The 88754-nt window shown below is 60.1% G+C and carries 82 protein-coding genes and 3 pseudogenes (1 of these 85 running past the window's edge); 52 read left to right on the top strand and 33 right to left on the bottom strand.

The window, feature by feature from the left end; translation table 11 throughout:
* Window positions 1–484: 484 nt before the first annotated feature.
* Entirely contained in the window at window positions 485–1327 is an 843-nt protein-coding gene (locus tag BM235_RS23095; protein WP_090116601.1) for an NAD-dependent epimerase/dehydratase family protein, read from the top strand.
* Between the two features lie 94 nt (window positions 1328–1421).
* Here BM235_RS23095 and BM235_RS23090 read toward each other — a convergent pair whose 3' ends face one another.
* Window positions 1422–2012 carry a hypothetical protein gene (locus BM235_RS23090; RefSeq protein ID WP_090116600.1) on the bottom strand — a complete coding sequence of 197 codons (591 nt, stop codon included), beginning with the start codon at window positions 2010–2012 and terminating at the stop codon, window positions 1422–1424.
* A gap of 198 nt (window positions 2013–2210) precedes the next feature.
* Here BM235_RS23090 and BM235_RS23085 point away from each other — a divergent pair, with 198 nt between their 5' ends.
* Both BM235_RS23085 and BM235_RS23080 read left to right on the top strand, forming a co-directional pair.
* Complete coding sequence (locus tag BM235_RS23085) at window positions 2211–4337, top strand: sensor histidine kinase (RefSeq protein ID WP_090116599.1); 2127 nt, start codon at window positions 2211–2213, stop codon at window positions 4335–4337.
* Window positions 4338–4362: 25 nt separating this feature from the next.
* Window positions 4363–5100: a response regulator transcription factor gene (locus BM235_RS23080; protein WP_090116598.1), complete on the top strand. Its 738-nt coding sequence runs from the start codon at window positions 4363–4365 to the stop codon at window positions 5098–5100.
* A 66-nt stretch (window positions 5101–5166) separates the two neighbouring features.
* Here BM235_RS23080 and BM235_RS32155 read toward each other — a convergent pair whose 3' ends face one another.
* Window positions 5167–5307 (bottom strand): hypothetical protein, encoded by a 141-nt coding sequence (locus BM235_RS32155; protein WP_158544013.1) that lies wholly within the window; start codon window positions 5305–5307, stop codon window positions 5167–5169.
* A 112-nt stretch (window positions 5308–5419) separates the two neighbouring features.
* Between BM235_RS32155 and BM235_RS23075 the strand changes: the two genes are divergently transcribed.
* Complete coding sequence (locus tag BM235_RS23075) at window positions 5420–5671, top strand: hypothetical protein (RefSeq protein WP_090116597.1); 252 nt, start codon at window positions 5420–5422, stop codon at window positions 5669–5671.
* A 2-nt stretch (window positions 5672–5673) separates the two neighbouring features.
* On the opposite strand, the gene BM235_RS23070 is transcribed toward BM235_RS23075, so the two are convergent.
* Window positions 5674–6018 carry a winged helix-turn-helix transcriptional regulator gene (locus BM235_RS23070; protein ID WP_090116596.1) on the bottom strand — a complete coding sequence of 115 codons (345 nt, stop codon included), beginning with the start codon at window positions 6016–6018 and terminating at the stop codon, window positions 5674–5676.
* 139 nt (window positions 6019–6157) lie between these two features.
* Here BM235_RS23070 and BM235_RS23065 point away from each other — a divergent pair, with 139 nt between their 5' ends.
* The 4 genes from BM235_RS23065 (at window position 6158) to BM235_RS23050 (ending at window position 8323) form a co-directional block, all read left to right on the top strand.
* The gene (locus tag BM235_RS23065; protein WP_090116595.1) at window positions 6158–6511 is read left to right on the top strand and encodes a DoxX family protein; all 354 of its coding nucleotides are present in this window, start codon (window positions 6158–6160) and stop codon (window positions 6509–6511) included.
* A gap of 68 nt (window positions 6512–6579) precedes the next feature.
* Window positions 6580–7248, top strand: coding sequence for a hypothetical protein (locus BM235_RS23060; protein ID WP_090116594.1), 669 nt, complete (start codon window positions 6580–6582; stop codon window positions 7246–7248).
* A gap of 165 nt (window positions 7249–7413) precedes the next feature.
* Entirely contained in the window at window positions 7414–7719 is a 306-nt protein-coding gene (locus tag BM235_RS23055; RefSeq protein WP_090116593.1) for a PadR family transcriptional regulator, read from the top strand.
* Window position 7720: 1 nt separating this feature from the next.
* Window positions 7721–8323 (top strand): DUF2812 domain-containing protein, encoded by a 603-nt coding sequence (locus BM235_RS23050; RefSeq protein ID WP_090116592.1) that lies wholly within the window; start codon window positions 7721–7723, stop codon window positions 8321–8323.
* Window positions 8324–8360: 37 nt separating this feature from the next.
* Here the strand turns inward: BM235_RS23050 and BM235_RS23045 are convergent, their stop codons facing one another.
* Window positions 8361–9308, bottom strand: a complete 948-nt coding sequence (locus BM235_RS23045) for an ATP-dependent DNA ligase (RefSeq protein ID WP_090116591.1) — start codon at window positions 9306–9308, stop codon at window positions 8361–8363.
* 142 nt (window positions 9309–9450) lie between these two features.
* Here BM235_RS23045 and mgsA point away from each other — a divergent pair.
* The 3 genes and pseudogenes from mgsA to BM235_RS23030 form a co-directional block, all read left to right on the top strand.
* A pseudogene (mgsA, locus tag BM235_RS23040) lies at window positions 9451–9855 on the top strand (methylglyoxal synthase); the annotation flags it as partial.
* A gap of 299 nt (window positions 9856–10154) precedes the next feature.
* Entirely contained in the window at window positions 10155–11066 is a 912-nt protein-coding gene (gene ligD / locus BM235_RS23035; RefSeq protein ID WP_090116589.1) for a non-homologous end-joining DNA ligase, read from the top strand.
* 191 nt (window positions 11067–11257) lie between these two features.
* On the top strand, window positions 11258–11710 hold the full coding sequence (locus tag BM235_RS23030) for a helix-turn-helix domain-containing protein (protein ID WP_090116588.1): 453 nt from the start codon (window positions 11258–11260) through the stop codon (window positions 11708–11710).
* A gap of 186 nt (window positions 11711–11896) precedes the next feature.
* Here BM235_RS23030 and BM235_RS32150 read toward each other — a convergent pair whose 3' ends face one another.
* The 3 genes from BM235_RS32150 to BM235_RS23015 all read right to left on the bottom strand — a co-directional run bounded on the left by BM235_RS32150 (window position 11897) and on the right by BM235_RS23015 (window position 19549).
* Complete coding sequence (locus tag BM235_RS32150; RefSeq protein WP_158544011.1) at window positions 11897–13663, bottom strand: S-layer homology domain-containing protein; 1767 nt, start codon at window positions 13661–13663, stop codon at window positions 11897–11899.
* Window positions 13664–13863: 200 nt separating this feature from the next.
* Window positions 13864–17127: a winged helix-turn-helix domain-containing protein gene (locus tag BM235_RS23020; RefSeq protein WP_090116587.1), complete on the bottom strand. Its 3264-nt coding sequence runs from the start codon at window positions 17125–17127 to the stop codon at window positions 13864–13866.
* 88 nt (window positions 17128–17215) lie between these two features.
* Entirely contained in the window at window positions 17216–19549 is a 2334-nt protein-coding gene (locus tag BM235_RS23015; protein ID WP_090116586.1) for a helix-turn-helix domain-containing protein, read from the bottom strand.
* A gap of 249 nt (window positions 19550–19798) precedes the next feature.
* Between BM235_RS23015 and BM235_RS23010 the strand changes: the two genes are divergently transcribed.
* From BM235_RS23010 to BM235_RS22985, 6 genes are all read left to right on the top strand, one after another.
* The gene (locus BM235_RS23010) at window positions 19799–20764 is read left to right on the top strand and encodes an ABC transporter permease (RefSeq protein ID WP_090116585.1); all 966 of its coding nucleotides are present in this window, start codon (window positions 19799–19801) and stop codon (window positions 20762–20764) included.
* Window positions 20765–20785: 21 nt separating this feature from the next.
* Entirely contained in the window at window positions 20786–21661 is an 876-nt protein-coding gene (locus BM235_RS23005) for a carbohydrate ABC transporter permease (protein WP_090116584.1), read from the top strand.
* 33 nt (window positions 21662–21694) lie between these two features.
* Window positions 21695–23284 carry an extracellular solute-binding protein gene (locus BM235_RS23000; RefSeq protein WP_090116583.1) on the top strand — a complete coding sequence of 530 codons (1590 nt, stop codon included), beginning with the start codon at window positions 21695–21697 and terminating at the stop codon, window positions 23282–23284.
* A gap of 18 nt (window positions 23285–23302) precedes the next feature.
* Window positions 23303–24472 (top strand): M24 family metallopeptidase, encoded by a 1170-nt coding sequence (locus tag BM235_RS22995; RefSeq protein ID WP_090116582.1) that lies wholly within the window; start codon window positions 23303–23305, stop codon window positions 24470–24472.
* Window positions 24473–24550: 78 nt separating this feature from the next.
* Window positions 24551–25630: a sugar phosphate isomerase/epimerase family protein gene (locus BM235_RS22990; RefSeq protein ID WP_090116581.1), complete on the top strand. Its 1080-nt coding sequence runs from the start codon at window positions 24551–24553 to the stop codon at window positions 25628–25630.
* Complete coding sequence (locus BM235_RS22985) at window positions 25623–26660, top strand: sugar phosphate isomerase/epimerase family protein (RefSeq protein ID WP_090116580.1); 1038 nt, start codon at window positions 25623–25625, stop codon at window positions 26658–26660. Before BM235_RS22990 ends, BM235_RS22985 begins: the two co-directional genes overlap by 8 nt.
* A 61-nt stretch (window positions 26661–26721) precedes the next feature.
* Here BM235_RS22985 and BM235_RS22980 read toward each other — a convergent pair whose 3' ends face one another.
* On the bottom strand, window positions 26722–28200 hold the full coding sequence (locus BM235_RS22980) for an Lsa family ABC-F type ribosomal protection protein (protein WP_090116579.1): 1479 nt from the start codon (window positions 28198–28200) through the stop codon (window positions 26722–26724).
* Window positions 28201–28641: 441 nt separating this feature from the next.
* Here BM235_RS22980 and BM235_RS22970 point away from each other — a divergent pair, with 441 nt between their 5' ends.
* From BM235_RS22970 to BM235_RS22950, 5 genes and pseudogenes are all read left to right on the top strand, one after another.
* Window positions 28642–29688 carry a glycosyltransferase family 2 protein gene (locus tag BM235_RS22970; RefSeq protein WP_090116577.1) on the top strand — a complete coding sequence of 349 codons (1047 nt, stop codon included), beginning with the start codon at window positions 28642–28644 and terminating at the stop codon, window positions 29686–29688.
* A 357-nt stretch (window positions 29689–30045) separates the two neighbouring features.
* A pseudogene (locus BM235_RS22965) lies at window positions 30046–32005 on the top strand (GTP-binding protein).
* 285 nt (window positions 32006–32290) lie between these two features.
* A complete protein-coding gene (locus tag BM235_RS22960) occupies window positions 32291–33106 on the top strand; it encodes a TerC family protein (protein WP_090116576.1) in 816 nt (271 codons plus the stop codon).
* A 363-nt stretch (window positions 33107–33469) separates the two neighbouring features.
* Window positions 33470–33904 carry a sigma-70 family RNA polymerase sigma factor gene (locus tag BM235_RS22955; protein ID WP_090116575.1) on the top strand — a complete coding sequence of 145 codons (435 nt, stop codon included), beginning with the start codon at window positions 33470–33472 and terminating at the stop codon, window positions 33902–33904.
* Window positions 33905–33956: 52 nt separating this feature from the next.
* Window positions 33957–35954: an AraC family transcriptional regulator gene (locus BM235_RS22950; RefSeq protein ID WP_158544009.1), complete on the top strand. Its 1998-nt coding sequence runs from the start codon at window positions 33957–33959 to the stop codon at window positions 35952–35954.
* Between the two features lie 82 nt (window positions 35955–36036).
* Here BM235_RS22950 and BM235_RS22945 read toward each other — a convergent pair whose 3' ends face one another.
* Both BM235_RS22945 and BM235_RS22940 read right to left on the bottom strand, forming a co-directional pair.
* Window positions 36037–36330 (bottom strand): transporter, encoded by a 294-nt coding sequence (locus BM235_RS22945; protein ID WP_090116573.1) that lies wholly within the window; start codon window positions 36328–36330, stop codon window positions 36037–36039.
* A 41-nt stretch (window positions 36331–36371) separates the two neighbouring features.
* A complete protein-coding gene (locus tag BM235_RS22940; protein ID WP_090116572.1) occupies window positions 36372–36686 on the bottom strand; it encodes a hypothetical protein in 315 nt (104 codons plus the stop codon).
* Window positions 36687–36853: 167 nt separating this feature from the next.
* Here BM235_RS22940 and BM235_RS22935 point away from each other — a divergent pair, with 167 nt between their 5' ends.
* Window positions 36854–38626 carry a glycerophosphodiester phosphodiesterase gene (locus tag BM235_RS22935; protein ID WP_090116571.1) on the top strand — a complete coding sequence of 591 codons (1773 nt, stop codon included), beginning with the start codon at window positions 36854–36856 and terminating at the stop codon, window positions 38624–38626.
* 444 nt (window positions 38627–39070) lie between these two features.
* Here the strand turns inward: BM235_RS22935 and BM235_RS22930 are convergent, their stop codons facing one another.
* Window positions 39071–39622, bottom strand: coding sequence for a PadR family transcriptional regulator (locus BM235_RS22930; RefSeq protein ID WP_090116570.1), 552 nt, complete (start codon window positions 39620–39622; stop codon window positions 39071–39073).
* 117 nt (window positions 39623–39739) lie between these two features.
* On the opposite strand from BM235_RS22930, the gene BM235_RS22925 reads away from it, so the two are divergent.
* Window positions 39740–41224 (top strand): DHA2 family efflux MFS transporter permease subunit, encoded by a 1485-nt coding sequence (locus BM235_RS22925; protein ID WP_090116569.1) that lies wholly within the window; start codon window positions 39740–39742, stop codon window positions 41222–41224.
* A gap of 58 nt (window positions 41225–41282) precedes the next feature.
* Here the strand turns inward: BM235_RS22925 and fhuB are convergent, their stop codons facing one another.
* From fhuB to BM235_RS22880, 9 genes are all read right to left on the bottom strand, one after another.
* On the bottom strand, window positions 41283–43391 hold the full coding sequence (gene fhuB, locus BM235_RS22920; protein WP_369803540.1) for a Fe(3+)-hydroxamate ABC transporter permease FhuB: 2109 nt from the start codon (window positions 43389–43391) through the stop codon (window positions 41283–41285).
* Window positions 43388–44449, bottom strand: coding sequence for an ABC transporter substrate-binding protein (locus BM235_RS22915; protein ID WP_255374535.1), 1062 nt, complete (start codon window positions 44447–44449; stop codon window positions 43388–43390). The genes fhuB and BM235_RS22915 overlap by 4 nt, the downstream gene beginning before the upstream one ends.
* 789 nt (window positions 44450–45238) lie before the next feature.
* Complete coding sequence (locus BM235_RS22910; RefSeq protein WP_369803539.1) at window positions 45239–46105, bottom strand: SDR family oxidoreductase; 867 nt, start codon at window positions 46103–46105, stop codon at window positions 45239–45241.
* Between the two features lie 20 nt (window positions 46106–46125).
* Complete coding sequence (locus tag BM235_RS22905) at window positions 46126–47286, bottom strand: GNAT family N-acetyltransferase (protein ID WP_090116567.1); 1161 nt, start codon at window positions 47284–47286, stop codon at window positions 46126–46128.
* Window positions 47283–48608, bottom strand: coding sequence for a F390 synthetase-related protein (locus BM235_RS22900; protein ID WP_090116566.1), 1326 nt, complete (start codon window positions 48606–48608; stop codon window positions 47283–47285). The genes BM235_RS22905 and BM235_RS22900 overlap by 4 nt, the downstream gene beginning before the upstream one ends.
* Window positions 48605–49510: an MBL fold metallo-hydrolase gene (locus tag BM235_RS22895; protein ID WP_090116565.1), complete on the bottom strand. Its 906-nt coding sequence runs from the start codon at window positions 49508–49510 to the stop codon at window positions 48605–48607. Before BM235_RS22895 ends, BM235_RS22900 begins: the two co-directional genes overlap by 4 nt.
* The gene (locus tag BM235_RS22890) at window positions 49507–50505 is read right to left on the bottom strand and encodes an NAD-dependent epimerase/dehydratase family protein (RefSeq protein WP_090116564.1); all 999 of its coding nucleotides are present in this window, start codon (window positions 50503–50505) and stop codon (window positions 49507–49509) included. The genes BM235_RS22895 and BM235_RS22890 overlap by 4 nt, the downstream gene beginning before the upstream one ends.
* A complete protein-coding gene (locus BM235_RS22885) occupies window positions 50502–51869 on the bottom strand; it encodes an ATP-grasp domain-containing protein (RefSeq protein WP_090116563.1) in 1368 nt (455 codons plus the stop codon). The genes BM235_RS22890 and BM235_RS22885 overlap by 4 nt, the downstream gene beginning before the upstream one ends.
* The gene (locus BM235_RS22880; RefSeq protein WP_090116562.1) at window positions 51859–52857 is read right to left on the bottom strand and encodes a beta-ketoacyl-ACP synthase III; all 999 of its coding nucleotides are present in this window, start codon (window positions 52855–52857) and stop codon (window positions 51859–51861) included. The genes BM235_RS22885 and BM235_RS22880 overlap by 11 nt, the downstream gene beginning before the upstream one ends.
* 331 nt (window positions 52858–53188) lie before the next feature.
* Here BM235_RS22880 and BM235_RS22875 point away from each other — a divergent pair, with 331 nt between their 5' ends.
* The 7 genes from BM235_RS22875 (at window position 53189) to BM235_RS22845 (ending at window position 60113) form a co-directional block, all read left to right on the top strand.
* Window positions 53189–53851, top strand: coding sequence for a GntR family transcriptional regulator (locus BM235_RS22875; protein ID WP_090116561.1), 663 nt, complete (start codon window positions 53189–53191; stop codon window positions 53849–53851).
* Between the two features lie 86 nt (window positions 53852–53937).
* The gene (locus tag BM235_RS22870) at window positions 53938–55278 is read left to right on the top strand and encodes an extracellular solute-binding protein (RefSeq protein ID WP_090116560.1); all 1341 of its coding nucleotides are present in this window, start codon (window positions 53938–53940) and stop codon (window positions 55276–55278) included.
* 39 nt (window positions 55279–55317) lie between these two features.
* The gene (locus BM235_RS22865) at window positions 55318–56217 is read left to right on the top strand and encodes a carbohydrate ABC transporter permease (protein ID WP_090116559.1); all 900 of its coding nucleotides are present in this window, start codon (window positions 55318–55320) and stop codon (window positions 56215–56217) included.
* The gene (locus BM235_RS22860; RefSeq protein ID WP_255374534.1) at window positions 56217–57086 is read left to right on the top strand and encodes a carbohydrate ABC transporter permease; all 870 of its coding nucleotides are present in this window, start codon (window positions 56217–56219) and stop codon (window positions 57084–57086) included. Before BM235_RS22865 ends, BM235_RS22860 begins: the two co-directional genes overlap by 1 nt.
* Before the next feature lie 49 nt (window positions 57087–57135).
* Complete coding sequence (locus tag BM235_RS22855) at window positions 57136–58182, top strand: DUF6282 family protein (protein ID WP_090116558.1); 1047 nt, start codon at window positions 57136–57138, stop codon at window positions 58180–58182.
* A 70-nt stretch (window positions 58183–58252) separates the two neighbouring features.
* Window positions 58253–59656 carry an allantoinase AllB gene (gene allB / locus BM235_RS22850; protein ID WP_090116557.1) on the top strand — a complete coding sequence of 468 codons (1404 nt, stop codon included), beginning with the start codon at window positions 58253–58255 and terminating at the stop codon, window positions 59654–59656.
* Between the two features lie 67 nt (window positions 59657–59723).
* Window positions 59724–60113, top strand: a complete 390-nt coding sequence (locus tag BM235_RS22845) for a helix-turn-helix domain-containing protein (RefSeq protein WP_090116556.1) — start codon at window positions 59724–59726, stop codon at window positions 60111–60113.
* A 61-nt stretch (window positions 60114–60174) separates the two neighbouring features.
* Here the strand turns inward: BM235_RS22845 and BM235_RS22840 are convergent, their stop codons facing one another.
* On the bottom strand, window positions 60175–60534 hold the full coding sequence (locus tag BM235_RS22840; RefSeq protein ID WP_090116555.1) for a DoxX family protein: 360 nt from the start codon (window positions 60532–60534) through the stop codon (window positions 60175–60177).
* Between the two features lie 167 nt (window positions 60535–60701).
* Between BM235_RS22840 and BM235_RS22835 the strand changes: the two genes are divergently transcribed.
* The 3 genes from BM235_RS22835 (at window position 60702) to BM235_RS22825 (ending at window position 62245) form a co-directional block, all read left to right on the top strand.
* A complete protein-coding gene (locus BM235_RS22835; RefSeq protein WP_090116554.1) occupies window positions 60702–61289 on the top strand; it encodes a TetR/AcrR family transcriptional regulator in 588 nt (195 codons plus the stop codon).
* A 33-nt stretch (window positions 61290–61322) separates the two neighbouring features.
* Entirely contained in the window at window positions 61323–62027 is a 705-nt protein-coding gene (locus BM235_RS22830; protein ID WP_090116553.1) for a GDSL-type esterase/lipase family protein, read from the top strand.
* A 62-nt stretch (window positions 62028–62089) separates the two neighbouring features.
* Window positions 62090–62245, top strand: a complete 156-nt coding sequence (locus BM235_RS22825; RefSeq protein ID WP_090116552.1) for a helix-turn-helix transcriptional regulator — start codon at window positions 62090–62092, stop codon at window positions 62243–62245.
* A 77-nt stretch (window positions 62246–62322) separates the two neighbouring features.
* Here BM235_RS22825 and BM235_RS22820 read toward each other — a convergent pair whose 3' ends face one another.
* The 4 genes from BM235_RS22820 to BM235_RS22805 form a co-directional block, all read right to left on the bottom strand.
* Entirely contained in the window at window positions 62323–62694 is a 372-nt protein-coding gene (locus BM235_RS22820; protein WP_090116551.1) for a VOC family protein, read from the bottom strand.
* 61 nt (window positions 62695–62755) lie between these two features.
* Entirely contained in the window at window positions 62756–63622 is an 867-nt protein-coding gene (locus BM235_RS22815; RefSeq protein WP_090116550.1) for an SDR family oxidoreductase, read from the bottom strand.
* Window positions 63623–63811: 189 nt separating this feature from the next.
* Window positions 63812–64249 (bottom strand): MarR family winged helix-turn-helix transcriptional regulator, encoded by a 438-nt coding sequence (locus BM235_RS22810; RefSeq protein WP_090116549.1) that lies wholly within the window; start codon window positions 64247–64249, stop codon window positions 63812–63814.
* A gap of 276 nt (window positions 64250–64525) precedes the next feature.
* Complete coding sequence (locus tag BM235_RS22805; protein ID WP_255374533.1) at window positions 64526–65617, bottom strand: GntR family transcriptional regulator; 1092 nt, start codon at window positions 65615–65617, stop codon at window positions 64526–64528.
* Window positions 65618–65802: 185 nt separating this feature from the next.
* On the opposite strand from BM235_RS22805, the gene BM235_RS22800 reads away from it, so the two are divergent.
* The 4 genes and pseudogenes from BM235_RS22800 to BM235_RS22785 all read left to right on the top strand — a co-directional run bounded on the left by BM235_RS22800 (window position 65803) and on the right by BM235_RS22785 (window position 69974).
* Window positions 65803–67125, top strand: coding sequence for an ABC transporter substrate-binding protein (locus BM235_RS22800; protein ID WP_090116547.1), 1323 nt, complete (start codon window positions 65803–65805; stop codon window positions 67123–67125).
* A gap of 88 nt (window positions 67126–67213) precedes the next feature.
* Complete coding sequence (locus tag BM235_RS22795) at window positions 67214–68104, top strand: carbohydrate ABC transporter permease (protein ID WP_090116546.1); 891 nt, start codon at window positions 67214–67216, stop codon at window positions 68102–68104.
* A gap of 2 nt (window positions 68105–68106) precedes the next feature.
* Complete coding sequence (locus tag BM235_RS22790) at window positions 68107–68949, top strand: carbohydrate ABC transporter permease (RefSeq protein ID WP_090116545.1); 843 nt, start codon at window positions 68107–68109, stop codon at window positions 68947–68949.
* A 39-nt stretch (window positions 68950–68988) separates the two neighbouring features.
* Window positions 68989–69974 (top strand): annotated as a pseudogene (locus tag BM235_RS22785) (family 43 glycosylhydrolase).
* 181 nt (window positions 69975–70155) lie between these two features.
* Here the strand turns inward: BM235_RS22785 and BM235_RS22780 are convergent.
* Window positions 70156–70359: a zinc ribbon domain-containing protein gene (locus tag BM235_RS22780; RefSeq protein WP_090116544.1), complete on the bottom strand. Its 204-nt coding sequence runs from the start codon at window positions 70357–70359 to the stop codon at window positions 70156–70158.
* Between the two features lie 357 nt (window positions 70360–70716).
* Window positions 70717–71961, bottom strand: coding sequence for an epoxide hydrolase family protein (locus tag BM235_RS22775; protein WP_255374532.1), 1245 nt, complete (start codon window positions 71959–71961; stop codon window positions 70717–70719).
* Window positions 71962–72122: 161 nt separating this feature from the next.
* Here BM235_RS22775 and BM235_RS22770 point away from each other — a divergent pair, with 161 nt between their 5' ends.
* The 3 genes from BM235_RS22770 to BM235_RS22760 all read left to right on the top strand — a co-directional run bounded on the left by BM235_RS22770 (window position 72123) and on the right by BM235_RS22760 (window position 75632).
* Window positions 72123–73082, top strand: coding sequence for a helix-turn-helix transcriptional regulator (locus BM235_RS22770; protein WP_255374542.1), 960 nt, complete (start codon window positions 72123–72125; stop codon window positions 73080–73082).
* Window positions 73083–73175: 93 nt separating this feature from the next.
* Window positions 73176–73901 carry a CTP synthase C-terminal region-related (seleno)protein gene (locus BM235_RS22765; protein WP_090116542.1) on the top strand — a complete coding sequence of 242 codons (726 nt, stop codon included), beginning with the start codon at window positions 73176–73178 and terminating at the stop codon, window positions 73899–73901.
* 159 nt (window positions 73902–74060) lie between these two features.
* On the top strand, window positions 74061–75632 hold the full coding sequence (locus BM235_RS22760) for a methyl-accepting chemotaxis protein (protein ID WP_158544003.1): 1572 nt from the start codon (window positions 74061–74063) through the stop codon (window positions 75630–75632).
* A 93-nt stretch (window positions 75633–75725) separates the two neighbouring features.
* On the opposite strand, the gene BM235_RS22755 is transcribed toward BM235_RS22760, so the two are convergent.
* The gene (locus BM235_RS22755; RefSeq protein WP_090116540.1) at window positions 75726–77039 is read right to left on the bottom strand and encodes a hypothetical protein; all 1314 of its coding nucleotides are present in this window, start codon (window positions 77037–77039) and stop codon (window positions 75726–75728) included.
* Between the two features lie 171 nt (window positions 77040–77210).
* Between BM235_RS22755 and BM235_RS22750 the strand changes: the two genes are divergently transcribed.
* From BM235_RS22750 to BM235_RS22740, 3 genes are all read left to right on the top strand, one after another.
* Window positions 77211–77618 (top strand): MerR family transcriptional regulator, encoded by a 408-nt coding sequence (locus BM235_RS22750; RefSeq protein WP_090116539.1) that lies wholly within the window; start codon window positions 77211–77213, stop codon window positions 77616–77618.
* Window positions 77615–78214, top strand: a complete 600-nt coding sequence (locus BM235_RS22745) for an NADPH-dependent F420 reductase (RefSeq protein WP_090116538.1) — start codon at window positions 77615–77617, stop codon at window positions 78212–78214. The genes BM235_RS22750 and BM235_RS22745 overlap by 4 nt, the downstream gene beginning before the upstream one ends.
* A 225-nt stretch (window positions 78215–78439) precedes the next feature.
* Window positions 78440–79426 (top strand): Gfo/Idh/MocA family protein, encoded by a 987-nt coding sequence (locus BM235_RS22740; RefSeq protein ID WP_090116617.1) that lies wholly within the window; start codon window positions 78440–78442, stop codon window positions 79424–79426.
* Between the two features lie 22 nt (window positions 79427–79448).
* Here BM235_RS22740 and BM235_RS22735 read toward each other — a convergent pair whose 3' ends face one another.
* A complete protein-coding gene (locus BM235_RS22735) occupies window positions 79449–79892 on the bottom strand; it encodes a hypothetical protein (protein WP_090116537.1) in 444 nt (147 codons plus the stop codon).
* A gap of 296 nt (window positions 79893–80188) precedes the next feature.
* Here BM235_RS22735 and BM235_RS22730 point away from each other — a divergent pair, with 296 nt between their 5' ends.
* From BM235_RS22730 to BM235_RS22720, 3 genes are all read left to right on the top strand, one after another.
* Window positions 80189–82888 carry a winged helix-turn-helix domain-containing protein gene (locus BM235_RS22730; RefSeq protein ID WP_090116536.1) on the top strand — a complete coding sequence of 900 codons (2700 nt, stop codon included), beginning with the start codon at window positions 80189–80191 and terminating at the stop codon, window positions 82886–82888.
* A gap of 153 nt (window positions 82889–83041) precedes the next feature.
* A complete protein-coding gene (locus BM235_RS22725) occupies window positions 83042–83353 on the top strand; it encodes a hypothetical protein (RefSeq protein ID WP_090116535.1) in 312 nt (103 codons plus the stop codon).
* Window positions 83350–84015 carry a hypothetical protein gene (locus tag BM235_RS22720; protein WP_199408959.1) on the top strand — a complete coding sequence of 222 codons (666 nt, stop codon included), beginning with the start codon at window positions 83350–83352 and terminating at the stop codon, window positions 84013–84015. The genes BM235_RS22725 and BM235_RS22720 overlap by 4 nt, the downstream gene beginning before the upstream one ends.
* A gap of 116 nt (window positions 84016–84131) precedes the next feature.
* Here the strand turns inward: BM235_RS22720 and BM235_RS22715 are convergent, their stop codons facing one another.
* Together BM235_RS22715 and BM235_RS22710 are read right to left on the bottom strand one after the other, a co-directional pair.
* Window positions 84132–84560 (bottom strand): SRPBCC domain-containing protein, encoded by a 429-nt coding sequence (locus tag BM235_RS22715; RefSeq protein WP_090116534.1) that lies wholly within the window; start codon window positions 84558–84560, stop codon window positions 84132–84134.
* The gene (locus tag BM235_RS22710; RefSeq protein WP_090116533.1) at window positions 84547–84873 is read right to left on the bottom strand and encodes an ArsR/SmtB family transcription factor; all 327 of its coding nucleotides are present in this window, start codon (window positions 84871–84873) and stop codon (window positions 84547–84549) included. The genes BM235_RS22715 and BM235_RS22710 overlap by 14 nt, the downstream gene beginning before the upstream one ends.
* A gap of 118 nt (window positions 84874–84991) precedes the next feature.
* Between BM235_RS22710 and BM235_RS32145 the strand changes: the two genes are divergently transcribed.
* From BM235_RS32145 to BM235_RS22690, 5 genes are all read left to right on the top strand, one after another.
* Entirely contained in the window at window positions 84992–85135 is a 144-nt protein-coding gene (locus BM235_RS32145) for a hypothetical protein (protein WP_158544001.1), read from the top strand.
* Window positions 85136–85149: 14 nt separating this feature from the next.
* Window positions 85150–85590 (top strand): SRPBCC family protein, encoded by a 441-nt coding sequence (locus BM235_RS22705; protein ID WP_090116532.1) that lies wholly within the window; start codon window positions 85150–85152, stop codon window positions 85588–85590.
* A 117-nt stretch (window positions 85591–85707) separates the two neighbouring features.
* Entirely contained in the window at window positions 85708–86040 is a 333-nt protein-coding gene (locus BM235_RS22700; RefSeq protein ID WP_090116531.1) for an ArsR/SmtB family transcription factor, read from the top strand.
* A gap of 9 nt (window positions 86041–86049) precedes the next feature.
* Window positions 86050–86307, top strand: a complete 258-nt coding sequence (locus BM235_RS22695; protein ID WP_090116530.1) for a hypothetical protein — start codon at window positions 86050–86052, stop codon at window positions 86305–86307.
* 73 nt (window positions 86308–86380) lie between these two features.
* Window positions 86381–86845, top strand: coding sequence for a hypothetical protein (locus BM235_RS22690; protein ID WP_090116529.1), 465 nt, complete (start codon window positions 86381–86383; stop codon window positions 86843–86845).
* A gap of 266 nt (window positions 86846–87111) precedes the next feature.
* Here the strand turns inward: BM235_RS22690 and BM235_RS22685 are convergent, their stop codons facing one another.
* Both BM235_RS22685 and BM235_RS22680 read right to left on the bottom strand, forming a co-directional pair.
* Complete coding sequence (locus BM235_RS22685; RefSeq protein WP_090116528.1) at window positions 87112–87810, bottom strand: YjgB family protein; 699 nt, start codon at window positions 87808–87810, stop codon at window positions 87112–87114.
* 27 nt (window positions 87811–87837) lie between these two features.
* Window positions 87838–88754: the 3' portion of a hypothetical protein gene (locus tag BM235_RS22680; protein WP_090116527.1), read on the bottom strand. The gene runs 196 nt beyond the window's last position; 917 of the gene's 1113 nt are visible here — the last part of the coding sequence; its start codon lies off the right edge, out of view; its stop codon occupies window positions 87838–87840.

Below are 88754 nucleotides of genomic sequence, written 5' to 3'. Positions count from 1 at the left end.
TAATCTTACTGTACGGCTTGTTCCGATCCGTAAACGCTTGGAGCATGCTTGTCCCTTTCGCCACATCCACTCCGACAACCGGTCTCATGTCATCTCCTCCTACAATCGTAGCCGGCATTCCCACGATGGTTCCAATCCCACAGCTTCGCTTGTGATGCGAGGTCCAAATGCCTCAACCAGCTCAAACATGGTCATTGGGGGTAGTGGGAGAACAGTTTTTGCGACGGGGTAAAACTCCCCAAAAACGCCCTCGTTCTCCCGGCTACCGCCATCTTAAACCGGCCATGTAAAAAGGCCAACCAGAAATTCTGGCTGACCTGATAATACGAAATTCGCCTAACGACCTTCTCGAAGATGTCTGTTCCATGCGCGGACCCTCCTTATCCTGACACTCCCAATCGTACGATAAACGCAGGAAGGAAGCCGATTGTCTCCTCTATTATACTGCCCGTAGAGCTTGTAAAAAACGTAGGAGGTTTGGAGCATGGATGTTTTTATAACGGGCGCTACAGGTAAAGTCGGGAGTCGGTTCGCCATGCGTATGCTGCAGCGCGGTCATCGCGTCGCCTTACTGGTGAGGAACGCTAAAAAAGCGGAAGCGCTCCGCCTGCAAGGAGCTGAAATCGTAGAAGGCGATCTGCTGCAGCCGGACGGCTATGTCGACGCGCTGCGGGGCAAGGATGCGGTGATTCACTTGGCAGCACAATTCCGCGGCGTGGACGAGGAGACCACCAGAACGGCAAACTTGGACGGCACGATCGCGCTGGCTAACGCTGCGTTGGAGGCGAATGTGACGAGGTTTGTTTTTACCAGCACCAACAACGTGTATGGTTCGGTCGTACGTACAGGACCGGGTCGCGAGGATGACGAGCTCAGTCCCGTTCATGCTTATCCGAAAAGCAAAGCGGAGGCCGAAGCGGCGCTGCTGGAGCTTTATCGCGAGCGGGGATTGGGCGTGCGCATCGTTCGGCTTCCATTCGTCTATGGCGAAGGCGATCCGCATATCGTGGAAATACTGCCGCACTTGCGCAACTGGCATCCGGCCAAACGCATGCATATGGCGCATCATGCCGATGTGGGCCAAGCCCTGCTGCTCGCAGCCTCCACGCCGGGCATCGATGGCCGCATCTACAATGTGGGCGACGATGCGCCGATCACCGCCGCGGAGCTTCGGGAGCTTCATGGCGGCGAGGGCGTGCCCGAAGCGCAGCAGCAGCCTTTTGATCCATGGGATATGATCGTCGATACGACGCGGATTCGGGAGGAGCTGAACTTTCGCCCGATCTACCCGTCTTTCTATACGGCAAGAGACGCAGGGGCGATTTAAGCGGCGAACAAACAAACCGGACGGAAAAAGGCGACCTCTCGCGAGGCCGCCTTTCGCTTTTGGCGCAATCCCGATCGTCCCGCCCGCACTAAGCTTAAGCACGTGCTTGCGCCCCGGCCGCGTCCGCCGTATACAGGCTTTGCTCGCGCGGCTTCAGCCGCCCGGTCCAGATGCACCAGCCGGCGCCGACGTAGGCGAGTCCCCAGAAGAACGCGAAGTACTTGTTGTCCGCGATCGGCAGGAACATGCTGGCCATCATAATGACGAACAGAATCGGCACCCAGGTCGGGAACACCTTGGCGCGGAACGTCAGAATCGTCAGCAGCAGCGTGCCTCCCGTCATGCCGATCATGTTGCCCATGCCGGTGATCGCGACCGCCAGGCCCTCAGGCGGATTCTGCGCCGTATCGATGATAAACGTCGTGAATACAAGCGCCGTAGTCAACACATTTCCGATGACAATGCCGAGTACGCTGATGAAACCGAGCACCCCTGTCTCCCGAGACTGCGCCAGATATAGCGCGATCGAGCCGGCCGACATGAGCACGCAAGCGATATAGCCGAACGTCAGCTCCTGCGGACTGTCCGTCCCCCATGCCAGCGACGTGGGCGTCATGCCCATCCGGGCGATGCCCGCCACCAAGCAGATCATGCCGAGCCAACGCAGTATTTTTGCTTCCGTCATGATTAATCATCCATCCTTCTCTTATCGCTTGATTGACCTGCGAGTCTTATCATACAAGCGGCGGGGACCGGATCGACAGAGTAGCGATGACTCAAAAAGGCGGGAATCGGCTTCCCGAATCCGGGAATTCGCGGCCATGAAGCGGGAGTTTGCGCATATTTCGTATTCAACGGCACCGCGGCCCATTATAATGAAGCCATGGAAAACGTTCGATGGATGCGCTGGCCGGCATGGCTATTCGGCCTGTTTTTCGCCGCAACGACGGTGCTGTACTTCAACTGCATACCGGCTTATTACGACAAGCTGCAAGAGCAATGTCTGGCCCGAGGCTGCGGCCTGTCCGTCCCCGCGCTGACGATGGACATCGCAGGACTCTCCGTCGCGGAGATCTCGTTGGTCCTCGTCGCGATCGACGTCCTCTTCACGCTCGTCTTTTTCGCGTCGGCGCTCATTCTGCTCTGGAAAAGCCCGCGGGAGCCGGTCGGGCTGCTCGCCGCGCTTGCCATGCTGGCTTTCGGGACGACGTTCCCGTCTCTCGTCAACGTGGCGTCCGTGAGCGGATCGTTCGCCTACTATTGGTTTCAGGGCCTGTCGGCAATCGGCTGGATGTCGATCTCGCTGTTCTGCCTGCTGTTCCCGAACGGCCGCTTCGTTCCCGCCTGGTCCAGGTACGCCATGCTGCTCATCGCGGCGGTCAACGTAGCGGGCTTTGTGAAGGGCGGTCAGATCTGGGGCGGGCTGCCGGGGGCGGAGCTATATTCGCTCGCTTGGTTCCTGTCGTTCACGGTGCTGCTCATCTATGCGCAAATCCACAGGTTCCGCGTCCGCTCCTCCCCCGCGGAGCGGCAGCAGACCAAGTGGGTCGTCTACGGCATAGCCATCGCGTTCGTCGGATTCGTCGTCATCAGCATTCTGTTCGATCCGCGGTTCTACGACGGCAAGGCGAGCAACTTCATCTACCTGAACGCCGGTCTCCACATGAGCCTGTCCGCGCTCCCCGTCACGCTGACGATCGCCGTCCTCCGGCGACGGCTTTGGGCGATCAATCCGCTTGTCAACCGCACGCTCGTCTACGGGGCGCTGACGCTCTGCGTCGTGCTTCTTTACGCGGGGGCCGTGCTCTATCTGGACCGGCTGCTCCGGGCGTGGAATCCGTTCGTCGTCTCGCTGATCGCCACGGGTCTGGTCGCCGCCGCTTTTGCGCCGCTCAAGGAATGGCTGCAGCGACGGGTGAACCGGCTCATGAAAGGCCGGCACGACGATCCGTACGCCGTGCTCCTCGAGCTCGGCAGCCGACTGCTCGAGCCACTTGCGCCGGACGCGATGCTGAAGGCGCTCGCCGTCCAGGTGCAGGGCGCGCTGCGGCTGCCGTACGTGGGCATCGCGATCGAGATCGAGGGCGAGGAGACGTTCATCGCGGAGGCCGGCGAACGCCGGGAAGGGTACGACGTTCACGCGTTCCCGATCGTCTACCGGGGGCCGGCGCTCGGTACGCTGTACGCGCTCGGGCGCTCGCCCGGGGAGGCGTTCACCGCGGACGACGAGCGGTTCCTCGAGCTGCTGCTCCGCCATGCCGGACCGCTCGTGAACAACGCGGACATGCTGCAGGGCATGCGACGGCTGACCGAGGATCTCCGGGAGTCGCGGGAGAAGCTCGTGCTGGCCCGGGAGGAGGAACGCCGCCGGATTCGCAACAACCTGCACGACGAGCTGGCGCCGCGGCTTGCCGCGCTCGCCCTGAAGACGGCGACGGCCCGCAAGGTCGTCGAGCGGGAGCCCGCCTCCGCGACCGCCATCCTCGAGGACCTGGGCCGGGACATCCGAACGTCCGTGGGCGACATTCGCGCGCTCGTGAATGATCTGCGTCCGCCGGCGCTGGACGAGTTCGGCCTGGTCGGCGCGATCCGGATGCGCGTCGACGAGCTGGCGAAGACGTCGGCCGACCGCATGGCGGCGGAGGGCGCGAGCGCCCGGATCGACTTCCGGGTCGATGCGCCGCACGAGCTGCCGCCGCTGCGCGCCGCCGTCGAGGTCGCCGCTTACCGGATCGCGACCGAATCCGTCGTGAACGCGTGGAAGCATGCGGAGGCCGCCGTCTGTCAGGTGAAGCTGGATATCGAGGCGGACGGACGGCTGATCGTCGAAGTGACCGACGACGGCGTCGGCGTCGGCGCCTCCAGGCTGCCGGGCTGGTCGGGCCAGGCGGGCGGCGGCATCGGGCTTGTATCGATGCGGGAGCGAGCCGCCGAGATTGGCGGGGAGTTCGCCATCGGGCGCAGGGAAGGCGGCGGCACGCGGGTATGGGTGGCGCTGCCGCTGCAATAGCCATTCGCGAGAGGAGCGTGTGCCGGTGAGAATCATCATAGCCGAGGATCATCCGATGTTCCGCAGCGGCGTGCGGGGATTGCTCGCCACGACCGACGACCTCGAGGTCGTCGGAGAGGCCGCGGACGGCGAAGAGGCGGTGCGGATCGCGGGCGAGCTGCTGCCGGAGCTCGTGCTGATGGACATCCGGATGCCCGGCCTGAACGGGATCGAGGCGACGCGGCTCATCCGGGAGCGCTATCCGCGGACCGAGGTGCTCATCCTGTCGATGCACAGCGACGACCAGTCGGTGTTCACGGCGATGCGGGCGGGCGCCAAGGGCTACGTCCTCAAGGACGCGGACGAGGAAGAGCTGCTGCAGTCCATCCGCATGGTAGGCAGCGGCCGCGCCGTCTTCGGCACCGGGATCGCGGAGCGGATGATGCAGTATTTCGCCGCGCACGCGGGGAGCGCCGGCGATGGCCCATCGGCCGTGGGCGGTGGTGGCGGAAATGGCGCGGACGATGGAGCCGGCGGCCGCACCGGCACGGACTGGCGGCAGCTGGCGGCCAGCGAGACCTTCTCCGGCCTGACGCGCCGCGAGGCAGAGATTCTGGCGCGGATCGCGAGCGGCGACACGAACGCCCAGATCGCGGAGCGGCTGTTCATCAGCGCCAAGACGGTCGCGAATCACGTGTCCACGATTCTAAGCAAGCTGCAGGTGCTCGACCGCCACGAAGCGAGAAAGCTGGTGGAGCGGTCGCGCCCGCCGGAGCGTCCGTAAACGCGTCAAAAAAGCCGAACCTCCGCGAGAGAGATTCGGCTTGTCTTCGTTGGGCGGGTTAGACGCTTAGCACCAGCCTACTTCGGGCCAGTCGCTTCCGTAGATAATCGGAAAAAGGTAAGCCATCGCAAGGCCGCTGTACACGACCTTCATGCGAGCGTCGAAAGCGAGCTTTTTCATTTTTGTCCAAGCGCCGTTGTTCATCATTATCCCGTCCTTCTAAGTAAAGTGGTTTTATACAAGGCATAATTTACCACAAAATAGGGAATCATGAAACCTTGTCATTAAGGGGAAGCATGATCGGAGGACGGAGCGGCGAATGAGCGCTGAACTTGATCGGTTAATTCGCATGATGGATCAAGTGGTATCGATGGAGCTGAGGGTGGAAAATTCGGAAGTTCAAAGCGCGCTCGACATGATGGACGGATACGGGCTGAGATACAAAAATTCATGGGCATCCATGGAAATGTCGGGTCATACCGTTATCGAGTTTTGGCGGAAGGATCTGTTTAAATCCTCGGCGGTTCCGCAGCAAAACGGCGCGAGCGGCGACGATCGGGACCGAGCGTAGGATCATTCCGCCGTACGTTCTTCCCCGTACAATTCGGTCAGATGAGCGATATGCCCGACGCCCCAGTCGTTCATGGCCTGCAGGATCGGCGTCAGTCGCTGCCCGTATTCCGAGATGGAATACTCCACCTTGGGCGGAATCAGCGGATAGACCTCTCTGCGTACGATATCGTGATATTCGAGCTCCTTCAGCTGCTGAGAGAGCATCTTTTTGGTGATGTCGGGAATCGACTTCTGCAGCTCGCTGAACCGCATCGTGCCGCTTGCGAGCAGGCGCAGCAGGATCACGGGCTTCCATTTTCCGATGAGAATCTCGAGCGTCGTCTCGAATTTGCAATAAGCCGTCATGCCGTGGCCTCCAGTCGTGGTCTAAGGTTTTCTTTTCTATACCTTGTATGGTTAAAGTGCCTTCTTCCGGCGCGTCGTCCTACCCCCTATTATAGGCGATAGGCATAGGTTGACGACATACGAGAAGAGGGGTAGGACGATGAATATCGCGTTATGGATCGTGCAGGGACTGCTCGCGCTGGGGGTTCTTTACTCGGGATGGATGAAGGCGATCCAGTATGAAAAGGGGGCGGCCGCATGGGGCTGGGTCAAAGGTATGCCGAAAAGCCTCGTCGTCTCGATCGGCGTCCTGGAGCTGCTCGGCGCGCTGGGTTTGCTTCTGCCCGAGGGGACGGGGATCGCGCCGGCGTTGACGCCAATCGCCGCAATCGCCCTGGCAGCCGTCGTTCTTTCCGGCGCGCTTTTTCATATTTTCCGCAAAGAATACCGGGAGATCGGCATTAACGTCGTGTTCCTTGCGCTCGCCGTATTCGTGGCCGTCGGGCGCCTCTGAGGACGGCCTGCGAGTTATAATGGTTGTCGTGCGGTTTATACGACATGGATGAAGGCGAGGTACCGCGGATGATCGAGCGGCGGATCTACCGGGCCGAATGGCTGGACGGGAAAAAAGGCGAGGGCGTCGAGGCGCTTGGCAAGAGCGGGCAGGCACTGAGCCTGGTCCGGGCCGGGCGGGTGATGACGGCGGCGGCTTTTCACTGGGAAAACAACCTGTTCCTCTACTACGAATGTATCGACGGTCCGATCGCGCCCGAGGAAATCGCGGGGGATGCCGAGTCGTATCTGCAGGATTGGCCGGGACAAGCGCGGCCGCGGAAGTGGATCCCGATGATCGACGTCTTCCACTTCAACGAGCCGACGAGCGCCGAGCATTGGCTGCGCAAGGACCCGGTCGAACGGCGTGCGGGGAGAGTCGCGCACTTGAAGCCTGAGATGGCCGCCAGCTACATTTATTATCACTATCAGCTTCAGGAGGAGCGCGCGTTCCTCGGGCCCAAATACGAGATCATCGCGATGCACGAGAACCTCCTCTTCGGGTACCAGGAGTTTCCGGCGGTTATGGAAGCGCCCATGCTGCCGGGACTTCTTCATACCAAGGGCACGCCGGAGCCTTGGAGCGACGCGCGGATGGACCTGCATTTTCAGCCATGGGAAGACGACGGTTACCTGTACTTCAAACAGGTCGACCCGATATTCGCGTACTACATCGGCGATGCGGCTGCTAAAGCGTGAGGAACGAACAAGAGGCGCCAGTCTGCCCCTGCAGCTAGGGGACAGCTGGCGTTTTCGTCCATAAATAGGGATGACAATTATACAGTTGAAATGTATAGTTGAACTGTATATAATCGTATTAAGTTCAACTGTACAGTTAGACTGTATATAGAGAGGGGGCGCCGCATGAAGCATCCGCTGCTACCGCTGTCGGAAACGATGCATTATATTTTGCTGGCGCTCAAGGAGCCGCTTCATGGGTACGCGATCATGCAGGCGGTCGAGCAGATGAGCGAAGGGACGGTCATCCTGGCGGCCGGCACGTTGTACGGCGCCGTGGAGAATTTGAGCAAGCACGGCTGGATCGCGCCGGTGCCGGGCGAGATGGGCCGCCGGAAAGTATACCGGATCACGGAAGACGGGGAACGCATCCTGGCTATCGAGCGGGGAAGGATCGAGCATCTGCTATCACTCTATGAAAGGAGGGGTTAAGGTGAGAAAACGGAAATGGTTCGTCGACCTGCTGAAAGAGGAAAAATGGCTGAACGATCTCCTGGCCGAAGGATACGCTTGCCGCAGGATCGGTTCGCTCGGCGGGTACGCCTTCGAGCCGTCCGATCGCAAGATGGTCATCCGTCTCGACTATCAGCGTCAGATGAGCGCCGAGAAATACGAGGAATATAAGGGAACCTACGCGGACTTCGGATGGACCCATCTGAAAGGCAACCGCTGGGGGAGCGTGCAATATTGGCAAAAGCCCGCGGACGGCCGCGACGAGATTTTTTCCGATGCCGGCTCGCAGGTCGCCTTCTATAAGCGCCTGACGCATTACGCGCTGACGACGGCATGTCTCTTTTTCGTGTACACCTTCGCCGTGTTCAACGGGAATATCTATGCCGCCCTATTCAATATCAGAGCAAGTTATTTAACCGAAGGCTTATGGGAGAGGGAAGGGACGGCATTCTGGCGCGCTTTTCTATTCGAAACCCCGTTTGCGATGCTTCGCTTCCTCCCGGCCTGGATCTTCGGGATTGCTATCGTCATGTTCCTCTACAGCTATTTCCAATACCTGAAGCGGAAAAAGGAATATGCGTGACCGGAGATTCGGGAGCCTTGCGCCGATTATTTGTTTTTCATTCAATCCACGGCAGCTTGCATTGCTCCGGCGATGCATTTACGAACGCCTGAATGGAAGGCTGGCGCAGCGCGCGGCCTTCCCGCCATCTCCACTCGCTGTACTGCACCTTGGCCGTCAGCTTCGGCGTTACCCAATAGGCGTCCTTGTGCCGGTCGGGCCGGTTGGCGAACGGTGAACGCTTCGCCGCCAACGGCGCGAGCGTTGCCGTCAAATCCCGCCATTCGGCCTTCGTCAGCCTGCCCGTGCCGGTATGGCCGATGTACCACAGCTTGCCTGTTTGGTCGTACTGGCCGAGCAGCACGGCGTTCACGATCCCGTCGTTTAACGTAAACCCGCCGATGACCGCCACAATGTCCCCGTAGTTTTTCACCTTTCGCCAGCGCGCGTCCTTCCCGCCGATCGCATAGGCGCTGCGCAGATCCTTGCATACGATCCCTTCCATGTCTTGCTGCCGGATCACCTCGAACAGCTGCTCGCCCTCGTGGCCCAGCACCAATTGAACCCTTTCATTCGGCGTGACGATGCTGTGCAGCAGCTCGAGCCTGTCGGCCAGCGGCCGGCGGTTCACCCATTCCCCATTGTAGTAGACGATATCGAAGACCATATACGTGATGGGCACAAGGCGCTGCATCTCCTCCACGCGGTCCAGCTTCTGGATCAGGTCGCGACGCATGACTTCGTGAAAAGAAGGCTTGCCGTCCTGCGCCAGCGCGATCACCTCGCCGTCCAGGATGACGGAGGAAGCCGAGCAGTACGAGGCGACGTCGAGCAGCTCCGGGTAGTGGCTGGTCCGCTCGTTTAGCTTGCGATTGAACAGGGTGGTAGCGCCTTGATCATGATAGGTAACGATACGCGTGCCGTCCCACTTGATCTCGTATCGCCAATGGGATTCGGTCGGGATCGTCTCGCTGATGACCGGCTCGAACGGATAGATGGGCTCCATGACTGTCCTCCTCACTTTTGTTTATATGTCATGATATCTAACTCGAATATTGGCTTTGACGATTTATGTTGTCGATAAATCAAATTAATGATAGTATTATGTAATAATATATAACATTAAAATGATTGCAGAGGTGATTGAGGTGAATGTCGCTTTTGTCGCGCATGATCACAAGAAGGAAGAGATGATTGCGTTCACGATCGCTTACCAAGATTTGTTCAAACCCCACACGCTATTCGCTACGGGCACGACGGGACGGCTTATCATGGAAAATACGGATCTGGACATTATGACCTTCAAGTCCGGACCGCTGGGCGGCGATCAACAGATCGGCGCCATGGTATCGCAGAACGAACTGGATCTGCTCGTCTTCTTCCGGGATCCACTCGTCGCGCAGCCGCATGAACCGGATATCACCGCTTTGCTTCGACTGTGCGACGTATACGGCATTCCCGTAGCGACGAATATGGCCACGGCCGAGTTGCTTGTCCATTCATTGGAGCGTGGGGACTTCCACTGGCGGGATGTCATTCATCAAAACCGTCCTTCCAACGTCGCCCATTTTAAAAGATCGTTATCTTCAACCGCAAAACAAGAAGCGACAGGTGTAGTCGATCAGAGCCTTCCTCGCGCCGATTCGGTCTAGTCCCCATCTTGCCGCCGTATGCAGACTTACCTGAAAAGCCGCGCAGTTTGCGGCTTTTTTGTGCTGTGAAGTTTGGCAGTACCTTGATCAAGGTAAGTAACGATAAACGCGTCGCCCCGCTTCCTGGCCTCGCCTCCTTACATATTCTGGACCGCCGGGCGTAAATTATGACCAGCTTGCACCAAAAAGGAGTTTTACGGATGGAAAAGCAGCTGTACGCGATCGAAGGAAGGGAAATCGAGATCACGCATCCGGACCGCGTCGTCTGGCCCGAGGCCGGCATCGCCAAGCTGGACCTGATCCGGTATCTAATGGCGGTCGCGCCATACATGCTGCCGTATACGCGGGATCGCATGCTGATGGTGTGGCGATATCCCGACGGGATCGGCGGGAAGCGGGTCGAGGAGCGCTCGATTCACGGCGAGGCCCCCGTGTGGGTCCCGCGGGTCGCGTACGGGGGCAAGGAGCGGATCTTGCTGAACGACGCCGCGACGCTGGCCTGGCTCGCGAACCGGGGCGCGATCGAGTTCCACGTGCCGTTCGACCGTTACGATCGCAAGGATGTGCCGACCGAGCTCGTATTCGACCTGGACCCGGCGGCGGGCATGCCCTTCGAAGCGGTGCGCGAGGTCGCGCTGAAGCTGAAGGAGACGCTGGACGGGCTGTCGCTCGCGAGTTTCCCCAAGACGTCCGGCGCTACGGGCATGCAAATATTCGTGCCGATCGAGCCTAAATATACGTTCGAGGAAGCCCGGCTCATCAACGCGTTCGTCGCCCGGTACATGCTGGAGCAGATGCCGGATCGGATCACGCTCGAGCGCGTCGTGGAGAAGCGTGGGAACAAGCTGTACTTCGACTATCTGCAGCTGTGGCGAGGACGGACGATGGCGGCCGTCTATTCGGTGCGGGCGACGTCGCAGGCAACCGTCTCTATGCCGGTGACCTGGGAGGAGGTGGCCGCGGGCTTCGAGCCGGCGGACTTCACGATCGCGACGGTGCCGCAGCGCCTGCGAACGGTCGGCGACTTGTTCGGGGGCGTCTCGTCGGAGGCGCATCGCGTCGATCAGCGGGTGGACGAGGTGCTGGCGTTTGTACGGCGGAACGGGCAGTAGCGGCGTGCACTGGCAATCGCAACAATACAGAGCAGCAGGGAGGCAGCGGCCCTCGCGAGCTCTGTATTTTTTTGCGTAAAAGGGCCTCGCAACCTGGCGTTGCGGCGCGTCGCAACGAGAAGGTTCTTTACTTTCGGCCGGACCCGGCTCGATAATGGGGGCATATCCGCCGCGGAAAGGATAGCTGCTATATGGTATTCGGGGAGAAGCTAAAAACGGAACGGAATCGGAAGGGCTGGTCGCAGGAGGAGCTGGCCGAAAAGCTGTATGTCAGCCGGCAAGCGGTATCGAAGTGGGAGAACGGACAGAACTATCCGAGCATCGAGATCATCATCAAGGTGAGCGACTTATTCGAATTGACCATCGACGAGCTATTGCGGAGCGACGAGGAGCTGAAGCGAAAAGTGATCAAGGACGGCAGGAAGCTCGCGTACCCGGGGTTAAAGTCGGCATTCGACGTGTTGTTTCTCATCGGCATCGCCCTGCTCGCGATTAAGCTGGGCGTGCTGGCGCTGAACAAGCTCACGCCCATGGATGTGGAGCTGGTCGGCGGGCGCTTCTTCTGGAATTTCGCCTCTTTGATCCTGATGGCGGGCGGAGGCATTGGAGCGGGCATTTTGAAGGAGAAGTATAAGGCGGACTGATCGCGGATTGATTTTGCTTTGCTGACCATATCGCGCTGGCATTTGCGCTGCACATGCGGATAACTGCTAAAATTCAGTTATTTCAGCCGAAATTGCAAGAAATAGCTGCTGAAATGCAAGTATCTTCTTCATTGCAACGAAAAACCGTCAGGGCAGAATCCCTGACGGTTTTTTCAGATCACTGGCTTAACCCAATCCAGAAACGGACGCCTGGACGCTTCCTTGCGTAATCGGTTGGCCATCGGAATCCTTCAGCGCACCTGCCTTAAAATTCACGCGTACGACGTCGTCCACTTCCAGATTGATGGGAGAGGAGAGCATGAGCATGGCGGACATTGGAGTCAGCTGAATGTAGCCGGAAGTGATATCAACGTCTTCTGAATCCTCGTCGTCAGGGTTGATAACTATGGAATCGATCCAACCCGAAATTGGAAAATTACCCATTGTCGTGGTGCTCAAGCCGACGTTCGAAGTAATAGACAAGGAATAATTGTCACCCGGGGACAGCTGTGAAAGAAATACGACGTCCTGCGGAATGACCACGGTATCGCTGTAATAGAGCTGTACGAACCAGACAACACTGCCTGTGCTGTCTACTGCAGCCAATCCGATATTGTTCCGGCCGCCGCTTACGTCAATGTCACTACCTGCTGTATATGGAACACCGTAACCTGTCGCCCCGGCAGCCGGCGTTACGGCTTCGACGCTAGCGAAAACTCGCCAAGATGTCGTACCCGACGGCATATTCGTGCTTAATGATTGAATCTGAGCCGTTCCAGGCATGGAGCCCAGCTTGGGGAGCGTGTATTTGTTAAACAGAAGAGAGAGATCCTGAGGCTCCTCGGCAATCTGGTCTCCTGCAACAGTGATATCGATGAACCGAACCACGGCGCCGGTTTCCGCATTGACTTCATAAAGTCCGATATGATCGTTTGCTTCGATATTGGTAATATTGCTGCCAGACTGGTACGCTTCACTGATCTCGCTCACGTCATTGCCTACGTTGGGAACGGAGAAAGCGTTGGGCTGCGTTGCTATCCGCAGCACGTTGCCCGCGTCAGCCGTATAGGTGATGCGAGTAGAATAAGCTAGAGTACCTGCTTCAGCATCAACGTCCTCAATCTCCGGGGCAGCAGTCTGCGCAGGCTCTTCGGACGGCGTCGGGGTTGGCTCCTCAGACGGCGTCGGCGTTGGAGTAGGCGTCGGTGTAGGAGTCGGAGTAGGCGTCGACACAGGCGGCTGATAAACCGGCGGCGTCGGCGTCGGAGTTGGCGTCGGTGTAGGTGTTGGCGTAGGCGTCGGTGTAGGCGTCGATCCCGGTGGTACGTACTGCTCCTTAGCCTCATAAGCTCCGGTGAGAAGCAGGTCGCGCGTCGCGTTCGTTTTGCCGCCGAACGTCCCGTCCGCGCCGTTGGACAGGAGCTTCAGCTCCAAGGCGAGCTCGACGTATCCTTTGGCCCAATACGACACGGTATCATCGTTAACGCCCGGCTTTTTTTGCGCCTCTTCTTTTTGACCTAGCACCTTAACCAAAAACGTCGCCAGTTGCTCCTTGGTGACTTTACCGGCAGGGTCGTACACACCGGAGCCGTAGCCGTCCGTAATGCCGGCCGTCTTGAGCGCTTCGATATACGGCAGCGCATAACCGTTCGCCGCATCATCGGCCTTGACGTCCTTGAAGCTGGAAGTCTTCAGCGACGTGTCGACCTCCAGACCGGTAATCAGCGCGGCGACCTTGGCGAACTGGGCGCGATTCATCTCGTCCTTCAAGCCGAAGGTGGTGTCGGATACGCCATCGAAGACGCCCGCCGAAATCAACGCGTCGAACTTGGCCTTCGTCGCCGCGTCCAGGTCCTTCAAGTCCGTGAAGTCGGCCGACGTTTTCGCGAACGCAGCCGCGCTCGGGAGGGACAGGGATAAAGCGAGAAATAAGCTAACCGTTCTTTTTTTCATCGTGAACCGATAGGCCTCCTCTGCATGCTGTTTAAACTGAGTCTATAGTAGCAAAATTGACTGAACAAAATATGATACGCAGATGCATGTCCGGAGCTGGGAATGCCTGATCTAACAAGGGATCTCATTAAAAATCGCTGCATTTCCCAGCATTTAGAAATCGTGGATTTATTGGATTCTTAGCGTAATTTGTCGTCGCCCTAACGCAGGTTCAACAGTCGCTTGGCCTCATCCCCCGGCTCCAGCCGATATTCGGTGCGCAGCATTCGCTTGAGCGCGTCGTATTGCTTGAGCGCGGCGATCCGGTCCTTGCACGCGAGATAAGCTTGGATGAGCCGTACGTGTATGTCTTCCCGCCAGGCGGCATGCTTGAGCGCCCTCTTCATCACGGCAATGGCGGCCGGATAATTTCCATCGCCCATATAATAATCATTGATTTGGAACAACAGGGCCAAATATTCGTTTTCAAGACTTTTGCCGACCGGATCGGACCAAGGATAACCGTTGTCCGACAGATAAGGGCCTGTATAGAGTTTGGCTATAGCCTCGCAGCGGTCGATATTGTCGTCGGTCGGGGGCATACCGGCGGATGCCCAAGCCTCGAACGACATATAATCGCAGTCCAGAACGTCGACGTCGACGCGATAAAATCCGCGGTTGTGCTGAATGACGCCTTCGATGCCGATGCTTCCGAGCGTCTTGCGGAGCAGGTGCACCGTCGTGTGCAAATTGGCGGACGTCTTGGCGGAGTCGTCGTCCCACAACGCGTCCATGATGCGATACCGGTCCACCGCCTCTCCCCTATGATGCACCAGGTAGGCCAGAAGCTCCTCCGCTTTGGATGTTCGCCACCGGACTTCCCGGCTGTCGGGGCCGCATACTTTGAATCTGCCGAAACAGCTCACAAGCAGCCGTCCGGCAGCAGGCGCGGAACGTTCCGCAACCTCGCCGCCCTCCGTCGACCCGCGCTCCGAGGCTGCGCCGACCTTCGCGGCCATGCGCTCCTTCGCTGTCCCGCGTTGCGCCGCCTCGCCGCCCTCCGACTTATTGTCGCGCCCCGCCGTCCTGTTGCTCTCGGCTGCGCGGCCTATCGCCGACCCACGCGCCACCGTCCTGCCTGCACCATCGGCCGAGAACGCCTGCAGCAGCCTTCGCGCATACGCGAAGGTGCCTCCTGCCCCGCGCGCCTCCGTCTCGACATACGCGTCCAGCAGCTCCGCCATGGCTTCGCCTTCGTCGACGAAGCTGCGGACGAAGCCTTGCGGCTCCGCGAGGCGCAGGGCCGTGTCCAGCTTGACCAACGCTTCGTCCGTCCGCCCGATTCCGCGAAGCGCCGCGCACTGCGCGAGCAGTGCCTGGATCCGGTCCCGCAGGCGGTCCTCCCTGCACAGCAGGGCGTACAGCCGCTCCGCCAGATCCAGCGCCTCCGCCCCGCGCCCGCAGGCGGCGAGCACCCGGGCGAGCGCCAGCTGCTCGGCCACGCTGCCCGCGGACACCTCGTCCGCGGGCGACATCCCGCAGCGCGCCAGCCACTCCGCCGCTCGGCGCAGATCGCCTTGCCGCACGAACAGGCAGGCTTCCTCCGCCTCGATCCTGCGCATATACAAATCGTAGTCCGGCGAGTCGACGCGCGCCCGCAGCTGGAGCAGCAGGTCCGCCGCCTCCGCCGGATACCTCCGAGCTTGCATGATTCGCGATGCGCTCCCGTACAGGTGCAGGAGGGTCCGGGCGACGGGGGGCGTATCGCTGCGACCCAGCAAGCGGCGCACGCACGCTTCCGCTTCCTCGAGCCGGTTCCATTCATACAGCAGCCTGCTGTGCGAAGCGTTCAGCGACAGGACGAACGGGTGGGCCAGATTCTCGCCCCAGACGCCTAGCCATTTGTCCATGAACTCGCTCGCGGCATGGTAATCGTTGAGATAGCCCAGATGATCGTCGAATTCGTCGAGCGCGTGATTGTTGTTGAACGAGACCGACCGCAGTACCCTGGCTTCGGGAAAGAGACGTTCGGCGAGCTCGAAGTACCTGGATACGCCCGCCAGGTCCTTCAGCAGATAACAGGAGATCCCGCTCAAAAAGTAAAGGTTGCCCATCACCGACCGCCATGCGGATTCGTCCATCGCGCCCTGCAGCGCCTCGTATCGTGTCCGCGCCTCTCCGATCTTGCGCGCGGCGTTCTCCTTCTGTCCGCTGCCGGTCAGCAGGAGCAGATAGAACATCTCCGCCATCGGCCTCCCCGCGAGAGAGCCTTCGGGCAGCCGCAGCACCCAGCGGCTCAGCGTCGCGCCCCTGCTCTGGATCAACCCGGGGAGATGCCGCTCGATCAGCCGCACGGCATCTGCATACTGCCGCCCCTCCATATAGTGCTCGCCGGCTTCTTCGATCGCACCCTGCTCTTCCAGCCAGCGTGCCGCTCTCGCATGCGCGCCTGCCCATCCTTCGGGATCGCTGCCGGCGAACTGACCGCGCAGGAAGTCGGAGAGCAGGTGATGGTACCGGTACCAATGCCGTTCTTCGTCCAGCGGGATCAGGAACAGGTTGAGCTGCTCCAGCCGCGCGAGCAGTTCGCGACTGTCGGTCCGGCCCGTCACGGCCTCGCACAGCGGCGGGTGCAGCCGGGCCAGCACGGAGGTCTGCTTTAAAAAATCGCGAAGCGGCTCCGGCAGCTCGCGGTACACTTCCTCGAGCAAGTAATCCGCGATCTGCCGGTGCCTGCCGCTGAATTGAAGGATGAAGGAGGTCGGATCGGGGCTGCGCCCGAGCGAGATGGCCGCGAGCTGCAGCCCGCTGACCCAGCCCTCGGTCTGCCGCAGAAGCTCGGCCGCCTGCCCCTTGGTCAGCGGCGTTTTTTCGAAGAAAACGAGACCCTCGTCCAGCTCGAAGCGAAGATCGTCCGCGGACAGGCGGAGCAGCTCTCCTCTCGCGAGCAGTCTGGCGGTCGGTACCGCCAACTCGGCCCGGCTGGCGATATAGAGATGGATGGAAGCGGGCAGATGCTCGATAAAGTAGGCAAAGGACCGGTTGATGGCCGGATGCTCGATAAAGTGAAAATCGTCGAGCACGAGCGCGAGCTCCGCCGCGATCCCGCACAATTCGTTCAGCAGCGCCTTGATCGCGGGCTCCGACGACAAGGCGAAAGCCGGCGCCGAGACCGACGACGGCCCTTCCTTCACCAGCGGCAGGACCGATTGTCCGAACTCGGGGAAGACGGCCTCGACGGCCGCCGTCACGCAGCTCCAGAATTGAATCCAGTCGTTGTCCGTCCGGTCCAGCGAGACCCAGGCGACAGGATGGGCGCAGGCCCGCGCCCACTCGCCGATCGCCGTCGTCTTGCCGTATCCGGCCTGGGCGGACACGAACGTCAGCTTGGTCTTTAGTCCTTCGCTCAGCTTGAGCGTTATTCTCGGCCGGGGGACGAGCGTGCCCCGCGCGGGGGGGATGATAATCTTCGTACGTACGATCAACCGGAGCGCCTCCGCTTTTTGTTCGCCATAGCTGTCATTAACCTAGTTAATTCTACGCCTCGGGCGGAGATTCCTCCGGCGGCCGGCCTCATCCCTCTCTTTTCGCATCCCCGGAAAACTGGCTCCGGTAATCCGACGGCGAGAGGCCCTCGAGCTTGCGGAAGGACCGAATGAACGAATTGCGGTTGTTGAAGCCGACCGATGCCCAGATATCCTGGATCGGAATCGCGGAGCCGGCGAGCAGCGCCTTTGCCCGCTCGATCCGTTTCTCCTGCAGATATTGGTGAAACGGCTTGCCCAGCTCCTTCTTCAGCAGGCGGGACATATAATTGGGCGTCGTGCGGAACTTGGCGGCCAGGGATTCCAGATGAAGGTCTTCGTGAAAGTTGGCGTCGACGTACGCTTTGAAGGCGAGCGACTCGAGGGCGTCGGCCGGGGATGCGAGCGTGTCCATGATCTTGGCGAAGTATCCCTGCGCGAATTCAGTCAAGCCGTCGATCGGCAAGGCGCTATCGGTCAGGAGCATGCGAACGTAAGTCCGGTAGACGGCTTCGGGGAGCGTCTTCTCCTTGTGCTTCAGCACCTGCGTGCCGATCGCGAACAGGCGCATGCAGAGCTCCTTCGTCGTGAAGTCATTCAGTCCGATCAGCAGGTGGTTCCGCACCACGGCGTCTAATAGCTCGAACAGCTCTTTCCGCTTGCCTGCGGCGAGCAGGTTGAAGATCTTGCGATCGTCCGCGGCATCGAGCAGGATCGTGACGGCGTCCTCGTCCTTTTTCTCGTAATAATGAATACGCTTGTCGTCGAGCGGCGAGAGGCGCCACATGGCCTTCATGGCGTCCAAATAGGATTCCTGCAGTCCCTCCAGCCCTTCGTGCACGCCGCCGACTCCCGCGAAGGGGTCGTGGAGATTCTCATCGCGACGGAGCGCCTCCGCGACGGCGGCGAAGAAGCCGTTCATCGTCTCGCGGCGGTCCGCGCGCTCCGGCACGTTCACGAGCAGGCAGAACGCGTTCGCTTCGATCTCGACGACGAAGCTCTGATAGGCCGTCGGCGCGCTGTCCTTGAGGATCCGCGCGATCTTGGCGTGCAGCGCGTTCTGCTCGGCGGGACTGTAGTCCACGTGGAAGGGCTTCGCGTACTTGATTCGGACCAGCGCGACGACAAAATGGCTATGCCTGAACGAGAAGCCGCACCGTGCCAGGAAGGCGCCGGCTTCCGTTTCGTCCGGAACCCGCTTGAGACGGAGGATGCTGACGAGCCACTGCTCGAGCGCCAGCGGAGAGATCGAGGTGAGATGGTCGTTCAGGCGGTTCACGTCGTCCAGCATACGGTGGATCTCCCGGTCCAGCAGCTTGTATTCGTTGGCGCGAGGGCGGTTCGGCGCCGTCGGCAGCTTCACGAGCAGCGATTGGAGCGGCGCGTAGAGCTTGCGGCTGAGCAGCACGGACAGAAGTATGGACAACAGCAGCGCCGCCAGCGTCAGCAGCGTCCCCCAATACTTGACGCCCTGCATGCTGGCGTGGATGTCGGACATCGGCACGATGGCGATCATATTCAGGTTTTTAAAGACGAAGCGGGTGTTCGATTGAATGGCCAGCACGTCCTCGCGGCCGATCGCAGCGCGCAGCACGGGGCGCCCGCCGGCAAGGGCCCGCCGGACGAACCGGTCCGTGGCGGCGTCGGGCGCGTTCATCTCGGTGGACGCGATCAGCTCCTGATTGTCGTCGAGAATATAAATCTGGCTATTCGGCGTCAGCTTGGATCCGTTCAGCAAGTCGATGATCGGATCGACCTTCAGATTGATGACGTACAGATCGTTCGATTTGTACTCGGCGATGGCGGTCTGCGCGATGGGGAGGATGTAGGCGCCGCCACGGGACGCCGACTTGGACGGGGGCAGGATCTGGAAGGGGCGATTCTGCGAGCCGTACGCCTGCCAGAACGATTCGGGGTAGCGCTCTAGCGCGTCGGAGCGCCCGAAGAAGTCGGCGGCGGCATGCGTGCCCTTATCGCTGACGACAAGGGCGTTTTCCTTTTTGTAAATGTACACGCTGTCCAGGTAATCGCTCATGAGGCGAATCCGGTTCAGGGAGCGGACGGTCTGGGAGACGACGGCGTATTTCTCGGGCTTGTCGACGCTGAAATTGGAGGAGAACAGCTGCATCGCCTCTTTGTCGAGAGACAGCAGGTAGTTCGAATTGTAAATGCCGGTGAACACGCCGTTCAGATTGTCGGCGATCGCCGACAGCGACCGCGTATAGTTGCTCTTGAGCTCGGATTCGAAATACCACAGGTTAACGCGGTAGGCGATCAGGTTCAGCAGCTGCATGGACAGGGCCAGAGAGAGGAACAGGAAGAAGTAACGGTAAATCCAGCTGCGAAAGCCGCCGCCGAAAAAAGAGGCGATCCTCTGCTTCATCTCTAGTCACCCCCACCTCAAGAATAGCCAGGTAAGGATATAGTAGGTTGCCGCTGTGTTTCGCGTCAATGTAATGATATGGAATATGACACAAAAGGCGATTATTATGACGAGAATCAATATTGTTACGTCGATTCGACTTCTATTTTGTAAACTATTATTACATGATTTCGTTTTTGTCCGTATCGCGAAGGTGCAGACTTATCGTTCAATAGGGGTGTGGTCATCCACAAGAGGGAGGCGATTCGAATGGAACGGACGCTGGCCATCGGCACGAACGCTGTCGCCACAATTGAACGGAAGGGGAGGATGCGCAAGCTCGCCGGCATTCTGAAAAAGAGAAGGCATTATTATTTGCTGCTGACGGTTCCCATGCTGTACTTCGCCGTATTCTGCTACGGTCCCATCGTCGGCAACGTGCTAGCGTTTCGAAAGTACGTACCGGGCGGGTCGATATACGGAGAGGAATGGGTCGGTTTACGGTACTTCAAGCTGTTTCTCGGGGATGCGAGCTTCTGGAGAGCCTTCAACAACACCTGGACGCTGAACGTGTACCACTTGATCTTCACGGTTCCGTGCGCGATCGCGTTCGCGCTGCTCGTCAACGAGATTAAGGCGTCCAAGCTGAGGAGCGCGGTCCAGGCCATTTCCTACTTCCCGAATTTTATCTCCGCCGTCGTCGTCGTCGGGTTGATGAAGGAGCTGCTGTCACCGACTTACGGCATGGTTAGCCAGGCGTTTCAACGGCTGGGCATGCCGGCGACCTTTTTCATGAACGAGCCCGAATGGTTCCGCACGCTCTATATTTCATCGGAAATCTGGCAGTTCACGGGCTGGAACTCCATCATCTTCTTCGCCGCGATCGCCTCGATCGACAAGCAGCTCTACGAAGCGGCCGCGATGGACGGAGCGGGACGGCTGAGGCAGATGTTCAGCATTACGATCCCCCAGATCATGCCGACGGTCGTGGTGGTGTACATTTTGTCGCTCGGCCATCTGATGAGCGTGGCGTTCGAGAAGGTGCTCCTGATGTATACGCCTAGCAATTCGCAGACCGCCGACGTCGTCGAGACGTTCGTCTACCGGATCGGAATCGTCGGCAGCAATTACAGTTACGCGACGGCTGTCGGTTTTTTCGGAGGCGTGCTCGGGCTGATCGTAGTCGCGGGAGCCAACTACTTGTCGCGGAAGTTCACCCGGTATTCGCTCTATTGATCCGAGAGGAGGCGCATAGGCATGCATAGTCGGAAATCGCTGGAGCGCAGCGCCTTCGCGGTCGCCAGCGGCGCGTTCATCGCGCTCGTCGTCGGGTGCGTCCTGTTCCCCTTCCTTCATTTGCTGGCCGTATCGTTCAGCGATTCGGCATCGAATATGGGGGGCAGGGTCCGCTTCCTGCCCGTAGGCTGGAACCTGGAGTCGTACAAGGTCATCTTCACGCATCCCAAAATATTGAGCGGCTTCTTGAATTCACTGCTGCAGACCTCGGTAGGTACGCTCGTGAGCCTGCTCATGATGACGATCTGCGCTTACCCGCTCTCCAAGCGGATCGAAGGCCGCGGCGTCCTCATTTGGTTCGTCATGCTGACGATGTTCTTCACCGGCGGCATGATCCCGACCTACATGCTGGTGAAGGGGCTGGGGCTGCTCGACACGCTGTGGGGCGTCATCCTGCCGTTCGCCATCACGCCGTATTATTTGATGATCATGATCAATTTCTTCTCCGCCTTTCCCGAACAGATCGAAGAGGCGGCGCTGATCGACGGGCTGAATCCGATCCAGATCCTGTTCCGGATCGTGCTGCCGCTGTCCAAGGCGATCGTCGCGACGATGACCCTGTTTATGGTCGTATTCTACTGGAACAACTGGTTCAGCTCCCTGATCTATTTGAACAGCACCGACAAGTACCCGATCATGCTGATCGTCCGCAACATCATCGACGGCGCCCAGATGGTGGACGGCAGCACGCTGGGCGGCGAGGCCAAGAAGTACGTATCGACGGCCTCGCTGAGGGCGGCCTCCATTATGGTGACGACGCTGCCGATTTTCTGCTTCATTCCGTTCATTCAGAAGCACTTCGCCAAGGGCGCGATCCTGGGTGCGGTCAAGGGATAAGGACAAAGATAAGGACAGAGGAGAGGATCGAGGATGGAGAAAAACAAAAAGGCAGGCGCGGCGGCGCGATGGATCAAGCTCGCGGCGGGGGCGCTGGCGCTTAGCCTGGCGCTCGGCGCGTGCGGGGGCAACAACGAGAACGAGGGGGCTGCCGGAACGGCCGGCGGATCGTCCGGCGGCGCGGCTTCGTCCGGCGGCGAGACGGTAACGCTGTCGATGCTGTTCTACGAGACCGGAGTTCCGTTCAACAAGGATTGGCCCGTGCTGAAGGAGTTGGAATCGCGGCTCAACGTGAAGCTCGATATTCAGGCGGTGCCGAAGTCGGACTATCAGAGCAAGGCGAAGATCGTGCTGAGCTCGGACAAGATCCCCGACATGGTGACCAATATCAACCAGAAGACCGTATTGGAGCTGGGCTCGTCGGGTACGCTCCTGCCCATCGGCGATTACATGGACAAGCTGCCGAACCTGAAGCGCCGCATCGACGAGTACAAGATCGAGACCGAGCTGGACAACTGGCGGGACCCGGACGGCAAGCTCTACGTGCTGCCTTTCATGAAGGACTACGCGAACTACAACCGCTCGCCTCTCATCCGCACCGACGTGCTGAAGGCGAACGGCCTCCAGGCGCCGACGACCGTAGACGAACTCTACGACCTGCTTAAGAAGCTCAAGGCGTTGTACCCGGACAGCTATCCCTTCACGGGGACGAGCGCGGAGGATCTCCGCACGATGTTCGGCCCGGCGTGGGGCGTCGACGGCAACTACAACGGCTTCCTCTACAACAAGGAGACGGACAAGTTCGAGTACGTGTATACGAGCGACAAATACAAGGCGTACGTGACTTTCCTAAACAAGCTGATTAAGGAGGGACTGGCGGATCCCGAGATGTTCACCTCGACGGAAGACCAAGTCCTGCAGAAGGTATCCACAGGCAAGAGCTTTGTTTACTACTTTTATAACGGCGAGCATAAGAGCAACGTGAATTTGTTGGGCAAGGAGAATTCCGGCTCCGGGTTCGAAGTCTCCATCCTGCCGCCGATCGCGGGCCCGAACGGCAAGAAGTCCATGGTGGGCGAACGGATCACGTCGGGCATGCTGATCCCGGCCAGCGCGGCGAAAAAGCCGTACTTCGACCGGCTGCTCCAATTCGTCGATTACCTCTATTCCGACGAGGGTATCGATCTGCTGACGTGGGGGATCGAGGGCGATACGTACGAGGTGAAGGACGGGCAGAAGCAGTTCACCGAGAAGATGCTAAGCGCCGACAACTTAAACCGCTCGCTGTGGGAGATCGGAGCGGCCAACGCCTCCTTCGTCATGCTCTGGCCGTACAAATGGTTCGCGGCCGTGCTCAAGGACAAGGAGTTCGAGCAGTACACGGAGGAAGCGAATACGCAGGGCTGGCTGGTGGACGTGCCCAAGGTTCCGAAGCTCGGGGCGGATCAGCGCGAGGAGGAAAATTTACTCTACGCCGGCGTGAACGATTACTTCGCCAAGATGCAGGAGCAGTTCGTCTACGGCAAGGTGTCCATAGAAGACGGCTGGGACGACTACGTAAAGGAAATCCGCTCGGTGGGCGTAGACAAGCTCGAGAAGCTATACAACGATTCGCTGCGATAAGCGAAAGGAGGAAAAACCGTGAATACGACGGAAACGGCCAGGCGGACGGCGGTCTTGCAATCCGCCCTGGCGAAGCAAGGGATCGAGGCGCTCGTGGCATACGGAAGCGGTCCCCGGGAGAGCGCGGGCATGCTCCGGTATCTGACCGGCTATATGCCGGCGAATACGGAGGCGTTCCTGGTCGTGCCCGCGAAGGGGCGGCCTGTCGTCGTCTCCGCGGACAAGAACCGGGCCCGCGCGTTCAAGACCCGGCTCGGCGACGAGATGAAAATCGTCAAGACGACCGATCTGACGGGGGCATTAAAGGAAGAGGTCGCATCCGCGGCTCCTCGGGGAGGCTTGGTCGCGCAGGCCGGCGAGTTCGACATGACGACGGCGCTGCACGCCGAATTCCGCGCGATTCTGGAGCCGTACGAGGTCACGGACGGCTACGGCATCGTGACCGGGCAGCGGCTGAAGCGGACGGCCTACGAGGCCGAGAAGCATCGGCAGGCGACCGCGATCGCGGACAAGCTCGTGGCGCACGCGATGAGCATCGCCGCGATCCCGGGCGTGACCGGGCCGGACATCATGGCAGAGGTTGAATATCTGGGCCGTCGGCTCGGCGCGGACCAGGCGGGCTGCTGGCTCGCCGTGGGCGAGCGTCCGGCGGAGACGTACTTCGATCTGTTCGAGTTGACGGAGGCCGTCGGGCCGAATGCCCGGGTGCAGATCGGCGCGACCGTCTGCCTGGACGGGTACTACTCGCAGGTGCTGCGAATCGGCATGTTCGCCGAGCCTTCGGACCGTATGAAGGAGGTATCCGAGCGGCTCATCGCGATGCAGGACGCCGCGCTGGCCCGGATGGTGCCGGGTACGCCGATCCACGAGATCGTCGACGCGCTCGAGACGATGATCGACGCCTACTGCCCGTATACGCGGCTGAGCGATCCGTTCCGCTTTCAGTCGACGCATGCGATGAGCAACAGCTACAGCGATCCAGGCGCGGCGCCGTTCCTGAACGCGGGCCGCGACAAGTCGAGGGATGCCGAGAGCCCGCTTGTGGCGGAGCATCAGGTCTACGAGGTTCACCCGAACTTCACGCTGCCCGACGTCGGGCACGTCTGCGCGGGAGACGTCGCCGTCGTCGGCGGGTCAGGCGCGACCTGGATGTCGCAGTATCCCCGCGGCATCGTACGGCTGGCGTGACGCGCGGCTCCCGCCCGCGACGGATGGGCTCTCGCGGCACGCGAATTCAATTCTATGGAGAGAAAGGCGGACTTGACAATGCGCATCGGCATCGACGCAAGATACATGCCCGCGCCAGAGCCGCTCGAGGCGCTGGGCAAGGTGGAACAGGCCGTTAGCTTGGGCATGGAAGGACTGTTTTTTCGCACGATTCTGGATATCAGTCCGACACTCGACCGCTCGGTCATCGGCGCGGTCCGGCAGCGGGCGGACGAGCTTGGACTTTATCTCGAGGCGGGGCTCGGCAAAGTAAATCCGTACGCCAATCCGGAGACGCCGGAGTTGCGCGCGATCGGCGACGGCGATACGCTGCTCGGCTTCCGGCGCATGATGGAGGCCAGCGCCGAATTCGGCATCCGGGAGCTATGGATCTCGACCGGCGGCGCGAAGCCGTACAAGGGGCGCTTCGGCACCGACCGCTTCCGGACGGATGCGCCTTGGGAGGATCAGCTGGAGGCGACGCGGCGGTTCCTGCTCCGGCTGCGGCCGATCGCGCTCCATCTGGGGCTGCATCTGAACTTGGAGACGCACGAGGAGATCACGACGTTCGAGATTCTCCGCCTGATCGAAGCGGTCGGCGACGACGTGCTGGGCATCGTGCACGACACCGCGAACGTCATGATGCGCGGCGAGCATCCCGTCATGGCGGCCAAGCGCGTGGCGCCGTTCGTCCGCCAGACGCACGTCAAGGACGCCTACGTGGAGCTGACCGACGGCGGCGCCTACCAGCGGTCGGTCGGGTGCGGGAGCGGGATCATCGACTTCAAGGCGGTCTTGAAGGAGCTGAACCGCTATCGCCCGGCGCTGAACCTGTCGTTCGAATGCAATCCGGCCCGGGGCGGCAGAACGCCGGGGACGCCGCATCTGATCGAGCTGTATCATCCCGACTGGATCGCCAAGCATCCGGATCTCACGCGCGAGGAATACGCGGCCTATTACGAGCTCGTGCGCGCGTACACGGAGCGGATTCGCGGCGGCGAGGCAAAGTCCTGGCAGCAAATGAACGAGGAGCCGTACGAATACGAGCAGGCCGCCGATACGGTCCGCGCATCGCGCAGCTACATCGACGGTCTCTGCGGCGAGCTTGGCATCGCGAGAGGACAGACGCTGCATGTCTAAGGTGCCGGCTTACCGCAGAGGTATCTTCGCGAAGGATCTGTGCGGTCCGGCGTTCGGTTTGGAGGAAGCCGTCGAGGCCGCGGTCCGCCATGGCTACGCCGGCGTTCATTTGGGATCGCCGGCGTCCGTCAGTCCCGCGCTGGACGGCGGCGAGCTGGAGGCCGCCCGCCGCCGCGCCCTTAGCGCGGGAGTGACGCTCGGCGTATCGATCGGCGCGCTCAACCCGTACCAGCCTTCGCGGTCCGAGCAGGCGCTCCAGGCGGGAGGCGGCGATCTGGCGACGGGCGTGCTCAAGCTCGCCGAGGCCGGGCTCCGGCTTGGCCAGACGGATGCGATGCTGTCCGTCGGGACGGAGTACGACCGCTTCAACCGCTCGGTCGAATGGAGCGAACAGCTGCGCGCCGTCGCGGCCTTTCTGAAGCGAGTCCAGCCGGATCTTCGCTCCCTGGGCGCCCGGGTGCTCGTCAAGTCGCACCAGGAGATCACCTCGTGGGAGCTTCGGCGGCTGCTCGACGAGCTCGATCCGGACGTTTTCGGCGCCGCGCTCGATCCCGTCAACCTGATCGTCCGGATGGAGGACCCTCTGGCCGCCGCGGCGAGGCTGGCGGGACGGATAGGACAGGTCCATATGGACGACGCCATGCTCGTATGGACCGGAGGCGGCGCGGGGGAGGGCGCGTTCGGCCGAATGCTTTGCCCGCTCGGACGGGGCTGCATCGACTGGCCGGCGCTGATCGCGGCCGTCGAGGAAACCGATCCGGATGCCTGGTACTGGGGAGAGATTCACCGCGCCGAGCTGACGATGCCGTTCGCCCGCGCAGGTTGGTTCGACGATCACCCGGATCTCGGGCTCGCCGAATTCGCGAGCTGGGCGTCCAAGTCGCAGCAGCCAGGCAGCTTCGCAGGCAGCTATCCGGCGCCGATTCAAGGCGCCGTCGCGCCGGAAGGCTTCCTGCTCGGCGACGTGCCGTCGCGCGTGCGCGCGGTCGCTTCCTTCCACGGCCTGCCGGACGGCGCCAGCCCGATCTAAGACGAAGCGGCGGCGGTTCGGACTCTACACGAAGAGTCCGGACCGCCGCCGCTGCTTAATTTTATAATTCGACGACCTTCGTCGCGATCCGCCTGCAGAACTCGCTGTCGTGCTCTACGAACAGGATCGTGGGCGCGTGCTCGAGCAGCAGGTCCTCGATCTGCATGCGGGACAGGACGTCGATGAAGTTGAGCGGTTCGTCCCAGACGTACAGATGCGCCCCCTCGCACAGGCTTCTGGCGATCAGCACCTTCTTTTTCTGGCCGCCGCTGTAAGACGAGATGTCCTTTTCGAACTGCACCCGGGCGAAGTCGAGCTTGCGCAAAATGGCTTTGAACAAGCTCTCGTCGATCCCATGCGCCGCGGCATAGTCGGACAAGTCGCCCCGCAGATGCGAGGTGTCCTGCGACACGTACGAGATTTTCAGCTGGCTTCCTTTCCGCAGCGTGCCGGTATAGGTCAGGTCCTCCCCGCAGATCAGCTTGAGGATGCTCGACTTGCCGGAGCCGTTCGGCCCCGACAGCGCGATGCGCTCTCCACGTTCAACGGAGAACCCGACATTTTCGCACACGGTCTTTTCCCCGTAAAAAATCGATACGCCGGCCAGCTCGACGAGCTTTTCCTGATGATAGGCCAGCTGCGGGATCTTCAGGCTCTCCGCGCTCTCGACGTTCTTAAGCAGCCCCGCCCGCTCGTCGATCGCCGCCTGCTGCCGGTGCTCGGCCGCTTTGGAGCGCTTCATCATCTTGGCGGCCTTGTGGCCGATGTACCCTTTGTCCGGGCGGAGGCCGCCGACCCGCGTGCCGTTTTTCGTTTTCTCTACGGCGTCCGACCAGTCGCTCGTACGCTTAGCGGCCTCGGACAGACGCTTGATGTCCTTCTTCAGCTTCTCGTTTTCCGCGAGCTCGAAGTCGTCCTCCCGCCGCTTGTTTTCCTGCCAATCCGAGAAGTTGCCCCTTTGAATGTCGATATCGGCCTTGTTAATGGACAGCACGTGATCGATGCAGTTATCCAGGAACGCCCGGTCATGGGACACGAGGATGAAGCCGCGCTTGGTACGCAAATAGTCGCTGACCAGCTTGCGAGCGTGCACGTCGAGATGGTTGGTCGGCTCGTCGATGAGCAGAAAGCTGTTTTCCTTGAGAAACAAGGCGGCCAGCAGCGCCTTGGTCTGCTCGCCGTTGGACAACGATTCGAAGGGGCGGTACAGCGCGTCCTCTGACATCTTGAGCAGCGAGAGCTCCCGCTTGATCTGCCACTCCGCGGCTTCCGGCACGATGCCTTCCATCACGAAGAGGGTCAGATCCTCGGGATTCGCGACGGGAAAAGGAAAGTATTCGAAGCCGACGGAGGCCGAGATTTGCCCGCGGTATTCGTATTTGCCGAGCAGCAGGTTCAGGAACGTGGTCTTGCCCCGGCCGTTGCGTCCGGTGAAGCCTAATTTCCAATCGGTATCGATCTGGAAGCTCACGTCTTCGAAGATATTGTCGTAGCTGCCGTCGTAGGCGAACGTCAGGTTTTTTACTTGGATCAATGACATATGGCGGATTCCTCCCTTGAGAAAATAGAAAGAGCCGCAAGAAAGTTACTTCTCGCAGCTCCGATGGGTACAGGAAAAATCCGCCGATCCAAGGTTGGATCAGGGCCCGCCGATCGAGCGAAGAAGAACGTAACTTTCTTGCACGGCAAAGAATACAGGCGAACGATCGCCGTCTTCCTTCGCGTAGGCAAGAAAAATCACATTCATCTTCAACTCCAATCCGCTTTCGTTAACCGTATTGTAAATCATGCGCGGGGGCGGAATCAACCTCGACTTCCATGTCGTTTTAATTTCCCTTTCAGGGTTTAAGTAATTAGAGTCTACCCCTTCGAAAGTACCCTCATCCATGCGAGAAGTCCCGGATTCCTCCTCCGCGCTTACATACATGCACGAATTCCGATCCGGCCTGTTCCACATTTCCTATCTTACGGAGGATGCCTCATGAAGCCAGCAGTCAGCATTATCGTACCCGTGTACAACGTCGCGGGATATCTGCCCAGATGCCTGGATTCCCTGGTCGGACAGACGTTAAGCGACATCGAGATCATCCTGGTCGACGACGGCTCGACGGACCGTTCGGCCGACATTCTGGCGCGTTATGCCGAGGCGGACAATCGGATTCGGGTGATCCGTCAGGCCAACCAAGGACAAGGCGGCGCGAGAAACACGGGGCTCGATGCGGCTTCCGGGACTTATATCGGATTCGTCGACGCAGACGACTGGGCGGAGCCGGCGATGTTCGAGACGCTGTACCGAAGGGCGATTGCGACCGGAGCGGACATTTGCGCATGCGATTATAACCTCGTGCACGACCGGCGAGCCGTCCCGAATGCGCTGGGCTTGACCGACGAGACCGTCAGCATCGCGGCGTGCGGCATCGACCGGTATTGGCTGGACAAGAAGTTCTCGGTGGTCCTCTGGAACAAGCTGTACAAGCGGAGCATCATCAGCGGGCACGACATCCGGTTCGACGCGCACGGGGAAGTGTTCAGCGAGGACGTGCTGTTCAATTTGTTCTACCTGCTGCATACCCGCGTCGTAACAGCCGTTCCTGGGGCTTTGTACAACTACTATCAACGCGAGGGCTCCCTCATGCACAGCTTCAAGCCCGATTATTTGCAGAAGGAGCTGGCCCTCGTCGAGAAGTTCAGGCTTTATTACGAAGCCTACGAGGACCGGGAGAAAACGGATAAGATGACGGCCGGGCTGCTGTTCGACCGCGTGTTGGACAACAGTCTGCACAATCTCGAGAACCGCTCGGGGCTGGGCAGGCTGCGGGACGATCTGAAGCAGGCCAGCCGTCACGCATGCTTCTACGACAGCATGCGGAGAATCGCGGGGGATCCGGGAACATGGCTGCCGCTGCGCGGCTTTGCGCTGCTGAACAGCCGGGGGCTGTTCCTGCTGTCGGGCTGCTATCTCAAGGCGTATCACGCCGCGACCCGGCTGAAGAAGAGGCTGGGCGGCGGATCGGGAATACCGGCCTGACGGGTTCGTGAAAGCGGCTGGGAAAAGCCGACAAACAAGGGGGATCGCCGAATCGGCGGTCTCCCTTGTTTGTCGATTGAGGATGTGCGGCCTGCACGTATGGATAGTTGCTAAAAAGCAGTTTTTTTCGCAAATGGCGCTGCTGATAGGAATTAGTTGTCGAAAGGCAGTTATACGGTGCGAAATCGGCATTTCGGCTGCCTTTTTCGGGAATTAAATGCCTTTTAACACCTATCGGATTGCTAGGTCGCGATGAGGGGAGATTAACTGCCTTTTAATAACTATCTTACCTGCGCCGCTGATTATGTTTTAATGGGAACAGAGGTTTACTGCATTGAGCGACGGAAGAGGGAATTCATCATGCGGAAAACGATTGGTCTGTTCGCCCACGTAGACGCGGGCAAGACGACCTTCGCGGAACAGCTGCTTTATCATACGAACAGCATTCGGGCGCGGGGCCGGGTCGATCACAAGGACGCTTACCTGGACAGCCACGAGATCGAACGGGCGCGGGGGATCACGGTTTTTGCGGATCAGGCGGTCCTTTCTTATCGAGGCGACACCTATTATTTGATCGATACGCCGGGCCACGTCGATTTCTCGCCGGAGATGGAGCGGGCCATCCTCACGATGGATTATGCCATCGTCATCGTCAGCGCGGCGGAAGGCGTCCAGGGGCATACGGAGACCGTCTGGCAGCTGCTGCGCAAGCACGGGGTGCCGACGTTCTTTTTTATCAATAAAACGGACCGGGTCGGCGCTGACGCAGAAGGCGTCTTGGCGGAGATCCGCATGCATCTCGCGCCGGACGCGGTGCCGATCGGGGACAGCATGACGGCGGACGGCGTCGTCGGCGAACCGCTGCGGGAACGCCTTGCGGAGCGGGACGAAGCGCTGCTGGAAGCGTTCCTGGAGGGGCGCGGCGATCCGGCTTATTGGCTGGAGGCGCTGCGGTCGCTGATTCGCGAAGGCCGGATCTTCCCGTGCGCGAGCGGGTCGGCGCTGCAGGACATCGGCGTGGCCGAATTTTTGGCGCAGCTGCATCTGCTGACGACCGCCGATTATGACGAGGAGGCGCCGTTCGGCGGCCGGGTCTACAAGATTCGCCACGACGCGAACGATGTACGGCTGACCTTCGTCAAGGTGCTGAGCGGATCGCTACGGATTCGCGACGGAGTGGCCTACGAGAGCGGCGGTATCCGGTATGAAGAGAAGATCACGCGTCTGATGACGTTCAACGGGAGCCGATCCCATGCGGTCGACCGGGCGGCGGCGGGCGATCTGATCGCGGTCGTCGGACTGTCCGCGGCCGAGACCGGCCAGGGGCTCGGCATTTGCACGGACAAGCCGGCCTACGAGATGGTGCCGACGCTGCAGTCGAAGGTGATTTTCGCCGAGTTGCTGAACGTCAAGGACGTGCTGCGCGCTTTTCAAATGCTGAACGCCGAGGATCCGTCCCTGAACGTCGTCTGGGAGGAGAGCCTGCAGGAGATTCATCTGCGCGTCATGGGCCTGATCCAGCTTGAAGTGCTGGAGCAGGTGGCGAAGGAGCGGTTCGGGATGGACGTCTCCTTCGGGCCTCCGGAAATTTTGTATAAAGAAACGATCCGTGCGGCGGTCAAAGGATACGGACACTTCGAGCCGCTGCGCCACTACGCCGAAGTGCACCTGCTGCTCGAGCCGGGGGAGCGGGGCAGCGGGATTGCATTCGCGAGCGTCTGTCATCCCAACGACTTCAGCACGGGCAACCAGAATCTTGTGAGGACGCATCTGTACGAGCGCGATCATCACGGCCTGTTGACGGGCATGCCGGTCGCCGACCTCAAGATCACGCTGCTGCGGGGCGCCGCGCACAACGAGCACACGCACGGCGGCGACTTCCGGGAGGCGGCCTTCCGGGCGCTCAGACAAGGCCTGGAGAAGGCGGACAACGTGCTGCTCGAACCCTTCTACGACTTCAAAATCAGAGTGGGCATCGACGAGATGGGCCGGGTGCTGTCCGATATCCAACGCGCCAGCGGACAGTTCGAGCCGCCGCAGACGATGGGATACGCACGCGATCGTCTCCGGCCGGGTGCCCGTGGCGACCTTCATGAATTACGCGACCGAGCTTGCCTCCTTCACGCATGGCCGGGGCAGCATCCGCTGCGTCTTCGGCGGCTATGACGCGTGCCATAATGCGCAGGAGGTCATCGAGCGGAAAGGATACAGGAAGGACGCGGACCCGCTGTACACGTCCTCTTCGATTTTCTGCGCCAAAGGGAGCGGATATACGGTACCGTGGCAGGAGGCGGAGGCGAAGATGCATTTGCTGTAGGGAGCGGATTTTTTTCTGAAACCTTCCTTCAGCTCCGCCGTACAAACTCAGGATCGCGCTTCGCCGCAATCCGATACCGCATACCGACTCCGAAGGGGAGTAGCTGCCACAATAAAGTCGTCAATACGAGAGCTTGCTCTCCGGCTTTATTGGCATTGCCGACTATGGCATTGTTAGCGAGACCTTTGCCCTTGAACAAGGCAGAGGTCTCTTTTGTTTTGTTCGAGGGAAGAACGGGCGGCAGGCCGACGATTCGATAACAACTCGACAAGAGGAGGATCAATCATGGACTTCGCATTGCTGATGGAGTACGGCTGGGTGCTGCTGGTGCTGATCGCGCTCGAGGGGCTGCTCGCCGCCGACAACGCGCTCGTGCTGGCGATCATGGTCAAGCATCTGCCGGAGAAGGAACGGAAGAAAGCTTTGTTTTACGGTCTTGCGGGAGCGTTCGTGTTCCGCTTCGCCTCGCTGTTCGCGATTTCGTTTTTGGTGGACGTCTGGCAGGTGCAGGCGATCGGGGCGCTGTACTTGCTGTTTATCGCACTCAACCATATTTTCAGAAAAGCGATCGTGAAAAAGGGCGAGCGGGACGCGGAACCGCATACGGGCGCGAAGCCCAAAGCGGGGTTCTGGCCGACCGTCATCAAGGTGGAGATCGCCGACATCGCCTTCGCGATCGACTCGATCCTCGCGGCCGTGGCGCTTGCCGTCGCGCTGCCGGAGACGACCCTGCCGCGGATCGGCGGCATGGACGGCGGACACTTCGCCGTCATTTTCCTCGGCGGCTTCCTCGGCCTCCTGATCATGCGCTTCGCAGCCAACCTGTTCGTGAAGCTGCTCGAGAGCCGGCCGTCGCTCGAGATCGCCGCCTTCGTCATCGTCGGCTGGGTCGGAGTCAAGCTCGCGGTGCACACGCTGGCGCATCCGTCCCTGCACGTTATCCCGCACGACTTCGCGGAGTCGACGGGCTGGAAGCTGACATTCTACGCCGTGCTGATCCTGATCGCCGTGGGCGGCTGGCTGCTGTCCGGCGGCAAGGGGAAAGGTACGCATAAGGATGGCGAGGCGAGCCGGACGCTGTCGGCCGCGAAGCCGGAGTAAGGGCGGGGATGACCTGAAAGGGCGAACGAGAGTCGGGCGCGGATGCGTCCGGCTTTTTACGCTGTCTGGACTGGCTGGCGGTGCGATAAGTGTCAAAAGGCAGTTATTTGCTCGCGGCTTGATGTTGTGCACGAGATAGTTGCTAAAAGGCAGCTAATTTTAGAGAGAAGAATGAAAACCGGCTATATCAGGCGAATCAGATGCGTTTGAACCATTATTTCTTTGCCTGCGCGGGTTCGCGTACAAAATAGATGCCTTTTAGCAACTATAGGCGGGGCTTCCAGGGTGAGGGGCGGGAGAACGGGGCGGGATGACCAAAGCCAAATGCGTCGTTCGCGCGTCTAATAGATAAGAACGGGCACAATGGCGAAGCGGGTGATGGGGATTCTGGAGTTACTCAAACGGGCGCAAAAAGGCGATCGCGAGGCTTATGCGGAGCTGTTCGGGCAGTACGAGGGCGATCTGTACCGCGCGGCGTTCGTGTATCTGGGCAGTTCCGAGGATGCGCTGGACGCCGTGCAAGAGACGGCCTACCGCTCTTTCAAGGCGATTGGCCGCTTAAAAGAGCCGCGATTTTTCAAAACCTGGCTGATGAAAATCGCGATTCGTTGCGCCACGGACATCTTCAGGAGGCGAAAAAACGTCTCGCCATGGAATCCGGCATACGAGGCGAAGCTGGTCGTAGAGGAAGAGACCGATATCCCGCTGGCGCTCTCGCTTCAAGCCTTGCTCGACGAGTTGGACTTGAATGAGAAGCGGTCGTTCGCCCGGGACCTGCGGCGAACGGCTTTACGATGATAATGATTATCAATATACTGAGGTAAACGGCAGCGGATGGGGAGCATCGGATATGGTCAAGACGGTCGACGAGCAGATCGCGCTCTGGAATCACGCGAACGTTAGATTGATTGACGTTCGGTTAGGGACATTAGCCGACGGGGACGCGCCGCATGCCTACCGGCTGCCGGCTCATGCGTTCCTGTACGCGGCAGAGGGCGGCGGAATCGCGAGGTTGGACGAGGAGTCGCATAACTTCGGCATGCACCGCGTGCTGCACGGCGGCCGAGGCGCGGTGCTCCGCCTTAGTCCGGATGAGTGGCTGTCTTATTACATCGTCCTGTACAAGGCCGAGCCCCTCCCGCATTACGCCAGACAATTCGCGTCGCGAGGCGTCGGGGCGGACCCTTTCCGCCAGCACTACGGCATGCTGCCCACTTCTCCGCTTGCACTGGCGGACAAGCTGGCAGCGATGCGCGAGGACTGGCTAAGCGCGGATCCGCTGGATCAGCTTCGCGCCCGACAGCTGTTCGGCCAGTTCGTGCACGAGCTGCTGCGACAGATGAGAGCGCAGGGGGTCGAGCCGAACCGTCCGGACTTGGTCGCGCAGGCCGTCCGATTCATGGACGAACACTATTCGGAGCCGATGACGCTGGCGCGAATCGCGGAGCTGTTCGGCTGCAGCGAGAGCTACTTGACCAAGCAGTTCCGCCGCAGACTCGGCCTTAGTCCGATTCGCTATTTGACGCAGGTTCGCACGGATCGCGCTGCTCGTATGCTCGGGTTTCCCGGCGCATCCCTGCAGGAGATCGCGGAGCGGGTCGGCTATCCGGACGCCCATTCGCTGAGCCGCAGCTTCAAGAAGCGCTTCGGTCGGTCACCGGCCAAGTACCTCGCGGGGCTGCCTTCCGTCGTACCGGAATTGCCCGATATGCGTACGGAATATGCCCTTGCCCCTGCATCCGACCGGTGCTACATTATCGTTGATAATCATTCTCATGAGAGAACGACCGGAGGGGCATCCATGTTTAGAAAGAAAAGAGCTTCATCCATGACCGCAGCCGCGCTACTGCTTGGCATCACCATGCTGATAAGCGCATGCGGCACCGGGAACACGAATCATGCAGGAGGCTCGTCCGCGGCGGCATCCGCTTCCGCATCGCCGATCGCAAGTCCGCAGGCGACGGCGCCCGCAGCGGCGAGCGAGGCAACCGGGACCCGGACTTATGTCGATAGCAAAGGCACCGTCACGATACCGGTTCATCCAGAGCGTATCGTCGATCTGACAGGCAGCGCGATCGGCAATCTGCTAGAGTTAGGCATCAAGCCCATTGCCGCCACGGATGCGTCGATGCAGAGTCCGTATCACCAAGAGCAGTTAGCCGGCGTCGTCAATTTGGGCGAAGGCTCCGATTTCGAGAAGATCATTAGTCTTCAGCCCGATCTCATCGTTGCATTCGATTACCTGGAAGCGGCCATATACGACAAACTGGCCGAGATCGCGCCGGTCGTGCGGCTCGCCTACGGCGCGGACAGGCCTGCGGAGCTGCTGAAGAAGTTCGGCGATTTTACGGGCAGGGCGGATCAAGCCCAAGCCTGGATCGACGAGTGGAATCGCAAGATCGAGCGCGTCAAGCCCAAGATCGTCGAAACGGTTGGAGATCGCACCGTATCGATTCTGCAGCCGTTCGCCAAGGGCATTTATGCTTGGGGGGACAAAGGCGGCAGAGGCGGGGAGATTTTGTACGGGGATCTCGGCTTGAAGGCTCCGCCCATCATCAAGCAGAAACTGATCGATGGTCCGGAATTCGGCGCGAACCTGTCGCTCGAGCAACTGCCCGAATACGCGGGAGACTATATTTTCACCAGCAATTGGGGCTGGGACGACGGCGATCCGGAGGTCGTGTACGGCAGCGCGCTGTGGAAGGGCCTCCCGGCCGTCAAGGAAGGACGCACCTTCTTCATCGACACGGCCGGCTCCTACTACAATGATCCGATCTCGCTCGATGCGCAGCTGGCGTTTATCGTCGAGAGCTTCCTCGGCAACGAGGGGACGGCTCTCCTTTCGTAGCGCAGTACGAACCCCATAGCGGTACTATAAAGAAGCGGGCACCGGTCGATCCGGCGCCCGCTTCTTTTTTTTCGCAAAAACATCAATAGCAAGTGAACGAATCGATCCGGTCGAGGCTGATCCCGGAATACATCCAGAAAAAGCCGTTCCAACGGAAGCCGGACACCGAGGTCCGGCCGACGAACGTCGGATAGAACCAGAAGCCTTGGCCGTTGCGGGGCCAGATGTACGTGTTGCGGTACAGACAGCCTCGGATCGCGCCGGGGTCGACGGCCAGGGTCGATGCGGTAAGCGGTCTCGGCGGCGGGGACTGCGGCGGCGGCGCGGTGGGACCCTGCTGCGAGCCTTGCGGTCCGAAGGGAGGCATAAAGGCCATTATTTCTCACTCCTCGTCATTATTGAGGCTAGGCGCTGCGATCAGAGCAGCGAGATGGTCAGCAGGTTGAAGAGCACGAGCGGCAGCACGAAGCCGGGGTTGCCGAACGGAACCTGCGGGCCGGGGAAGAAGGCGCGGCTGTCCGGGATGTTCATGTACAGGATACCTCTGTCGCAGTGCATGAGGTGTCCTTCGAACACGTCTCCTTCGAGCGTCTCTACCCGGGCAAGCTTGCCGGCATGCTGGGCGCAAAGTCCGTGCATGTGATCCTTCACGGCGCTCAGCGCTTCGTGGACATGGGACGCGCATTGGTAGAGCGGCGCCGATGCGCCGCCGGTAGCGTACGTTGAGCTCATGGCGATACCTCCGTCTGTTTGAACATAGGATAAGGTATGCGCATGCCTAGTCCGGCGTTCCGCGTGCGGGGAAGATTGCGCCACGGGCCCTTTACGAGGATGGTATGATGAGAAGACCCGGGCTGCGCAAGCCTTCCTACTTAACTTTAGAACTGGGATGAATCGTTATGTTCAGACTGCTCGGCAGAGCCTTCCGCGATTTTCGCGCCACCTATCCGAAGCTTCTGCTTTTCGAATATTTGTACATGCTGGCTACAAGCGTCATCGTCGTGCCGGTCATCACGTTCATGTTCAACCGGATTCTGACGGTCGTCGGCTCCGGCTCCCTGCTCAACGGGGACGTCTACCGGCTCGGCCTCAGCTATAACGGCGTGCTGGGTCTCGCGCTGATCGGCTTGGTCGCGTCCCTCGCTGTGCTGATCGAATTGATCGTGCTGATCATTCTCGTACAGCAGCATTATTTCGGCAAAAACATCGCGATCGCGGACGCGGTAAAAACGACGATCCGGCAGGCGCCGCGGCTGCTCGGCTTCGGTATCTTTCAGCTGCTCTTCATGCTGCTCATTCTGATCCCGTTCATCGACTCGCCGCTGTCGGCCTCGTTTTACGCGCTGTTCAACGTCCCGGTCTTACTGAACCGCGAGGTGCTGGATGCATCGTTCACGATGACGTTCGTATATGCGCTCCTTATCGTCGCCGAGCTGTATGCGCTGCTGCGGTGGATATTTGCGCTGCACTTCATCGTGCTGGAGGGCAAGACGACGACCCAGGCGATCCGCAGCAGCCAGGCGCTGACGCGAGGCAGGCGGACGCAGCTCTTCCTGTCGCTGTTCCTGTTCAATGCGGTCGTCTTCGCGGCCGGCTCGGCGGCGATCTCGTCGCTGTCTTACCTGCCCTCTTGGCTGAACATCAACGTGCTGACGATCTTTTCCCATCACTATTCGCTGACGCTGTCGACCATTCTGACGTACATGTACGCCCTGCTGCTCCTGCCGGTCAACATCATCCTGCTGACGCGACTGTTCTACAACTTCGGACGTTCCCAGGGCGTGAAGCCGCAGGATCGCCTAACGATCTATCGCAGCCGGCTCGGACGGATGGAGGGGCGCATCGGGCGTTATTTGAAAGGAATGCAAAGAAGGCGCCTGCTGTTCGCGTCCATGGCGATCGTCTATGTGAGCTTGTCGGTATTCGTCGGCTTTCGGGCGAACGGCAGTCTCGTCTACGCCAAGTGGAGCGTGCTGATCGCGGCGCACCGGGGCGACGCGGCCGGCGGCCCGGAAAACTCGCTGCAGTCGATCCTCTCGGCGATCGACAAAGGCATGACGGCGGCGGAACTCGACGTCCAGCTGACCAAGGACGGGGTAGCGGTGCTGTTCCACGATGCCAATTTGTTGCGGATGACCGGGAAAAACGCGCGCATATCCGACCTCACCTACGCGCAGCTCGGCGGGCTGGACATCGGGGAGGACGCAAGCGGGGAAACGGTGCGGATCCCGACGCTGGGCGAGGTGCTGTCCGAGGCGCAGGGGCGCATCAAGCTGATCGTCGACCTGAAGCCGTACGGCGACGGCGCGACGCTGGCTGAAGAAGTCGTCCGGCTGATCCGGGAGACGGGGATGGAGCAGGACGCTTACGTCCAGTCGTTCGACGGGGATGCGCTGCGGCATATCCGGGCTCTCGATCCCGACATCAAGATCGGTCGGATCCTATATTTTGCGCTCGGCGATCTATCCGCATTGGACGTCGACTTCTACACGATCGAGCAGATCATGCTGACCAAGCAGCTCGTGAAGCAGGCGCATGCCGGCGGCCGCGAGGTATGGGTATGGACGGTCAACGACCGGCGCGACATGAAGGAAGTGCTGAAGTTCCAGATCGACGGCATCATCACCGACAATCCATTGATGGCGCAGTCGATGGTCGAGGTTGATTTGTAAGGCAAGGAATTGTGGGGCAAGGGTTCTGTAGGGCATTGGGGGCAATCGGACGGTTAGTAAGGCGGTTGCGAGGGCAAACGCCTCTTGTAGTGAAGGCGATGAGCCGGATCGGGCGGTTGCGACGGCAAACGCCTCTTGTAGTGAAGGCGATGGGCCGGATCGGGCGGTTGCGAGGGCAAACGCCTCTTGTAGTGAAGGCGATGAGCCGGATGGGGCGGTTGCGAGGGTGAACGCCTCTTGTAGTGAAGGCGATGAGCCGGATCGGGCGGGTGCGAGGGCAAACGCCTCTTGTAGTGAAGGCGATGAGCCGGATCGGGCGGGTGCGAGGGCAAACGCCTCTTGTAGTGAAGGCGATGAGCCGGATCGAGCGGGTGCGAGGGTGAACGCCTCTTGTAGTGAAGGCGATGGGCAGAATTGGGCGGTTGAGAGCGCGTCAAGGCGCCCTTAATCGCCCTCCGGCAGCAGGCTAAGCGCCCACTTGCACCATTCCGTGTTGGTTTCGTTCGACATGATCGCCTTGCGCGTGAGCAGATAGGCGCCGAACAACGGATGCGACGGCTCGGGCAGGCCTGCCTCGGGCCACTCGGCCCTCTCCTTCAACTCGGCCAGCTTGCTCTCGTACTTCTGCCGCTGTTCTCCGTGGTAGGCGAGACGGTCGGCGAGCATTTTCCGGGCGGATTCGCGCTTGGCATAGGACATGCAGAACACCTTCAGCATCATCTCGTCGCGCAGCGCGGGCTCGGCCGCCGGCTGATCGAACCAGTCCTTGAGCGCTTCCTGGCCCTTGCCGGTCAGGGAGTACACTTTCTTGTCGGGCTTGTCGCGCTGCGAGACCAGCTCGAAGCGAATGTAGTCCTCCTGCTCAAGCTTGGCGAGCAGCGGATAGATCTGGCTGTGCTTGGCGGGCCAGAACGGTTGGATACGCAGCATCAGATCGTAGCCGGAAAAGGAAGATTGCGCGAGCAGGCTCAGCAGTCCGTAGGAGAGGGTGTTCACGTCGTTGCTCCTTTAGCAGAAAAATTGCTTTGACATGGGCGAGGAAGAGTAGTAATATTATGGCGTTTTCCTATATGTAAATATAGACATATAAGCTGGGAGATGGGGAGAGCTATTATGAATACGGAAAAAAAGACGCCGGAGGTTCGTTTTTGGCCGGTTATGCTGTCCATTTTTATCGGTTCCTTTTTGTGCGTCCTGGCTTCGGCGACGATCAACCTCGCGCTTGAGCCGCTCAAGGAGCACTTTCACACTTCGCTGAGCTCGGTTCAGTGGACGCTCACGGGCTTCATGCTCGCGATGGGCACGACCGCCCCGATCGTCGGCTACCTGGGCGAGCGGTTCAGCTACAAACGGCTGTACCTGTTCTCACTCATCGGCTTCACCGCAGCCTCCGCGCTGTGCGCAGCGGCATGGAGCGAGAGCTCGCTGATCCTGTTCCGGGTCCTGCAAGGCTCGTTCAGCGGCCTGATCATCCCGGCTACCATGTCCATTATCTATCAAATCATCCCGCGCGGCAAACAACCGATGGCCATCGCCTTCTGGGGCTTGTCCGCGATGCTGGCGCCGGCGTTCGGGCCGACGATCAGCGGCTGGTTGCTGCAGAACTTCGATTGGCAATGGTTGTTTATCATGAATCTCCCGATCGGCCTGCTCGCCATATTGCTCGTGTATCTGTACATTCCGTATTATCGGCTTAGCGTGCCCAAGTCGTTTGACGGACTCGGCTTCATCACCGTCGTGGTCAGCAGCACGGCGCTGCTGCTGGCGCTCGGCCAAGGCCACAATTGGGGCTGGGATTCGTGGAAAGTGCGCGCTTTGATCAGCGGCGGACTACTCGTGCTGGCCGTGTTCATCTGGCGGGAGCTGACGGCGAAGGCGCCGCTTCTCAACCTGCGCGTTTTCAAAAACGGACGCTTTACGCTGAACACGATCATTGCCAACATCATCACGATCAGCCTGTACTCCGGGACGCTGCTCACGCCGATCTTCCTGCAGCGCATCCAGCACGTGTCCGCGATGGACACGGGCCTGATCCTGCTCCCGGCTTCGCTCGCGATGGCGCTCATGATGCCGATCGTCGGCAAGCTGTACAGCGTCGTCGGACCGCGCGTCCTGATGTCCATCGGCATCATCCTGCTGACCGTCGGCACGCTCGCGCTCAGCTGGCTCAGCATCGACGTCTCGCATACTTACGTCATCTGGTGGATGATCGTCCGGAACCTGGGTATCGCATTCGTCGTCATGCCGTCGAGCAATGCGGCCATGGACGAGATCTCGCGGGAAAATTCGGGTCACGCCTCCTCCATCTCGAACTGGACGCGGAACGTCTTCGGCTCCTTCGCGATCGCGATCTTCACGACGCTGCTCGCTTCGCGTTCGGTCGACCACGGGACGGCCTTGGCGATGGCGGGCGACCAGAACCGCGAGCATATCGAGATGATGGCGTTCACGATGAGCGTCAACGACGTGTACCTCATCGCGACGTTCGTCGCGCTCGCGGCGCTGCCGCTCAGCCTGTTCGTCGCCAAGCTCAAGAAGCCGCATGCCGTGCTCGCTTCGGAGACGGTGAAGGCAGAGGCTGTCACGGCAGAAGGATAATCGATCAGCACAAAAAAACGATGGCAAAGGCGGATATTCCGCTAAGCCATCGTTTTTTTTATGATCTCCCCATCCGCGACCTGAACATCAGAAACACCAGGTACGGCGCGCCAATGAGGGCGACCACGATGCCCGAAGGGATCTCCCTGGGCGACAGGACGATGCGACCGATCCAGTCGGCGCCGACGAGCAGTACCGCGCCGATGAGGGAGGACAGCAGCAGCATCCGGCGGTGGTTGGAGCCGGCGAGCATGCGCGCGGCGTGCGGCGCGAGCAGGCCGATGAAGCCGACGGCGCCGACCGCGGCGACCGCGACGGACGCGAGCAGCACGGCGAGCAGCGCGACGAGGAGCCGCGTCCGTCGCACGGGCAGGCCGAGCCCGGTCGAGCTCTCATCGTGGAACGAGAGCAGGTCGACCCGCCGCCCCAGCCACCAGGCGAGGGGCAGCAGCAGGGCGATAAAGGGGAGCGTCTGTCCGAGCTCCGTCCAGCTGCGGGCGTAGGTGCTGCCGGCGAGCCAGGCGAGCGCGGGGGCGAGCGTCAGCTTGGCGTAGACGACGAGGATATTGATCAGCGCGCTGCCGGAGGCGGCGACCGCGATGCCGACGAGCGTCAGGACGGTCGGGCTCAGCCCGCGCCGCCACGCGGCCGCGTATACGATCGCGGCGGCGGACAGGCCGCCGGCGAACGCGCCGACCGGTACCCAGCCGGGCGGGAGCGCGGGGAAGGCGATCAGCAGCAGCATCGCGCCCACGCCCGCGCCGCTCGATACGCCTACGATCTGCGGGTCCGCGAGCGGATTGCGCACGGCGCTCTGCATGAGGCTGCCGCTCGCGGCCAGCGCGACGCCGACGACCGCGGCCGTCAGCAGCCGGGGCAGCCGCAGGTCGATCAGCACCTTTTCGTGCAGCGGGGTCCCGTTGCCGAGCAAGGTCGAGACGACTTGTTCCGCGGATAAATGCAAGGTGCCGCTCATGAGCGCGGCCAGGCTGACAAGGATCAGCAGCGCGGCGAACAAGAGGATCAGCAGCGGATACGGCATTCGCTTGGCGAATAAGGAGATCTGCATCGACGCCCGGCTCTCCGCGCCCGAGGAAGAGGCGGCGTGCTTGGAGACGCGCAGCGCCAGCCATATGATCCAGGGCGCGCCGATGAAGGCGGTCACCGCGCCGGCCGGCAGCTCGCCGACCGCGCTGGCCGCGAAGCCGCGCGCGATCGTGTCGGCGCCGAGGAGGATCGCCGCGCCCCAGATCGCGCTTAGCGGCAGCAGCCAAGCATGCCGGGTCATGCCGCTAAGCTTGACGATATGCGGCGCGAGCAGCCCGATGAAGCCGATGGGGCCGACGATGCTGACGCTGACGCAGGCGAGCACGATGCCGGCGCTCATGGCGAACGTGCGGGTGCCCGCGATGCGGTGGCCGAGCGATCGCGCCGTCTCCTCGCCGAAGGACAGCAGGTCGAGATGGCGCACGGCGAGCATCACCGTGGCTAAGCCGCCGGCGATCCATGGCCAGGCGAACCGAACGCCGCTCCAGTCGTTCTGGTTCAGCGAGCCCGAACCCCACAGGAACAGCCCCTGGGTGCTCTGCTCGAACAGCAGCAGGAGCGCGCTCGTGACGGAGGACAGCACCAGCGTGACGATCATGCCGGAGAGCGCGATCCGGATCGGCGTGCCCTTGCGGCCGCCGCCCATGCCGAACACGAGCAGCGCGGCCCCCGCGCCTCCCGCGACGGCGAACAGGAACGCATATTGATGCAGCAATCCCGGCCAGAAGACGGTGCCGACGGCGACGACGAGGAAGGCGCCTGCATTGATGCCGAGCGTCGTCTCCGAGGCGAGCGGATTGCGCGTGACGGACTGCATGAGCGCGCCGGATACGGCGAGCGCGGCGCCCGAGAGCAGCGCCATCGCGGTACGAGGCAGCCGGACGCCGTGGATGACGCGGTGATCCGGCGTATCCTTGGGCGAGATCAGGGCGTCGAACGCCGTCGCGACGGAGATGTGCGACAGGCCTTGGGTCAGGCTGACGAACGCCAACAGGGCGAGCAGGAGCAAGCCCCCGGCCAGCATCGCGAACGGAAGCCAGCCCCTCCCGCCTCTGGCGGGAAGGGCCGGCTCCATGCGCGAAGGCGAGGGAGCGGGCTCCCGGACCAACGCCTTAATCACTTGGCGGCTGTCAGCGCGTTCACGGCGCGCTCGGCCATCAGCTTGGCGGCATAAGGTCCGCCGTACGGCCAAGTGTCGCCGCCCAGCGCATAGACGCGCTTATCCTTGACGAAGTTGAGGCCGGTCCATACCGGGTTTTTCTCCAGCATCGGCAGCACGTCGTCCTCGGCCGTGATATGCAGGTAGTCTGCATCTTGCGCGGACTGCAGCGCTTCTACGCCCGTGGTAGAGTAGCCGTAGACTTCGAACTGGGCCGGTTTGAAGGCATTTTTGAGGCCGAGGTGCTCCAGGTTCTTGATCGCGAGCGCGTTGTCCGTCGAGATGCGGAACGTGACCGCGTTCTGGTCGACCCACGGCATCGTCAGCACGATCGACTGGCCTTCCTTGCCGGCCGCGGCGAGCTTCGCCTTGCCGTCGTCGTACGTCTTCTGCAGATCCGCGAGCATCGCATCGGCTTCGGCCTGCTTGCCAAGGACGTCGGCGATCGTATGGAACGTGTCCAGCATCTCTTGGTACTGGTCGCCCTGTCCTTCCGGCGGATACGGATCGAACAGCAGCGTCGGCGCGATGCCGTTCAGCTGGTCGTACGTCGCTTCGTGGCGGAACTTGACGCCGATGATCAGATCGGGCTCGAGCGCCGCGATCGTCTCGAGGTTCGGCTCCTGGCGAGTGCCCACGTCCTGAACGTCCGCGGACAGCTCCGTCGGCGTGGAGATCCACTTCTTCATGTTCTCGATGTCCGCGACGCCGGCCGGCTGAACGCCGAGCGTCAGCAGCTCTTCCGCGTACGTCCATTCGAGGACGACGATCTTCTGAGGCACGCCCGTGATCGGCAGCTCGCCGAGTGCGTGCTTGACGTTGCGCGTGCCGCTTGCGTCGGACGACGACGTCGACGATGGGGAAGGCGAAGCCGCCGCTTCAGAGGAAGCGGGCGCGGACGCCGATGCGGACGAAGGTGCAGCGCTATTATTGGCGTTGTTGCCGTTGCCGCAAGCGGCGACGAGCAGGACTAGAACGGACAGCGCGGCGAATAACGAAGATTTGCGCAGAAAAGACAAATGATTTCCCCCTGATCTCTACTTGGATAAATTAGCGTACAAAAGTTGGAATTTCTTCGATAATGATAATCGTTATCACTGTAACGTGTCAAGTCGATTTCCGTTCCTATTCGTGCATAAGAGTAAAAGTCAATCTAAGGACATGTATAGCGAGAGTGGCACCGGCGTGTAAGAACGAGTTAGGAGCGCGAATGAGAGAGTGTGGCGGGGAAGTGTGGCGGGGAAGTGTGAAGGGGAAGTGTGGAGGGGGAGTGTGAAGGGGGAGTGTGAAGGGAGAGTGTGAAGGGAGAGTGTGAAGGGAGAGTGTGAAGGGAGAGTGTGAAGGGAGAGTGTGAAGGGAGAGTGTGAAGGGAAAGTGTGAAGGGAAAGTGTGTGTGTACAGGGAGAGGGAAAGGGAGAGTGTGAGTGTACAGGGAGAGGGAAGGGAGAGTGTGAGTGTACAGGAAGAGGGCGTCCAACGAGTTGGCGGTTGACGTCCGCCGTCCATCTGCGCGATATGGTGAATGGTCGCCCGCACGATCAGGCAACTCGCATGTCTACCATGAACTCTCTCGCCTATCGAGCAAAAGTACATTATGCGAACCCTAGATGCCGGCATTTGCGGGACCTATCGAGCAAATCTGCAGGATAGAATCCCGGAATGGGGTTTTTCCTCAAGGATCGCCCGACGTAGGATGCATTTTTGCAGGATAGCTTTGCGCGGAAAGTCACTCCTCTGCTGCATCATGCACATTTGCACGATTCACGTGCCGCCTTAGCGATTTGAGCGCTTTCCGGCATTGCGAGAACTCACTTTTGTCCGCGCATGGCCCGCCTTGTCGCCGCCTCGATTACTCGCCAGGGCAGCAGCCTGCCTGCGAGCGGCAGCAGGCGCGAGCCGCGGCCGATCGGGTAGCGCAGCCGCGAGATGCGGCGCTTGTCGGCCAAGCGCCCCACGAGCTCGGCGACCTCACGCGGATCGGGCGCCGTCTCGGCCGTGCGCCGGGCGATGCCGAGCACCGCCTTCAGCGCGCCGGCGTACGGCGAATCCGACCGTGCATGCATCTCCGCGAAGCCCTTCGCCCAGATCGCCGTGCGATAAGCGCCGGGCTCGACGAGGGCGACGCGGATGCCAAATGGCGAGACTTCATGGCGCAAGCTCTCGCTGAAGCCCTCGACCGCGAACTTGGAAGCGGCATAAGCGCCGAAGCCCGGGATCCCCCATAGGCCGCTTACGCTGCTCATCTGAATGATCGTGCCGCCGCCTTGCGCCCGCATCGCCGGCAGGACTGCCCTTGTCATCGCTACCAGACCGAGGAAGTTCGTCTCCATCTGCGCCCGCCACGCCGCCATCGGCACTTCTTCGACGAAGCCGCCGACCGCCATGCCCGCATTGTTTACCAGTACGTCGATCCGGCCATACCGCTGCAGCGTACCCGATACGGCGGCTTCAATCGTTTCAGCATCGGTCACGTCGAGCCTGACGACCTCAATGCGCCCGCCGGCAGCGCCGATTCGCTCGGCCTCCCGCACGAGCGCCGCTTGCCTCCCTAGATCCCGCATCGCGGCGACGACCCGGTAGCCCCGCTTCGCCAATTCGACCGCGATGAGCAGGCCGAAGCCGCTCGAAGCGCCCGTTACCAACGCCGTTTTCTCATGCTTCCTATGCATCGCCATTCCTCGTTCCTCCGGTCCGACTACAGTTTGTATTTTTGCATCAGCGGTACGCCGATCTTGCCGAGCAGCCCTTCAAGCGCGGACCAGCTGCCTCTTCGCCATGCGGGCAGATGCCCATCGTACAGCGCGGTGTACTCGATGTCGGCGACCGCGCCGCGATTGCGCTTGAACTGCGCCGCGCCCGAGCTCTCGTGCAGCAGCAGGCCGCGTTCGCGGGCGATGTCGATCAGAAGGGCCGACAGCATCCGGTAGAGGCCGTGCGCCTGCGGGCGCGAGGTGTCGTAGCCGAACAAAGGCGTCGTCATGGCGCCCTCGCGCGCGTAGAAACCGAGGATCGCCTCGAGTCTGCCGGTGGCGCCATCTCGGTAGCCGTGCAGCTCAAGCGTGCCCTCGGCGAGCGCCGTCTCCAGGAAGCGCTCCGTGAACTGCGGATTATGCAGCGAATATTTGTCCAGGTACAGCATCTTGTACAGCTCCGCCATGCGCGGAATGTCCGCCGGCGTCATATTCGCGGGGCCGACTTCCACATAGCCGTGCCGGACGGCCAACGCGCGGTCGCGCTTCAGCAGCCAGCGGGCTTTGGCATTCGCGAAGTCGGGGTCATCAGTGTGCAGCAGATAAATCTGCCGGCTGGGCACGAGACGGCATCGTCGCCCGCGAAGGTGGTCCATTTCGCGCGCATTCAACGAGGCGTTGAGGGACCGGAAGGCGATGGCGTGGCCGGGAAACGCGCGGATCAGGCGCTCCAGCGCAGCCGACCATTGTTCGTCCGACAACACGGGATACAGATTGGTCGACAGAAGCCAGTTGTTGACGTGCACGACGCGGTTGAACCGCGATGCCTTTAGCAGGCCGCCGATCCCGGTCAGCACCGCGGACAGCGCGGCGATAAGCACGCGATTGCGCAGGAGCGAGAGCTCCTCCTTGGCGTAGCTCACATAGTGCGTGTAGGGCGAGCAGACGTAGGAGTTGGCGTACTCCGCATCGTTGACGGTGACGGGCACCGGGATGCCGTCGACGCTCATGACGAGAAGGCGCGTACGAACGTTGGCGACAAATGCCTCGCTGCCACCCGTCATGACCGGGAGCAGGTAACGCCTCGCATATTGCCCGTACGCCGTGTCCGGCCAGGGACAATCTCCGATATTCGTGCTGTCGTAGAAAAGGACCGATACGCTCACGGCGCGTACCTCCGTTCGACGCGGCGGAGCTTCCGGTCGCCGGCCATGCGTGCATAGGGCGTAAAAGAGAGCATGGGGGCGGTGCAGCCGAGCCGCTCGCACAGCGATTCGACCGCCTGTCGGATGCCGGATTCGGCTGCATGGCGCAGATCGCCGTCCCGCAGGTCGAGCTCGACCGTCCAGCGATCCGGCGCCGTTTGCACGACGCGGTACTGCTCGATCTCGCTTGATGCGCCGATGACCGCCCGCGTCACGAAGTCGGGATAGACGGGGACGGGCGCCGCGCCCGGCTGCAGAGCCGGGACGTAGAAAATGTCGTCGCAGCGCCCCTCGATGCGCTCGATCGCGGTAAAGGGAGAGCCGCAGGGGCAGGGCGCCGTACGCTCGACGAGCAGGTCGTTCAGCCGGTATCGGACGATGGGCTGCGTCCGGCGCGAGAAGTCGGTGACGATCGGCACGAACGTGCCGGGCTTGCCCGGGACGTAGTCCTTTTCGATATAGACGAGATCCTCGTTCAGATGCAGCGTGCCGTGCGCGCAGGTGCAGCCGAGGAAGCCTTCGGTGCATTGATAAACTTGGTGTACGGTCTGGCCGAAGGCCCGTTCGATCGTCGCGCGGTCCAGCGGGTCGAGCACCTCGGCGGCGGCGATGATCCGGCGGGGCCGGACGCCGTCGAGCCTGCCCGCGAGGGAAGCGTCGGCCAGCGCGCGCAGCATGGACGGCGGCGCCGCGATCAGGTCCGGCCGTTCGGCCCGCAAGCGCTGCAGATGCGCGTCGACTGGATCGAGGAGATCATAGAATCCGAACGACAGCCGCCGTCCGCCGACGGACGCATACAGATTGCTGTTCGCGCGCAGGAAAAAGGCGATCTTGAAACGGCTGAGAAGCGAGACCGGCAGCAGCTTGCCGAGCACCGTCCCTGCCCAGGCCGCCTGCTCTTCGGGACTGACGAGAAACAGACCGCGGTTGCCGGAGGTGCCCGACGACAGGCCGACGGTGATGCCGCGCAGCACGGGCGTGAAGTCGCGCGACCGCTCCGCGGCTTCTGCGACGCCGAACGCTTCGGCCTTGGTGACGCCGACGGTGTTGAGCCGGTCGAAGCCGGCCATCATGGCGGATTTGTCGATCTGGGGAAAAGCGCGCCAATCCGCGTCGGGAATGCCCTTCCACAACTCGCGGTAGAACGGCGAATCGCGGCGCACGCGGGCGACGTGGCGCAGCACGCGCTCTTCGCGCCATCTGTCGAACGCGGCGCGATCCTGCCAGCGGGATCCGCGCCGGGCGCGCAGATAGTGAAGGATGAAGCCGAAGGCTCTTTTCATCGCAAGGGCACCTCCCGGTCGTCGATGGGGAAAAATTCGCGGCAATGGCTCGGCACGATGACGAGCGCCGGATCGGCCGCCTGCCAGCGCCGCAGCAGCGCGAAGCTGTCGCGGTAAGCCCGCCGGTCGTCCATGACGATGCCTGCGGCGGGATGCGGCGGGCGGTTCTCGCGCAGCGCCAGGCTCGACCAGGCGGCGTCGGCGCACAGCAGGCAGCGCGTCGGACCCTCCGCGCGGGACGGGGCTGCGGGATGCGGCCCGTCCGAAGCATGGAGCAGCAGGCCGATCTGGCCCGCGGCATGCCCGGGGAGGCTGACGGCGATCAGGCTGCCGTCGCCGAGCAGGTCCCAGCCGCCAATTAGCGGCGAAGGGCCCGGCAGCGGCGTCCATGAGGCCGTCCGCTCGATAGGCGTCGCCAGGTCAGCGAAGCCGTCAGGCAGCAGGCCGGGGAGAAATCCCGCGCGCGTAGACCGTACCGGTCCGAGTCGGCGAAGCGGCGCATAGGCGGCCTCGGGATACAGAAAGCGGGCGTTCGGGAAGTCCCGCGCGCCGCCGATGTGATCCGCATGAAAATGCGACAGGATCACGGTGCCGATCTCGTCCGCGCGAATGCCGAGCCTCGCCAATTGACGCACGGCGGCGTCTTCCTCCCGGTAGCGGATGGGCGTAAGCCGGCGGTACAACGCGTAAGGAAGCCGCCGCGTCAGCGCTTCGAAACGGGCGGAATAGCCGGTGTCGAACAAGATCCAGCCTTGGGCGGGATGGCGGATCAGCGCGAAGCCGGCAGGATACGCCGCGGTGCGGAGCGAGCCGCCGCGGATCGTCACGAATTCGGGATGCACGCAGTAGCCCGCCGACATCAGCTTCAGTTCGACCGGCACGCCCTCTGTCCGGGCGCTCATCGGTTCGCCCTCCACCAGGCGGCGAAACGCTGCAGTCCCTCGTCAATGCTGACGCGGGGCTCATACCCGAGCGTCCGGCGCGCCGCCGAGATGTCGAGCGTCTGGCTGTACGCGAGCAAGCCGACGGTATAGCGCGTAAAGGGCGGCTCCGCGCCTAGAAAAGGCGCGATCCGGTACGCGCGCTCCATCAAGGAACCCGCGGCCAGCGCCGTGCGAAGCGGGATTTCCCGCGTGCGAAGCGGCTGCTCCAGCAGCGCGAACAGTCGCTCCAACAGATCGATCAGCCGGACCGGCTCGCCGTTCGAGATGTTGAAGGTCTGCCCGGCCGCCGAGGACGGCGCGACGCAGGCCGCCTCCAGCGCGTCGACGACGTTGTCCGCATAGGTCAGGTCGAGCTGCGCCTGACCGCCGCCGATCAGCGGGATGCCGCGCCGTTCGTTGACCCGCATCAGCCGCGGGAACAGAGAGCCGTCCTCCGGCCCGAAGATGGCTCTCGGACGCAGGATGATCGCGTCCAGCCCTTGGCCCGCCGCTTCTTGCACGATCCGCTCCGCGATCAGCTTGGTCGCCGCGTAGGCGTTGACGGGCCGCCGAGGCAGCGCTGCCGTCTCCTTCACGTTCAGCCGGTCGCTGTAGTCGAAGTAGACGCTCGGCGTCGATACATGCACGAGCCTGCTGACGCCGCGGCGAAGACACCCGGCGACGACATGCGCGGTGCCGGCGACGTTTGCCGCTTCGAAGTCCCGGTAGCGGCCCCACGGGGAAGACAACGCCGCGCAGTGAATGACATAGTCCTGGCCCGCGCACGCTTCCGCCACTTCCTCCGGCTGCGTTCCGATATCGATCCGGCGGAAGGCGATGCCGGCAGCCTCCAGCAGCCGGCCGGTTTCGGCATTTCGCCCGATGCCCGTCACGGTCCACCCCGCCTCCGCAAGACGCAGCGCGGTCGCCCGTCCGAGGGAGCCCGTCGCGCCGGTTATTAACGCTCTGGTCATCGTTCACCATTCCATTCGATATCGATAGTCGAAGCTTCCTGGAGCGTCACGCCCCGACCTCTCGCAGTCCGTCTGAGCCAGGCGAACAGCCGCAGCTGCTCGGCTGCGGGACCGGCGTCTCCGCGCCGGTACACCGCGTCGCGGCTGCCGGCGAAGGCGCGCATCCACTCGCGCATCCTGCGTTCGCGGACGGCCTGTGCGAGCCCGTACGTCAGCATCGCGGGAGACAGCATGGCGCCCGCGCCGGGCCTTGGCGTCGCTACCGCCCCGCTCGCTGCGAGCCCCGCTGGCGCAAGAAGCGCCTCCGCCAGCCCGTCCCCCGGGCGGAACAGATGGATGCCGCTCGTGGCGCGCGGATTGCATTCGAGCGGATAGACCGCGCCGTCCGGCTCCGCCATGAAGTCGAACGCGATCTGTCCCGTGAAGCGCGCGTGGCGGACGAACCGCGCGACCCAATCCGCCAGCGCCGGATGCGTTTCGGCGGCGAAGTGGATGCTGGCGCCCCGCCCGGCCCGGAAGCGGCTGCGGTACGCGGCGAACGCGGCGAGCACGCCTTGGTGCGCGACGCCGTACGTGCACCATTCCTCGCCGCGCAGCAGCTTCTGCGCGATCCAGGGGCGCGCGGGCGATACGCCGCCGCCGGAATCGGCCAGCGTGCGAATGACCGCCTCCCTGACCGAAGGGGATAAGCGTTCCTCGCGCGGCTCGACCATGATGACGCGCGAAGCGAAGCGCGAGTATGCGGGCTTCAGCACGAGCCCGTCCGCGAACGCGTCGTCCGCCAGCAGCGGCAGCCAGCCGTCCGGCGCCTCGACGATCGCCGTCGGGGGAACGGGCAGGCCGGCAGCCTCCGCCATCCGAATAAAGGCGCCCTTATGGTGAAGCCGGTCGAGCTCGTCCAGCGGCGCCGCAAGCACCTTGCAGCGGCCGGCGAACCGGCCCAGCTCACGCGAGACGTGGAAGATCTCTTCGCACGTCGGGATAATTGCGTCGACGAGGCACTCGTCCGCGATTCGTGCCAGCGCCGCCGCGAAGCCTGCGGGATCGAACGCCGGCGCCGGCACGGAGAAGCTGCGCGTCACCGCGCGGGACGCCCGGCAGAGATGATAGGGCGCGCTCTCGGCCGCGAACACCGTATGACCGACCGCGCGGAGCAGCCGGGCGAGCTCCAGCGTCGCGGGCGCCCTGCCGCCGGTGAGCAGGATACGCTTGCTGCCGCCGCCCAAGCTGTCGCCCTCCGAGCTGTTGCTCGCGAAGTTGTCGCCTGCCAAACAGTCGCCCGTCACGCTGGCTGCTGTTTGCTCCCTGCCGGACAAGGCTTCGCTTTTCTCGGCCTCGTTCCCGGACCGCGGCTCAGTAATCAAGCACGAGTCCTCCGAGCGTCAGTCCCGCGGCCGTGCCGATCATCAGCACCCGGTCGCCCCGGACGATCCGGCCCGAGCGAATCGCCTCGTGCAGTCCCATCGGGATCGAGGCCGCGATCGTGTTGCCGTGGTCGGGCGTGATGTAGACGAGCTGCGACTCCGCGATGCCCAGCTTCTTGCGCAGCAGGCGCACGGCCATCGCGCTGCCCTGATGCGGTACGACGGCTTTGAAGTCGGACATGCGCGAGCCGGTCGCGCGCAGCAGATCGTCCGCGAAGTCGGGGAGCAGGCGCGCGGCCATCTTGAAGATGGCGGGGCCGTCCATGCGGAACAGGTAATCGTCCGGCTCCGCAGGCCGCAGCCCGCGCGGATGGCGCCGCGAGCCGCCGGCGCGGATCTCCGAGAAGGCGGCGCCGTCCGCATACGTGCGAAGAGACGCGCCTATGATGGCGGATCGCTCCCCTTCCCCGGCGGGACCCAGGACGACGGCGGCCGCGCCGTCGCCGAACAGGGCGGCGCTCTCCTTGTGCCGCCAATCCAGCCCGAGCGACGCGATCTCCGTCGACACGATGAGCACGCGGCGGTAGCGGCCGGCCGCGATCATGCACGACATGACGTCGAGCGCGTTGAGGAAACTAAGGCAGGTCGCGTCGACGTCGAAGGCGGGGACGCCGGATCGCTCCTGGCCCATCGCCTGCTGAATGTAGACGGCGGTGCAGGGGAGCGCCTGCTCGCGCGTGCCGCTGGCGCAGACGAGGCAGTCGATATCGGAGAAGCGCAGCCCCGCATCGTCCAGCGCCGCATAAGCGGCCTTCGCGCCCATCTCGGACGCGGTCTCGTCGTCCGCGAAGTACCGGACGGCGACGTCCGTCGTCTTGCGCGTCCACCCGCGGGCGACGCCCAGCCGGTCGTCCATCTCGGCGTCCGTCACGGGGCGGCCGGGCAGATACTTGCCGGTGCCGCATATTTTCACTTTGCGCAACGTCATGTCGTGTTGCTCCTTTCGGACTGGCGCTTTCGTTGTTACGTCCATTGTGCCGGATCGCGCGCGGACCCGGTAGTACTAACTATTCATGGTACCATCGTTTTTCGCGGAAGGCGCTTAAATTTTGACAAAATATGCGGGGCGGGGCCTGAAGGCGCCGGCGAGAGAATAGCGCGCCAACGCGGGTCAGGCTAGCGCTTCGGACAATGCCTATATGTGCGCGCTGACGAAAATCCGCGACCTGCATTGACCAGACCCACTGCCGCATCTAGAATGTCAGTATATCTAACATGATTGCTGCCGTATAAACTTGATAATGAAAGGGAGGGCCGCGGTGAGCAAAAAAAAGGAGCTTGAAATTTACAAGGAGATTAAATTGGCGATCACGCAGCATAAGCTGCTGCCCAACATGCAGCTGATCGAGGATTCGCTGGCCGACGCCTTCCAGGTAAGCAGGACGCCCATTCGCAATGTGCTTCGAAGGCTGGCCATGGAAAAGCTGCTGACGGTCATTCCTTACCGCGGCGCATTTGTGTCTTGTCCAAGCGTGGAAGATGCACGGTCGGTATTCGAGATGAGGCGTGTCATTGAATCTTCCATGGTGAGGAAAGTGTGCATGACGGCTTCTAAGACGCAGATCGCTCAACTGCAGCAGCTGCTTCAGGAGGAGCATCAGGCTAGTCATGCCGGCGATGTCATCGGGGCGCTCGATGTGACGGTCGATTTTCACCTGAAGCTGGCGGAGCTCGCCCAGAACAGCTACTACTACACCTTTCTGGAGGAGCTGATCTCGCTTACGGCAGTCATTATCGCGCTGTACGGGTCAAGCGAAACCTTCTGCCGCGATCATGAGCAATTGGTGGAAGCGATCGCGCTCCAGGATGGGGAACTCGCTTCCCGAATTATGACGGAGCACCTGCTGCAGATCGAGCGATCGCTTGATTTTACGTTGAAGACCGGCAGCGTGATGAATTTGACGGAAATTTTTCAACGCTAAATTTTTTTTGCGCATGATTGTATCCAATTTTGGATGCCAAATTGTACAAGGCTTTCAATAGACAACAGATAAGGGGAGCGGAGAAAATGAAAAAATGGCAGGCTGTGCTTAGCGTCAGTGTAACGTGCGCGATGCTCATGAATGGATGTTCAAATGAAGCGGAGACTTCAAACGGTTCGAAATCGGCGGACGGTCAAGTATCGATCAAGCTGATGCATCGTTATCAAACGTCGAATATCGGCAAAAGTCCGGAGGACACCGCCGTGCTGGACGGGGTGGAACGCTTTAAGAAGGATCATCCCGAAGTTGAGATCGTGGAGGAGCAACTGCAGAACGAAGACTACTCCATCAAGGCGCAAGCGCTGGCAGCTGCCGACGATATGCCGGACGTGTTCATCGTACCCGGTTCCTGGATGACGAATTTCGTGGCGAACGGCATCGTGCTGCCTTTGAATGAGGAGCTGGATAAGCGGCCCGAATGGCGGGACGGCTACCGGCCCGGGACGCTGGATGCCGGCACGCGCGACGGCAGCGTGTACGGCATTCCGATCGCAGCAGGGCCGACGCACCTGATTTACTATAATGCAGACTTGTTCGCCGACATCGGCTATGACCATTTTCCGAAGGACTGGGACGAAGTGATGGATGCGGGCAGCAAGCTTGCGGCGAAGGGAATCAATCTCTTTTCCTATGGCGACAAAGGCAAAGGCTATGCGTTATCGAGCTGGATCAGCGCCTTGACCGACCGGTACAACGGTCCTGCATGGACGGAATCGATCCTGGCCGGCAACGGTGCTGCTTTTACCGACGCGGGCTTCATTCAGGCCATCACGACGATGTCAAATTTATCGAAGTCAGGTTACCTCAACAAGGATATGAACTCCGTCGATGGCGATACGATGGTCTCTTATTATTTTGAAGGACGCTCGGCCGCGTTCGTCAGCGGGATCTGGTCGGCGATGAACGTTGTCAACAATGCGCCGGACAACGTGAAGAACGCAACAAAGGTAGCCGTGTTCCCGGCTGCTCCAGGCGGCAAAGGAAATCCGCTTGCTTCCTCCGGAGGCGCCGGCGTCTATTACAGTATCAATGCGAAGATTAAGCCAGGTCCGAAGCTGGATGCGATAATGACGCTGCTCGAATACATGACCGGCTCGCAGAGCGCCAAGCTAATGGCGGAGGTTGGCGGATTCCCTGCTTTTGACCCCGGACAATTCGATTCGGCGAAGCTTCACCCGATCGCCCTTGCCGCTTATGAAGCGAGTGCGGCGGCGGATGCGACGAAAATTTTCGACCTGTGGTTCGATGCCTCGATCGTCGAAGTCATCAATACCGAAATTCAGAGCGTCATGTCCGGCGCAAGAACGCCCGAGCAGATGGCGGAAGCGGTGCAGCAGGCTTATAAGACGTTCCTGTCCAAGCGATAGTACGAGACAGCTTGCTGATCTCGCATAAGGAGGTATCCCATGGGCAAAGCGCTTCGTCCTTCGAGTTGGCTGATGCTGCTCTACCTGCTGCCTGGTCTTTCCATCTATTCGTTTGTCGTGCTGGTCCCGATTTTCTCGGCTTTCCGGTACAGCTTCTACTCCTGGACGGGCGGGCCGAAAAGAAGCTTCATCGGCCTCGATAACTACGTCGAGATTATGCGTGACCATGTATTCTGGCAATCGTTCCTGAACAATGGGCTCATGACCGTATATGGATTAATCGGGCAGGTCGGGCTTGCGTTTCTATTCGCCTTGTTTCTGCTGTCCAGAGCGGTCCGGTTCAAAGCGCTCCACCGCACCATCAGCTTCTTCCCCTCCACCTTGGCCCCGATCATCATCGCTTTTCTTTGGACGCTCATTTACAACTACAATTACGGCCTCCTAAATGAAGGGCTCAAACTGCTCGGACTCGAACGGCTCGCCCAATCCTGGCTGGACCTGTCCGGCCCGATCGTCCTGCTCGTCTCGATCCCGCTCTCCTGGCAAAACATCGGCTTCTATACGCTCCTCATGCTCGCCGGCCTATCAGCCATTAACAAAGAGGTGCTGGAGGTCGCGGAGCTCGACGGGGCGACCGGCTTCCGCAAAGCCTGGTACGTCATCATCCCGCTGGCTAAGCCGACGCTTATGGTCGCGTCCCTGCTCTGCATCGCCAATAACATGCGGGGCTTCGAACATATCTATGCGATGACGGGCGGCGGGCCGGGGAATGCCTCCTCCGTCATGGCGCTATACGCCTACGACACGTCGTTCCTGCGTTTCCGCTACGGGTACGGATCGGCGCTCGCGATTGCGATTATGGCGTTAACGCTTCTCATTATTTTGCTTAGCGCGTTTGCGCTTCAGCGCAAACGCAGCACGGACGGAGGTGGCTCGTAATGGAGCTGCGCGCGGAGCTTGCGGCAGAACGGGAATCCCCTCATCTCATGCGCTTCGGCAAGAAGCTGGCCATGAACGCCATCATGCTGCTGTTTACCGCAAGCTGCATCTTCCCGCTCTTATGGCTGGGATATTCCTCGCTGAAGACGCAGGCAGAATTCTCGAACAGCATCATCTCGCTTCCGGGCAAGCTGCACTTCGAAAATTACGCAGAAGCCATCAAGCTGACGAACATGCCGCAATTATCTTTGAACAGCATTAGAGTAACCGCCATATCGGTCGTTTTGATCGTACTGATCGCTTTTATTACCGGATATTTCGTCGCCAGGCTGCAATTCAAGGGTAAGCGGCTGATGGTCATCTACTACTTGTTCGGCCTTCTCGTACCGATCCATGCGCTGCTTGTCCCGGTGTATCTGCTGTTCAAAGAGACCGGACTTGCCGACCATTGGTACACGCTCGTTATCCCATATGTCGCCTTCAATCTGTCGATGCCGATTCTGCTCGTCTCGAGCTACGTGACGGGCATTCCGAAAGAGATCGAGGAAGCGGCCGCCATCGACGGGCTGAGTTTCAGCCGGACGATGTTCATGATCATCATGCCGATGGCGGTGCCTGTCTTGACGACGGTGGCTATTCTGCAATTTTTCGCCTGCTGGAACGAATTCTCGTTCGCGCTTGTGCTGCTGAAGGATGCTTCGATGCGGACGGTGCCGCTGGGCATGTCGTATTTTAAATCGCAATACAGCACGAACTACCCGCAATTGATGGCCGGCATGGTGCTCTCGATGCTCCCGGTCACCATTATGTATTTCGCCTTCAGCTCGCGTATTATTGCCGGCGTTATGGCTGGCGCTGTGAAAGGGTAGACGGCGTCTGCTATTCGCAACCCATTTTCATTACAGGAGGAATGATCCAATGTTTGATTCGTCGTCGTCCATCCCATCCCGTACCGTTGACCGTTCCAGGTGGAACGAATCGTTCTACCGCCGTTCGATGGAGCTGCCCGACGAGCTGTTGATCGGGGCGATCGACAGCCATGTTCATGCAGGGCCGGTCCTGAACTCGAATCCGGGACACCAAGATCCGATTCAGGTGGCGCAGGAAGCGGCCGCCGCAGGTATGAGAAGCATCGTCTATTACGACGTATTTGGCTGGGCTTCCGGTATGGCGTGGGTCGTCAACCGCCATGTGCCGGGCATCCATACGTATGGGGGTTATCTGATGAACTCCTGTCACGGCGGAATGAATCCGCGCTCGGTACGGACGGCGCTGCATATGGAAGAGGGCTGCCGGTTCATCAGCTTCGGCTCGCACTGTACGCGTTATTCGGCAGAGCGCGAATCGACCCTTGTCGACGGCAAGCTCGTCCCTTTCAAGGACGCCTTCCCGAAGTTCGCGGAGAAGGAGCTGCCCGTCGCGACGTCCATTCCGACGGACGGCACGGTTACCGAGGAACTCGACGAGATACTGACGATGGTGGCCGAGCGCCCGCAGGTCTATTTGAACACCGGACATGTCTCTGTGCAGGAAGCGTTTCGTTTGCTTGAGCTGGCCGAGCAGTATGGAATCAAGAAGGTGCTGATCGCCCATCCGGTCAGAGGCAGGATGACGGTCGAGCAGCAGAAGGAAGCGGCGGCCAGGGGCGCCTTCCTGGAGGCATGCCTCGTCGATTGGCTGTACCCGGACGTACCGCGCACCCACTATTACGTGGAGAAGGAATATATGGACATGGGAGCGGAACTTGGCCGCCATACGAACGCGGTCGCGTGGATGAAGACGATCAAGGAGGTCGGTATCGACAGGTTCGTCCTCGGCACGGATTACGGCATTCGCGCCGCATCGACGCCGGTGCAGGGAATGCGGACCATGGTCGCGACGATGCTCGATTATCAGTTCGCTCCGGAAGATATTTATCATATGATCGCGTCGAATCCGGCGAAGCTCATCGGACTCGACGATTAATCCGCGAGGAGAAGAGCGGCGCGAACGATGAATGGGCTTCAAGCAGAACGACAGGAGTGAGTAAATCCGAATGAAAAACGAGCCGTCTTCCGCAGACCGCTACGATCTCGTTATTATCAACGGACAGGTTGTGCTTGAGGATCGCGTAGCGCAGCTGGATATCGGTATCCGCCATGGCCGAATCGAACATTTGTCAGCCTCTGTCGAACGCGGCCGGGCAGCCGTTATCGATGCCGATGGGCTTGTCGTCATGCCGGGCATGATCGATGCGCATGTCCACTTGAACGAACCGGGGCTTGGCCATTGGGAGGGCTTCCGGAGCGGCTCGTCGGCGCTGGCTGCCGGCGGATGCACGACCTATATCGATATGCCGCTTAACGGCATTCCGCCTACCGTGACGGTTCAAGCGCTGGAGCTTAAACGCAAGCTGGCAGCCGGCGCTTCCTACGCGGATTATGGCTTCTGGGGCGGGCTGATGCCCGGCTATCTGAAAGAGCTGGGGCCGCTCGCGAATGCCGGGGTTGTCGGGTTCAAGGCGTTCATGTCCTCGCCCGGCGACGACCATGAGGACGCCTTCCGGCGTACCGACGACCAGGTGCTGCTGGAGGGCATGAAGCGGATCGCCGAGCTTAACAAAGTTCTGGTGCTGCACGCAGAGGACGAGTCGATCGTTGCCAGGCTGACTGATCTGGCACGTCGCGAGGGACGGAGCGGAGCGGCCGATTATACCGGTTCGCGGCCGGTAATCGCCGAGGTCGAAGCCGTGCAGAAGGCGCTGGATTATGCAAAGCAGTCGGGCTGCCGGCTGCATTTTGCGCATATCAGCAGCGGGGATGCCGTCATGGCGATCCGTCAGGCGAAATTAACGGGAACGGATGTGACGCTCGAGACTTGCCCGCATTATCTGACCCTTACGGATGCCGATCTCGCGCGAATGGGCGCTGTGGCCAAGTGCGCCCCGCCGCTTCGCAGCCGCGAGGAGCAGGCGGAGCTGTGGAAGCGGCTCGCACAGGGCGACATCGATCTCGTTGCCTCCGATCATTCGCCTTGCCCGAGTCAGCTGAAGGCGTCGAGAGACCTGTTCGCCGCTTGGGGCGGCATTGCCGGGGCTCAAAGCTCGCTGGAGCTGCTCGTGGACGAAGGACATCTGAAGCGCGGGATTCCGCTGGCTCATATTAGCCGGCTGCTCTCGGGCGCCCCGGCCAAGAACTTCGGCTTCGAGCACATGAAAGGCGCGATCAAGCCTGGGCTTGACGCGGATCTGGTGCTGTTGGATTTGAACGAGCCCTATATTCTCGCCGCCGGGCAGCTTTATCAACGGCATAAGCATTCGCCGTACGCAGGCCGCAGGATCGGCTGCAAGGTGAAAAAGACATTGCTGCGGGGGGGCGTCATCTACGACGACTCCCACGGCTTCGCTGCGGTCGAGAGCGGAATGGAAGTCAAGGCTCGGCAACGGATGACCAGCTGCTAGATGCCCGTCATTGCGCCTGGCAGAAAGGAAAGCGAAGGACGAATACACGTCTGGGAGGCTGAAGCGGATGGAGCCCGTCGCGAACAAGCAGGCAGAAGATCGGCTCATGCTCGAATGGATGCGCCTGTTTGAGAAGCTGCCACAGGAAAGCATGACGGCCTATGTAGACCGCTATCTGGGAAGGCTGCTCGCGATGAAGCCGGTCCGGGCGTGCGACAAGCCAACCTTAAAGGAGCGGAACGAACGCAGGCAGCGGGAGGAATTGCTGCTTACGCTGGAAACGCTGATCGCGTGCGACGGCCAGATCAATGAGCTGGCAGCCAAAATGTTTATTCACCGGAATACAGCGGCATACCGGATCGAGAAACTGGAAAAGCTGCTCGGCATGCCGCTAAAGCAAACCGAAAGTTTGCTTAGGCTTAAGCTAGCGTTTATTTTTAAGGCGCTGCTGCATTAAATCCTAGAAACGTCCATGCCGGCGAACGCCTCCCCGATATTCGATCGGGGAGGCGTTCTGCTTAGTTCGGGAAGTCGCCCAGATCCGAGCCAAGCAGCGCGGCGAGCACGATGGCAAGGACGGCCAGCACAAGCGCAGGCGCGATCGCGCCGAATTTGTCCTTGACGCGCACGTGGAAGGCGACGGCGCCGAGCATGATGACGCCGATCAGGACGGCGCCCCAGGCGGCCCAGCTGTCGCGCCAGAAGCCCGCGACGAGTCCGGCGACGCCAACCAGCTGCAGCAGCCCGGTAACGACGCGAAACCATTGCGGCAGCCCCAGTTTACTGAAGTTTTCGACCTGCATTTTAATCCCTGCGACCTTGCCGAGTCCGGAGACGAAAAACAACAACGCCAGAAGAATTTGAAGAACCAGAACCATGAATGCCTATCCCCTCTCACCCACTTGAACTTATGCAACACCTGTTGCTTAGGTTATGATAAGATAACGTTAACCGGCCGACAACCGTCAAGTTGCTTCGGATTATCGCTTAAGCGACAAAAGCGCCGTATTGTCTGAAAAGTGGCTGATTTGCGAGGGGGAGAGAGATGGAGGAGACGAAGACGGACCCCAGGGTCCTGCGCACAAGGCAGCTGATCCTGGATGCGTTCAATGCGTTGATCCCCAACAAGGATATCAAGGAAATCACGATCGGGGACATCACGAAGCGGGCGACGATCAATCGCGCGACCTTCTACGCCCACTACGCGGATAAATACGAGCTGATGGAAGATGCGCTCTCGCAGATGTTCAAAGAAAGCTTGATGCAGAAGCTGTCCTGCCATGCCGAGCTGAGCCGGGCGACGCTGACGGGCATTATCGTCACGCTGTGCGAGTTTCACGAGAACTTCAGCAGGCAATGCGCGCGAAGCTACGAGGCGATGAACCCCTATATCGAGAGCAAGTTAAGCAGGCTTTTGAAGGACGTGTTCCAGCTTCTGCTGAGTCAAAAGGAAGATATGGACGACGGGACGGCGCGGACGATGTCCGGCGTCATGAGCTGGATCGCATACGGCATCACGAAGGATTGGAACAGGGAGGGCCGCAAAATAGCGCCGGAGCGGCTGGCCGAGCAGGCCATGGCGGCGCTCTCCGCGGCGGTGCGGCAGATCGACGGGGTCGGGCTTTCGGTCTGACGGGCGAGGATACGAATAGACGGAGGAGAAACGATGACGAACGAGCGCAAAACGATGAACACGGCTGTAATCCCGGTCTCCAAGCTGGAGGAAGACAGCTACGATTGGTGGGCCCGTCACGAGCAAGTGCTGCGCGAGCAGCAGGCGATCGATCCGGAGGTCGTCCTGATCGGCGATTCGATCACGCATTTCTGGGGCGGCGAGCCTTGGTCGGAAAACGTGCACGGAAACCGGGAGGCCTGGAATTCCGTGTTCGCTCCCTACCGGGTGCTCAACATGGGGTTCGGCTGGGACCGCACGCAGAACGTGCTGTGGCGGCTCGATCACGGCCAGCTGGACGGGCTGCGTCCGCAGACGGTCGTCATCCTGATCGGCACGAACAATACGAGCGAGACGGAAAATGCGCGGGCGAACAGCGCGGAAGAGATCGCCGAAGGACTGCGCGCGATCTGCGACCGCGTAGAGGCCAAAGTGCCTGGCGTCAAGATCGTTGTCATGGCGGTATTCCCGCGCGAGCATGAGCCGGATCATCCCCGGCGCAGGACGATCGCTCAGATCAACGAGCGGTATGCGGCGATCGCGCAGGAGCGCGGGTATACGTTCGTCGACATCGGCCCGCAGCTGCTTGAAGCCGACGGCACGCTGTCGCAGGAGACTGCCCCGGACTACTGCCACCTGACGGAGCGAGGCTATAGGCATTGGGCGGAGGCGCTGCGTCCGCTGCTGTCATCGCTGTAATCCGTCTGCTTGGCCGGCGCCAGCCTAGGATGAAGTAATAGGATTCTAGGCTGTTACCGACGATGCAATCTACTTTTCATGTTTCGCAGGAACAACTCGCAGTGGCTTGCGCCGTATCCAGACAAACGATCAATGCCATCGAGAATAATAAATACGATCCGACGCTCCAGCTCGCCTTTAAGATAACCAGAGCCGTTGTTGATAAATCGTCCTGTTAGTATAAAGAAGCGGCAGCCGAAGATCGTTGGCTGCCGCGGTATCTCTATTCAACTATCGTCTCCATTTCTCCATTGTGTTAACTTCTGAAGTAGGAAAGTACCCAGCCAATGCCGTTTCGATCCGTGATGCCAGCAAGAAGTCCGTTAAAAGGAGCCTCGAACACCTCACTATCTATAATTCCGTCAGCCGTCAGGTCTTCATACACTTGGCGAAACTCCTCTTCAGTCTCGAGCGTTAGAGTGACCTTTACATAGTCTCCTTTAATAGAAGGCTGAGCTGCGGTGCTATCGGCGAAGTAAATCGTACTGCTGCCTAAATTCAATTCAGCATTCAGCACTTTATCATCCTGTTTTCTAAAAATTTTAACTTCCCCGCCGAGCACAGACCGGTAATATCCGATTTCTTCCGTGCAATTGTCCACCACTACAAAGGGACTCGCTACTTTCATACATCATACCTCCTGATTTTCATGTACTGCTACTTGCATCACCAAGTGACGGTCTAGATGTTTATCCTATAAACGCACTTTTATAATCCCTGACAAAGCGTTCGAACGAAGTCGCCTTTTGTCCTGTTATCTCTTCAACCGTGCGGGACACCGATGCCGCTTTCCCGAGCTTATTGAGATGATTCAACTCCATTATTGCATCCACTATCACTCCGGGCGTTCCTGCGTCCAGCATGGCTTGCCGGGCCATATCGTCCGGTACATCGACATATTTAACAGGCTTGCCGATTACCGAAGAAAGGATATCTGCAATTTCGCTATAAGAAATAGCGGATGGACCGGACAGGTAATACGCCTTGTTTTCATGTCCTACCGTCGTTAAGGCGTGGAATGCTACTTTCGCGATATCCCGCGCATCAACCAGGGCAATTCCTTGGTCACCCATCGGCGCGTAGAATGTGCCATGATCTTTAATCGTCTGGGAATTAAAGTTGACAATGTTTTGCATGAACGAGTTTGGACGCAAGAAGGTGTAGGCAATGCCAGAACGCTCAATTTCTTTTTCAACTGCTCGGTGCCACTTTGTCAGTGTGACGGCTTCCAAGTCAGCATCTGCCCCAGAGAGTTTAACCAGATGCTTCACACCTGTATCTTTTGCAGCCTGAATGATGTTGCTCGATAACTCCATCATTTGTGGAGCCGCTGGTGTCACGAAGAATATTTTTTCGATTCCGTTCATGGCCGCCTTCAGTGCGGAAGGATCGCCAATGTCAGCTACAACCGTTTCTACCGCCATTGATTTCAATTCGTCTGTGCGAGTCGTGGAGCGTACTGTGGCACGAACCGGATGACCATGGTTGGCCAAAATCTTGACTAACTCTTTACCGACATTTCCTGTTGCACCAATAACTAAAGTGGTTGTATTCATTTCATACCGTCTCCTTTTCAATTTTAGATGGCACTGTAACTAAATTAGGTACGTATTAGATGCGATGCCATTGCAACTAATATTACTGTACAATTAATTAGATGACATTGCAACTATTTTATTTATCGGTGAAATGAGAACATGTTCTTTTCATTTGATAATGTAAAATATGGAACGGATATCGCCGTTTCACCCATTACGAACCAATTCACTCATGTTGCCTATCACCTTTTTCAGCAAGCTCAACATGAGGGCATATTCGTCTTCGTTGATACCGACAAGACTCTGGTTACTTACGCGATTCAATGCTTCTTTAACCTTGGGTACTACATCTCCGCCCGCTTCTGTCAAATAAAGCAAATGGTAACGATTATCCGCGGGATCGGGTTCCCTTCGTACGTAACCCTCTGCTTCGAGTTTGGCGATTGCTTTCGTGATCGTTGTTTTATCTAAGAGTAGTTCTTCGCTTAATGCTTTCTGTGTAATGGGTTCTTTGTTCGCGATCGCCATGAGGATGAGATACTGCCCGCTTCCTATCCGAAAGGGAGCAAGCTCGGATGATATAAGAATTTGCAGATAGCGATAAATAGCCGATATATACTTCCCATACGACTCGTTAATATCCATCGTGTACACCTCTTAAATTAAGATGGTATTGCAACCAGTGATTGTATTGTACCATGGCAGGCGATGATACGCGGATGCAGATCCTTAAAATTCGATCCAAGCTGCTTTTTGATAGGATAAATTTTGTTATAGAACAAATAGAATTACGATATGCTATGGATCAGCCCGCAAATCGTTGGCTTAACTAGCCGGCGGCGTGTTGCGAATATGTCGATCGAAGAAGATGACGGTAGTGCGAAGAATGTCTTCCCAACCGAGGTTGCCCCCGTCATTCTCTCAAAGTTCGGGACTTTCGCTTTGGACGAGAGGCATGATCAGCTCCACGGGGACGACGATCTGGCGCGGGTCGTACTCGCTGCGGACCTGAACGTCCAGCAGCGCGACGGCCGCGCGGGCGATCTCTTCTTCGTTCTGCGCGATATAAGGGACGTTCGGCAGGCCGGGATCGTCGAAGGAGACGAGCTCGACGCCGGATCGTCCCAGCCGGGCCAAGGCCCTCGCCGTCAGGTTCGCGATCTCCTCCGTCAAGGTGAAGACTGCCGATACCGAAGGCCGGGCTTCCAGAAAAGAAGTGACGTAGCCGGGCGCCTCGTCGCTGCGCAGGATATGCAGCGGAACGTGGCACCAGAGGCTCTTGTCTATCGATATCCCATGCTCGATATAAGCGTGCTCGAACCCGGCCGTGCGATCCTCGACGGTCGTATTGGCGTTCTCCGGAGAGAGCAGCGCGATGTCGCGGTGGCCCTTGTTCAGCAAGTGGGAGACGGCGGCTTTGGCGCCGCCCAGATTGTCGGACGTGATCGTGTTCGTCTCGATATTGCGCAGATAGCGGTCGATGAAGACGAACGGAAACTTGTCGAGCGACAGCCGCAGCAGCGATTCGTTGTACTTCTCGTCCTCCGTCGGGAAGACGACGAGCCCCCGGACGCCCGCGCCGAGCATGTCGTGGATCGTCCGGGATTCTTCGGCAGCCGACTCGCGCGTGATCCCCAGGATCATTTGATAGCCCGCTTCCTTCAGGTAGCGCTCCATGTAGTCCACCATTTTCCGGATGACCCCTGTCTTCATCGTCGGTATGATAAACCCCACGAGCGGTCTGGCCCCGGCGGACGGTCCCTCCGGCGCAGAGGCGTCCCCGGCCGTCGCGTCGGCGGCCACGAACGTCCCCTTTCCCTGAATACGCACGACGATCCCGTCGTCCGCCAGCTCGGCGAGCGCGTTTTTGACCGTGATCTTGCTGACCTTGTACGCGTCCATGAGCTCTTGCTCGGAGGGAATGCGATCCTTGGGACGATAGACGCCCGAGGCGATCTTCTGCCTGATATCGGATTGAATCTGCTTGTACAGCGCGATTTTGCTGGCCATCATTCTCACACTCCGCATAAAAATTATGCTTTTATACTCAATTGAATATATAAATTATGATTTAGACCCATTATAATTCAAATTGTTAAGCGCTTACAACCTATTTTCCTTAAATCCTAGCAGAGCTGAAATCTGCGAGATGCCAGTCAAGCGCAAGGCCCATTCGACTGAACAAAGGGGATACGGAAATGAAAAAACGATTGTACGGCTCGCTCGCGCTGACGCTGGCGGCTGCGATGGCACTGTCGGCATGCGGCAACAACGGAAATAACGGGGCAGACGCTTCCGCCGGCACTTCCTCGAAAACCGCGACCTCGTCCAAGGCGACCAAGCTGGTTTTCTGGACGTTCAACGAGCTTCACCAGAAGTTCTTTGAGAGCATGGCGGTTTCCTGGAACAAAGCGAACCCCAATGAACAGATCAAGCTGGAGGCGACGACCTTCCCGTACGACGACGCGCACAACAAGCTGCTCGTCTCGCTCCAGTCGGGCAAGGGGGGGCCGGATCTGGCCGACATCGAGATCAGCAAGATCGGCAACTATTTGAAAGGCGAACCGCAGCTCGCTCCCCTTAACGACATCGTGGAGCCGGAGAAGGACAATCTGGTCATGTCGCGGCTCGATAACTACGCGAAGGACGGACAGTACTACGGCATCGATTATCACGTCGGCGCGCAGGTCATTTATTACAACAAAGAGATCCTCGATCAGGCTGGCGTCAATCCCGACGATATCGTGACTTGGGACGATTATGAAAAGGCCGGCAAGCAAGTGCTGGAGAAAACCGGCAAGCCGATGACGACCGTAGAGACGGGGGACCAATGGACCTTCTGGCCGATGGTCGTGCAGCACGGATCCGACTTCCTGGACAAGAGCGGCAACGTCACGCTTAATAGCGCGGAAAATGTGGAAGCGCTCGCATACCTGCAAAAGCTGGTGAAGGAGAAGGTCGCCGTACTGGCGCCAGGCGGCATCCATCACGCCGAGGAATACTACGGCTTCATGAACAAGGGCGGCGCGGCGTCGGTCTGGATGCCGATGTGGTACATGGGCCGGTTCACCGACTATATGCAGGATCTCAAAGGCAAGATGATCATCAAGCCGATGCCGGTATTCAAGCAAGGCGAGATGCGTTCCTCCGGCATGGGCGGTACGGGCACCGTCATCACCAAGCAGTCCAAAAACCAGGAGCTCGCGAAGAAGTTCCTGGCCTACGCCAAGCTGTCGAAGGAAGGCAATATCGAGATCTGGAAGCAGCTCGGCTTCGATCCGATCCGGTCCGACGTCTGGACCGATCCGGCGATGCAGGAGCCGAACAAGTACACGGACTACTTCGGCAAAGACATCTTCACGTTCCTATCCGGCTTGAAGTCCGAGATCGCGCCTACCAATATCGGCGAGAAGACGCCGGCGGTATCCGACGCGGTCAAGACCAAAGCGATGTTCCAGGCGCTCAGCGAGCTTAAGGATCCGAAGCAAGTGCTCGACGAGGCCGCAGCAAGCATCAAGTAAGACGACAACAAGTACCTGGTCCGGCGCCGCCGCGCGGACGATGCGTTCGCCGGCGGCAGCCGCGCCCTGAAAGGAGCGAAACGACGGAATGAAGTCCAACTGGCTGTATTCCCAGCGAATCGCGCCGTATGTATTCGTTCTGCCCTTCGTGCTGTCGCTCGCCGTCTTTTTCCTGTATCCGATGGCGTCGACGCTGTTGATGAGCTTCCAGGAAGTGCTGCCCGGGCAGACGCACTTCATCGGCTGGGGCAACTACAAGAGCATGGCGCACGACGACTCGTTCTACGCCGCGCTGTGGAACAGCACGAGGTATACGCTCTGGACGCTCGTCGTCTTGATCCCGCTCCCGCTCGTGCTGGCGGCGCTGCTGAACTCGGCACGCATGAAGTGGAGCTCCTTTTTCCGCTCCGCGCTGTTCGTCCCGACGCTGACCTCGGTCGTCGTGGCGGGTATCGTGTTCCGCCTCGTGTTCGGCTCGCTAGACGATTCGGTCATGAACCAGATCCGGCATCTGTTCGGCCTGCAGACGATCAACTGGATGGGCAGCTCGGCGACGGGCATGTTCGTGCTGGTCGTACTCGCCACGTGGCGGTTCGTCGGCATCAACATCGTCTACTTCCTGTCGGCGCTTCAGACGATTCCCGGCGAGCTGTACGAGTCCGCGGAGATCGACGGCGCGAATACGTGGCACAAGTTCAAGTCCATCACGCTGCCGCTGCTGAAGCCGGTCGCCATCTACGTCATCACGATCAGCATCTACGGCGGATACTCGATGTTCACGGAGAGCTTTATGCTCTGGAACGGCAACCGTTCGCCCAACGACATCGGCCTGACGATGATCGGCTTACTGTACCGCAACGGCGTCGAGCAGAACAACCTCGGACTCGGCTCCGCGATCGGCGTCGCGCTGCTCGGCACGATGATGGTATTGAACCTCGTCGCGCTTCAATTTTTCGGATTGTTCAAGAAGGAGGAATAGCGATGCCCGCAAAAAAGACTTCCTCGCAAACCTTCCTTCTGTTCGCGTTGTTTGCCGTGCTGGCCGTCCTTGCGCTATTCCCGTTTTATTGCCTGGCGCTCGCCTCGTTTAAGCCGTCCAAGGAGCTGCTGCGCTACGGCCTGAACATCAAGCTGCAGCCGGAGCTGCTGTCTTTTCACAACTATTCGTTCATTTTCTCCGCAGGCGCCGCCAAGTATATGGACTGGTATAAAAATTCGGCGATCGTCACGGTCGTGTACACGATCGGCTGCCTGCTGTTGTCCTCGATGGTCGGCTACGGCCTGGCGATGTACCGGTTCGTCGGCCGGAACGTGCTGTTCGTATTCGTGCTGCTCGTGATGATGATCCCGGTCGAGATGATCATGCTGCCGCTGTACAAGCAGATGATCGCCTTCAACCTGATCGATTCGTTCGGGGGCGTCATCCTGCCGTTCGTCGTGTCGCCGCTGCCGATCTTCTTCTTCAGGCAGTTCGCGGCCGGATTGCCCAGAGATTTTCTCGACGCGGGCCGGATTGACGGTTGCACCGAGTACGGCATCTTCTTCAAGATCTTCGTGCCGCTCATGGCGCCCGCCTTCGGAGCGATGGCGATCGTGCAGTCGCTCGCGAGCTGGAACAGCTTCGTCTGGCCGCTCATCGTGCTCAATTCGGGAGATAAGCTCACGCTGCCGATCGGCCTGGCCAGCCTCGTGACGCCTTACGGCAACAATTACGACATTCTCATCGCGGGCTCCGTGCTGGCCATCGTGCCGATCATGCTCGTGTTCATCTTTTTCCAACGCTTCTTCGTGTCCGGCCTCACGGTCGGCGGCGTGAAGGGCTAAGGCTAACGGAGCAAACAACGCAGAAAAGCAGGTGCAGGGATGGAAACTCATACTTCGCAAGATCAAGTCAGGCCGCTCATCGCGCAGCGCGCGGACCCGTTCATCCATCGTCATACGGACGGCCATTACTACTTCGTCGCTTCGGTGCCGGAATACGACCGCATCGAGATTCGCAAATCCCGCACGCTCGAGGGGCTGGCGGCCGCCGTGCCGTCCGTTGTCTGGCGCAAGCACGAGGCGGGCATGCTCAGCGCCAACATCTGGGCCCCCGAGCTCCACTATATAGAGGGCAAGTGGTACGTGTACTTCGCCGCCGCGTGGACGGCGGAGACGAACGAGGGCTTGTTCGATCATCGCATGTACGTGCTGGAGTGCGCGGGGGAAGACCCGACAGTCGGAGCGTGGGAGGAAAAAGGGCAGGTCCGCGCCGGATGGGAGAGCTTCTCCCTGGACGCGACGACGTTCGAGCACCGCGGCGCGAGGTATTACGCCTGGGCGCAGAAGGATCCGGACATCGCCGGCAACTCCAATCGTATCTGTCCCGCATGCGCGATCCATGGACGCTGGAGGGGCCGATCGCGCGGCTCTCGATCCCCGAATACGACTGGGAGACCGTCGGGTTCCTGGTCAATGAAGGGGCGGCGTTCATCCGCCATGGCGGACGGGTGTTCCTCTCTTACTCGGCGAGCGCGACCGACGCCAACTATTGCATGGGCTTGCTCGAGGCGGACGAAGACGCCGATCTGCTGGACGCGGCATCCTGGCGCAAGTCCGCGCAGCCAGTCCTGACGACCGATCCGTCGCTCGGGTTGTACGGGCCCGGACACAACAGCTTCACCGTCGCCGAGGACGGCGAGACCTGCCTGTTCGTCTTCCACGCGAGGACGTACCGCGACATCGAGGGCGATCCGCTGTACGATCCGAACCGGCACACGTTCGTCGCCGAGCTGAAGTGGGACGCCGAGGGCAGGCCGGACTTTCGCGCATCCGTCGCCGCGATGGCGCGGGCGGGCGCTGTTTACTAGGCTTTAGGCTTATCCAAGCGGTTCGATGCGTTGCAGCAAGCGCACAGTCTGCGCGCTCGTCGTTAGAATGATCCATTCGGGTTTTCGATCGAGGTTTCATTCCGGAGCCTCGGAGTAAAGCGGGACTGATTGATGAAGCTGCCGATCAAGCCGGCAGCTTCGTCATTTAACTTTAGTTGGTTCAACCGAAGAACAGATCAAGAATATTCGAACCGGCCGACGATTGCTTATTATAAAATTCGGAATAGCCGCAATTCGCGCAGTAGACTACGACAAATTGATTGTGCTGAATATCGAACATTTTCGAAAGCCCCGTTCCGGTCATGGCGACTTCCTTCGTTTTTGCGTCCTGGCTGCCGCATTTGATGCATCCCTTTTCGCTCATACTGTTTCCTCCATCCATTTATTTTGCTGGCGCGTCTCGCTAGTTTAATCTTTAAGCCCGCTTATAATCGCTTGTTTTTCTTTTCGTCGATGTAAATATCCAGAGCTGTAATTCCTCGGGTAGCGAGCTTGATGAACAAATACAGGCTGTATAACCCAAGCAATATGAATAAACCGTAGATAATAAGCATCAGAATCGGTAATAGTGAAAACGTGGATGATTCTATATTCATCATGTCACCTCTCTTTTAAAAATTTGTTCAGTGCAATTAATCCTAATACTACCATATGTGGAATTTTAATTCCCTATAATAACGAGTGACCCCCTTTGGATAGGCCCGAAGGGGGTTCGCTTTCATTACTGCTGAAGCTCCCGGAAAAACGCCCGGATATCCGCGATCATCAGATCCGGCGCGTCGATCGCAGGGAAGTGGGTGCCGCGGTCGAACTCGCTCCAGCGCGCGATGTTGTTGCCGAACTCGGCGTAGCGTCGGATCGCGACGTCGGATTGCTGGAAGACGGCGACGGCGACGGCGACGGGAGTCGGCGACGGATCCTTCGGCGCCCAGGCGTCCGGGTCGTGCGCGCCTTCATAGTACATGCGGGCGGAGGAATTGGCCGTTCCGGTCAACCAATATAGCATGAGGTTGGTCAGGAAGCGATCGCGATCGACGGCGTCGGGCGCGTCGCCGAAGCCGTAGAACAGCTCGCACGTCCAGGCGAGCAGGCCGACGGGAGAGTCGTGCAGGCCGTAGGCAAGCGTCTGCGGCCGCGTCGACATCATCTTGTTGAAGCCGAAACGCTCCTGCATAAAGTGGCCGAGGCGCACCAGGCGGACCTTCTCGGCTTCGGCGAGCGTCGCGAACGCTTCGTCTTCGATCTGACCGAAGGGGACGAAGCCTATCGTGGCGGCGTTGACGTGGACGCCGATGACGCTCGGCGCCGCGATGCGGCCGATTTCCGGGGCGATCATCGCGCCCATGTCGCCGCCTTGGACGCCGTAGCGCGCGTAGCCGAGCAGCTCCATGAGCGCTGCGAGCGCGGCGGCGGCGCGGCCATGGGTCCAGCCCTTGGCGGTCGTCGGGCCGGACAGTCCGAAGCCTGGCAGGGACGGGATCACCAAGTGGTACGCGTCCGCCGCGTCGCCGCCGTAGGAGGCCGGATCGGTCAGCGGGCCGATCAGGTCCAGGAACTCGACCGGCGAGCCGGGCCAGCCATGCACGAGCAGCAGCGGCGTGGCGGTTGCTTCGGGCGACCGGACGTGGAAGAAGTGAAGGTTCGCGCCGTCCACCGTCGCCGTGAACTGCGGCAGCTCGTTGAGGCGCGCCTCCTGGCGGCGCCAATCGAACGAGGTCCGCCAATATTCGGCCATCCCCTTCACGAAGGAGAGGGGAGCGCCATAATCCCAGCCGGCGCCCGGCAGCTCGTCGGGCCAGCGCGTCATGTCGAGGCGCAGCTTCAGGTCGTCCAGCTCGGCCTCGGGGGTTTCGATCCGGAAAGGGCGGATCGCGTTAGCTGCCGTTTCTCCGCTGCTCATCGTACCGTTTCCGCTCCCCGCGACCCCGATTTGCGCGTTCCTTTTCTCGCCCATGCTCGTGTTCATGTTTGTTGCCTCCTATGGTTTGTCGATGCTTATGTCCTTATTGTAAGGCCCCTTTTCTGACAACTATCTGTCAGAGAGAACGGGGGCGGTTAGAAAAAGAATCGACGGCTCCCCGCGGATTCAGTAAAATACTGGATATCAGAGGAGGTGGCGTCTTGAAGGTGGAACGGCTGCTCGGCATCACGATGATGCTGCTGAGCCGGCGCCGGGTGAACGCCCAGACGCTGGCCGACAAATTCGAGGTTTCGCACCGGACGATCTATCGCGACCTGGAGACGATCAACGCCGCGGGCATTCCGATCGTGTCGTTCACGGGGAGCGACGGAGGCTACGAGATTATGGAGCAGTACCGCATCGACCGGCAGATCGTCACGCTCGACGACCTGCAGTCGATATTGACGGCGTTGAAGGGCGTGCGCGCGTCGCTGGACGACGTGGAAATGGACGGGCTGCTGACGAAGATCAGGGCGCTGGTGGCCCGGTCGGAGCAGAAGCAGCTGGAGGAAGCGGGCGAGACGCTTATCTTCGATACGAACCTGTGGCACGGCGGCGGGATCAAGGACCGGACGATTCTGGCGCAGCTGCGGCAGGCGTCGAAAAACCGCACGGTCGTTTCGTTCGCGTACACGAATACGGACGGAGAGGCGGAGCAGCGGGAGGTCGAGCCGATCGGTCTGGCGTGGAAAGGGTATGCCTGGTACTTGTATGCGTATTGCAGGCTGCGGGGGGATTACCGGACGTTCAGGCTGTCGCGCGTGGGCGGGTTGCGCGTGCATATGGAGCGGTTCGCGAATCGCGGCGTGCGGATGGAGGAGCTCGATGCGCGCTGGGGCAACCAGGAGCGGGGGCCGGAGGTCGAGCTGCTGCTGCTGTTTCGCCCGCGGCTGCGCGTGCGCGTGGAGGAGACGTTCGGCGCGGATCGGGTGGAGGTGCGGGAGGACGGCTCGCTGCTGGTCAGGGCCAGCTACCCGGACAACCACTGGATGTACGGCATGATCCTCGGCTACGGCCCGGACGTCCAGGTGCTGGAGCCGGCCGCCGTGGCGGCGAAGATTCGCGCCATGGGGGCGCAGATCGCCGCGATCTATGAGGAAGCGGCGGCGGATGCGGCTGCGCGATGAGCGGCTCTGGCGCGGAAGTATTGGGTGCAGGAAGTACCGGGCAGGCGGGCCTTGGGGGGCTCAGGGGCCAGGCGGCGAAGGGAGCGGTAAACGATGATTCAAGTCGGATTGATTGGCGATTACAAGGCAGAGGTCAAGGCGCATATCGCTATTCCTCAGGCGCTGCGGCTGACTGCTGACGCACTCGGCTTGCAGGTCGACTGCGATTGGATTCCGACGACCGCGCTCTCAGATGCGTACGAGTCGAAGCTATCGGCTTATCAGGCGCTATGGATCGCCCCGGCGAGTCCGTACGCAAGCATGCAAGGCGCGTTAAACGGCATTCGTTATGCCCGCGAGAACCAAGTCCCTGCACTCGGTACCTGCGGCGGATTTCAGCATATGATCATCGAATTCGCGCGGGACGTCATGGGCTTGGCAGGGGCCGATCACGCGGAGATCCATCCCGAGAGTCCGATGCTGCTCGTCACGCCGCTGTCCTGCGCTTTCCGCGAGCACGTGCATCGGTTCCTGCTCGCACCCGGCTCCCGAACCGCGGCCGCTTATGGTGCATCCGAGACTTTCGAGCAATACGGTATCTGCAACTATGGACTCAACCCCGCATTCGGCGCGCAAGTAGCGCAAGCAGGATTCCGCATCGCAGGGGTCGATGAGGACGGAGAGACGCGCATCATGGAGCTGGATGGACATCCCTTCTTCTTCGGCACGCTGTTCCAGCCGGAGCGGTCTGCGTTTAAGAGGATCGTGCACCCGCTTATTCGCGAATTCGTTCAGGCAGCAGCGGCAGGCGCAGGCAAAGCGCGGGAATGGATGGAATAGGAGAAGCCGCAGCCCCCGCTCCCGCTCAACAGCCCCTCCCGCTACCACCCCCGCAAAAAAATGCGCGGTACCGCAATGAATTTGCGGTTACAAGGGCTTTGTCGGATTTTATCATAAGTGTAGTACTTTATGATCAATCCGAAATGGGGACGTGCACCTATGAAGCTCACCGTAGCGAAGAAAATGTATGCCAGTTACCTCATTGTCCTGATCCTGCTGGTTCTTGTCGCCGTTTGCGGCTTTCAAGGGATGAACAAAATCCAAGACCAGACGAACAATATCGTCACGGACGCGATTCCCGTCTCGATGGCCGCATCCAATCTTATGACCTCGCTCGTCAACGAAGAGACGGCGACGAGAGCTTTTCTGATCGGCGCAGACGAGAAGTATTTGGATACTTACCAGAAAGGCGTACAGGGCGTGCAAGACGATCTGCGCGATATCGACGGTCATCTCCCGAACCATCCGATCATGAAAACGCTGATCGACGAAGCGAAGCCCCAAATCGAGGCGATCGAACAATACTTCCAATCCCAGATCGCGCTTGTGCGTGCCGGCAACAGTAAAGAAGCGCAGTCGAAGGTAGGGGACGGCAAGGCGTTGTTCGCCGATTTCCGGGAAACGCACGGCAAGATCGAGCAGGACATCGCGAAGATTGTCATCGATGCCTCGCAAAGGGCTTCGGACGCGAAGCGGAATGCGCAGATCCTTATGTTCGTGATCAGCGGCATCGCGCTGGCGGCGACGCTTGCCTTGGCCTATGTAATGACGCGCAGCATCTCCGGTCCGGTCCGGCTCGTGACCCGGACGCTCGGCAGCGTGGCGGGCGGGGATCTGACCGGGAGCGAACTGCGTATCCGCAATAAAGACGAGATCGGCGAGATGGTCGCATCGCTGAACGCGATGAAGGACAGCCTGAGGCAACTGATCGGACTTACGTCCGCTTCCGCCATCAATGTGTCGGCCGCTTCGCAGCAGATCTCGGCGAGCACGGAGGAGATCGCCGGCAGCAGCGCCAGCCAGGCCGATGCTTCGCTGACGATGAACCATCTCTTTAAGGAGCTGTCGGCGGCGATCTATTCGGTCGCGCTCAACGCGGAGGAAGCGGCGGATCTGTCGAACCGTTCGCTCGACATCGCGAAGAACGGCGGCGACGTGATCCGGACGTCGATCGCCGGCATGAACGCGGTCAGCTCGCAGATGAACAAGCTGGAGACGGACTCGAACAAGATCGGCGAGATCATCGAGGTCATCGACGATATTTCCGATCAGACCAACCTGCTGGCGCTGAACGCGGCGATCGAGGCGGCGAGGGCCGGCGATCAGGGACGCGGGTTTGCGGTCGTCGCCGACGAAGTGCGCAAGCTGGCGGAGCGCAGCGGCGAAGCCACCAAGCAGATCACGGCGATCATCCGGGTCATTCAGCAGAGCACCCAGCAGAGCGTGCGCGCGGTTGCGGACGGCGTCGCCTCTTCGATCCAGACGGGGGAAGCCTTCGACCAAATCATAGAGACCGTCCAGCGGACCTCGGAGAAAGTCACCGAGATCGCGGCGGCCAGCGAGGAGCAATCGGCTCAGGCCAACGAAGTGCTGAAGTCGGTGGAGCATGTGGCGTCGGCAAGCGAAGAGTCCGCAAGCGCGGCCGAACAGACGGCGGCAACCTCGCAGACGCTGGCGACGCTGGCCGAGCAGCTTAGCGCGTCGGTGCAGCGGTTCAAGGTCAATCGGTAAATGCCGTCATCCATACCCTAATGGCCGGCATCCGGCCAATGGACCAAGAGCCCGCTCCAATGCGAATCGGAGTGGGCTCTTCACCTATCAAGACTAAACTATTTTTTCAATGCAGGCGATTTGGTTGCCATTAATGATCAAGGTCAGCTTATCAGAAACGGGAATGATATCCGGGAAAGCTATTGTTCCATTGTCCATCGTTATCGTAAAGCGGGGTTTGCCATGCGAGTCAAGCGAATAGACGTTGCCGACATTGGCGCTGAAGTAAACGTTGCCGCTTCGATCCGAACGCATGGTGAACGAAGCCAGGCTGATTCCTCTGGCTATGTCCGTCTTAGACAATTGAAAGCGCCATTTAATTTTTCCGGTTGCCCAGTCTTTGTCCGTCAAGGTATTCGTAGGTTCATCCAACTCGTAAATGCCTCCAGACTGATCGAGGGAGAAACCCGTCGTGTACTGGTAGAGCACTTTTTTGTCAGTCAAGGGAGAGAGCCGGCCGTTCTTGTCAAAAGAATAGGCCTTGAGGGTACGCGTCTGTGCCTTGAAGTCGAACTTCTGCGAGATCAGGTAGCCCCCCCAGATGAAATAGCCGACATCTGGCTGTACGGAAGCCGACCATTGGACGACGCCTTGCTGATCGATTTGAAGCAGCGCACCTTCAAAATGAAGATAAGTAAAACCCTTGTCATCGCAAAAAAGATCCAAGAGATTTGCGGCATGATAGGTATGGCCGCCAGATACGAATTGAGACAAATTCCAGCGAACGGCACCGTCTGGTTTGTAAGAGGTAAGACCTTCCGTCGTCAGCAGCAAAAGATTGCCGTTGGCATCGCCAGCATTCGGATAGCCTAGCACAAATCCGCCCTTGTCTACGACCTTTTGGACGGTCACGGACGGAATGCTTACATGCGCTCCCTGGACGCTGATTCGCTCGATGCCGCTAAGCGGCAGTAAAGTCTCATCCCTTTCTCCCGACAGACCGATATGACCGTCTCCTTCATTTAGAAAATAGACCGTACCGTCGGTTCCGACTGTCCGGGTACGATTGAAGTCAATCTGCAAGGGCATTTCCCAGAGTACGTTTCCGTTCAGGTCTATGGACATCGCGGAATCGAAGGAGGTGACTAGTATTCGTTTGCCGCCAACAATTAAGTCAGCCTCGTAATTCTGATAAGGGTTAGAATCCTCAAGGGACCATTTCAATCTGTATTCTTTAGCGTTTTTGAGTACCCAGTTCTTTCCCCGGTCGTCCTTGAGTTTAAGTTTCTGAGTAACGGTCATCGGGTCGACCTGCACGGGCTGCACCTGTCCCGATTTTTTGACCGGCGAGGCTGCAGTCGCAGAGCTCTGGGTGAAAAAGGCCAATGCTAAAACAATCGTTAATCCGGCCAACCATGTTCGTCTCATCCGACAGATCCTCTCCATACCAAAGGTGAATAGAAAAATCGCGTTTTCCAACTAGATATTACCATATAAAAATGGCGCTTGATATCTTCATCTCGCAGATCAACTAACTGTTGACCTGGAGTCAACTCCAGCCTCTACAATAGTCATAGCGAGACGAGAGGAGGCGTTCGGATGTATTCGATCGGCCAAGCGGCGGAGCTGACGGGGTTCAGCATCGATACGATCCGGTACTACGAAAAGATCGGTCTGACGAAGCCGCCGGAGCGGAGCCCGGGAGGGCTGCGGTCGTACAGCGAGGACGACCTGAAGCTGCTGTCCTCCTTGCATTGCCTGAAGCGGACGGGGCTGGCGCTGGAGGAGATGAAGGCTTTTCTGCAGGAAGGACGGTGCTTCGCGAATCCCGCGTTCCCGCTGAGCGGCGAGGACCGGGAGGCGATCGAGAGCCGGACGCGCATACTCGGGGAGCATCTGATCCGCATGGAGGCGCAGTACCGGGCGCTGGCCGACGTGATCGGGCAGACGAAGGAGAAGCTGGACTTTTACCAAGACCTATTGAATAAGGAGGCTGCGGCGAAATGAAAATCGCGTCGATCGGATCGGGACATATAGGCGGAACGCTCGGCAAGCGGTGGGCGGCACATGGGCATGAAGTGATGTTCGGCTCGCGCGATCCGCGCGGCGAGCGAATGACGGACTTGCTGGCGGAGGCGGGGCCGAACGCGCGGGCCGGCACGGTCCGGGAAGCGGCCGCATTCGGCGAAGCGATCCTGTTGGCCGTACGGCCGGAGCACGTGGAGCAAGCGCTGGCGGAAGCCGGCGATCTCAGCGGCAGGATCCTGATCAACTGCATCAACCGGTACGACGGCGCGTCCGCGGAAGCCGAGGTGCGGCGCCTCGCGCCGGGCGCGCGGATCGTCCGCGCGTTTCATACGCTGCCGTGGGAGGTACTCGCCGAACCGCGATACGAAGCGGGCCGTGCGACGGCATTCTTGTACGGGGACGATCCGTCGGCGACGGCGGCCGTCGCCGGATTGGCCGCCGATATCGGACTTGACGCGGTCGACGTCGGCAGTCCGGAAGCGATGGCGAAGACCGAGGCGGCGAACGGCGCGCTGTGGAGCGTGCTAGGACCGAGGTTCGGGCGGACGTACAGCTTGCAGGTGCTTAGACGCTGAGACTCTCGCAATTGAAAAGGACGAAGCAGGCAGATGCCGCTTCGTCCTTTATGGTTGAGTGCGGGGCTGTCGAGCCAAGAGGAATTTTACTTGTAAAATTTGTCCGAGTAGCCGATCATCGTCTTATAGTTGTCCTCGGCCGCTCTAGGGGCTAAATGTTGGACGTAGGCGGACAGTTGGCAGTCATCATCCTTTTAATCTAAGAGCGGAAAGGCGTGGATGAGCATGGTTTATCGTGTAGCGGTCGTCGGCGGAGGCGCTATCGCGGAGTCGCATCTGGAGGCGATCGCCCGGATGGAGCAGGTTGACGGCGCTGCCGTTGCGGATCTGGTCGGTGAGCGCGCGGAGGCGCTTGCCGGCAAGTACGGAGCGGCTCCGTACACCGATTATCGGGAGATGATCGTCCGGGAGCGGCCGGATATCGCCATCGTCACGCTGCCGCATTATTTGCACAAGGAGGCCGCTTTGTTCTGCCTGGAGCAAGGGTGTCATGTGCTGCTAGAGAAGCCCATGGCGCTGGATGTCGACGAATGCGACGAGATCGTCGAAGCGGCGCGGCGAAGCGGGTCTGCGCTGCTCGTCGGTCACACGCAGCACTATATTCCGGAGAACCGGGCGGCCAAGCGGATCATCGAAGAAGGCAGCCTGGGCCGGCTGGTCATGGTCAACGACGTTCGCAACGTCTACTACTTCCGGGAGGACCGCCCGTCCTGGTTTTTCAGGCAATCGCTCGCAGGGGGCGGCATTCTGATGAATCTGGGCTCTCATTCGATCGACAAGATCACCTGGCTAGCAGGCTCCGAGGTGGACAAGGTCTCGGCCTCGGTGAGCGACCAGGGGGAGAAAGGCGATATCGAAGGGAGCGGTATGGCTTTCCTTCGTTTGCGAAGCGGCTTGCCCGCTGCGATCTCGCTGTCGGGCTACAAAGGCTATGCGCGGAACGAAACCGAGCTCGTATTCACGGATGGCATGCTGCGGCTCGAGACGGGCAAAGCGCTCTGGATCAGCCGCGGCGGGGACTACGAGCGGGTGGAGACGGAGGCGCAGGAGCTTCCTTTCGCTTTCGTCCTGCAGCTCGAGGATTTGATCGATTGCATCGAAGGGCGGCGGGACGCGGCGGCTTCGCTCGCGCACTCCCGGCACGCGATCGCGGTCGTGCGGGCGATCTATGCTTCGGGCGCTTCGGGACGGGAGGAGACGGTGACGCCTTAGAGAAGGCGTCCGTTTAAGGCCGTTACCTGATTTCTACGTATTTAATGGGAAGCGTCATGCGCTTCCCTTCCGTTGCGATTTCAATGCCGACGCCTTTGGACAGCCATGCTCGCTTCAGCGGTTCATCCATATAAAAACGCTGCCTCAATACGGTCTCCTGATAGGGTTTTAGCAGAAAAGGCGTTTTTCCTTTACGGTCATCCTCTTTGACTTCAATCCGATCCAGGCCGTCTATCTCCCTCAAATGCGGGTCTAGAAATACGACATAGGCTGCAAACGAAGCGTCCTTATCGGCGTAATTCGCGATGACGGCATATACCTCCAATATATTCTCGTCAACACGCCATCTGACCAAGCTTTGCTGTTCCAGCAATAACCCCTCTTTTGAAGGAGATCCGGACAAAGGGGCGCAAGACGTGCAAGTCAGGACCAGTAAAATAAAGGCGTATACGGCGCTTTTAAACATAGTCGGCCCTCCAGTCGTCAGGTTTTGAACAATTGATCCAGCTTGCCAAACTGAATTCCCGGCTCCATGACAGCTCCGCTCGATTGATCGACCGTACCCGGGCAGGGAAGCACGGTCAGCGCATTCCCTCATTATTTTCCATATGGTGGTTAGACGCGCATGCATGGAGAAAAGTTACTGGCCGTCATCCCGCAGCTCGCTAGTGCGCTGGCACGCATAACTTGCAGTGGAGAAAAGAAGCCATTCAAGCTATCCTATTGGATATGAACCGATAGAATGGGGAAACCGATTCAACCATGAATGCGCAGATCCTAACCACGAAGCTGTATATCCCCGTGTCCCGGTCCAAGACCGTTCCGCGCCCGCGTCTGTTCGAGCGATTGAACGAAGGTCTGGACCGCAAGCTCACCCTTGTCTCCGCCTCCGCGGGTTTTGGCAAGACGACGCTGATCGGCGAATGGGCGGCCGGGTGCGGCCGTCCTGTCGCGTGGCTCTCCTTGGACGAACGGGATAACGACGCCACGCGTTTTCTGACTCATCTCGTCGCTGCGGTGAACAGGGTAGCCGAGCCTATCGGAGGAGACGGAGCTCTCCCGCGCATGTCCCAACCGTCGTCTACCGAATCCGCGCTGACCATCCTGCTCAATGAGGTCTCTTCCCTCCCGACCCCTTTCGTTCTGGTTCTCGACGATTTCCATGTCATTCGCGCGAAACCGATCGACGATGCGGTTGCCTTCCTGCTTGAGCATCTCCCCCCGCAAATGCACCTGATCATCGCGACCCGGGAGGATCCGCAGCTGCCGTTAAGCCGGTTGCGCGTACGCGGCGACTTGACCGAGCTGCGTGCCGCGGACCTGCGCTTTTCCGCCGGCGAAGCGGCCGCATTCTTCAACGAGGCGATGGGCCTGGCGCTATCGGCGGACGACATTGCCGCATTGGAGAGCCGTGCCGAGGGCTGGATTGCAGGACTCCAGCTGGCTGCGCTCTCCATGCGAGGGCGCGAGGACATTCCGGCATTCATTCGCGCGTTCGCCGGAGACAACCGGTACATCATCGACTATCTGGTCGAAGAGGTGCTGCGCCGTCAGCCGGAATCGATGCGGCGCTTTCTGCTTCAAACCTCCATCCTCGAGCGGTTGTCCGGGCCGCTGTGCGATGCCGTCACCGGCGAAGGGGAAAGCATCGCGCGATTGGAAGCGCTGGAGAAGGGTAATTTTTTTGTCGTCCCGCTGGATGACAGGCGCGAATGGTATCGGTACCATCATCTCTTCGGCGAGGTGCTCGCCGTCCATTTAAAGGCGGACCAGCCGGATCGGGCAGCCGAGCTGCATCGGCGTGCAAGTCTATGGTACGAACAGCGTGGCTCGGCGGCGGATGCAATCCGTCACGCATTGGCGGCGGGCGATGTCGCGCGAGCGGCGGACCTGATCGAGCTTGCCTGGCCGGCGATGCGGAGACTTAGGCAAGGGCTTGCCGTACTGGGCTGGCTGAGAGCGCTGCCCGACGAGCTGGTACGCGCCAGACCCGTCCTGAGCGTCGAATTCGCCTGGGCGTTAATGGCGGGCGGGGAGTTCGCGGCCGTCGAGGAGCGCCTTCGGGACGCGGAACGCTGGCTCGAAACAACCGCGAGCAGCCACGCGAGCATGGCCGACAGGGTCGTCGTGGACGAAGAAGAGTTCAGTCATCTTCCGGGCACGATCGCCGGGTATCGCGCCGCGCGTGCCCAGGTGCTGGGCGATATCCCGGCAGCGATCCAATATGCCCGGCGGGTCCTCGAACTCGTGCCGGAGGGAGATCATCTCCGGCGCGGCGCGGCGGCGGCGCTTCTGGGGCTGGCGGCGTGGACGAGCGGCGATCTCGAGACCGCGTACCGGATGTTCGACGATGGTATGGCCGGCGTGCTGCTGGCCGGAAATATCTCGGACGCGATCGGGGGCACGATCGCCTTGGCCGATATCCGGATTGCGCAAGGCCGGCTGCGCCAAGCGATGCGGGTCTACGAGCGAGGCTTGGAGCTCGCCGAGGCGCATGGCGAGCGTATGTCGCGCGGGACGATCGATATCCACGTGGCGATGAGCGAGCTCAGCCGCGAGCATAACGATCTTCAGGCAGCAGCGGATCGCCTGTTGACGGGCAAGGAACTGAGCGAGCGCGCTCTTCGTCCGCAAGTCGGCTCTCGCTGGCACGTCGCCATGGCCCGGATCGCGGAGGCGAACGAAGACTTGCACGGTGCGCTCTCGCATTTCCAAGAGGCGGAGCGGCTGTATAAAGGCCACTTTTTCCCCAATGTGCGTCCGGTCTCGGCGATGAAAACACGGGTCTGGCTCGGGATGGGGAAGCTGGACGATGCCCTCGATTGGGTGCGGGAGCAAGGATTGTCCGTCGAGGACGAGCTGTCTTATCTGCGTGAATTCGAGCACGTCACGCTCGCAAGGGCGCTCTTGGCGAAGTATAGGCGCGATCGCACGGACCATTCGATCAGTCAGGTATTGGGGTTGCTTGAACGCTTGCTCCAAGCGGCAGAGGAAGGCGGGAGGACGGGGAGCGCGATCGAGATTCTGATCCTGCAGGCGATGGCTCATGATGCCCAAGGCAACCGCCTTGCTGCGCTTGGGCCGCTGGAACGCGCCTTGGCCTTCGCCGAATCGGAAGGCTACGTCCGCGTCTTCGCGGACGAAGGGGAGCCCATGGCCGCCTTGCTTGAAGCTGCTTTGAAACAGGGAGTCTCCCCCGGTTATATCGCTCGGCTTCTGTCCGCGTTCGGCAGAGACGAGCGCAGAGCGACGCCCGAGCAGGCGCTAAGCGAGCCGTTGAGCGATCGGGAGCTGGAGGTGCTCCGGCTGTTCCGAACCGAGCTGAGCGGTCCGGATATGGCCCGCATGCTCCATATCTCGCTGAATACCCTGCGGTCTCATACGAAGAATATTTATAGCAAGCTCGAGGTGAACAACCGCCGCGCTGCGGTTCGCCGGTTGGAAGAGCTCGAATTAGATTAGCGCTTCCGCGTCTCTCAACAGCCCCGTTCTGGTCGGTTTAGCGACCGGCGCGGGGCTTTTTCGCTGCATAAATCACCACTTGTGGTGATGCGGACGCCTCGCGCGATCCTGTATCTTAACCTTAGCGGAAAGCACAAAGGAGGTAGCGCAGATATGGAAGGGTCGCAAGGATCTACGGAGAACGATGAGGAGCCAAGACGGTACGAGATCCGCGTAAAAGGACATCTTGATTCCAGATGGGGAGAGCGGTTCGAAGGGTTAAGTTTTACCCGCGACAGCAACGGAACGACCGTCCTCCGCGGTCCGGTGGCCGATCAGGCGGCTCTTCACGGCTTGCTTAGGAATATACGAGATTTGGGCTTGCCGTTGATCTCCGTCGTCGGGGTGAGCTCCGAACGTTCGAACGAGCCTGAGGGCACGACACGCATAGCTTCTACTTTGATGAAAGAGGAGACGAATCGATGAACGCGAACCGCACAAACGAAGGAAATAACAAGATCACCGCCCCCGGCCTCATTCGTTGGTCAGGCGTGGCGGCTATGCTGGCAGGGATTCTGTTCATCGTCATCCAGATGATTCATCCGGCCGATGTTCTCTCGTCCGTAACTACCGACGCATGGGCCGTTGCCCATTACTTAACCATCTTGATGTGTCTCCTCGCCTTGATTGGCATCACGGGGATCTACGCCAGGCAAGTCGAGAAGGCCGGATGGCTGGGCCTGGCAGGCTATCTCCTGTTCAGCCTCGAGTTTGCGCTTCTCATGGCGCTTACCTTCATCGAAGCTTTCATTTTGCCGCTGCTCACGACCGACGCGCCGAAGATCGTGGAGGGATTCCTGGGGCTTTCAAGCGGAGCGGGCAGCGAGATTGACCTTGGCGCGCTTGCCGCCGCGGGACCGGTATCGGCCGTCGCGTATTTGCTCGGCGGTCTGCTGTTCGGCATCGCCACGTTCCGCGCGGGCATTGTATCGCGCGGGGCGGCAGGCTTGCTCGCCTTTGGGGCCGTCGCTTCTCTGGCTGCCGCCGTGCTCCCGCACGAGCTCGGCCGGCTCGCGGCGGTGCCGATGGGCTTGGGACTGGCCTGGCTGGGATACTCGCTTTGGTCCGAAAAGCGCGAGCTCAACTGAAGTTAGAAAGGAATAGGAGCCGGCTACGTTCCGCTTGCAGCATCGCTGCAACCAGGAAAATAGCCGGCTCCTTTCCGCATTGTCGGATTCATGCATCGCTTGTTCGGTCCAAGGGGCTACGCGGAGGCTTGTTCTTCTCCGGCCGCCCGGATGCGGGGCATGAAATGCGTCCAGCCCTTGACGTGCGATTCGATCTCCGAGGCGGGCAGGCCCGTATGGATCAGCGTGAGCAGCGTGCCGCTATCTTGGGGCGTCAGCTTGAACGTCAGGGTGCTCGATCCGGGCGGTACCAGTTTCGATTTTTCCCAGCCCCAGGTCATGACGACTTTCTCATAAGGGACGATCTCCTGAAGTTCGCCCATCGCGATGTCGCTTCCGTTGATGTCGATCCGGAATTTGCCGCCGATGTTCGGTTCGAGCAGGACGTGACGCCCCATCCAACGGACCACTTTCTCGGCATCCGTGAAAAAGGAAAACAGCGTCTCGGGACGGCATTCGATGAACATTTCTTTCGTGATCGTTTCAGTGGTATCAATCGGATTCATGTTTTCGATTTCTCCTCTCTTCTTCTTCCGCGGCTTCCTTCAGGCGCAGCAAGCTGTCATCCCAGAAGCTGTCGATGTACTGCTTCAACGATTCGAACCCTTCCCTCCTAATCCCGTAATAGCGCTTCGTACCTGCCCGCCGGATCACGACAAGGCCGGCTTCTTCCAGTACTTTTAAATGCTGCGATACGGCTGACGCTGAAACATCGAAATGCGACGCGATGGTGCTGGAGGGGAGCTCCCCGTCTTGCACGAGGCGCAAGATATCTCTCCGCCGGGGCTCCGCCAAGGCTTGGATGATGGGATCGATCATGCTTTTATTTTAGCATCCACTTAATTTAGTGTCAACTTAAATAATAAATGAAACGGAGGACGACTTATAATATCCTGGCCTTAGGAAACAATCCAAAGCAAAGAAACGAGGAGTTCCGATGTCGATGCAAGGTCCAAGCGAAGCCGCCAAAGCGTTGTTCGCGTCCGTATCGCCTTTGGATGCCCGCGTGACCATAAAGCCGATTTTCGGCTCTTTGGCAGGCTTCATCAAAACCAAGCGAAGCCTGAACAACGCAACATGAAGGGAGGCGGAGGCATGGTCGACGTTCAGACGGACATTCTCGTTCTGCGCCCCAAAGAGATCGTGGCGGCCTATGCGGCCGATCCGGATCGCGCCCCGGAATGGTACGTCAATATCAAATCGGCGGAATGGCGGACGCCGAAGCCGCTCTCGACGGGGTCCAAGATCGCCTTCAAGGCGGATTTTCTCGGGAAAGAGCTGGCCTACGTCTACGAAATTAAAGAATTCGAAGACGGCGAGCGGCTGGTCATGAAGACGGCGGACGGTCCTTTTCCGATGGAGACGACTTATACTTGGGAAGCTGTCGGGGCGGATCATACCCGTATGACGCTGCGGAACAGGGGGAACCCGCGGGGCTTCTCGAAATGGATGGCTCCGTTCATGTCCTTCATGATGCGCCGCGCGAATCGGAAGGATCTGAAGCGGATCAAGGAGATACTCGAGAGTCGCGGCTAAAGGCTAGGAGCAGGCGACGCGACATCAAAGAACCGAGCAGACAAGATCTGCTTGGTTTTTTTCTGTACGTTTCGAACATCGCTTGACGTCCTTACACCTGTAAGTTATTATTTACACATGAAAAACAATAATGTTAACCCAGGGGGAGACGAAGTTCTTGCGATGCTGTCGGCGCTCGCCAATCCGCACAGGCTCCGGATCGTAGCCACGCTGGCGACCGGCGGACGCAACTATGTCAGCCAGCTCGCGCGCGAGATCGGGATCAGCCGTCCGCTGCTTCATCTGCATCTGCAGAAGCTTGAGGCTGCCGGTCTCGTCGTCAGCCAGCTCGAACTGTCTCCCGACGGCAAAGCGCTGAATTACTTTGAAGTAACCGACTTCGGCCTTGCGCTCACGCCGGCGACCATCGCGCAGGCGGCGAAGTCGCTGACCGACCAATCTGAACAGTAGAGGTGCACTATGTCCGGAAGTTTGTATTTGTTAACGATTTGCCTGCCGCTCGCGACGCTGCTGCTGATCTTCGGCATGCGGTATTTCTCGGCCATCCAGCAAGCGAAGCTGCGGTTCGCGAGCGACGAGGCCTATCGGCAGCTGGCGGAGCGGGCCGTGGCGGGCCAGACGGAGGCCGCGACCGCGCTGGCTTCCATCGAGGAGTCGCTCTCGGACCTCAAGACGCGCGTCGGAACGATCGAGAAGGTTCTTCAAGAAGTGGGATAACCCGAGGCTTAGGCGCCGGACGGGTAGCCAGAGTTCGCGATGAAAAAGCACAAGAAGACGAGGAGACGCGCACATGAGGGAATTATCGCTGTTTCGCCTGTACTTGCTGAGAGCCGGTTATCTGTTTATCGCCGTCGGCCTTGCAATTTTTATGTGGCCGGACTTCATTCGGCAGATGGCCCATCCGGATCCGCAAAGGGAGCTGATGGACGGCGTGGTCGCATGCATGCAGGCGGCCTTGAGCCTGCTGGCGCTCCTTGGGCTGCGTTACCCCTTGCGAATGCTGCCCGTGCTGCTATGGGAGATGCTGTGGAAGGCGATCTGGCTGCTGATCGTGGCGCTCCCGGCCTGGTCTTCCGGTCAGATGACCGACGCGATCGCGGAGAATGTGTTCGCCTGCGCGTTGGGCGCGGTCGTGGCCATTACCGTGCCTTGGGATTATGTCTTCAAGCAGCTCGCGGGAAAGCCGGGGGATCGGTGGGCGAAGGGGGCTGCGACGGGGACCGCGGCGGGGACCGCGGCGGACGTTGGTGGTTGACGACTATCCTGCAAAAGTACAGCATTCATGAGCCGAATAGTGAATTGATGCGGTCTATCGCGCAAAAGTGCACGATAAGATTCGGTTTCCGGCCATAATGCGTGTGTTTTCGGAGAAAATCCTGTACTTTTGCACGATAGGCGAGACGACGATGGGCGAGTCGTGAAGGCGATCCTGCACTTTTGCGCGATAGGGCGTTTTCTGCTATTCACGATTAAAAGCCGCCAGGGCTTACGCCTTGGCGGCTTGGTCGTTAAGCGGGGCTCTTAACCCGCCATATTGTTGTGCGATCCCGTCTTCGAGAAGACCGAGATATGATCCACCTTGCCCGTAGACTTCGGAATGACGAACTTCAACTGAAACTCCTTGCCGGTCTCGTAGACGTAAATGGTGTCGTCGCCGTTCTTGGTCGTGGACGACGGCTTGCCCAGCGTCTGCTCGATCTGCAGCAGCGTCAGCTTTTGCAGCTTGGCGTCGCTAGAACGGATGTCGAAGAGCTGGCTGCCTTTGTTGTAGCCGAACACGGCATGGTGCTTGGCGTAGACGGCGTAAAAGCCTTTGCCCGCCATGTCGTCCGAGTCGGCCTTGTCCCAGTCGTCCCGGACGTCGTCGATGAGCGAATCGTGCACGACGTACTTGATGCCGGGCGCCTTGCCTTCCTTGGCGAGCTTCATCAGTTCTTTAATCTGATCCGCGACCTCCGCGGAGATCTTGGTCGGCGCGGCCGAGGCCGGAGCCGATTCGCTTGCCGGCGCGCCTGCCGAAGGGGAGGCCGCCGCATCGGTCCCGCTGCCGGCAGAAGCCGAAGGCGAAGCGGGAGCCGATGCCGGTGCGGAAGCGGAAGGCGATGCGCTTGGCGCGTCGTTTCCGATAGAAGAGGCCGATCCCGCGGAGTTGCATGCGGCGAGCACGAGCACGCCGGCCAGCGCGAAGCCGTAGGACGCCGTTTTGAAAGATACCTTCATGATGCGGGCCTCCTTAAAATGATTGCCTTATTTCAGTTTGGCGACGCCGACGGCGATCTGTTCCATCTTTGCCTTGTTCAGCGCGCCGTCCGGGGAGCTGATCGTGACGAACCGGTCGTCGAGCTTGAAGGTCAGCATGTCGGTGCCGGAAGGCTTATACCACTTGGCTTGAACGCCGTTCGACAGGGTGACCTTCGTGCTGTCGTAGCCGTCCGAGTAATCGCGAGGCGATACGTTGACGGTCATATGGGAAAAGAGGAAGTTCACGCCGTCGCCGGTCGCCGCGGCTTGCTTGAAGGCGTCGTCGCCGGCCATGAGCGTCGGTGCGTAAGCCGTCGTGAAGCCGTCAAACCCGGCAAAGGCCGTCTTGATCGCTTTGAACTGCGCATCGGTGTAGGAGACGATGGCCAGACCGGCGGTGCTGTCGGGTTGCTTGGCGACGCCGACTGCGATTTTCTCGAGCTGCGCCTTCGACAGCGCGCCGTCCATGGAGCTGATCGTGACGAACCGGTCGTCGAGTTTGAAGGTCAGCATGTCGGTGTCGGACGGCTTATACCACTTGGCCTGGACGCCGTTCGACAAGGTCACGTTCGTGCCGTCGTACTCGAAGGAATAATCGCGAGGAGAGACGTTTACGACCATATGCGAGAAAACGAAGTTCACGCCGTCGCCGGTCGCGGAAGCTTGCTTATACGTATCGTTCGCAGCCATCAGCGTCGGCATGTATGGCGTCGTGAAGCCGTCGAATGCCGCGAATGCAGCCTGGATCTCTTTGATCTGCGCCGTGGTATAGCCGATGCTGGCCAGATCGGTCGATTGCGGAGGCGTATTCGGCGTAGCCGTGGTGATCACGACCTGATTGGTCTTCGGATCGAAGGTCAATTGGACGTCCAGGGCGCCGGCCAGCGCGCGAACCGGGAGATACGTCGTGTCGTGGTACGTGA

This window comes from Cohnella sp. OV330 (assembly GCF_900112065.1).
Classification (GTDB): domain Bacteria; phylum Bacillota; class Bacilli; order Paenibacillales; family Paenibacillaceae; genus Cohnella.
Note: the sequence above shows the minus strand (reverse complement) of the source record. Positions and strands in the feature narration are given on the sequence as shown.

Coding starts and splice junctions, on each gene's coding strand:
- BM235_RS23095 (WP_090116601.1), top strand. CDS start 485: ATGGATGTTTTTATAACGGGCGCTACAGGTAAAGTCGGGAGTCGGTTC.
- BM235_RS23090 (WP_090116600.1), bottom strand. CDS start 2,012: ATGACGGAAGCAAAAATACTGCGTTGGCTCGGCATGATCTGCTTGGTG.
- BM235_RS23085 (WP_090116599.1), top strand. CDS start 2,211: ATGGAAAACGTTCGATGGATGCGCTGGCCGGCATGGCTATTCGGCCTG.
- BM235_RS32155 (WP_158544013.1), bottom strand. CDS start 5,307: ATGATGAACAACGGCGCTTGGACAAAAATGAAAAAGCTCGCTTTCGAC.
- BM235_RS23075 (WP_090116597.1), top strand. CDS start 5,420: ATGAGCGCTGAACTTGATCGGTTAATTCGCATGATGGATCAAGTGGTA.
- BM235_RS23070 (WP_090116596.1), bottom strand. CDS start 6,018: ATGACGGCTTATTGCAAATTCGAGACGACGCTCGAGATTCTCATCGGA.
- BM235_RS23065 (WP_090116595.1), top strand. CDS start 6,158: ATGAATATCGCGTTATGGATCGTGCAGGGACTGCTCGCGCTGGGGGTT.
- BM235_RS23060 (WP_090116594.1), top strand. CDS start 6,580: ATGATCGAGCGGCGGATCTACCGGGCCGAATGGCTGGACGGGAAAAAA.
- BM235_RS23055 (WP_090116593.1), top strand. CDS start 7,414: ATGAAGCATCCGCTGCTACCGCTGTCGGAAACGATGCATTATATTTTG.
- BM235_RS23045 (WP_090116591.1), bottom strand. CDS start 9,308: ATGGAGCCCATCTATCCGTTCGAGCCGGTCATCAGCGAGACGATCCCG.
- ligD (WP_090116589.1), top strand. CDS start 10,155: ATGGAAAAGCAGCTGTACGCGATCGAAGGAAGGGAAATCGAGATCACG.
- BM235_RS23030 (WP_090116588.1), top strand. CDS start 11,258: ATGGTATTCGGGGAGAAGCTAAAAACGGAACGGAATCGGAAGGGCTGG.
- BM235_RS32150 (WP_158544011.1), bottom strand. CDS start 13,663: ATGAAAAAAAGAACGGTTAGCTTATTTCTCGCTTTATCCCTGTCCCTC.
- BM235_RS23015 (WP_090116586.1), bottom strand. CDS start 19,549: ATGAAGCAGAGGATCGCCTCTTTTTTCGGCGGCGGCTTTCGCAGCTGG.
- BM235_RS23010 (WP_090116585.1), top strand. CDS start 19,799: ATGGAACGGACGCTGGCCATCGGCACGAACGCTGTCGCCACAATTGAA.
- BM235_RS23005 (WP_090116584.1), top strand. CDS start 20,786: ATGCATAGTCGGAAATCGCTGGAGCGCAGCGCCTTCGCGGTCGCCAGC.
- BM235_RS23000 (WP_090116583.1), top strand. CDS start 21,695: ATGGAGAAAAACAAAAAGGCAGGCGCGGCGGCGCGATGGATCAAGCTC.
- BM235_RS22990 (WP_090116581.1), top strand. CDS start 24,551: ATGCGCATCGGCATCGACGCAAGATACATGCCCGCGCCAGAGCCGCTC.
- BM235_RS22985 (WP_090116580.1), top strand. CDS start 25,623: ATGTCTAAGGTGCCGGCTTACCGCAGAGGTATCTTCGCGAAGGATCTG.
- BM235_RS22980 (WP_090116579.1), bottom strand. CDS start 28,200: ATGTCATTGATCCAAGTAAAAAACCTGACGTTCGCCTACGACGGCAGC.
- BM235_RS22970 (WP_090116577.1), top strand. CDS start 28,642: ATGAAGCCAGCAGTCAGCATTATCGTACCCGTGTACAACGTCGCGGGA.
- BM235_RS22960 (WP_090116576.1), top strand. CDS start 32,291: ATGGACTTCGCATTGCTGATGGAGTACGGCTGGGTGCTGCTGGTGCTG.
- BM235_RS22955 (WP_090116575.1), top strand. CDS start 33,470: ATGGCGAAGCGGGTGATGGGGATTCTGGAGTTACTCAAACGGGCGCAA.
- BM235_RS22950 (WP_158544009.1), top strand. CDS start 33,957: ATGGTCAAGACGGTCGACGAGCAGATCGCGCTCTGGAATCACGCGAAC.
- BM235_RS22945 (WP_090116573.1), bottom strand. CDS start 36,330: ATGGCCTTTATGCCTCCCTTCGGACCGCAAGGCTCGCAGCAGGGTCCC.
- BM235_RS22940 (WP_090116572.1), bottom strand. CDS start 36,686: ATGAGCTCAACGTACGCTACCGGCGGCGCATCGGCGCCGCTCTACCAA.
- BM235_RS22935 (WP_090116571.1), top strand. CDS start 36,854: ATGTTCAGACTGCTCGGCAGAGCCTTCCGCGATTTTCGCGCCACCTAT.
- BM235_RS22925 (WP_090116569.1), top strand. CDS start 39,740: ATGAATACGGAAAAAAAGACGCCGGAGGTTCGTTTTTGGCCGGTTATG.
- BM235_RS22910 (WP_369803539.1), bottom strand. CDS start 46,105: ATGGCGATGCATAGGAAGCATGAGAAAACGGCGTTGGTAACGGGCGCT.
- BM235_RS22900 (WP_090116566.1), bottom strand. CDS start 48,608: ATGAAAAGAGCCTTCGGCTTCATCCTTCACTATCTGCGCGCCCGGCGC.
- BM235_RS22895 (WP_090116565.1), bottom strand. CDS start 49,510: ATGAGCGCCCGGACAGAGGGCGTGCCGGTCGAACTGAAGCTGATGTCG.
- BM235_RS22890 (WP_090116564.1), bottom strand. CDS start 50,505: ATGACCAGAGCGTTAATAACCGGCGCGACGGGCTCCCTCGGACGGGCG.
- BM235_RS22880 (WP_090116562.1), bottom strand. CDS start 52,857: ATGACGTTGCGCAAAGTGAAAATATGCGGCACCGGCAAGTATCTGCCC.
- BM235_RS22870 (WP_090116560.1), top strand. CDS start 53,938: ATGAAAAAATGGCAGGCTGTGCTTAGCGTCAGTGTAACGTGCGCGATG.
- BM235_RS22865 (WP_090116559.1), top strand. CDS start 55,318: ATGGGCAAAGCGCTTCGTCCTTCGAGTTGGCTGATGCTGCTCTACCTG.
- BM235_RS22860 (WP_255374534.1), top strand. CDS start 56,217: ATGGAGCTGCGCGCGGAGCTTGCGGCAGAACGGGAATCCCCTCATCTC.
- BM235_RS22855 (WP_090116558.1), top strand. CDS start 57,136: ATGTTTGATTCGTCGTCGTCCATCCCATCCCGTACCGTTGACCGTTCC.
- allB (WP_090116557.1), top strand. CDS start 58,253: ATGAAAAACGAGCCGTCTTCCGCAGACCGCTACGATCTCGTTATTATC.
- BM235_RS22845 (WP_090116556.1), top strand. CDS start 59,724: ATGGAGCCCGTCGCGAACAAGCAGGCAGAAGATCGGCTCATGCTCGAA.
- BM235_RS22840 (WP_090116555.1), bottom strand. CDS start 60,534: ATGGTTCTGGTTCTTCAAATTCTTCTGGCGTTGTTGTTTTTCGTCTCC.
- BM235_RS22835 (WP_090116554.1), top strand. CDS start 60,702: ATGGAGGAGACGAAGACGGACCCCAGGGTCCTGCGCACAAGGCAGCTG.
- BM235_RS22830 (WP_090116553.1), top strand. CDS start 61,323: ATGACGAACGAGCGCAAAACGATGAACACGGCTGTAATCCCGGTCTCC.
- BM235_RS22825 (WP_090116552.1), top strand. CDS start 62,090: ATGCAATCTACTTTTCATGTTTCGCAGGAACAACTCGCAGTGGCTTGC.
- BM235_RS22820 (WP_090116551.1), bottom strand. CDS start 62,694: ATGAAAGTAGCGAGTCCCTTTGTAGTGGTGGACAATTGCACGGAAGAA.
- BM235_RS22815 (WP_090116550.1), bottom strand. CDS start 63,622: ATGAATACAACCACTTTAGTTATTGGTGCAACAGGAAATGTCGGTAAA.
- BM235_RS22810 (WP_090116549.1), bottom strand. CDS start 64,249: ATGGATATTAACGAGTCGTATGGGAAGTATATATCGGCTATTTATCGC.
- BM235_RS22805 (WP_255374533.1), bottom strand. CDS start 65,617: ATGATGGCCAGCAAAATCGCGCTGTACAAGCAGATTCAATCCGATATC.
- BM235_RS22800 (WP_090116547.1), top strand. CDS start 65,803: ATGAAAAAACGATTGTACGGCTCGCTCGCGCTGACGCTGGCGGCTGCG.
- BM235_RS22795 (WP_090116546.1), top strand. CDS start 67,214: ATGAAGTCCAACTGGCTGTATTCCCAGCGAATCGCGCCGTATGTATTC.
- BM235_RS22790 (WP_090116545.1), top strand. CDS start 68,107: ATGCCCGCAAAAAAGACTTCCTCGCAAACCTTCCTTCTGTTCGCGTTG.
- BM235_RS22780 (WP_090116544.1), bottom strand. CDS start 70,359: ATGAGCGAAAAGGGATGCATCAAATGCGGCAGCCAGGACGCAAAAACG.
- BM235_RS22775 (WP_255374532.1), bottom strand. CDS start 71,961: ATGAACACGAGCATGGGCGAGAAAAGGAACGCGCAAATCGGGGTCGCG.
- BM235_RS22765 (WP_090116542.1), top strand. CDS start 73,176: ATGATTCAAGTCGGATTGATTGGCGATTACAAGGCAGAGGTCAAGGCG.
- BM235_RS22760 (WP_158544003.1), top strand. CDS start 74,061: ATGAAGCTCACCGTAGCGAAGAAAATGTATGCCAGTTACCTCATTGTC.
- BM235_RS22755 (WP_090116540.1), bottom strand. CDS start 77,039: ATGAGACGAACATGGTTGGCCGGATTAACGATTGTTTTAGCATTGGCC.
- BM235_RS22750 (WP_090116539.1), top strand. CDS start 77,211: ATGTATTCGATCGGCCAAGCGGCGGAGCTGACGGGGTTCAGCATCGAT.
- BM235_RS22745 (WP_090116538.1), top strand. CDS start 77,615: ATGAAAATCGCGTCGATCGGATCGGGACATATAGGCGGAACGCTCGGC.
- BM235_RS22740 (WP_090116617.1), top strand. CDS start 78,440: ATGGTTTATCGTGTAGCGGTCGTCGGCGGAGGCGCTATCGCGGAGTCG.
- BM235_RS22735 (WP_090116537.1), bottom strand. CDS start 79,892: ATGTTTAAAAGCGCCGTATACGCCTTTATTTTACTGGTCCTGACTTGC.
- BM235_RS22730 (WP_090116536.1), top strand. CDS start 80,189: ATGAATGCGCAGATCCTAACCACGAAGCTGTATATCCCCGTGTCCCGG.
- BM235_RS22725 (WP_090116535.1), top strand. CDS start 83,042: ATGGAAGGGTCGCAAGGATCTACGGAGAACGATGAGGAGCCAAGACGG.
- BM235_RS22720 (WP_199408959.1), top strand. CDS start 83,350: ATGAACGCGAACCGCACAAACGAAGGAAATAACAAGATCACCGCCCCC.
- BM235_RS22715 (WP_090116534.1), bottom strand. CDS start 84,560: ATGAATCCGATTGATACCACTGAAACGATCACGAAAGAAATGTTCATC.
- BM235_RS22710 (WP_090116533.1), bottom strand. CDS start 84,873: ATGATCGATCCCATCATCCAAGCCTTGGCGGAGCCCCGGCGGAGAGAT.
- BM235_RS32145 (WP_158544001.1), top strand. CDS start 84,992: ATGTCGATGCAAGGTCCAAGCGAAGCCGCCAAAGCGTTGTTCGCGTCC.
- BM235_RS22705 (WP_090116532.1), top strand. CDS start 85,150: ATGGTCGACGTTCAGACGGACATTCTCGTTCTGCGCCCCAAAGAGATC.
- BM235_RS22700 (WP_090116531.1), top strand. CDS start 85,708: ATGAAAAACAATAATGTTAACCCAGGGGGAGACGAAGTTCTTGCGATG.
- BM235_RS22695 (WP_090116530.1), top strand. CDS start 86,050: ATGTCCGGAAGTTTGTATTTGTTAACGATTTGCCTGCCGCTCGCGACG.
- BM235_RS22690 (WP_090116529.1), top strand. CDS start 86,381: ATGAGGGAATTATCGCTGTTTCGCCTGTACTTGCTGAGAGCCGGTTAT.
- BM235_RS22685 (WP_090116528.1), bottom strand. CDS start 87,810: ATGAAGGTATCTTTCAAAACGGCGTCCTACGGCTTCGCGCTGGCCGGC.